We start from the raw sequence: 113312 nt of genomic DNA on the forward strand, positions 1-113312 counted from the left end.
CTGATTGGCGCTCAATTCTTCGATATTATTGAAATCGAGAGCGATGAAATCAAGATGTTTCTCCGGCGAGCTTAGTAAAACATCAGGCAAACTGGTTCCGACCTTTAACTGCCGTTTAATAGCGCACAACTTACCAGGATTGCCCCGGCATAGCTGCTTCAGATCTGCTAACTCTCCGAATGGTAAAGCAAATTCTTCGAACAGTGCGTCGACTTCTGACTCCGTGAAGCGGCGCAACTGACAGGTTTTAGAAGAAGATTTATTAAGAGATTTAGCCAGCCGATTTTGCGGCCCGGAAATTAAAAATCGAAAATTACCCACACCAATTGGTAAAGCGGAGTTAAAAATAGCTGAAATGTAGGCATCATCATCAACAGGGATGTGAGCCATTCCATCTACAACAAAGTAAGCTATCTTACCCTTGAACCTTGCTCTAGTTCTGAACAGCAGAGTACTAAACTCTGCATCATCGATTGCTGCCTTTTCAAACGGCACTTCATCCAAAAAAAGTTTAAGCTGCTCAGCGATAATAAGGCGTACATAATCGAGACTGTAGGAGTATTGGCTCGCCGGACTCAAGAATACTGAAAATGTATTCTCCATATTTGCAGCGACAAACTGAGCAAGTACAGTGGTCGCGCCAATTCCGCTTTCACCCTCAAGAAATACAACATGATTTTCTGATGTAAATACATCCACAATAGTTTCGAGAACGTCTTTTCTTTCTATAAGAGGCTCATCTGAACTGAGAAAAAGCTGTGTGGAATTCCAGTTTTTAGGTTGTAGCTCAATATCTTGGGCGCTGCTCATTGTCTGTTCCCTGACTTAAACTTTTACGCTCGTTATAGCATGCCGTTAAAAAAAATGGACCCCTTTGCTTAGGTTTCGTATGTACAAGAAGGGAAAAATGACTGGAAGTTTTGGGAAACCGATAGGGACCTGTATAAAAACACAGCAAAAATACAGCAAAAACACAGGCGAGAGGCGCTGTAACATCCATGTTTACGAGATAATGGAGCGCTGACTAATGCTCTTCCACCTATGGTGACGCTGAGAGGCGACAAGAACTAATATTTTGAGAACGAGCCCGACAGATCCATTGGATATTGTGGAGGTCTGCACCTACCCATCATTATTCTGATCCATCCCCTGAATGGTCGCGAAAACTGGCTCTTTAAGGTGCATAAGCCCTGATCGTTTACTGAGCAGGAGTGTTCCCAAGTGGCAGCCTTCAGCAAGACTGCAAAAAAGGTTGGCTGCACCGCAGACGTCGAGAAGACGGTGCCAGAGACACAGAAATTAGGCCTATCTATGGAGGGAGCATATTACGGGGGGGTATGCCTTTTTGCACTGATACCGGCCCCAACACCGTTACACCGTTTCGCGTAGTTACACCACCAGCACACATATTCACCAATCCGTGTCACACAATGTTTTTGTTTAAATTCAATGACTTATAATCAGCGTTACACTTGCTACACCGGTTACACCACTATTACGACTATCTGCCCCACTCCCCAGTGAACGGCACCCCACCAGCGACAAGGTCCCAGTCTCGGTTGGGGCCCCATACGATTTCAGCTACCTGCGGGGTCGGAAACCCGCCGGACTTTGTTAGCGGACAGGTGCCCAGCTTAGTGAACAGGTGAACTGGGTGAACACATCGTTCACCCAGTTCAAATGCACAGTGTCTCGGAAAGACGCCGGGGCCCCTGAGCAAATCTGAAAGACACGGGGCACAAAACCCGCGCGATCTTGGCAGTGGCTGATTTTTCTACATTGGTTGACAAGTTGACTCGGTTGACAGCCCAAGGCCCATAATCATCAACATAAAAGGCCATCGTTACCGATGCGGTAACGATGGCCTTTTTTCAGCAGAATTCTTTCGATTTCAATGCCTGAAATTTCAGTAACTTTGAAATCCTTCCACTAACACAGCCACGCGGGTTTCCGACCCCGTGTCCAAGCAAGATGCTCAGGGTCCCCGGCAGGCTTCTAGAACTCTACCGGGACCGAGCGTTCATGGATTGCACGACACCAGGTGCTACGGGATGATCGCCAATTTATCAACCGGCAAATCGAGGAAGCACTCATGGAAGACATCACGCTCTTGGCGTCACTACTGACCCGCATGAACCAAAATCAACTGGCATTGGGCGCAGCAGTTGAGGAACTAGCAGTTTGGGTAGAACAACGAGGCTCCGCAGACGTAGCAAGCAACGTTAGAGGAGCTCTTGACACATTGGATAAAAACCTAGACTTCATCAACCTAGCGCTTTTATCTCTGCCAACAGCAGGCAAAAAGTGATTACCACCCTGTACATGGTAGGAGCGGTTTAAATGGACGATGAACCTGTTTGGCGCCTGTTCAATGTAGATGATGCGATCAACGCGCTCTCGGACTCAGATCCGGTCGGGCCGACGGTTGATTTATACGTCGCAACATTGGCCTACAAAAATTTCGACTTCATCTCGAAACGGCTACCCCACATCATCGAGTGCTCAACCTACAACCCACTCGCATGGCTACAGATGCTCGATAGCGCTTCCGAACGCTATTGGATACAAGAAAAAAATGAGGGTGTCGCCGTATATGGTGCCACTGAGCATTGCGGATGCGTACGAACCTACAGGCTCAACGTCGAACACCCCGTGCGTGCTCATAAACACGGACGGGAGTGGGTGGTACTTCCAAACGAAAAGGAGCTTTATTCCCTGCTCGACTCAGCATCAGCCCAGGCTGTCTTCAATTCTTGGCACCACTGGACTACGCAGGGAAATAAGCACGCCACTGCGCTAGCTGAAGGTCGCTTCAAAAATACTTCAGTAGGGCAATCGTTGATAATTTCCAGCGGGCTGGGTTGCGTTGTGTGTGCCGCACCAGCAGTCGCACATGCGAGCACCACGATCGGCTTAGCTACCTCACAGGCTATGCTTGTGCAGCTTCCGGTCTGCGCCATTCACCTAGAGGAGGCGCGAGCGGAGCCCAACGTACTGGCATTCATATCGAAGATGTTCTCTCTCTCGCTTGATATACCCGAGTCGATTCGAACTGAATCAATACCCGATGCCATGATCAGCGAAGTACACCAAATTGCCGCAAACGAGTTAGGAGGCACGATCGGCACTGCAGAAAAGCGCAAGGGAAACTGGATTCTTAAAATAGAACTCCCTACTGGATGGCATTGGGTACTGCGCCTGAGGACATTGATGGACTATGCCTACATGCTTTTCAGACCTGGTGACGACGTAGCTGTCTACCGAGCAGACTCAGCACCTCATCACACTGAGCTCCCCTTTTTCCCTGATCACGAGCACTCGAGGCCAGATCGCAAAAAAGATGTCACAGCTCCAAGTTACCTGTATGGAACGCCAATTTTCGATCTAAAGAGGTTGCGAACTGTCAGTCAAGAACATAAGGCAATATGAACCAGCCTTGAAATGCCCTCCCCTTGCAGAGTCACCGACCATGCTTGATTTGAAAACAGGGAATTCTAACCTTCAGTTCCGGGTAGTCTTATCTGGCAGTGGGTCTGCAGGGAGCTACCGAGAATGGTACTACCATGCTAGCAATGATGATCATGTATCCCTACATGTATCCCGAGTTAGCAAACCTCTCTGGAGGCCTTGAGTTTACTGGAAGACTCCAGTCTCCCTCGGCACCAACACAGAGAAAAAGGTCTTGCGAAAGCAGGGCCTTTTTTTTCGTCTGGAGGAAAGTGGGGCGTTGATTTTTTGCATGTGCGAGACGCCGAGGATTGCACTCAACAACGGCCTAATCCCCAGACGCTGAAAGAAGCAAGGTGCTGAGCAAATGCCCTTGATGACCTTTGCCGGAATCGTTACCAACCGGCAGTAGACGGCAGGCTTACAAGATAGTAGCGTCGCGCCACCACTCTAAGTCATGTAAAGGATTACGTCATGCTTCTCTCTGTCGTTCGGTGTGCTGCATTTGCCAGTGTGCTATCAACGCTCGTCGGGTGCTCCGCGGTAGGCGTGGTAAGCAGTTCGGACCCTCATCAAAAGCTGGCCGATGCTAATGCTTTGGTAGATCAGAATAGACCGTTGCCTGCAGAGCGGCTCATTGTCGAAACGCTGACGATCTGCCAGGCCACGGCGGATCAGCTTTGCTTTGCCGATGCGTACCGAAGTTATGGTTTGTTTTTCATGTCGCCTACTTTGGGTGGTCAATGGGCGAATCATTACACCACCAACGGTTTTCTTGATCGCACAGCGACCTACAGTGCTCGCTATGAGAAGGCCAACGAGTACTTCGAAAAGTCACGGGCAATTTATGCGCAGGCCGGCAAGTTCGATGTCGTGACCAATATCAATCTCAACCGTGGTTTCGCTTATGAGATGGCGGCGAACAAGCCGTCCGCTTGCAGTGCCTACAACGACAGCCTGGCGGCCAGCCATGAAAATCTTCGGCTACAACCGGGAGCCGTGATTCGAGTGCCGGAAAAATACGGCACGTTTGAGAATTACATCGCTTTGCAGAAGAAACGCGTGGGATGCGATAGCCAAGGCTGAGCCCATTAGCGAACAATCTTTCAGACCACCTTCAAGCGCGAGGAGCGGCGGAACACGCGCTCCAGCGCAGTGCCTGCCTGAACTGGTTCCAACGTCGTGAATCAAGGCGCGCTAACAACATGGATGTCGAGGTTGTGCCAGCCTGTGACGCCAGTTGCCGGATCGCTGGTTGCCCCCAATGCGATCACCGCCCGTATAATCACGCCCGCACAACAGACCTCCGCCGGCATTTTTCGTGTTGGTTTGAAGCCTCCCTTCTACGACAGACATCCCCCATGGAAACCTCACTGGAAACCGTCGCCCTCTTCTCCCTCAAACTCGCCTACGAGGAAGAAGGCCTCAGCCCGATCCTGCGCGATGACATGGTCATGGGCGACTACCAAAAAGACGTTTTCGAATTGCTGGTGAAGCGCGGCGATGTCGAGTCCATTCAGTTCAAGCTGAACGAATGCCTGAGCCTCGCGCTGGATGCGCTTGGTGGGGTCGAGAAGCCGTTGGGGCGGGAGTTGCGCAAGTTGTCGGCGGAGTTGGCTCAGGCGCGATCCGTGGAGCAACTGGGTCAGCCGCTCCTCGCGCTGAAGGGGTATTTGCGCGACATTCTTTGAGTGCCGCGCGGTGGGTTCTTACAGCAGGTAGCTGGAGATGTATTTGGAGATCTCCACCATCGAGGTCTTGCCGGTGAATTCGAATTTCACTTTGCCCAGCGACGAAAAGTAAATCTCCAGTTCCGAATCCAGATCGAAGGTGCCCGAAGTTTCCACGGAGTAGGCGACGATGTTTTTGTAGGGCAGTGAGGTGAAATCCTTTTTGCTGCCGGTGATGCCCTGGACGTTGACGGCGATGATGCGTTTGTTGGTGAAGACCACGCCGTCACGCATGGCTTTGTAGGAATCGATGACTTGTTCGCCTTCCAGTAGTAGTGCGGTGACGCGCTCAGCGTACTCATCGTTCTGTTTGAGTTTGAAGAAGCCTTTGTTGTTGAAGTCGATCATCTGTCCATCCTCTGAGTAAAAAAAACTCCCGGTAAAGCTTTGGCTCAGTGACGCGCCCTTAATGCGAAAGTGGCGCGATGCCAGTATTTTGTTATCTTGCGCCCAAATCTTTCGAGAGGCACTGGCGCCTACCCGATCAAAGCGTTTTTCTGGAGTGGATTGCAATGGATGGGTGGCTTTTTGTACTAGCTCTGGTCGTGACGTGGGTATGGGTTGTAGGCGAACGAGGTGATTGGAACCTGGTGACAGCCAACCTCGCCGGATGTTTCGCTGGCTGGGTTGTCGGCTTGGTAGTGAAAGCGGTTTACGAGGGTTTCGTGGGCGGCACAAGCATGCAATCGTCGCCACACGTCGTGCGATCCCTGCTGATGGTGCTCAGCAGCCTTGGCGCGTTCGCCGGCATTTGGATTTGGGTGGTGCAACGCAAACGCCCCACGAGCAAGTTGACACGCCATATCATTGGCGCTGCTTTTGGCATTTTTGCCGGTTTCGATACGCTGATGCTGCTCACTCGGTTCATTCCTTTGAGTGCCTGACAGGGCGGACCGACAGGTTTGCTATCGTGCAGCCCTGTTGGAATGATTCGTGTGTCATCTAAAGAATTTCAAGGTTTGAGGAAAAGGATCAAATGGAGTTTCTGTATTTCCTGTTGTTTTTGCTCGTCTGGGGCCTCATGTGGCGCTGGGTGATGAAAAACCGCGGCAGCTGGAATCTGTTCTTTGGCACGTTCGCTGGTGTTCTGGCCGGGTTCATCGTCGCTCTAGTGGTACTGTCGATCACCCTCGCCTTATTCCCTCTGGCGCCGCGCTCCCCTGTGGAACCAACGCAAAGCGACGAGGCTGAAATCTCCTCTTCTTCCCCCGCGCCCGTTACACAAACCGTGTCCAGGTTGATGCCGGTGATCGCCTCCACGCCGGATACTTCCGACAACCTTGTCGACTATGTCGCCAGCGCACCTCAGAACGAGCCCTCTCCGCCCGAGTCCGCGCTGTTGCCGAACTACAGCGAACGCCTGCCCTCTTCGCTGCTCGAAAGGGATTTCAAGGACATCATGGGCAATGACTTTGTCGTGTCGCGCCGGCTGGCGGGCAGCAATGCGAATGCGGACAGATCGTTGATGGCGTTCATGATGTGCGACCCCTTCATCAAGCGCGCCATGCGTTTTGCAGCAGCGACTTCCATCGCAGGTGCCGAGAGCGCCAGCAGCCATCGGTTCAAAGATCAGACTTACAGCATTAACGGCACCCTGACCGCTCGCAACATGTTGGGCGACGATGTCCGCTATGCCTACGATTGTTCAGTTCAGCAAGTGGACGGCAACAATCCTGACAAGGCCGCATGGCGACTGCTCGGCCTGAAGTTGAAAAAGGTCGACTCTTAAGACTCATTTAAGGGATCAAGGTGCCGGCTGCGCTATCATCGCCGGCCTGTGCGCCTTGAGCTTTACCCTGATGTTTTCAACACCCGATGACCTGATCTCGCTGCCTCCTGTCCTCGCCGGCCCGCTGCTGCGACGGCTGGAGCCGACGCGCGTGGTGCTGTGGCTGGTGGGCTCGCGTGAACTGTCGCTGACCTTGCGCCTGCAGGGTGTAGGAGACATTCCGCTCGACTCGGAGAAATGCACGGTCATTGCCGTAGGCCGTCATGCCTTTGTGCATCTGATCGACGTTCAACTTGCAAGCGTCCTGCCCTGCGACACGTTTATCGATTACGACCTGCTGATTGATGACGCCATCGGCATGGCTGAATGGGCACCGCATCTGCTTTACGCCGGTGCCACCTGCGCGAACCTCGTCGTGCGTTCACGGATCGACCAATTGCTCCACGGCTCCTGCCGCAAGCCGCATCATCCGGCAACCGATGGTTTGCTCTGCGTCGATCAACTGCTGGCCGACGAAACCGATGCGCAGCAACGTCCGGCGCTGCTGATGATGAGCGGTGATCAGGTGTATGCCGATGACGTCGCCGGGCCAATGCTGCGGGCGATTCATGCCTTGATCGAGCGTCTCGGTCTGTTCGATGAGCACCTTGACGGTGCCGTGGTCAGCGACAGCGCCAAGCTCTACCAACACCCTGCCAGCTATTACCACCGTGCGGATTTGTTACCGGCGCTGGAGAGCAACGAGACCTTGCGCGAGCGATTTTTCGGTGGCGCGCGTAAGCCGATTTTCACCAGCAGCAGCGCCGACAATCATCTGGTGACGTTTGCCGAAGTCATGGCGATGTACATGCTGGTGTGGTCGCCGACGCCGTGGTCGCTGATCAATCCGAGCGCGCCGACGCTGACGCCGGAACGCCTGAAGCGCTACAACCTTGAGCAGACGCGTATCGATGCGTTCAAGGCTGGCCTTGGCAACGTCGCGCGGGCGCTGGCGCATCTGCCGAGCCTGATGATTTTCGATGATCACGACATCACCGATGACTGGAATCTCTCCGCGCAGTGGGAGGAAACCGCCTACGGTCATCCGTTCTCCAAACGCATCATCGGCAACGCGCTGATCGCCTATATGTTGTGCCAGGGCTGGGGCAACAATCCGGATGCCTTCAAGGGCGTGCTGGAGCAGACCGCGCAACTGGGCGCCAGTGGCGATGACGGCTATCTGGACATGCCAGTGCAGGACGATCTGATTGATCAGTTACTGCGTTTTCAGCAGTGGCATTTCGTGTTGCCGAGCAATCCGGCACTGGTGGTGATCGACACGCGCACGCGGCGCTGGCGCAGCGAGATGGCCCTCAAGCAACCGTCGGGCCTGCTCGACTGGGAGGCCTTGAGCGAACTGCAACAGGAACTGCTCGATCACCCTTCGGCAATCATCGTGTCGCCGGCGCCGATCTTCGGCGTGAAGCTGATTGAAACCGTACAGAAGGTGTTCAGCTGGTGCGGTTATCCACTGCTGGTCGACGCGGAAAACTGGATGGCCCATCGCGGCGCGGCCCAGGTGATCCTGAACATTTTCCGACACTCGCGCACACCCGGGAACTACGTGGTGCTGTCCGGCGATGTGCATTATTCCTTCGTCTACGAAGTCCTGATTCGCCACCGCAAGGCCGGCCCACGGATCTGGCAGATCACCAGCAGCGGCATCAAGAACGAATTCCCTGCAACCCTCCTGGAATGGTTCGACCGCCTCAACCGCTGGCTCTACTCGCCACGCTCGCCGTTGAACTGGTTCACCAAACGCCGGCTGATGCGCATCGTTCCGTATACGCCGGAACATGCCGAGGCCGGGGAACGGCTGTGGAATTCGGCGGGAATTGGACAGGTGTTTTTCAATGAACAGGGGCAGCCGAGCGAGATTGTTCAGCACAACTCGAATGGGGCGGAGAAGACGAGGATGCTGGCGCCGGAGTTTGAAGATGCGCCGGATTGAAGCAGTAACCATTTCCTACATCGGCTAGGTCATGGGATGACGAAATAAGGGCTTCGCGACACTGAACAGGACGGAGGAGGATTACAACCTTCTCAGAAACGTCTCGAATATTACTGAGCGATACTGATTGAAGTCGCAGTCAGCCCTGCTGCGACACAACCACTGGTAGGTGTCGGCTTGTCATCCTGTACTCATTTCTGTACGTTCTCCGCAACCAGCGAGGACTTCAATATGCAAACCATCAACTACACCACCGCCCGTGCGCATTTGGCCGAGACGATGGACCGTGTCAATGAAGATCGTGCGCCGCTATTGGTCACTCGGCAGAAAGGTGAACCAGTAGTGATGATGTCTTTGGCCGAATACAACGCATTGGAAGAAACAGCGTACTTGCTTCGCTCCCCCGCCAACGCCGAACGGCTGATGAAATCCATCGGTGAGTTACGCGCCGGCAAAGCCAAAGTCAGGCAATTGATCGAAGAATGAAAATCGAGTTCACGCCCACAGGCTGGGAAGACTATTTGTGGTTTCAGCAAAACGACAAGGCTGGGCTCAAGCGCATCAATCTTCTGATCAAAGCAATCAAGCGCGAACCGTTTGAGGGTGTCGGTAAACCAGAGGCGCTCAAACATAATATGAGCGGCCTCTGGTCACGCCGAGTAACGGCCGAACATCGTCTGGTGTACAGGGTTGAGGACGGCGAAATCTGCGTCATCAGTTGCCGGTATCACTATTGAACCTGAGCTGAATCAGTCATCAGAGCCCGCCCAACCCCTCTGACAATCATCCCCACCTCGCGCTCATCAATCGTCAGCGGCGGCAGCAACCTGATGGTCTTGCCACGAGTCACGTTGATCAACAACCCATGATCCCGTGCGGCGATCAGCGTCAGGTCGCGCACCGGTTGTTTCAGCTCGATGCCGATCATCAGGCCCTGCCCACGAATCGCCAGCACGTTCGGGTTGTCTGCCAGTTCGGCGCGCAGGCGTTCCAGTAACCGTGCGCCCTGCACCCGCGCATTCTCCAGCAGGCCTTGTTCTTCGATGATGTCCAGCACCGTGCAGCCGACCCGGCAGGCCAGAGGATTACCGCCGAAAGTGCTGCCGTGGCTGCCCGGGGTGAACAGGTCGGCCGCGCGCCCGCGGGCCAGGCAGGCGCCAATCGGCACGCCATTGCCGAGGCCTTTGGCCAGGGTCATGACGTCGGGAACGATGCCTTCATGCTGAAAGGCGAACCACTGCCCGGTGCGGCCGATGCCGGTCTGGATCTCATCGAGCATCAGCAGCCATGCGTGGCGATTGCACAGGTCGCGCAGGGCCTTGAGATAACCCGGCGGTGCGACTTGCACGCCGCTTTCGCCCTGGATCGGCTCGACCAGAATCGCCACGATGCGCGCGCCATGTTTGCGCTGTATTTGCTCCAGCGCCGCGAGATCACCGAACGGCACTTTGACGAAATCCCCCGGCAATTCGTTGAATCCCAGCCGCACTGCCGGGCCATCGCTGGCGGACAACGTGCCAAGCGTGCGGCCATGAAAAGCATTAGCCATGACCACCACCAGCGGCTGCTCGATACCTTTGCGCCAGCCGTACAGACGTGCCAGTTTCAGTGCCGTCTCGTTCGCTTCGGCCCCGGAATTGTTGAAGAACGCGCGCTCCATCCCCGATAACGCCGTCAGCCGTTTAGCCAGTTGTTGCTGCCAATCGATGCTGTACAGGTTGGAGGTGTGCAACAGCAATCCCGCTTGCTCGCTGATCGCCGAGACAATGCGCGGATGCGAGTGGCCGACGTTGGTCACTGCCACACCGGCAACGGCGTCCAGGTATTCGCGCCCCGCCTGATCCCACAGGCGCGTGCCCAGGCCTTTGGTGAAACTCAGGGCCAGTGGTTGGTAGGTGTTCATCAGGGCGGCGGTCATGACGTGAAACTCCATTGCAGGTCGGTGTTTTTGCAGTATGGTTAGCCACCTGAGCTGGATAAACCCGGAATAACTTCAATCATTTAAAAGCCGAGCTTGATAATGGACCTGTTTCAGTCGATGGGCGTTTACGTCAAAGTGGTCGAAACGGGGAGCATGACGGCAGCCGCCGGAAAGTGCGAAATGTCGACGACGATGGTGGGCAATCATCTGCGCGCGCTGGAGCAACGCCTCGGTGTGCAACTGTTGCAACGCACCACGCGGCGTCAGCGCCTGACCGAATTCGGCAGCGTCTATTATCAACGCTGCCTGGAAGTGCTTGGCCTGGTGGCGGACTCCGAACGCCTTGCCGAACAAGCATCGGATGAGCCGCGCGGCTTGCTGCGCATCACCGCGCCGCTGACCTTCGGCGTCGAACGACTGACCCCGGCCCTCAGCGAATATTCGTTGCTGTATCCGCAAGTGAAACTCGACGTGGTGCTGACCAACAGCCGCCCGGATCTGCTGGAAAACGGCCTCGATGTTGCGTTCCGCCTGGGCAATTTCGACCAGTCCAACCTGATCGCCCGCCCCCTGATCGACTACACCCTGACGGTCTGCGCCTCCCCCGAATACATCGCGCGACGCGGCATGCCGCACACACCACAGGATTTGCAGCAGCACGATTGCCTGTCCTTCGCCTACCCGGCCGGGGATGATTGGCAATCGGTGGAAAAACGCTGGCGTCTGAGCGGCCCGGAAGGCGAAGTCCTCATCGACGTCAGCGGGCCGATGCTGATCAACAGCTCCGCCGGACTGCATCAGGCGGCGCGCAACGGCATGGGCATCATGATGCTGCCCGATGCCTTGGTGGAGCAGGACTTGCGCGACGGCAAACTGGTCAGGGTGATGGCCGACTACCAACCACCGAGCCGACCGATGCATCTGCTGTATGCGCAGGATCGCTATCGACTGCCGAAGCTGAGACGGTTCGTCGAGTTTGCGATGCGTACGTGGGGGAAACCTGACGTCGGCCGGCCGTAATCATTCACGATGGACATTTACAAAGGACTGGTACCAACCATGAACGACGCCCTGACCGTGCGCGACTTGCATCCCGGCGAAACAGAGTCGGCGAGGCTGTTTCTCGACCAGCATGGCTGGGGCCATCGCACCGGTGATGCCGACACTTTTGCTCGTCTGATTCACAATTCGCAGCGAACGGCTGTCGCGCTCGCAGGCGAGCAGATTGTGGGATTCGCTCGAGCGATTACCGATGAGGTCTCCAACGGCTATCTGTCGATGGTGGTGGTCGATGACCAGCATCGGCGCAAGGGAATTGGCCGGGCACTGGTGGAGCATGTGATGGGCAATGACCCCGCTATCACTTGGGTGCTACGCGCAGGACGCGAGGGCGCTGAAGCTTTTTTTGCCAGCCTGGGCTTCCAGAAGTCCGTGATTGCCATGGAACGTCCGCGCCGCAAATAGCGCGCAGTGGAAAAATCCCGACCGGCAGACCGTTGCTCCGTGACAACGCCGCCCCGCTCCCCTAAATTAGGCGGCCTGAAAAAGACCTCGTGCTTTCTCGCCTCAACTCAAGTTAAAAAGTAGTGAAATTTCAATGTCCGATTTCAACACCGCTGAATCCGTAGTCACCCAGTCGTCCAAAGCGGAATACGAAAACTCCATCAATCTTTCACAACACCTGCCTCAAGCCAAAATCATCAGCGAGATGGTCCTGGACGCGTTCCAGTCGACCCGCGAAAGCGACCAGATCCGCGAATTGCGTGCGGCGATCCGTCAGGCGCATGACAGCTTTGATGACGACAAGGCGTACGAGCTGATGGGCGAACTCAAGCGCCTGAAAGACGCCGAGGCAGCGGACATCGCTGCACTGGAGGACTTGAGCAGCAAGTTCTCGATCGGGCGCATTCTGTCCAGCTTCAAGGACGATCCGGCATTCCAGGAAATCGTTTATGGCCTGGCCCTCAAAGTGCTGAACCAGACTCACCAGGCGATCAGCAACCCGAGCGGCGGCAAGAGCAAGGCTGCAAAAAAGAAAGAAGTGGAAATCTTCACCATCAGCAAGGACGGCGCCAGCGTAACCCTGCCAATGCGCACGCCGCGTTCGCGTCTGAACGTTGACCGTGCGGCGCTGGAGTTCCTCGGCTTTACCTTCGTGGGTGAAGGCGATGAAGCCGAGCTGGAGAGCGAAACCTTTGTCGACAACGCCGGTACGGAACAGGCTGTGAACCGCAAGAACATCATCACGGCACTGCAACAGCAGACTGCGTTCGATGGGTATAGCATCGCGGCGCAGTAATCTGCCAAGCGCTTGCGAAAAAGCCTCGTGCTGAGCAATCAGACGGGGCTTTTTTTCGGCTTGAGATCGGTGGTGTAGCTAACCTCGTCGCCCCTCACCCCAGCCCTCTCCCGAGGGAGAGGGAGCCGATTTGTGGGCTGTTCGGAATTCGCATTCGACGCGATATTCCGTTTCGACGCGTCTCGCCCAATCACCTCGGTCAGTCCCCTCTCCCCCCGGGAGAGGGTTAGGGTGAGGGGAGCAGGCGCCGAAGATTTCAAGCCGAAGGATGCAACGCCGCAATCATGTCCACTTCAATAGCCGCATTCTTCGGCAGCTGATACACGCCGATGGTCGTGCGGGTATGCCGCCCGGCATCGCCCAGCACATGACTGAACACGTCCGAAGCGCCGTTGGCCACTTCGCTGAGGTCAACGAAATCAGCCGTCGACTTCACGTACACCGTGACTCGCAACAACGCGCGGATCTTGTCCAGTGACCCCACCGCATCGACTATCAGTGCCAGGCAACGCATCGCGCTGATGCTCGCCGCGGCTTGCGCATCCTTGAGGTTCAATTCCAGCCCCACGCGACCGGGATACAGAATCTTGCCATTGACCCGTGGCACCATGCCGCTGATGTACAGCTCATCGTGATGACGGATCAGCGGCGCGTAATTGCCACCGGCGGTGTTCTCGCCATAGATGTCGTAGTTGAGTTCTTCGGCCAGGGCGATAAAGCGCTCATCGCAGGTCATCCGTTCGGTCATTGCGCCCAGCCTTTTGATCAATGCACGGGTTAGGACAGTCGAGCACCGAAGGATGGCTTGGAGCTACTACTGTCGGGGTTGGATCCGAATCTAGGTCTTTTACCGAATGGCCGCAACCGCAAACTGTGGGAGCGAGCCTGCTCGCGAATGGCAGCACCCCGAACGAGCATATTTCAGCCAACAAAAAAACCCGCACATCTCTCAACGTGCGGGGTTTTCCTGAAGCTTGCAAACCTTACGGCGCGTACGTCAGCAGCAGCTCTGTCGGCACCTTGAAGTCCAGGGACATCATGACGCTCAACGCAGTGATGGTGAAGATCGAGAACACGAACAGCTTGCGTGCCCAGACGGTGTCATCGACTGCCTTGTAGCCGGTCCAGGCCATGTACAGCCAGTACATGCCCATGGCGGCGGCGACGGCGAGGTAGCTCATGCCGGCGTAGCCGCTGAAGGTCAGCATCAAGGTCGCCACGAGGAACGCCAGGATGTAGAGCAGGATGTGCTTCTTCGCCACCTGGATTCCGCGTTTCACTGGCAGCACCGGAATCGATGCGGCCAGGTAATCGTTGAAACGGAAAATCGCGATAGCGTAGGAATGCGGCATCTGCCACAGGCTGAACATCACCAGCAGGGTCAGTGCGGCCATGTCGAAGCTGTTGGTCACGGCCACGTAACCGATCACTGGCGGCATGGCGCCCGACAGGCTGCCCACCAGCGTGCCGTGAACCGACTTGCGCTTGAGGTACAGGCTGTAGAAGCCGACGTAGATGATGAAGCCGATTACTGCGAACAGGGCAGCCAACGGGTTGGCCACCTTGTACAACAGGGCAACGCCGAGAACACCCAGAATGGTCGCGTAAACCAGGGCCAGTTTCAGGGAGATGAGGCCCTGGACCAGCACACGGTTCTTGGTGCGTTCCATCTTCAGGTCGATGTCGCGGTCGATGCAATTGTTGAACACGCAACCGGAGGCCACGACCAGGGAAGTACCGATCATGGCGGCCAGGAACACCGCCAGATCGACATGCCCTTTCGAGGCCAGGAAGAACCCGCCTGCCACAGAAAGCACGTTACCGAAAATGATCCCCGGTTTGGTGATTTGGATAAAGTGCTTGAGCGACATCGGGTCTACCTCACTTCGCCATCATGTACGTGTGGATGCTGAACATGATCCACAGCGACAGGCCAACCAGCAGCACGATCACAATCGCCGTGAAGACGAACGCGATCACGTTGTTACGCTGTGCAATGGAGCGGTCCAGGTGCAGGAAGTAATACAGGTGAACGATCACCTGGATCACTGCGAACAGCAGAACGATTGCCAGCGTCGTCGACTTCGGCAGGGTCGGGTACATCACCAGACCGAACGGAATGACGGTCAGGATTACCGACAGGATGAAGCCGATGGCGTACGACTTGACGCTGCCGTGGCCAGCATCGTGGCTGTCATGGGAGTGTGCATTAGCCATTACAGAGTCCCCATCAGGTAAACAACGGTGAAGACGCAGATCCAGACCACGTCCAGGAAGTGCCAGAACAGGCTCAGGCAGCTCAGACGGGTCTTGTTGGTCGACGTCAGGCCATGCTTGTTGACCTGATACATCATGATGCCCATCCAGATCAGACCGGCCGAAACGTGCAGACCGTGGGTACCGACCAGGGTGAAGAACGCCGACAGGAAGCCCGAACGGCTAGGACCGAAGCCCTCGGAGATCAGCAGGTGGAACTCGTTGATCTCCATGGCGATGAAGCCCGCGCCGAGCAGGAAGGTCATGAACAACCAGCCCAGGACCGCCTGCTTCTTGCCCTTGTACAACGCCAGCATGGCGAAGCCGTAGGTGATCGAACTGAACAACAGCAGAGCGGTTTCGCCCAGCACGTATGGCAGTTCGAAGATGTCGTGGCCCGACGGGCCACCGGCAACATTGTTTACCAGTACTGCGTACACCGCGAAGATCGATGCAAACAGAATGCAGTCGGTCATCAGGTAGAGCCAGAAACCGTATACGGTCATCTCGCCCGAGTCGTGGTGATGGTCATCGTGCCCATGGTCACCATGGGCGTGTCCAACATTGGTCACTAAGTTCGACATGGTTTAAGCCTGTTCCAACGAGGTTTCAACACGGGTGGCATTGGCCGGGATTTTCCCTGCCGCGACCAGACGCTTGTGCTGCTCGGCTTCGATACGCTCGATCGTTTCAACCGGAACCATATAGCCCTGGTCGTCACGCGCAGCGTGGATCACGAAGTAAACGACGGTGCCTACCAGGCTCGCGATCGCCAGCCACCAGATGTGCCAGATCATCGCGAAACCGAAGACGGTCAACAGCGCGCCCATCACCACGCCGGTGGCGGTGTTGTTCGGCATGTGGATCGGCTCGTACTTGGCCGGACGCTGATACGCAGTACCGTTTTCCTTGGCCTCGGTGAACGGGTCGATGCAGTCAGCCTTAGGCAGCACAGCGAAGTTGTAGAACGGTGGTGGCGACGAGGTCGACCATTCCAGCGTGTGCGCATTCCACGGGTCACCGTGATCGCAAACGTTCTCTGGCTTGTTGCGGTCACGCACACTGACGTACAGCTGGATCAGTTGGCAGGCGATACCGGCAGCAATCATCACCGCACCGAACATGGCAACGTACAGGTACGGTACCCACTCAGGGTTGGTGGTGGCGTTCAGACGACGGGTCATGCCCATGAAGCCCAGTGCATAGAGCGGCATGAACGCGACGAAGAAGCCCGAGATCCAGAACCAGAACGCTGCTTTGCCCCAGCCTTCGTGCAGCTTGAAGCCGAACGCTTTCGGGAAGTAGAACGCGAAGCCAGCGATGTAGCCGAATACCGCACCGCCGATGATCACGTTGTGGAAGTGCGCGATCACGAACAGGCTGTTGTGCAGCACGAAGTCAGCACCCGGAATGGCCAGCAGTACGCCGGTCATGCCGCCGATGGCGAAGGTCACCATGAAGCCCAGGGTCCACATTACCTGGCTGGTGAAGCGCAGACGGCCCTGGTAGATGGTGAACAGCCAGTTGAACAGCTTCACACCCGTCGGGATGGAAATCAGCATCGTCGCCAGACCGAAGAAGGCGTTGACGCTTGCACCCGAACCCATGGTGAAGAAGTGGTGCAGCCAGACCATGAAGCCCAGTACCGAGATCGCGCCCGAGGCGTAGATCATCGAGTGGTGGCCGAACAGTTTCTTGCCGGTGAAGGCCGAGATCACTTCCGAGAAGATGCCGAAGGCCGGCAGGATCAGGATGTAAACCTCAGGGTGGCCCCACGCCCAGAACAGGTTGACGTACATCATCGGATTGCCACCAAGTTCATTGGTGAAAATGTGGAAATCCATGTAACGGTCAAGGGTCAGCAGTGCCAGGGTCGCGGTCAGGATCGGGAACGAAGCCACGATCAGAACGTTTGCCCAGGTGCAGGTCCAGGTGAAGATCGGCATGTCCATCAGTTTCATGCCAGGGGTACGCATTTTCAGTACGGTCGCGAGGAAGTTGACCCCGGTTAACGTCGTACCCAATCCGGATAGCTGTAGCGCCCAGATGTAGTAATCCATACCTACGCCAGGACTGTATTGCAGACCCGACAGCGGCGGATACGCAACCCAACCGGTCTTGGCGAATTCACCGATACCCAGCGACAGGTTGATCAGCACAACGCCGGATACCAGCAGCCAGAAGCTCAGGGAGTTCAGGAACGGGAAGGCAACGTCACGCGCACCGATCTGCAGCGGCACTGCAAGGTTCATCAGGCCGGTGAAGAATGGCATCGCCATGAAGATGATCATGATCACACCGTGAGCGGTGAAGATCTGGTCATAGTGTTCAGGTGGCAGGTAGCCAGGCGAACCCTCGGTGGCCATGGCCAGCTGGGTACGCATCATGATCGCGTCGGCAAAGCCGCGCAGCAGCATGACCATGGCGACGATGATGTACATCACGCCGATTTTCTTGTGGTCGACCGAAGTCAGCCACTCGGTCCACAGGTACGTCCACTTCTTGAAATAAGTGATCGCAGCGAACAGTGCCAGACCACCGAGGGCGATCATGGCGATGGTCACCATCACGATCGGCTCGTGGAATGGGACTGCTTCCCAACTTAATTTACCAAACATCGTTTACTCCTCTGCCCCGGCAGCTGAATGCGAACCCGCGTCAATATCCGTGGCCGCCACTTCTTTCTCTTTCTTCTCGTGCTTCAGCGGCTTGCCCGGCTTCATACCTTCGTACTTGTCGACGATGATCTGGAACTGGTTCGGCGTGACCGACGAGTAGAGCTCGACTGGGTTGTTCTGGCTCGGTTTGGCCAGGGCTGCGTATTCAGCCTGATCAAGCTGTTTAGGCGACTTCTTGACTTCACTGACCCAGGCGTCGAAATCTTCCTGAGTGGTGGAGATAGCCTTGAATTTCATACCGGTGAAACCGGCGCCGCTGTAGTTGGCGGAGATACCGTCCATTTCAGCGTTGCGGTCGGCGATCAGGTGCAGCTTGGTCTGCATGCCCGCCATCGCGTAGATCTGGCCGCCCAGGCCCGGGATGAAGAACGAGTTCATCACGGCGTCGGAGGTGATCTTGAAGTTGATCGGCGTGTGCGCCGGGAACACGATCTTGTTGACCGTGGCGATGCCTTGTTCCGGATAGATGAACAGCCACTTCCAGTCCAGCGCGACGACTTCGATGGTCACCGGCTTGACGTCAGACTCGATCGGACGATACGGGTCCAGCTCGTGAGTCGAGATGTAAGTGATGTAACCCAGGGCGATGATGATCAGCACCGGGATGGTCCATACGGCCACTTCGATCTTGGTCGAGTGCGACCACTTCGGCGTGTAGACGGCGTTCTTGTTCGAAGCGCGGTACTTCCAGGCAAACAGGAAGGTCATGACGATGACCGGCACGACGACCAATAGCATCAGCAGCGTGGCGGTGATGATCAGGTTGCGCTGTTCCAGGCCGACCTGGCCCGTTGGATTGAGCAAGGTCATGTTGCAGCCTCCCAGCAGCAACGTGCCGAGCAGCGGCACTAGGCCTAGTAATCTGGGGTACCTGTTTTTACTCATCTCACGACCTCTAAAGCAGCTTGCGCAATGCAGTTGGGTTTTGATCGCCAACACTTCACCCTGCCAAGGGTTGGCATTTTCTTTGGATTGAATAAGGGCCGCCCGTCGCGCGTCTCACGCTCGACAAAACCTTGGGACAGCGTTCAGTTCTTATTCGAATTCGTGGTCAAAGGCCTTGTTACAGACCAATTCCATTTGGTGCGGAAAATTGGAAAGGCACCGACACCTGGGTGTCTTGAAAGCCTCGCGGCTCGCTCGACACCCGACCTCCTGATCAGTTCCTTGATAAAGGCTGAACAGCGCCGGGAATTCAGTGCGGGCGATTGTAGATAGGTAGCGCCCTATACACCATGTCTTATCCCGAAATAATTTTTATCACTCAGAGCAACAATCCATCGCCATTTTTGCAAAAGTTGCGGGTGTTATTGAAAGCTCTTCTCAACAAACCCGGCAAAATGTGCACATGTAACCGCCTCAAATCAGACAGCTCTGCGAGCCGCCTGCGAGCGCCTGACCGGCGCAAAGCCCGATATTCCAAGGCCTTCGCCTACATGCCGGGGCCTGTTAAAACTGCCTGATCCGGCGCCTCCGCCCTGAAGCCCGAAATCGTCGAAACTGGCCAATGTTTTTATGTAACAGGCGGCCAATCCGCCGCATCCCGAGCCCCTGCGACAGCCTGTGTGTGACAACATGTCGCACACTTGCCGCATGCTTCATTGCCGTTCGTCACGGTGTTTTCACAAACGCTCTGAAATGCAAAACGCCTCGATTTTCAGCAGCGAAAATCGGGGCGTTTTGTTTATCGGCACTCCCGCGCAAAAGTTGACTCAGCGCAGCGCTTTTCGATTACGCGAGGTCAGCAGCGGCACCAGAATCACCACCAGCACGAACGCCACCAGCGCCCACTGCGCCAGCGACAGACCGAGGATCGGCGGATACGGCGTCGAGCAGAAACCGTCGACCTGGAAGCCCAGCGGGAAGATCTTCGCCAGCGGCAAATCATCGACAATCGGCTGCAGCACATCGACGCCACAACTCACCGCCGGATAGAACTGCGTATAGACGTGATGCCCGGCCACAGCGGCCCCGGCAAGCGCACAGATCACCACCAGCGTTTCGAACACGGTGATGCTGCGACGGCTGCGCATGCCCGCGCCGATGAAGGCGAACAGTGCGATCAGCAGCAATGCATAGCGCTGCAGAATGCACAGCGGGCACGGTGCCTCACCCAAGACGATCTGCATGTACAGCGCACCGCCGATCAACGCCAGGCAGATGATCCCCAGCAGCACCAGATAGCGCCGCTCACGTCCCAACCGCATCGTTTCCTCGCTCATTGCCTTTCCCTTGTAAGTCCATGGTCCAGCCGGCCGGCGGCTGAAATTGTCGCAAGTCTACACCGGGGCAATAAACGATAAAGCGGTTAAGGAATGATTAACCAACAAAGCTTTGCGGCGCGCAGAAGGTTCGCGAGCAGGCTCGCTCCCACAATGGATCTGCGTCGGACACAAACTCTGTGAACAGTGCAAAACCTGTAGGAGTGAGCCTGCTCGCGATGCAGGCGACTCGGTCGTTGACGGTTATTCCAAAGCAGAAGCCGGCCCGAAGAACTCGTAACGGCTCTGTTTCTCCGGCACGCCCAACGCTTTCAGATGCCGCTTGATCGCGCCCATGAACCCTTTCGGCCCGAGGAAGTACGCATCGACATCACGCTGCGCCGGCAACCATTCGCCGAGCAGCTCTTCACTGAGCATGCCGACCTTGTCCGCCGCCGGGCTCACGCCGTCTTCTTCGGCGTAGCAATAGAAGCGCTTGAGCTGTGGATGACGTTCAGCCAGCCCATCGACCCAGTCACGGAACGCGTGGACGCTGCCGTTTCGCGCGCAGTGGATAAAATGCACCGGACGCTCGGTCTCCAACGCCGCTTCCAGCATCGCCAGCGTCGGGGTAATGCCGACACCGCCGCTGATCAGCACCAGCGGTTTGTCGCTGGCCGCCAGGGTGAACTCGCCGGATGGCGGGAACAGTTGAATGCTTGAGCCGACCTGCAGTTGATCATGCAGATAATTCGACGCGCGGCCACCCGGTTCACGCTTGACGCTGATGCGGTACTGGCCGTGATTGGCCAGTGCCGACAGCGAATAGTTGCGGCGGATTTCTTCGCCATCGAGGTGCAGCTTCATGCCGATGTACTGACCCGGTTCAGCCGCAAGAATCGGCCCTTTGTCCACCGGCTCGAAGTAGAACGAGGTGATTTCGGCGCTCTCTTGCACTTTCGCCGCGACGATGAACTCCCGCGCACCGCGCCAGCCGCCGACTGCGTGTTCTTTTTGGTCGTAGATCGCGGTTTCCGCACCAATCAGGATGTCGGCCAGTTGCCCGTACGCCGCGCCCCAGGCGCTCATCACTTCGGGCGTAGCGATCTCTTCACCGAGCACTTCGGAAATGGCCCGCAGCAGGCAGGTGCCGACGATCGGGTAGTGCTCGGGCAGAATCTGCAGGGCCACGTGCTTGTTGATGATCTTCGCCACCAGATCGCCCAACTGGTCGAGCTGATCGATGTGCCGGGCATACATCAGCACGCCGTTAGCCAAGGCACGCGGCTGATCGCCACTGGCCTGGTGCGCCTGGTTGAACAGCGGGCGCACTTGCGGGTATTCGGAAAGCATCATGCGATAAAAGTGCGTGATCAACGCCTCGCCGCCGCTTTCCAGCAGAGGCACGGTGGATTTGACGATGGCACGATCCTGGACGCTAAGCATAAGGTGACTCCTGCGCTTTCTTGAAAGATTGCACTAGAGGTATCAGCTTTCGTGCCAACTTATTAATCGTTCAAATTCAATAGCTTGAAACCAACATAGTCATTTCGACACAAATGCACGTATAGTCATCACGACTACACTTTGTCTCTTTGACTACATCACCATGACCGCCAAATCCTTGCTTACCGCCCTGCTGCCTCTGGTCGCTGACCTGTCCCGCGAATTGCCCGAAGGTGAGCGCTACCGGCGCTTGCTCGAAGCCATGCGCGCCTTGTTGCCCTGCGATGCCGCCGCGTTACTGCGTCTGGACGGTGAGTCCTTGGTGCCGCTGGCGGTGGACGGCTTGAGTACCGACACCCTCGGCCGCCGCTTCAAAGTCAGCGAACACCCACGGTTTGAAATTCTGCTGGCCGGCGCCGGTCCGACGCGCTTCGCCGCCGACAGCGAACTGCCCGATCCCTATGACGGATTGGTCGATGGCCTCGACGATCACCTCGAAGTGCACGACTGCCTCGGCTGTCCTTTATTTGTCGATGAGAAACTCTGGGGGCTGATCACCCTTGATGCGCTCGACCCCGAGCGTTTCGAGCCGATCGAACTCGATGCCCTGCAAGCCTTCGCCAGCCTCGCCTCGGCCACGGTCAACGCTGCCGAGCGCATCGAGCGTCTGGCCACACGCGCCGAAGATGAACATCAGCGCGCCGAGGTTTACCGTCAGGCCAGCGGCCAGCAGAACCGCGAAATGATCGGCCAGAGCAAAGCGCACAAACGTCTGGTGGAAGAAATCAATCTGGTCGGCGGCAGTGACCTGACCGTGCTGATCACCGGCGAAACCGGTGTCGGCAAGGAGCTGGTCGCCCAAGCGATTCACGCCGCTTCCCCGCGCGCCGACAAACCGATCATCAGCCTCAACTGCGCCGCCCTGCCTGACACACTGGTGGAAAGCGAACTGTTCGGCCACGTGCGCGGTGCTTTCACCGGCGCTACCAGCGACCGCCGCGGCAAATTCGAGCTGGCCAATGGCGGCACGCTGTTTCTCGATGAAGTCGGCGAGCTGTCGCTGACGGTCCAGGCCAAATTGCTGCGCGTATTGCAGAGCGGACAGTTGCAACGCCTGGGCTCGGACAAGGAGCATCAGGTTGATGTGCGCTTGATTGCCGCGACCAATCGCGATCTGGCCGAAGAAGTACGCAGCGGTCGCTATCGGGCCGACTTCTATCACCGCTTGAGTGTCTACCCGCTGCGGGTGCCGGCGCTGCGCGATCGCGGCCGCGATGTGTTGCTGCTCAGCGGCTTTTTTCTCGAGCAGAACCGCTCGCGCATGGGCCTTAACAGCCTGCGCTTGAACGGCGATGCGCAAGAGGCGCTGCTGGCGTACACCTGGCCGGGGAATGTGCGCGAGCTGGAGCATTTGATCGGGCGCAGTGCACTGAAGGCGCTGGGTAATTGCAAGGTGCGGCCGAAAATCCTGAGTCTGAGTGCGGCGGATCTGGATTTGCCGCGTGAGGTTGTGGATAACGTGGTTGTGCCTGTTACCGCAGGCTTGGCCAATGAGATGCCAATGATCGGCGGGGATTTGCGCAGTGCCACTGATGAGTTTCAGCGGCGCCTGATCAGTGCAGCGCTGGAACGTCATCGGGATAACTGGGCGAGTGCGGCGCGAGAGCTGGGGGTGGATCGGGCGAACCTTGGGCGGATGGCCAAGCGCTTGGGAATGAAAAGCTGAAGATTATCGCCAAGGCCTAAAGCCCCCTCACCCCAGCCCTCTCCCAGAGGGAGAGGGAGCCGATTCGGGAATATTGGAGAACTCCGTCGACCTGGGTGTGATTTACCGAATCCGTAACCTGACCGACTCCCGTGCGCTAATTGATTCAAACTCTTCGAGTCCATAATCGATTCGATCTTTCAGGTCGATGTATGACGCAGGACACCTCGGTCGGCTCCCTCTCCCTCCGGGAGAGGGCTGGGGTGAGGGGCTTTTGATCTGTGACGACAAACCTAAAGCCCACTCCATTCAAGCCGATAACCCGGCATCAAAGGTTTCTGGCGATTTGCACTCTCGCCCATCCACAGAAGGTTCTTATGTCCTCCACCAAAGCCCGCGCAGATTCACTTTCGCTTCTGCTGTTTACCTTGCGCAGCGGCAAGCTGATGGCGATCAACCTGCTGAAAGTCAGTGAAATCATTCCCTGCCCGCCGCTGACCAAGCTGCCGGAGTCGCACCCGCACGTCAAAGGCATCGCCTCCCTGCGTGGTGCCTCGCTGTCGGTGATCGACCTCAGCCGCGCGATCGGCGAGCGGCCGCTGGAAGATCCCAACGGCGGCTGCCTGATCGTCACCGATGTCAGCCGTTCCAAGCAGGGTCTGCACGTGCAGGCGGTGAGCAAGATCGTCCATTGCCTGACCACCGACATCAGGCCGCCACCGTTCGGCTCCGGCGGTTCGCGTGCCTACATCACCGGCGTGACCTCGGTGGACGGTACGCTGGTGCAGGTGCTGGATATCGAAAAAGTCATCCACAGCATCGCCCCGGCGCAGATCGAAATGGCGCCGACCGACCTGACCATGGAAGACGCCGAAGTCCTCGGCAACGCGCGGATTCTGGTGGTCGATGACAGCCAGGTGGCGCTGCAACAATCGGTGCACACCCTGCGCAACCTCGGCCTGCAGTGCCACACCGCGCGCAGTGCCAAGGAAGCCATCGACTGCCTGCTCGATCTGCAGGGCACCGCGCAGCAGATCAACCTGATCGTCTCCGACATCGAAATGTCCGAGATGGACGGCTATGCCTTCACCCGCACGCTGCGCGAAACCCCGGATTTCGCGCACTTGTACGTGCTGCTGCACACCTCGCTCGACAGCGCGATGAACAGCGAAAAGGCCCGACTGGCGGGAGCGAATGCAGTGCTGACCAAGTTCTCCTCGCCGGAACTGACCCAACGTCTGATCGAAGCGGCCAAGCACGTCGCGGCCAACGGGCACTGAGTCTTGGCCGAAGCGTTTTGTTTTCTGCTACGGCGCGACTTGAGTGAAGCGGTGCCGAATGCGCAGTGGCCGTCCGGGATTGAGCTGTCCGTCTACCGCGATGAATTGGCGCCAGCGCTGCATCAGTTGATGCAACTCGGACATCTGCAGGGTGGCGGTCGAGTACCGCCGCTGGACGAATGGCAGCAGCGGTTTGTCAGCGATCCCGAATACGATCCCTCATTGTGCTTCGTTGCCTGCGATGCCGAGGGTGTGGTTGGCGTGGCGCAGTGCTGGACCAGTGCGTATATCAAGAATCTGGTGGTACACCCGCGAATGCAGGGCCGGGGACTTGGGCGAGCGTTGTTGCTGCATGCTTTCAGCGTCTATCAACAGCGGCGTGAAGGGTTTGTCGATTTGAGGGTTCTGGAGGACAACCTGCGGGCGCGCCGGTTGTATGAAAGTGTCGGGATGTATGTAGTCCGGCGGGAGCTGGTCGTCGAATGATCCACCGCCATCGCGAGCAGGCTCACTCCTACATTTGAAATGCATTCCAACCTGTAGGAGTGAGCCTGCTCGCGATAGCGCCGGCACAGGCAACTTCCAACCCGCAGGCATACTCCAACCTTGGCCATAACCCAGGATGCCCCAACCATGAAAGCCATCACCCTCGCCCTGCTCACCCTCACCGCCCTCGCCTCCCAGGCCCACGCCTCCAGCCCCGACGCCTGGGCCGCCTACGACAAAACCGTGCTCGCCAGTTGCACCAAGGCCAGCGGACTGAAAAACGTCAAACCGGTCGGCACGCCCGCGCAATTCGATGATCGCGTCGGTTACACCGCCGTTCTGCTGCAAGGCCAATATCCGCAAAAACACATGAAAGGCCAGCAAGGCAGCGAGCTGTGCCTTTACAACAAACAGTCGAAGACCGCATTCGTCACCGAGTGGGACTCGATCCGCCCGGTGACAAAATCCCACTGAGTGGCGCAGTCCTTGCTTCGATCGGGTTCTGTGCGATGGTTTTCCGCCATCCTTTCACACCCTGATTGAAGACAGATCGCTCAATGAATACGACGTTTTCCTGCGTAGGCTGCGGCAAATGCTGCACCGACCACCATGTGCCGCTGACGCTGGCCGAAGCCCGCATGTGGGCGGCGGATGGCGGTCAGGTAATCGTGCTGGTCGAGGCCTTTCTCGGCAATGGTCTGGGCCTGCCAGCGCAGCAGCGCGAACATGCCGAGCACCGTTCAGCCATGGTCCGCAGCGGTGCTACCGATGCTCATGTGGCGATCACTTTCGCCGCCTACAACGTCGGCCCCTGCCGGAATCTTGACGACGACAAGCGCTGCCGAATCTACGAGCGGCGTCCGCTGGTGTGCCGGATTTACCCGGCGGAAATCAATCCGCACATCCCGCTCAATCCTGCTGCCAAGGATTGCCCGCCAGAATCATGGGAACAGGGACCGGAACTGATCGTGGGCGGCGAATTGGTTGATCGGGAACTGGTTGAGCTGATCCAGCGTTCGCGTCAGGCGGACCGGGATGACATCAGACTCAAGGATGCGATCTGCGCGATGCTCGGGATTCGCACTACCGCGCTCAAGGGCGATGGGTTTACAGCTTATTTGCCGAACATGGATGCGTTTGCGCAGGTGATCGACCAGGTAAGCGCGCAACCGCTGGCGGCGCAGCCGAGTGAGTGGCTGTTTCATTTGTCAGGTGATGACGTGGCCGGGCAAGTGCTGGCAGCCGGAGGCCAAGTGGTGACTGAACCGGCGCAGACTTACGCGTTTATTTCATTGCGCGCGGCTTGATCTGATATTCGTGGTGTGCGGCTGCCGCCTTCCCGAGCAGGCTCGCTCCCACATTGGATCTGCGCCGAACCCAAACCTGTGGGAGCGAGCCTGCTCGCGAAAAGGCCAGCACAAGCACCATCACTTTCCGATGTCAGCGCTTGCCCATCGACCGACGCGTGCCCGGCGGCGCCATGCCCGGGGTCTTGGTGTGGCCATTCTTCGCGCCATTCTTGTACCACGGCTGATTCGAGCCTTTCGCCGAGGCCAGCTCGCCCGGCTTGAACGGGAACTTGAACGCCGGGATCTCGGCCTTGGTTTCGCTGGTGTCAGCCACGTCAGCCGGGACGTCGCTCACAGCGTCGTCAACCGGCGGTTGGGTCGGGGAAGTCATAAAAGCTCCGGGAACAAAAAGTCGGCCCGATCAGTGAGCCGCAAAGGCGCGCAGTATACCTGTGCGCTCTGGCTCGGCATCTGAAGATTTGCGCGATGCGCTGAATGGCTGCTTGGTACTGACACTGCGTGATGATATTTCAGTTCATGCGGTGTTGAACGTCACTCAACAATTGCGAGGTGCTCTCCAGCAACTGCTCAAGAAGCGCGTCATCCTCATCCATATAGCCTTCGTATTCGGCGAGATTCCGCCGCTCATGGCACAGCGCAAACAATCGCACCTGAACCTTACTGCTTTGCGTGGTATGGATCAGACACTGGAATACCAGATAGCGCTTGTCCGATCGATAGCCACTCAAGCGAAGAGCTGTCAGCGCCAGCGCGTGAGCGGCGTTGTAGGCCAAATCGAACCGGCTGGAAAACGAGAGTGTGCAGGTGTGCGCATCCTTGAGCCTATCCAGAGCCGAGCGCATCAGCCCCTCACACTCTTTGCGGTCAGGTGGCTCCGCTTTCAGTACACCGCTACGTAGAAGATTCTCCAGACTCTCGTTGCTGCCCATCCTTGGACTCCAAAGGGTTTGCCCCTGACAGATCGATTTTTTCCTGCTGCATCACCCGCATGACAAAACTGTTCTGTGCCGCCAGCTTCCTGGCCCAGTCTTGCGGGGTGTATAGCGTCGGGTTGATGGGACGCCTCAATTGCTCCTCCAACGGCATGAGTCGCTCCATCAACTCACTGTAGTGCAGGCCTTCGCCAATCAGCATGAGATCTATGTCACTGAGTGTGTTCGCCGAGTTTTTGGCGATGGAGCCATACACGAACGCCCACGTGATCTGTTCGGCAAACGGCTCTAATGCCTGACGAAGAGGCTCGGCAAAACCGAATGTCTTACGCGTGATGCCCAGAAGCTCCGCGTAGATAGGACAGGCGGGGTTGGCCTGGTAATGGGTCTGGTTACCCACTCGTGTCATGCTGAGGATCCCGGCTCGTTGCAATCGATCGAGTTCACGCATCAGCCCGCCTTTGCCAACCTGCGCCCAGCGCACAATTTCGTTGGCGTAGAACGTCTGGTCAGGCTTGCCGAACAACAATCCCAATACTTTTTGCTGGGTGGCGGTGAACAGGGCTTCGCTTAAAGAAAGGTTTTCCACTGGCGCAAACCGAAGAGTCCCAAAAAAGGAACGATAGGTCCCTTTTAGGGACTTATCAACTCAACCGTAATCGCAGCTACTGCAATTAACATCGGAAACTGACAATCCTGACAGCCAGCCGTCACCCTGCCGACCGCCTGACCGGTTTATAACTGGCCAATCTGCCCAAACTCCAGACTTCGGCGCCGCGCATGTCCATTCAGAAAAATAAAATCCTGCTCGCCTCTCTCCTGATTTTGCTGGCAGCCGCCGGCCTGTGGTTTGTGCTCAAACCGGCACCGGCCAAACTGGCCAGCCCGACCGCCATTCCTGTGCGCGTGGTGACGGTCAGCGCCAAAGACGTGCCGCGTTATACCAGCGGCATCGGCTCGGTGCTCTCGCTCCACAGTGTGGTGGTGCGTCCGCAGATCGACGGGATCCTGACGAAAATTCTGGTAAAGGAAGGTCAACTGGTCAAAGCAGGCGACCTGCTCGCCACCATCGACGACCGCTCGATCCGCGCCAGCCTTGATCAGGCCCGGGCGCAGTTGGGCGAGAGCCAGGCGCAGTTGCAGGTCGCGCTGGTCAATCTCAAGCGCTACAAATTGCTCAGCGTTGACGACGGCGTGTCGAAGCAGACCTTCGACCAGCAGCAAGCGCTGGTCAATCAGCTCAAAGCCACGGCGCAGGGCAATCAGGCCTTGATCGATGCGGCGCAGGTGCAACTGTCCTACACGCAGATTCGCTCCCCAGTCACCGGGCGCGTCGGTATTCGTACGGTCGATGAAGGCAATTTCCTGCGCATGACCGACACCCAAGGACTGTTCACCGTGACTCAGATCGACCCGATCGCCGTCGAGTTCTCCCTGCCCCAGCAGATGCTGCCGACCCTGCAGAGCCTGATCAGCGATCCGCAACGCGCGCCGGTCAAGGCCTACATCGGCGCCGACACCGATGGCGAAACCGGCAATCTGCTCGGCGAAGGTCATCTGACCCTGATCGACAACCAGATCAACGCCAACACCGGCACCATCCGCGCCAAGGCCGAATTCGCCAACGCCAGCCAGAAGCTCTGGCCGGGTTTGCTGGTGACGGTAAAAATTCAGACGGCTGTGGATAAAGATGCGCTGGTCGTTCCGTCCACCGTCGTACAACGTGGCCTTGAACAACACTTCGTTTACCGCGTGAAGGACGATAAGGTCGAAGCGGTGCCGGTGCAGATGGTGTATCAGGGCAGCGGCCAGGACATCATCAAAGGCGTCAACGCCGGTGACGTGCTGGTGACCGACGGCCAGTCGCGGCTCAAGCCGGGGTCGAGCGTGCAAGTCATGAGTGAGCCGCCGCAAGTGGTGCAGGCGGAGCCGAAGCCATGAATTCGCACAAAGGCATCTCGACCTGGTGCATCGATCACCCGGTGGCGACGATCCTGTTGACGATCGCGCTGGTGCTGGTCGGGGCGATTGCCTTCCCGCGCTTGCCGATTGCCCCACTGCCGGAAGCGGAATTTCCTACTATTCAAGTCTCGGCGCAGTTGCCCGGCGCCAGCCCGGACACCATGGCGTCTTCGGTGGCGACGCCGCTGGAGGTGCAATTCAGCGCCATCCCCGGCATGACCCAGATGACCTCGAGCAGTGCGCTGGGCTCAACCCTGCTGACCCTGCAATTCACCCTCGACAAAAGCATCGACACCGCCGCCCAGGAAGTCCAGGCGGCGATCAACACCGCCGCCGGCAAGCTGCCCAAGGATATGCCGACGCTGCCGACGTGGAAGAAGGTCAACCCGGCCGACAGCCCGGTGCTGATCCTCAGTGTCAGCTCCACACAGATGCCCGGCACCGAACTCAGCGACCTGGTGGAAACCCTGCTCGCCCGGCAGATCAGTCAGATCGACGGCGTCGGCCAGATCAACATCACCGGTCAGCAACGTCCGGCGATTCGCGTGCAGGCGTCGGCGGACAAACTCGCGGCGATTGGCCTGACGCTGGCCGACATCAGGCTGGCGATCCAGCAGACCAGCCTTAACCTCGCCAAAGGCGCGCTGTACGGCGAATCGAGCATTTCCACGCTGTCGACCAATGACCAGTTGTTCCACCCCGAGGACTACAGCCAGCTCATCGTTTCCTACAAGGATGGCGCCCCGGTTCACCTGCGCGATGTCGCCAAAGTCGTCAACGGTGCGGAAGATGCCTACGTGCAGGCGTGGGCGGGTGATCGTCCGGGGGTGAACCTGGTGATCTCGCGTCAGCCCGGCGCCAACATCGTTGAGACCGTCGACCGCATTCAAGCCGCCCTCCCCGGTCTCGAAGCCATGCTGCCGGCCTCGGTGCAGGTGAAAACCCTGATCGACCGCACGCAGACCATTCGCGCTTCGCTGCATGAAGTCGAGATCACCTTGCTGATCGCGATCCTGCTGGTGGTCGCAGTCATGGCGCTGTTCCTGCGGCAGTTGTCGGCGACGCTGATTGTTTCGGCGGTGCTCGGCGTCTCGCTGATCGCCAGTTTCGCCCTGATGTACGTGCTCGGTTTCAGCCTGAACAACCTGACGCTGGTGGCGATCGTCGTCGCGGTCGGCTTCGTGGTCGACGATGCGATTGTCGTGGTGGAGAACATTCACCGCCATCTCGAGGCCGGCGATGACATGCGCGAGGCGGCGATCAAGGGTGCCGGCGAGATTGGCTTCACCGTCGTTTCGATCAGTTTCTCGCTGGTAGCGGCGTTCATCCCACTGCTGTTCATGGGCGGTGTGGTCGGGCGGCTGTTCAAGGAATTCGCCCTGACCGCGACGTCCACCATCATGATTTCCGTGGTGGTGTCGCTGACGCTGGCGCCAACCCTTGCCGCGCTGTTCATGCGCAAACCGCTGCATCATGCCAATGCCAAACCCGGTTTCAGCGAACGCCTGCTCGGCTGGTACGAAAAGGGCCTGCGCCGCGCCCTCGACCATCAGAAACTGATGATTGGTGTGTTCGGTCTCTCGCTGGCGTTGGCGGTCGCCGGCTACATCTTCATTCCCAAGGGCTTCTTCCCGGTGCAGGACACCGGTTTTGTCCTCGGCACCACCGAAGCCGCTGCGGACATTTCCTACGGCGACATGGTGAAAAAACACTTGGCGATGGCGGAAATCGTCGCGGCCGATCCGGCGGTGCAGGCGTTTTCCCATTCGGTGGGTGTCTCCGGCAGCAACCAGACCATCGCCAACGGGCGCTTCTGGATCGCGCTGAAAAAACGCGGCGATCGCGATGTCAGCGCCAGCCAGTTCATCGACCGCATCCGTCCGCAACTGATGAAAGTCCCCGGCATCGTTCTGTATTTGCGCGCAGGGCAGGACATCAACCTCAGCTCCGGCCCGAGCCGTGCGCAGTACCAGTACGTGCTCAAAAGCAATGACGGCGCGACCCTCGCCACCTGGACGCAGCGCCTGACCGAGAAACTGCGCAGCAACCCGGCGTTCCGCGACATTTCCAATGATCTGCAACTGGGCGGCAGCATCACTCACATCAGCATCGACCGTAGCGCAGCGGCGCGTTTTGGCCTGACTGCGAGCGATGTCGACGAGGCGCTGTACGATGCGTTCGGCCAACGGCAGATCAATGAATTCCAGACTCAGGTCAACCAGTACAACGTGATTCTCGAGCTGGACACAAAGCAACGCGGCAAGGCCGAAAGCCTCAACTATTTCTACCTGCGCTCGCCGCTCAGCGGAGAAATGGTGCCGCTCTCGGCGCTGGCCCGGTTTGACGCGCCGACTATCGGCCCGCTGTCGATTGCCCACGACGGCATGTTCCCCGCCGCCAACCTGTCCTTCAACCTCGCCCCGGGCGTGGCGCTGGGCGATGCGGTAATTCTGCTCAATCAGGCCAAGGCCGAGATCGGCATGCCCACCGCGATCAGCGGCAATTTCCAGGGTGCAGCGCAGGCCTTCCAGAGTTCGCTGGCCAGTCAGCCGTGGCTGATCCTTGCGGCGCTGGTGGCGGTGTACATCATCCTCGGCGTGCTTTATGAAAGCTTCGTGCATCCGCTGACGATCATTTCGACATTGCCGGCGGCAGGCCTCGGCGCGGTGATCATGCTGTGGATCTGTGGCCAGGACTTTTCGATCATGGCGTTGATCGGCCTGGTGCTGCTGATCGGTATCGTCAAGAAGAACGGCATCCTGATGATCGACTTTGCCCTCGAGGCGCAACGCCAGCGTGGACTGCCGCCGCAAGAGGCGATTTTCGAGGCGTGCATCACCCGTTTCCGGCCGATCATCATGACCACCCTCGCCGCGCTGCTCGGCGCGTTGCCGCTGATGCTCGGCTACGGCACCGGCGCCGAACTGCGCCAGCCATTGGGCATTGCCGTGGTCGGCGGTTTGCTGGTCAGCCAGATGCTGACGCTGTTCACCACCCCGGTCATATACTTATGGCTCGAACGGCTGTTTCACCGGCACTCACACCCACCAGCCCCAACGCCCGCAACGGCATTGGCGACCACAGACTGAGGCGGTCATGCGCGTTCTGATTATCGAAGACGAAGAAAAAACCGCGGACTATCTGCACCGTGGCCTGACCGAACAGGGCTACACCGTGGACCTTGCCCGCGACGGCGTTGAAGGCCTGCATCTGGCGCTGGAATGCGACTACGCAGTGATCGTCCTCGACGTCATGTTGCCGGGGCTCGATGGCTTCGGCGTGCTGCGCGCGTTGCGTGCGCGCAAACAGACCCCGGTGATCATGCTCACCGCCCGCGAGCGCGTCGAAGACCGCATCAAGGGCCTGCGCGACGGTGCCGACGATTACCTCGGCAAGCCGTTTTCCTTCCTCGAACTGGTCGCCCGCCTGCAAGCGTTGACCCGGCGCAGCGGCGGTCATGAGCCGGTGCAAGTAACCATCGCCGACCTGTGGATCGACCTGATCAGCCGCAAGGCCACCCGCGCCGGCACGCGCCTGGATCTGACCGCGAAAGAGTTTTCCCTGCTCAGCGTGCTCGCCCGTCGCCAGGGCGAAATCCTCTCGAAAACCGCGATCGCCGAGATGGTCTGGGACATCAATTTCGACAGTGATGCCAACGTCGTCGAAGTCGCGATCAAACGCCTGCGCGCCAAACTGGATGGCCCGTTCCACGAAAAACTGCTGCACACCATTCGCGGCATGGGTTATGTACTGGAGAGCCGTGGTGTCCAGTAACTCGATTGCCCTGCGTTTAAGCGGGATGTTCACGCTGGTGGCGCTCGTGGTGTTTCTGTTGATTGGTGGCGCACTGTATCAACAGGTCGACAAGGGCTTGGGGCTGTTGCCGGAAGCTGAGCTGGATGCGCGTTACAGCGTGCTCGAGTCGGCGCTCAATCGCTTCGGCACACCGGAACATTGGGTGAAGATCAACGCCAAGCTCAAGCTGCTCGGCGAAGAAGACAAGCGCATCCGGTTCTGGGTGGTCAGTGGTAATCCGGGTTACGAATATGGACAACCCGATGCCGCGATTCGGGCCTTCGCTCAGGGTCCGCTGGGCATGCATGACCTGCATCTGGCCGACCATCCCTACCCCCTGAAAGTGCTGCTGACCGAGTTGCCGGCCAAGGACCAGCGCCCGTCGCTGCGCTTCATGATCGGCATCGATACCGAAACCTTCCATGAGACGCAGCACAATCTGCTGATCGCACTGATCGGTCTGGCGATCGCCGGTGTGCTGATGGCTTCGGCGCTGGGCTATTGGGTCGCAAGAATCGGCCTCAAGCCGCTGATCAAACTGTCGCAGGAAGCTCAGCGCCTGGCACCACCACTACGCGCCGGGCGCTTGCGTCTATCGCCGTTGCCGCCGGAACTGGAGCAGTTCGTCGAGTCGTTCAATTCGACGCTGGAACGGGTGGAACTGGCCTATTCGCGGTTGGAGTCGTTCAACGCCGACGTCGCCCATGAACTGCGGTCACCGCTGACCAACCTGATCGGCCAGACCCAAGTCGCGCTGACCCGCGGGCGCTCGGCCGAACACTATTTCGAAGTGCTGCAATCGAACCTCGAAGAGCTGGAGCGACTGCGTTCGATCATCAACGATATGTTGTTCCTGGCCAGCGCCGATCAGGGCAACAAGGCAACCAAACTGACCTCGACGTCACTGGCTGATGAGGTGGCGACGACCCTGGACTATCTGGATTTCATTCTTGAAGACGCCCAGGTTGAAGTGCAGGTCAGCGGCGATGCGCAGGTCCAGATCGAGGTCGCGCATTTGCGCCGGGCGCTGATCAACTTGCTGAGCAACGCGGTGCAGCACACCGAACCGGGACAGGTGATCGAAGTGCGCATCGAGGTTCAAGAACATCAGGTGAGCATCGGCGTGGCCAATCCCGGGACGCCGATTGCCAGTGAGCATTTGCCGAGGTTGTTCGAGCGCTTTTATCGGGTCGATGCCTCGCGCAGCAACAGCGGCAATAACCACGGCTTGGGGCTGGCGATCGTCAAGGCGATCGCGCTGATGCACGGCGGGGATGTGTTTGTACGCAGTGACCGGGGCATGAACACCTTCGGCATTCACCTTCCGGTCTGAAAAGATCAAAAGATCGCAGCCTTCGGCAGCTCCTACAGGTGTACGACACGCCCTTGTAGGAGCTGCCGAAGGCTGCGATCTTTGCTTCTGCTGTAACAGTCATTTATGAAAATCACGCTGTTTCCCAACCCTCGGCAACCTTATCTTTGCCCGCACCAAACAGCACTTGCCAAGCAAGAAGGTTTTCCAGATGTCCAACAGTATGGGTATTGCCAGCGCGTTCGTTTTGTCCTCATTGATCCTGTCGCCGATGGCGATGGCTGAAGAATCGCAAACGTTCGTGGCGCAAAAAGTCGCTCGCGCGCAGGCATTCGATCAGCATCAGGCCGAAGTGATGGCCAAGGCTCAAGACGCGACGCAATCCCCGCAGGCCGCCAATTCCCAGACTCAAGTAATCGAGAAAGACAGCTGAGTTGCACCGCGAAAGGTTTCCCTCGACGCGGTTGTTTGGCTCTTCCCGTTCAACCGTCGTCACTCTAGGCCGCTGCCTTTCAGCGGCCTTTTTTCGTTGTGGTCTGAAAGCCGTCTGGTGCGTCTGTAACAACAAGAAATATCAAGCCGCTCAAGAAACAGAGCGGCCCGCTGACCCAAGGAGCTCCACCGCACGTGTTTTACCCTGCCCGCCTTACCCCGCTGTTCATTGCAATGGCCGCAACGATTGTTCCCACCGCCCACGCCGACGAGCCTGCTGAACAAGGCTTCGTCGAAGGTTCGAGCCTCAACCTGAACGCCCGCAACTACTACATGAATCGCAACCGCTTGCAGCAAGCGGACGACAACATCGAGTGGGGCCAGGGTTTTCTCGGGGTGTTCCAGTCCGGCTATACCGATGGCACGGTTGGCTTCGGTTTCGATGCCCACGCCATGCTCGGCCTGAAACTCGACGGCGGTGGCGGTACCGACGGTTCGAGTATCCTGCCGATCAGCGATGGCAACGGCAAAGCGCCGGGCTCGTTCTCCACCGCAGGCGGGACGTTGAAGCTGCGTGCGTTCGATACCGAGTTGAAGGCTGGTGACCTGTTCCTCACCAACCCGGTGATTGCCGGCGGCGACACGCGGATGCTGCCGCAGACGTTTCGCGGTATCAGCCTCGCCAATCACAGTTTTGACGGCTGGCTGATCGAAGGTGGCCAGGCCAGTTTCACCAAGCCCTATAACCAGAGCGGTCACACGCGAATCGGTACGTCCTACGGCACCCTCGCCGATGGCGATGAGAGTCAGCACCTGAACTGGGCTGGTGTGGCCTGGAGCGGGGTCGAAGGTCTGACCAGTAACCTCTATGCCTCTGAGCTGAAAGACATCTGGAACCAGTACTACTACGACCTCGACTACACCTGGCAACTGAATGACCTGCTCAGCCTCAACCCGGGCCTGCACTTCTATCACACACAAGACACCGGCGACGCGCTACTCGGCGACATCGACAACAACACCTGGAGCGCGCATCTGACCGTCGGCATCGGCAGCCACAGCGTTACCGCCGCGTACCAGCGGGTCAACGGCAACACACCGTTCGACTACATCAGCCAGGGCGACAGCGTTTACCTGGACAACTCCCAGCAATACTCGGACTTCAACGGGCCGAACGAACGCTCGTGGAAGCTCAAGTACGCTTACGACTTCACGGGTGTCGGCCTGCCAGGGCTGACTTCGGCGCTGTCCTATTCGCGCGGCACGGTCGACCTGACCAAAGCCGACCCGGACAACCCAGGCTATTCCAGCTGGTACAGCGCTGACGGCCGCAACGCCAAACACTGGGAGCGCGATATCGATTTGCAGTACGTCGTGCAAAGCGGTCAGGCCAAGGACCTGGCGGTGCGCCTGCAATGGGCGACCAACCGTGGCGGCAATGGCTACGGCGCGATTGATTCGGATACAGATGAATACCGCGTGATCATCGACTACCCGGTCAACGTCTTCTAAGATCGGCGCGGCGTTTTTCAGATCCTGTGATCTATCCTGTGGGAGCGAGCCTGCTCGCGAAAGCGGTGTGTCATTCAACGCAGATGTTGACTGACAATCAGCTTTCGCGAGCAGGCTCGCTCCCACAGGTTCGTCCGGCGTCAGCCCAACTAAGCTTATGAAACCACTCCAACCGGCTCCCCCTCATGATCGCCAGCCGCACACCTCCCATCACAGGCCAGACCGGTCGCCCCGAGCGCCTGCTGATCCTCGGCAGTCTGCTGACCGTGATTGCGATGGTGTGCATCGTCACCTTCCTGTTGATCCGCGAATACGCCAGTGCGCAGGACGCCGCCACTCGCCGTGCGACCACCATTGCGCAACTGATCGATGCCGACGTACTGCGCACCGTCGAGCTGTACGACCTGACGCTGCAAGGCCTGATCGCCGCCGCCCAGCGTGATGACTTGCAGCAGGTCTCGCCGCAGATCCGTCACCTGGCGCTGTTCGATCGCTCGGCCACCGCGCGCTTCAAAGGCGACATCCTGCTGCTGGACAAGCATGGCGAGGTCGTCGCCGACTCCTCGCGCATCGAACCGAAACCGGGCAATTTCGCTGACCGCGATTATTTCCTCGCCCATGCGTTCAACCGCGAGATGGGCATGTTCATCAGCCGGCCGTTCAAGACCCGTTGCGATTGCGACGAGGCCGATCAGTGGCGCATCAGCTTCAGTCGACGCATCTCCTCGCAGACCGGTGAATTCCTCGGTGTGGCGGTGGCGTCGCTGAAACTCGACTACTTCGACGAACTGTTCAAAAGCCTCGACATTGGCACCGACAGCACGCTGAACATCATCAACAGCGATGGCGTGCTGCTCGCGCAGAAGCCGTACCTGCAAAGCGATTCGGTGGGCAAGAGCTTCGGCAATCGGCCCAACGTTGTGCGCATCCTCAATGATCGCGATGGCAGCGGCAGTTTCACCAGCACCTCGAGCATGGATAAACAACGCCGGCTCTATACCTACTCGCGGGTCGGCAATCTGCCGTTGACCGTAATGGTCGCGCTGTCCAGTGATGAGGTGTTCGGCACCTGGCGGCGCACGGCGATATTGATCAGTGGCGCCACCGGCGTGCTGTGCCTTGGCCTGTTGTGGCTGACCTGGCTGCTCGCCCGGGAACTGCGTTTGCGCCATCGCGCCGAACGCGAGCTGGCGCAACTGGCCGCCACCGATGACCTGACCGGCGTGGCCAACCGGCGCATGCTCGATCAGACCCTGCGTCATGAGTGGTTCCGCGCGCAACGCTCGGGCCAGCCGCTGTCGGTGATGATGATCGATGCCGACCACTTCAAGGCCTTCAACGACCGACATGGCCATCAGGCCGGCGATCAGGTCTTGCGTGAGCTGGCCAAGGTGATCACGGCGAATGTGCGACGTCCGGCGGATCTGGTTGCGCGTTATGGCGGCGAAGAGTTTTCGGTGATTCTCGCCGAGACCGACAGCGCAGGAGCGCAGCAGATCGCTGAGCAGATCCGTAGCGCTGTGGAAAACCTGCCGTGGACCGAAGGCGCTGAGCGGGCGATGACCGTGAGTATCGGCATCGCCACATGGACGACAGCGAGCGAGATGACCCTGGAGCAGTTGTTGTTTGCGGCGGACAAGGCGCTGTATCAGGCCAAGGAAGGCGGACGCAATCGGGTGGTGGTATCGGTTTGAGAGGTGCAGTGGCCCCACCGGCCCTATCGCGAGCAGGCTCACTCCTACAATTGGAATGCGTTCCCCCTGTAGGAGTGAGCCTGCTCGCGATAGGGCCATCCCAGGCAATACAAAAACCACAGGTATAAAAAAAGGCCATCCGAGGATGGCCTTCAAAAAACTAGAGAGGTTTTTTACTTACACAGCCGCTACAGGGCGCATGTAAGAGATCGGTGCGGTGCTGGCGTCTTCGAACGTCACCACTTCCCACGCATCTGTCTGCTCAATCAATTTGCGCAGCAGCTGGTTGTTCAGTGCATGACCGGACTTGAAGCCTTTGAACTCACCAATCAGGCTGTTGCCCAGCAGGTACAGGTCGCCAATCGCATCGAGGATCTTGTGCTTGACGAATTCGTCTTCATAACGAAGACCGTCTTCGTTCAACACGCCATCGGCGTCGACCACGATCGCGTTTTCCACGCTGCCGCCGAGTGCGAGGTTGTGCTTGCGCAGGTACTCGATGTCACTCATGAAACCAAAGGTACGGGCGCGACTGACTTCTTTTACGAACGAAGTGCTGGAAAAGTCCACGCTTGCACTTTGGGTGCGGTCCCGGAATACCGGGTGATCGAAATCGATCTCGAAGCTCACCTTGAAGCCTTCGAAAGGGACGAAAGTGGCGCGCTTGTCGCCGTCTTCCACTGTCACTTCACGCAGGATGCGGATGAATTTCTTGGCGGCGTCCTGTTCTTCCAGGCCTGCCGATTGAATCAGGAATACGAAGGGTCCAGCGCTGCCATCCATGATCGGGACTTCGGACGCGGAGAGCTCGACGTAGGCGTTATCGATGCCCAGGCCAGCCATGGCCGAGAGCAAGTGCTCTACCGTGTCCACTTTGACGTCGCCATTGATCAGCGTCGTCGACATAGTGGTTTCACCGACGTTTTCCGCGCGGGCAGGAATCTGCACCACAGGGTCGAGGTCAGCGCGACAAAACACAATGCCAGTGTCGACAGGCGCAGGCTTGAGGGTCAGGTAGACCTTCTCACCGGAGTGCAGGCCTACACCTGTGGCACGGATAATATTTTTCAGTGTGCGTTGTTTAATCATGGCTTGGGCCGCTTCAGCGCAAATTGCGAACTGGTATCAACAAAGGCTGGCGATGATAGCAGACCATGCCTTTGCTGAACACCAATCACCTTCATAGCCCTGATACATTCCATCAATCGGCCTGACGACGCAGGAATGCCGGAATGTCCAGGTAGTCCAAGTCATCCTGCGGATTCATCTTCGCGGCAGCCGCAGCACCGGCCTGAGCCTGGTTGCGCATGACGGTCGGACGGTCCAGATCACGGTAGTTCACCGCAGGCTGCTCCTGACGGGCCGGAGCCGGTTGTTGCACCTGAGCCGAAGCCATGGAGGTGTGAACGGTGTTGTCGATAACCTTCACAGGCTTCTCGATCTTCGCGCCCAGACCGGTGGCAACCACAGTCACGTGCAGCTCGTCGCGCATGTCCGGATCGATAACGGTACCGACCTTGACCATCGCGTGCTCGGAAGCGAAGGCTTCGATGATCGAACCAACGTCGGAGTACTCACCCAGGGACAGGTCAGGACCGGCGGTGATGTTCACCAGAATGCCGCGCGCGCCTTGCAGGTTGACGTCTTCCAGCAGCGGGTTGCGGATTGCCGCTTCGGTGGCTTCACGTGCACGGTTCGGACCGCTGGCGCAGCCAGTGCCCATCATCGCCATGCCCATTTCGCTCATCACGGTACGTACGTCGGCGAAGTCGACGTTGATCATGCCCGGACGCTTGATGATGTCGGAGATACCGCGAACGGCACCGGCCAGAACATCGTCAGCCTTGGCGAAAGCCGACAACAGGCTGGCGTCCTTGCCGAGGATGGTCAGCAGTTTTTCGTTCGGAATGGTGATCAGCGAGTCGACGCTTTCCGAGAGCATGCGGATGCCTTCGTCGGCGATCTGCATACGCTTGCGGCCTTCGAACGGGAACGGACGGGTCACGACCGCAACGGTCAGGATGCCCATTTCCTTGGCCACTTCAGCGATGATCGGCGCCGCACCGGTACCGGTACCGCCGCCCATGCCAGTGGTGATGAACACCATGTTGGTGCCGGCCAGCACTTCAGCGATGCGCTCGCGGTCTTCCAGAGCGGCTTGACGACCGACCTCAGGGTTTGCGCCGGCGCCCAGGCCTTTGGTCACGCCAGTGCCCAGTTGCAGGATGGTCCGCGCGCCGATGTTTTTCAGCGCTTGAGCATCGGTGTTGGCGCAGATGAACTCAACGCCTTCGATGTTGCTCTTGACCATGTGATTGACAGCGTTGCCGCCGCCACCGCCGACACCGATAACTTTGATTACCGGGCTTGCGGGGATGTTGTCTACGAGTTCGAACATTTTCCCTCTCCTTACATTCTCTAGTTTTTTCGCCTACTGCTGTTTGTAGCGGTGTTGCGGTAAAGCTTTAAAAATTGCCCTGAACCCACTTTTTCAAGCGGTCCAGCAGCGGCGCCTGAGGCTCTTCGCTGCTGTAGCTGTCGCGGCTGCCGATGCCGGAGAACGAAACTCCGTCGGACTGCTTTTGCAGGCCGTACATCAACAAACCGACGCCAGTGGAATAAATCGGGTTGCGCACTACGTCATCCAGACCTTTCACGCCATGCGGCACCCCGAGGCGTACCGGCATGTGGAAGATTTCTTCGGCCAGTTCGGTCGCGCCTTCCATTTTCGAGGTACCGCCGGTGAGCACGATGCCCGCCGGGATCAGGTCTTCGTAGCCGCTGCGACGCAGCTCGGCCTGGATCAGGGTGAACAGTTCGTCGTAGCGCGGCTCGACCACTTCGGCCAGGGCCTGACGCGACAGTTCGCGCGGTGGACGGTCGCCGACGCTCGGCACCTTGATGGTTTCGCCGGCACCGGCCAGTTTCGCCAAGGCGCAGGCATAGCGGATCTTGATTTCTTCGGCGTACTGGGTCGGGGTGCGCAACGCCATGGCGATGTCGTTGGTCACCTGATCACCGGCAATCGGGATCACTGCGGTGTGACGAATCGCGCCTTCGGTGAAGATCGCGATGTCGGTAGTGCCGCCGCCGATGTCGACCAGGCACACGCCGAGTTCTTTCTCGTCATCGGTCAGCACCGAGTAGGCCGAGGCCAGTTGCTCGAGGATGATGTCGTCGATTTCCAGACCGCAGCGACGCACGCATTTTTCAATGTTCTGTGCGGCGTTGACGGCGCAGGTGACCACGTGAACCTTGGCTTCCAGACGCACGCCGGACATGCCCAGCGGCTCGCGCACGCCTTCCTGGTTATCGATCACGTAATCCTGCGGCAGGGTGTGCAGCACGCGCTGGTCAGCCGGAATCGCCACGGCCTGGGCGGCGTCGAGCACACGCTCAAGGTCGGCCGAGCTGACTTCGCGATCACGGATCGCGACGATGCCGTGGGAGTTCAGGCTGCGAATGTGATTGCCGGCCACGCCGACGAAAGCCGAGTGAATGCGGCAGCCGGCCATCAGTTGGGCTTCTTCGATCGCACGCTGGATCGACTGCACGGTGGATTCGATGTTGACCACCACGCCCTTCTTCAGGCCGCGGGACGGATGTGTGCCGATCCCGACGATTTCCAGCTGGCCGTCGTCCGCGACCTCGCCTACCAGCGCCACCACTTTGGAGGTGCCGATATCCAGACCGACGATCATTTTGCCGCTTTGCACGTTTGCCATGGGTCCTGCCTCTTCTTAATTCTTTGCGACAGCGGGTTGGGCTGTCGTCGGCGCTACGGGTTCCCGCCAGCCAACAGCAAGGCCGTTGGCGTAGCGCAGATCGATGCGCGCAATGTTCGTAATCTGCTCTTTCAGCGTCTTGTCATAGATGGCGATGAAGCGGCGCATCTTTTCCACCAGGTTGCCGCGTCCCAGCAGCAACTCGATGCCGGGGCCGGAACTGCCGGCACCGGTGGTCAGGAACCAGCTGCCGCGTTCACGCAATTCCAGGCGTGCAATCGAAAAACCCAGCGGGCGCAGCATCTGGCTCAGCACCTGATACTGCTGCATCACTTGCTGCTGAGCCCGTTGTGGGCCGAACAGCTGCGGCAGGTGTTCGTAGTTCGCCAGTTCCTTGGGCGTGAACGCCTGGCCCTGGTTGTTGAGCAGCGACTCGTCGCCCCAGCGCGCCACCGGCAATTGTTCTTCGAGGCGGATCACCACCTGGTCCGGCCATACCCGGCGCACTTCGGCGTGGGCGATCCACGGCATCTGTTCCAACTCGGTACGCATACCGGCGAGGTCGATGGTGAAGAAGCTCGACGCCACGAACGGTGCGATCCGCTGCTGCACCGCCTGCTGGCTGATGTAACTCAAGTCGCCCTGCACCGCGATCTTGCTGATCGGCCGGTCGGCATACGGCAGCAAACGCTGCGCACCTTCGTAGGTGCCAAAGCCCAGTGCCACCAGCAGCACCGGCCAGAACAGGCTTTTCAGAAAGCTGAAATTGGCTTTCGGCAGGCGCGCGGACATCGGCTCTTTCGCCACCATTCGGCTGGCACCCCGCGGCACCGGCTTGCGGCCGGGTGCGGGGGGCTGATGTCTGAGATGAGCGCCTTGCATGGTCTTAACCTCGCGCCTCTGTTGCGCCTGCGTCTTCAACGCTGGCGGCCAGAATGGCCAGAACCAGTTGCTGGAAATCCAGACCGGCAGCACGCGCCGCCATCGGCACCAGGCTGTGATCGGTCATGCCCGGTGCGGTATTGACTTCAAGGAACCAGAACTGCCCGTCGGCGTCCTGCATCACGTCCGCCCGGCCCCAACCGGCGATACCCAGCGCCTCACAGGCCTTGGCCGTGAGTTCCATGAGTTCCTGTTCCTTGGCCGCGTCCAGTCCGCACGGAATGCGGTACTGGGTATCGTTGGCGATGTACTTGGCGTCGTAGTCGTAAAATGTGTGCGGTGTACCCAGGGCGATAGGAGGCAACACCTGGTCACGCAGGGTGGCGATGGTGAACTCCGGACCTTGAATCCATTGCTCGACCAACACTTGCGAATCGTAGGTACTGGCCGCTTTCCATGCGTCGATCAACTCGGACGCAGAATTCACTTTGGCCATCCCGATACTTGAACCTTCATGCGCCGGTTTGACGATCAAAGGCAAGCCCAGTTCCGTCGCTGCCGAAATACAATCGGCTTCGCAGCACAGTACGGCGTGACGCGGCGTCGGAATCCCGAGGCTGTGCCAGACCTGCTTGGTGCGCAGCTTGTCCATCGCCAGTGCGGAAGCAAGAATGCCGCTGCCGGTGTACGGGATGCCGGCGCACTCGAGCAGGCCCTGCATGCTGCCGTCTTCACCGCCGCGACCGTGGAGAATGATGAACGCGCGGTCGATCTTTTCGCTGAGCAGACGCTGCAGGAAGTCTTCGCCCACATCGATACCGAACGCATCCACGCCAGCGCTTTGCAGCGCCTCGAGCACGGCGTTGCCGGATTTCAGCGACACCTCACGCTCGGCACTCAGGCCGCCGAAGAGCACGGCGACGCGGCCGAAGTCTTTTGGCGCGATCGTGGAAAACAGCTTGGCGTAGGCAGCAGTCATTTCAACTTCCCCTCGACCGACGCCGCCACGGCGCCGGCGAACAACTCACTTTTCAACAGTTTCGGTGCGAGACCGCCGATATCACCGGCGCCCTGGCACAACAGAATGTCGCCGGCACGCAGCAGCGGCTTGACCAGCGGCGCCAGATCGACACCACGCTCGATGTAGATCGGGTCGAGCTGACCGCGCTGGCGGATGCTGTTGCACAGTTTGCGGCTGTCGGCGCCCGGGATCGGCTCTTCGCCGGCCGGATAGACTTCCATCAGCAGCAGCACGTTGGCATCGGCCAGCACATTGACGAAGTCGTCGTACAGATCGCGGGTGCGGCTGTAACGGTGCGGCTGGTAAACCATCACCAGACGACGCTCCGGCCAGCCACCGCGCACGGCTTTGATCACCGCAGCGACTTCGGTCGGGTGGTGGCCGTAGTCGTCGACCAGCATCACGTTGCCGCCGTCCACCGGCAGTTCGCCGTAGACCTGGAAGCGCCGACCGACACCCTGGAAGCCTGACAGGCCCTGGACAATCGCTTCATCACTGACGCCTTCGTCGGTGGCGATGCAGATGGTCGCCAGCGAGTTGAGCACGTTGTGGTTGCCGGGCATGTTCACCGACACGTCGAGCGGCTCGCGATCCGGGCGCAGCACGGTGAAAAAGGTCTGCATACCCTGCTGACGCACATTGATTGCGCGCACATCGGCGTCTTCGCTGAAGCCATAGGTCACGGTCGGACGTTTCACCAGCGGCAGGATCTCCCGCACCACCGGATCGTCCAGGCACATCACCGCCAAACCGTAGAACGGCAGGTTGTGCAGGAATTCGACGAAGGTTTTCTTCAGTTTGTTGAAGTCACCGTCGTAGGTCGCCATGTGGTCGGCGTCGATATTGGTGACCACGGCCACCAGCGGCTGCAGGTGCAGGAAGCTCGCATCGCTTTCGTCGGCTTCGGCGATCAGGTAACGGCTGGTGCCGAGCTGAGCGTTGGTGCCCGCTGCATTCAGACGACCACCGATCACGAACGTCGGATCCAGCCCCCCGGCCGCGAACACCGAAGCGATCAGGCTGGTGGTGGTGGTTTTGCCGTGGGTACCGGCGACGGCGATGCCGTGGCGATAGCGCATCAGCTCGGCGAGCATTTCTGCGCGCGGTACCACTGGAATGCGGCGCTCAAGGGCGGTCGCGACTTCCGGGTTGGACGTGTTCACTGCGCTCGACACCACCAGCACGTCGGCGGTAGCGGCGTTCTCGGCACGGTGACCGATGAAGATCTGCGCGCCGAAGGTTTCCAGGCGCTCGGTGACCGGCGACGCTTTCAGGTCGGAACCGGAGACTTGATAGCCCAGGTTCAACAACACTTCAGCGATACCGCACATGCCCACGCCGCCGATACCGACGAAGTGGATGCGCCGGATGCGGCGCATTTCCGGTTGTGGCATGGCTTTCTGATTCTCAACCATGGGCCACCTCCAGACAGGTATCGACCACGCTACGGGTGGCATCGGGTTTGGCCAGTCGGCGGGCCGCTTGGGCCATTGCTTCGAGTCGTTGCGGTTGCATCAAGACCTCTGTCAGGCGCGCGGCAAGATCCGCGGCACCAGTCGTTCTTTGTGGCATCAGGAAGGCAGCGCCTTCGCGGGCCAAATAATCGGCGTTGCGGGTCTGGTGATCGTCGATCGCGTGGGGCAAAGGCACCAGCATCGAGGGCAGACCGGCGGCCGCCAGCTCACTGATGGTCAGCGCGCCGGCGCGGCACACCACCAGGTCAGCCCAACCATAGGCCTGGGCCATGTCTTTGATGAACGGCTGCACCTGCGCGTCCACGCCCGCGGCGCGGTAACGCTCGGCAGTCACTTCATCGTGATTTTTGCCGGCCTGATGGAACACTTCCGGGCGCAGGTCGGCAGCGACTTGGGCCAGGGCTTCAGGCAGCAATTTGTTCAACGGTTCTGCGCCCAGGCTGCCGCCAAGGATCAGCAAACGCGCTTTGCGCCCGGCCAGCGCCGGTCGCGATGTCTCGAGGAACAGCTCGCTGCGCACCGGATTACCGGTGGTACGGCGGCTGTCCGACAGAGTAAAGGTGTCGGGGAACGCTTCACACACTCGGGCGGCGAACGGCACCAGCAACCGATTGGCGGTGCCGGCGACAGCGTTCTGCTCATGAACGATCACCGGCACGCCAGCCAGTTTCGCGGCAAGGCCACCAGGGCCAGTCACATAACCGCCGAAGCCGACGACGCATACGGGTTTCAAGCGGCGCATGATCGCCCGCGCCTGCCACACCGATTTCAGCAACATCAACGGCGCCTTGAGCAGCGACAGCTTGCCCTTGCCGCGCAGACCGCTGGCGTTGATCCGGTGCAGTTCAAGCCCCGCCGCCGGGACCAGTTCGTTTTCGATGCCGCGTGGTGTGCCGAGCCAGTGCACGGTATAGCCGCGCGCCTGAAACTCGCGGGCACAGGCCAGCGCCGGGAACACGTGGCCGCCGGTACCGCCGGCCATGATCAATACGTTAGCGCCCATGAGTCGGCTCCTCGGCGAAGTCGCTCTCCTGGAATTCCATCTCTTCGCTGCCCAGGTGGGTTCGACTCTCCCACTCGATGCGCAGCAACAGGCCCAGACAGGCGCAGCAGATCACCAGCGAGCTGCCGCCGTAACTGAGAAACGGCAAGGTCAGGCCCTTGGTGGGCAGCAGGCCAACGTTCACCCCGATGTTGATCAGGAACTGACCGATCCACAGGAACGACAAGCCGTACGCCACATAAGCGGCGAAGAACTGTTTGGCTTTCTCCGCCCACAGGCCGATGTACATGCCGCGAATACACACGAACACGAACAGCGCGACAGTGCACAGCGAACCGACCGCACCGAGCTCTTCGGCGAGGACCGAAAACACGAAGTCGGTGTGCGCTTCCGGCAGGTAGAACTGCTTTTGCACGCTGTTGCCGAGGCCGACGCCCAGCCACTCGCCGCGACCGAAGGCGATCAAGGCTTGCGACAACTGATAACCGGCGCCGAACTGGTCGGCCCACGGGTCGGCGAAGTTGGTCAGACGCGCCATTCGATAGGGCTGCATCTGGATCAGCAACACCACTGCACCGACCGCCAGCACCACCATTAGCGAGAAACGGAACAGTCCGACCCCGCCAAGAAACAGCATCGCCGCCGCCGCGCCCATCATTACCACGGTGGCACCGAAGTCCGGCTCCATGAGCAACAGACCGGCCATCGGCAGCAGGACAATGAACGGCTTGAAGAAGCCCATCCAACTCTCGCGCACTTCTTTCTGCCGGCGCACCAGATAGCCAGCGAGGTAGATCACCACGAACACCTTGGCGATTTCCGACGGCTGCACGTTGAAGAAGCTGAAACCGATCCAGCGCATCGAACCGTTCACTTCCCGTCCGATGCCGGGGATGATCACCATCACCAGCAGGCCGAACGCGCCGATCAGCATCATCCAGCCGAGGCGCTGCCAGGTGGCGATCGGGATCATCATGGTGACGATGCACGCGCCCAGACCCAGCACCACATAGATAAGGTGGCGAATCATGTAATACAGCGGACTGCCCGACTGCGCCGCCGCCACTTCGGTGGACGCCGAGGCAATCATGATCAGGCCCAGGCCGAGCAGCGCCAGGCAACCGGCGAGCATCGGGAAATCGAGGTCGATGCCACGCCCGGTGATCAGCGGCGACGGGTACGGCTTGATGATGTTTCTCAGGTTCATGCCAGTTCCTCCACAGCGCGGACGAACTGGTGACCACGGTCTTCGTAATTCTTGAACATGTCGAAACTGGCGCAGGCCGGCGACAGCAGCACCACGTCACCCGGCTGGGCAGCGGCGCGGCATTGCTCGACGGCGTCGACCAGCGAGGTCGCGCGGATCAACGGCACAGCATCGCCAATGGCCTCGCCGATCTTGTCCGAGTCGCGACCCATCAGCACCACGGCGCGGCAGTTGGCCGCGACCGGATCGCGCAGATCGTTGAATTCGGCGCCCTTGCCGTCACCGCCGGCGATCAGAATCACCTTGCCGTCGATGTCCGCACCCAGGCCTTCGATGGCAGCCAGCGCGGCGCCAACGTTGGTGGCTTTGGAATCGTTGTAGTAGGCCACGCCGTCGAGATCACGCACCCACTGGCAGCGGTGTTCGAGTCCGGTAAACGTGCGCAGTGCCGAGAGCATGGCGTCGAACGGCAGGCCGACGGCGTGACCCAATGCCAAGGCTGCAAGAGCGTTGGACTGGTTATGTGCGCCGCGAACTTTCAACTCACGCACCGGCAGCAGATTCTGGAATTCGAAGGCCAGATACTTCTCGCCGTCTTCTTCGCGGATACCGAACGCTTTGAAATCCGGTTTGCTCAGACCAAAGGTCCAGCAGGGCTGGCCTTCGCCGATCAATGGACGGCTCAGGGCATCCTGACGGTTGACCACGAACTGCTTCGCGCCACGGAAGATCCGGTGCTTGGCCAGGTGATACGCCGGCAGACCGCTGTAGCGATCCATGTGGTCTTCGCTGATGTTCAGCACGGTGGCGACTTCGGCGTTGAGCTGGTCGGTGGTTTCCAGCTGAAAACTCGACAGCTCCATCACGTACAGCTCGACGTCGTCGCTGAGCAGGTCCAGCGCCGGGGTGCCGAGGTTGCCGCCAACAGCGACGCGCTTGCCGGCCGCAGCCGCCATCTCGCCGACCAGCGTGGTCACGGTGCTTTTCGCGTTGGAACCGGTGATTGCGACGATCGGCGCCCGCGCGTTACGCGCGAACAGCTCGATGTCGCCGGACATTTTCACGCCACGGGCCGCGGCGGCTTGCAGGGCTGGGGTCGCCAGCGCCAGGCCGGGACTCACGTAGAGCTCGTCGGCACGGCAGAGGAATTCGACGTCCAGCTCGCCACAACGCACTTCCACGTGCGGATAGTCACGCTTGAGCGTGGCCAGTTCCGGTGGATTTTCCCGCGTGTCGGCCACGGCAAACGACGTGCCCCGGTTCGCCAGGAAGCGAACCAGGGACATGCCGCTCTTGCCGAGGCCGACAACGATGCGGAAGTGGTCAGAAGCGATCAGAGACACTCGTTCTACCTCAGCTTCAGGGTGGCAAGGCCGACCAGGACAAGAATCACGGTGATGATCCAGAAACGGACGATCACGCGCGGCTCGGGCCAGCCCTTGAGTTCAAAGTGGTGGTGTATCGGCGCCATGCGGAACACGCGGCGACCGGTCAGCTTAAAGGAGGCAACCTGAATGACCACTGACAGGGTTTCCATCACGAACACGCCGCCCATGATGAACAGGACGATTTCCTGGCGCACGATCACGGCGATGGTGCCCAGCGCCGCGCCGAGTGCCAGTGCACCGACGTCGCCCATGAACACTTGCGCCGGATAGGTGTTGAACCAGAGGAAACCGAGGCCGGCACCAATCAGCGCACCGCAGAACACGATCAGTTCGCCCGCGCCCGGCACGTAGGGAATCAGCAGGTATTCGGCGAATTTCACGTTGCCCGACAGGTAGCAGAAAATCCCCAGGCCGCCGCCGACCATCACCGTCGGCATGATCGCCAGGCCGTCGAGGCCGTCAGTCAGGTTGACCGCGTTGCTCGAACCGACAATCACGAAGTAGGTCAGCACGATGAAGCCGGCGCCCAGCGGAATGCTGTAGTCCTTGAGCATCGGCAGGATCAGCGTGGTTTCCACCGGCGTTGCGGCGGTCATATAAAGGAAGATCGCCGCGCCGAGGCCGAACACCGACTGCCAGAAATACTTCCAGCGGCTCGGCAGGCCACGGGAGTTTTTCTCGATGACTTTGCGGTAATCGTCGACCCAGCCGATGGCGCCGAACAGCAGGGTCACCAGCAGCACCACCCAGACGTAGCGGTTGCTCAGGTCAGCCCAGAGCAAGGTGCTGACGCCGATCGACGACAGAATCAGCGCGCCACCCATGGTCGGCGTGCCGGATTTGGACAGGTGCGATTGCGGGCCGTCATTGCGTACCGATTGGCCGATCTGACGGTTCTGCAGAGTACGGATCATCCACGGGCCATAGCACAGCGACAAAACCAGCGCGGTCAGCACACCGAGAATCCCGCGCAGGGTCAGGTACTGAAAGACCGCGAAGCCTTTGTAGAACTGTTGCAGATACTCCGCTAGCAGCAGCAGCATTAATGTTTCTCCAGACTGGACCCGCACAGAGCCGCAACGATGTTTTCCATCGCTGCGCTGCGCGAACCCTTGATCAAAATGGTGGTGTTTGTGTCCTGCTCGGCGGCGAGGGCCTGGATCAGCTCGGCCTGTGTGCCGAAGTGCTGCGCCTGCTCACCGAAAGCGTTTACGGCGTGGACCATGTTCGGCCCGACTGCGTAGAGCGCGGAAACCTTGCCTCGGGCGTACTCGCCCACGTCGCGGTGCCCCTGCTCCGCCCAGTCGCCCAACTCGCCGATATCCCCGAGCACCAGGACGGTGCGGCCGGAAAAGCCGGCGAGTATATCAACGGCCGCGCACATCGAGGTGGGGTTTGCGTTGTAGGTGTCGTCGATCACGCGCATGCCGTTTTTCGCCAGTTGCGCGACGGTACGTCCCTTGACCGGTTGCACCGCGCCGAGCCCGGTGGCGATGCCGAACAGCGACACGCCCAAGGCGTGTGCAGCAGCGGCGGCGGCCAAAGCGTTGGCGACGTTGTGGGTGCCGAGCAGATTCAGTTGCACGCGCTCACTGCCTTCCGGCGTGTGCAGATTGAACGCCGGGCAGCCCCGAGCATCGGTGGCCAGATCACTGGCATGGAAATTCGCCTCGCTGTTGCTCAGGGCGAAGGTCAATACCTGACGGCCTGCCGCGCGGGTCTTCCAGATACCGAAAGCCTTGTCATCGAGGTTCAGCACAGCAATGCCATCGGCGGCGAGGCCTTCGATGATTTCACCTTTGGCTTCAACGATTTTTTCCGGGCCGCCGAACTCACCGACGTGAGCGGTGCCGGCATTGTTCAGGATCGCCACGTGCGGCTTGGTCAGCCCGACGGTGTAGGCGATTTCGCCCAGACGCGAGGCGCCCAGTTCGATGACAGCCGAGGTGTGTTCCGGCGCCAGTTCGATCAGGGTCAGCGGTACGCCGAGGTCGTTGTTCAGGTTGCCACGGGTGGCCAGCACCGGGCCGCGGGTGCGCAGGATGCTCGCAAGCATTTCCTTGACCGTGGTCTTGCCGCTGGAACCGGTCACCGCTGCCACTGGCTGAGTGAACGCAGCACGATTCAAGGCGCCGAGTTGGCCCAAGGCCTGACGGGTGTCCTTGACCAGCAGTTGCGGCAGAGCGCTGTCGGCGACTTCGCGCTCGACCAGTGCCGCCACGGCGCCTTTGCCAGCGACATCATTCAGATAATCGTGGCCGTCGAAACGCGGGCCAGTCAGGGCAATGAACAGTTGGCCGGGCTGGATCGCGCGGCTGTCAATACTCACGCCGTTGAAACTGGCATCGTTGCCGATCAGACGGGCTTCGAGCGCGTTGGTCAATTCGCTGAGTGTCAGGGCCTTAAGCATGGGCCACCTCCCACGCGGTCAGGGCATGATCGGCCTCGACCAGATCGGAAAACGCATGGCGCACGCCGTTGATTTCCTGATAGTCCTCATGACCTTTGCCGGCCAGGACAATCACGTCGTCAGCGGTCGCGCCGGCAATCAATTGCGCAATGGCCTGGCCGCGACCGGCGACGAAAGTGACTTTATCCACAGCGGTAAAACCGGCGCGGATGTCGTCGAAAATCACAGCAGGATCTTCAGTGCGCGGGTTGTCATCGGTAACCAGCACCTGATCGGCCAGACGCTCGACCACTTCGGCCATCAACGGACGCTTGCCGCGATCGCGATCACCGCCGCAGCCGAACAGGCACAGCAATTGGCCTTTGACATGCGGGCGCAGTGCGGTGAGCACTTTTTCCAGGGCATCCGGGGTGTGGGCGTAATCGACCACCACCAGCGGCTGCGTGCCGCCCCCCAGACGCTGCATGCGACCGGCCGGGCCTTCGAGCTTCGGCAGCACCTTGAGAATTTCGTCGAGGGCGTAATCCAGACCGAGCAAGGCGCCGACTGCGGCCAGAACGTTGCTCAGGTTGAAACGGCCGAGCAGTGTGCTGCGCAGGTGGTGTTCGCCCTGCGGCGTGACCAGTGTGGCGCGTACGCCGTGGTCGTCGAACTGCGCTTCGCGGCAGAACAGGTAAGCGCTGCTGTCGAGCAGGCTGTAGGTGATCAAACGCGACTCGCGTTTCTCCGCCGCCAGTTGCCGGCCGAAATCGTCGTCGAGGTTGACCACCCGGCACTTCAGGTCATTCCAGGCGAACAGCTTGGCCTTGGCCTCGGCGTACGCCTGCATGGTGCCGTGATAATCCAGATGATCGCGGGACAGGTTGGTCATCACTGCCACGTCGAACGCCAGCGCGGTAACCCGCCCCTGATCCAGACCGTGGGACGACACTTCCATGGCCACAGCTTTGGCGCCGGCCTTTTTCAGGTCGCCCAGGGTCGCTTGCACGGCAATCGGGTTCGGCGTGGTGTGCAGGCCGCTTTCCAGCGCGCCATAAAAACCGGAACCGAGGGTGCCGACGATGCCGCAATGCTGACCTAGCAGATCCAGTGCCTGCGCGACCAGTTGGGTCACGCTGGTCTTGCCGTTGGTGCCGGTGACGCCGATCAGGTTCAGGTGATGACTCGGCTCACCGTAAAAACGCCCGGCGATGTCCGACAGCTGCGCCGCCAGACCTTTCACAGGAATCAGTGGCACGTCGGTGATTGGCAGCACGGTCGCGCCTTCGACTTCATAAGCCACGGCAGCCGCGCCGCGTTGCAGGGCATCGGCAATGTGCGCGCGGCCATCGAAACGGCCGCCGGGCACGGCGAGAAACAGGTCGCCGGCGCGCACGTTGCGGCTGTCCAGCGCCAGTTCACGGATCAACAGATCGTGGCCGGCGTGGGGGAATATCTTGTTCAGACTTAATGACATCAGCCGCGCCCTCCATTGGCTTTCAGCGGAACGACCGGGGTGGCGTTGGCCTGTTGCGTAGTCGGCAGGTTGTCCGGGGTCACGTTCATCAGGCGCAGGGTGCCGGACATCACACGGCTGAACACTGGTGCCGAGACCAGACCACCGAAGTAACCGGCCTTGGTCGGTTCATCGATCACCACAACGATGGCGTAACGCGGATCGCTCATCGGGCCGAAACCGGCGAACAGCGAACGGTAGGAGTTTTCCGCGTAGCCCTTGGTACCGACCGAGGTCTTGCGCGCGGTACCCGACTTGCCGCCGACGTGGTACGCCGGAACCTGCGCACGGAACACGCCGCGCGGCGCTTCGATCACTTGCTGCAACATGCCCTGCATGGTTTTCGCCACGGCTTCGGGCAGCACCTGGGTGGTCTGCGGCATCTTGTCGGTTTTGATCAGGGTCAGCGGCGCGAGACGGCCGTTGTTGGCCAGCGCCGAGAACGCGTGCACCAGCTGGATTGCGGTGACGGAGATACCGTAGCCGTAAGACAAGGTTGCAGTTTCAGCCTTGCGCCATTCGCGATAGTTCGGCAGATTGCCGACGCGTTCGCCGGGGAAGCCCAGGCCGGTGTCCTGACCGAGGCCGACTTTCTGCGCCAGACGGAAAATGGTTTCGCCGCCGATATCGAAGGCGACCTTGCTCATGCCGACGTTACTGGAATTGATCAGGATGCCGGTCAGATCAAGCACCGGGCCTTCGGTCTTCGACACGTCTTTGATGGTGTACTTGCCGATCTGCAACGAGCCCGGATACACCTCGACGGTGTCGCTCGGTTTCCAGCGACCGGTTTCGATCGCCGCGCTCATGGAAATGGCTTTCATGGTCGAACCCGGTTCGAACACGTCGATCATCGCGCGGTTGCGCATCATCGCCGGTTGCAGGTTGCGACGGTTGTTCGGGTTGTAGGTCGGCTGATTGACCATGGCCAGAATCTCGCCGGTCTTGACGTCCATGATCACCAGGCTGCCGGCCTTGGCGCCGTTCTCGATGATCGCGTTGCGCAGCTCGCGGTTGGCCAGGTATTGCAGACGCAGGTCAATCGACAACGCCAAGGGCTTGCCGGCCTTGGCGTTTTTGGTGACCTGAACATCCTTGATCAGCCGGCCACGGCGATCCTTGATGACTTGTCGTTTGCCCGGCACCCCGGCCAGCCATTCGTCATAGGCCAGCTCGACGCCTTCACGACCGTGATCGTCGATGTCGGTAAAGCCGACCATGTGCGCGGTGACTTCACCGGCCGGGTAGAAGCGGCGGAATTCTTCGATGCCGTACACGCCCGGCACTTTCAGATCGAGCACAGCCTGGCCCTGCTCGGGGGTCAACCCGCGCACCAGGTAAATGAATTCCTTGTTGGCCTGGGCTTCGAGGCGTTCGCTCAGGGCTTTCGGGTCCTGACCCAACGCGGCGGCAAGTGCCGGCCACTTCTCTTTGGCAGTCTGCATTTCCTTGGCGTTGGCCCACAGCGTGGTCACCGGCGTACTGACGGCCAGAGGCTCGCCGTTACGGTCGGTGATCAGGCCACGGTGCGCCGGAATCGGGATGTGCCGCAGGCTGCGTGCGTCGCCCTGCCCCTTGAGGAAATCACGGTCGACCACTTGCAGGTCGATGATGCGCCAGCAGATCGCCGCGACCATCAGACCAAGCAGCGCCACCATCAGGCGGAAGCGCCATGGGAACAGCGCGCCTTCGAGTTTCATCATGGCGCCACCATCTTCACGTCAGCCGCGCCAGGGATGTGCATTTTCAGTTGTTCGGTCGCCAACACTTCGATGCGGCTGTGCGCAGTCCAGGTGCTCTGCTCGAGAATCAGCCGGCCCCACTCGGCCTGCGCCTTGTCGCGCACGCTGAGCTCGTTGTACAGAGTGTTGAGCAACTGCCGGTTCCAGTGCGCGCTGTACGACACGGCGATCGCCGAAAACAGCACGCCGATAAACAGCAGCAGCATCAGAAAGCTGCCGCCGGGCAGTGGCTTGGCGAAAAGCTTGCTCACCGCAACTTCTCCGCGACACGCATGACGGCGCTACGGGAACGTGGGTTGGCTTTGAGCTCGGCGTCGGAGGCCGTCTGGGCTTTGCCGTGGACTTTGATTTTCGGTTCGAAGGCGACGTGGCGAACCGGCAGGTTGCGCGGCAGGTTGTCGGCTTCGCCTTTCACCAGCTTGCGCATGAACAGTTTGACGATGCGGTCTTCCAGCGAGTGGAAGCTGATCACCACCAGACGACCGCCGATTTCCAGCGCTTCCAGGGCGGCGTCGAGGCCGGCTTCCAGGTCGCCCAATTCGTTATTGACGTGAATGCGCAAACCCTGGAACGCGCGAGTGGCCGGGTTCTTGCCCTTTTCCCACGCCGGGTTGGCGACTTTCAGCACTTCGGCCAGATCGGCAGTGCGTTCGAATGGCTTGATGTCACGACGTTCAGCGACGGCACGGGCCATGCGCCCGGAAAAACGTTCTTCACCGTATTCCTTGAACACCCGGGCGATTTCCTCCACCGGCGCGGTGTTGACGAATTCGGCGGCGCTGATGCCACGGGACGGGTCCATGCGCATGTCCAGCGGCCCGTCATTGAGGAAGCTGAAGCCACGCTCGGCGTCGTCAAGTTGCGGCGACGACACGCCGAGGTCGAGCAGAATGCCGCTGACCTTGCCGGTCAGGCCTTGTTCGGCAACCACCGAACCGAGCTCGGCAAAGCTGCGCTGCACAACGACAAAGCGGCCGTCTTCGGCCGCTAGCGCTTGCCCGGTGGCAATCGCTTGTGGATCCTTGTCGAATCCGATAAGTCGACCGTCCGGCCCGAGCTGGCTGAGGATCAACCGGCTGTGCCCGCCGCGCCCGAACGTGCCGTCCAGATAGCAGCCATCAGGACGTACGGCGAGAGCCTCGACGGCTTCGTCAAGCAGTACGGTGATGTGGTTAAAGCCGCTATCAATAGTCACAGGATCAAATCACGCAGTTCATCAGGCATCGCGCCCGGTTGTTGAATAGCAGCAAGGTCAGCGGCAGATACCGCGTTCCATGCATCCTCGTCCCACAGTTGGAACTTGTTCAGTTGGCCGACCAGCATCGCGCGCTTGTCCAGCTTGGCGTACTCGCGCAAACGCGGCGGAACCAGGAAACGACCACTGCCATCGAGTTCGAGGTCGACGGCATTACCAATCAATAAACGCTGCAGCCGACGGTTCTCTTCGCGAAGCGAAGGGAGTGCGCGCAACTTGGTTTCAATAATTTCCCACTCGTCGAGCGGATAGACACACAGACACGGATCAACGGCATCAATGGTCACGATCAATTGGCCGGAACTACGCGAATCGAGCTCGTCACGGTACCGGCTCGGCATGGCGAGACGGCCCTTTGCATCGAGACTGATAGCGTTAGCTCCGCGAAACACGTCAGCGTTTCTCCAATTTTTATCGTTTTGAGCTCAAAAAACCCACTTCATGCCACTTTCCGCCACTTGCGCACACTATAGGAATGCGCCCACCACACCGTCAAGGCGCGGATTAAAGGAAAAGCCTTACAGAACGGAGATTTAGCGACGTAAAAGGAGGCTCAACGAGAATCTGACGTGAAGTTTTGACCAATAACCTGATGCAGCACTGAAAGCTGCGTTCGAAAGTTAAAGTAGTTTGTTAAGAGTAAGATTTTTTCGGTATTACGAATGCGCTTCGGCTGTTGATTGAAGCAGGGTGGGAAAAGGCTATTACCGCGTTTGCCGCTGCCGGAATTTCAGACCAGGCCGGCTGATATTACACAGCCGCGTCTTCTTTGTTTCAAGCAGGGAAAGAAAAAGGTGGAGAGTCGATCTGTAAGCCGGGTTCTGTCTTGAACAGTCATTCGTCTACGATGGCCATCACTGGACATCTTTAGCAACCTACCCGGTCCCAGCGCGGGCCACGCCTTGGGACCCTATTTGGTCTTGCTCCAAGTGGGGTTTACCTAGCCACGAACTGTTGCCAGACGTGCGGTGCGCTCTTACCGCACCTTTTCACCCTTACCGGCGCTTGCGCGCTTAGGCGGTTATTTTCTGTGGCACTTTCCGTAGGCTCACGCCTCCCAGGCATTACCTGGCACTTCGCCCTATGGAGCCCGGACTTTCCTCCCCCCCCTAATTTTCATAGAGGGCAGCGACTGTCCGATCGACTCTCCGCCGCGAAGGTTAACGGCAGAGCGCCGGAAGAACAAGCGCTAAAACCCTCAGGAACGCCATGGGCGACGGCTTACACGCCTTTCTGTTTATCCAGCGCCACCTGATAAAGCACGTTTTTGCGCTCGCCGGTGATTTGCGCTGCCAGTGCGGCGGCGCGCTTGAGCGGCATTTCTTCGAGCAGCAGATCGAGGATGCGCATGGCTTCACTGCTGACCGCGTCCTCCGACTCTGGCGCGGTCCAGCCGGCCACCAGCACCACGCACTCGCCGCGCTGCTGATTGCTGTCGGACTCGACGAACGCACGCAGTTCGCTGAGCGGCAGGCCTTTGAGGGTTTCGAAGGTTTTGGTGATTTCCCGCGCCAGCAATGCCTGACGCTCGCCACCGAACACCGCTTCCATATCCTGCAAACATTCGAGAATGCGATGTGGCGCCTCATAGAAGATCAATGTGCGCGGTTCTTCTTTTACCGCTTCCAGACGCGCCTTGCGCCCGACCGATTTGGCCGGCAGGAAGCCTTCGAAGATGAAACGATCGGACGGCAATCCCGCCGCCGACAGCGCCGCAATCAACGCGCAGGCACCCGGCACCGGCACCACATTGATGCCGGCCGCACGGGCCTGACGCACCAGGTGATAACCCGGATCGGAGATCAATGGCGTGCCGGCATCGGAAATCAGCGCCACGTTGTCGCCCGCCAGCAACCGGGTAATAAAGCGGCTACCCTCATCCCGTTCGTTGTGCTCGTGGCACGCGGCCAATGGCGTGCCGATACCGAAGTGCTGCATCAGACGCGCCGAGTGCCGCGTGTCTTCCGCCGCAATCAACGCCACTTCACGGAGGATCTTCAGGGCCCGGGCGCTGATGTCGTCCAGGTTGCCGATGGGCGTCGCCACCACATAAAGCGAGCCAGCAGCGGAATTCAAAGGACCTGGAGCAGTCAAAGCGCACACCTCGTGATCGGTAAAAGCGGCCATTGTAGCGCGTCACGAGGATTGCGATGCGCTCCAGCCAAACGCGGTTTTTCCCACCGTTGTGCGCTTGCGCAACATTTACGCCAGCTAAATTGACCGATTCACACCAGTAACATCGCGCCCCGGCCAGTGCTTGGGTACAATTCCACGCTAATTTGATCGAGTATCAGGAACACTTACATGATCGCTTGCCTGCGGCTGTTCACTGCCCTCTGCCTCGCTGCCTTGTTGGCCGCGTGTGCCAGCTCCCCTTCCTCCAGCCTTGGCGAACTTCCACGGACTCCGGACGCCAGCATCGAGCAGCTGCTCGAACAGGCGGCCCAGGCCAAGACCCCGGAACAAGCCGCCCTGCTGCGCCTGAGCGCGGCGGACCAGGCTTACCGCCAAGGCAATGCCGGCCAGTCCGCGCAAATCCTGCAACAAGTGCCGGTGGAGCAACTCAAGCCGGGGCAGCAGATTTTCGCCAACACGCTGTCCGCCGAACTGGCCATGACCCGCAATCAACCGAAAGCCGCGCTGACTGCCCTGAGTCATCCAAGCTTCCAAAAGCTCGGTGAAATGCCGCAAGAGCAGCAAGTTCGCACCGGCACTGTTCACGCCCGCGCCCTTGAAGCTGATGGCCAGACACTCGCCGCTGCTCGCGAGCGTGTGTTCATCGCGCCGATGCTGGAAGGCGAAGCGGCGAGCAAGAACCACGAAGCGATCTGGACCCTGATCGCCTCGCTGCCAACCGATCAACTGCAACCCAACACCACCGATGATCTCGGCGGCTGGATGGCGCTGGCGCAAGCGGTGAAAACCGCCGGTACGCTGGAGCAGCAGCAAGCCGCGATCGACACCTGGCGCGCGCAGAATCCAAAGCACCCAGCCGCAATCAACCTGCCGCTGCCGCTGACCAAACTCAAGGAACTGGCCAGCCAGCCACTGAGCAAAATCGCCCTGCTGCTGCCACAGGACGGCCAGTTGGCTGCGGTCGGCAAAGCACTGCGTGAAGGCTTCATGGCCGCGCATTATCAGGCGCAGCAGGCCGGGCAGAACCCACCTGCCATCGAGTTCTACGACAGTTCGAAACTGACCTCGATGGACGAGTTCTATCGCAAGGCTCAGGCTGACGGCGTGCAACTGGTGGTTGGCCCGCTGGAAAAACCCCTGGTCAAACAGCTGAGCACTCGCCCGCAACTGCCGATCACCACCCTTGCGCTGAACTACAGCGAAGGCGAGCAGGGCCCGGCGCAATTGTTCCAGTTCGGTCTGGCGGCTGAAGACGAAGCTCGTGAAGTGTCCCGTCGCGCCCGCGCCGATGGTCTGCATCGCGCTGCGATCATGGTGCCGAAGGGCGAATGGGGCGATCGCGTTCTGCGCGCCTTCAGCCAGGACTGGCAAGCCAACGGCGGCAGCATCGTTGCCACCGAGCGTGTTGATCAGCCGGTGCAACTGGCCCAGCAGATTGCCGACATGTTCCAGCTGCGTCAGAGCGAAGCTCGCGCCAAGAGCCTGCAGAACGTTGCCGGCACTAACGTTGCCGCCCAGCCATCGCGCCGCCAGGACATCGAATTCATCTTCCTCGCCGCGACGCCGCAGCAAGCCCAGCAGATCAAACCGACCCTGAATTTCCAGTACGCCGGTGACGTGCCGGTCTACGCGACTTCCCACGTCTACAGCGCCAGCGGCGACGTCAACCAGTACAACGACATGAACGGCATTCGCTTCTGCGAAACCCCATGGCTCCTGGAAACCAGCGATCCGCTGCGCCAGCAAGTCACTGCACAATGGCCGCAAGCCAACGGCAGCCTTGGTCGCCTGTACGCCATGGGCGCCGATGCCTACCGTCTCGCTCCACGCCTGGGCCAGCTCAAAGCCCTGCCGGACAGCCGCATCGAAGGTCAGTCGGGCAGCCTCGGCATGACCCAGACCCAGCGCGTTGTGCGTCAGTTGCCTTGGGCGCAGTTCGTCAGCGGTCAGGTACAGCGTCTGCCGGACACGCCGCGCTGATGCCCGACAGGTCACGCTCGCAAAGCGGTAAGGATGCCGAGCGCCAGGCGCTCGAACATCTGCAACAACACGGGCTGCGCCTGCTGGCGCAGAACTGGTTATGCAAACGCGGCGAGCTTGATCTGGTCATGCTTGATGGCGATACAGTAGTATTCGTTGAAGTTCGCTACAGAAAAAACACTCAATGGGGTGGCGCGCTCGCCAGTATCGACGAGCGCAAGCAGCAGAAACTGATCTTTGCAGCACAGTATTTTCTTCAGCGCGAGTCGCGTTGGGCCAATTCCCCCTGCCGCTTCGATGTGGTGGCGATCGAAAGCCACCCCGATCAGCTGAACTGGTTGCAGAATGCTTTCGACAGTTGACCGCCTGCACGCAGCCCCGTTTTCGTCCGACACATTTTGCTCTTTGCTTTGCGGGTTGCACATTCACGTGCCGAACAGCCGCGCCACTTAAGGTCACACAGATGGACATGCAATCCCGAATTCGCCAGCTTTTCAAGGCCAGTATCGACACCAAAGAACAGGCGATGAACGTAGTTGCACCGCACATCGAGCAAGCCAGCCAGATCATGGTCAACGCCCTGCTCAACGAAGGCAAAATGCTCTCGTGCGGCAACGGCGGCTCGGCCGGCGACGCTCAGCATTTCTCGTCGGAACTGCTCAACCGCTTCGAGCGCGAGCGTCCAAGCCTGCCGGCGATTGCGCTGACCACCGACACCTCGACGATCACCTCGATCTCCAACGACTACAGCTACAACGAAGTGTTCTCCAAGCAGATCCGCGCCCTCGGCCAGCCAGGCGATGTGCTGCTGGCGATTTCGACCAGCGGTAATTCGGCGAACATTATTCAAGCGATCCAGGCCGCACATGATCGCGAAATGATTGTCGTAGCTTTGACCGGACGCGATGGCGGCGGCATGGCGTCGCTGCTGCTGCCCGAGGACGTCGAAATTCGCGTCCCGGCCTACGTCACTGCACGTATTCAGGAAGTCCACTTGCTGGCGATCCATTGCCTTTGCGATCTGATCGACAGCCAACTGTTCGGGAGTGAAGAATGACCCCTAATCGCCTTGGCCTTCTGGCCTTGACCCTGTGCCTCGGCATCAGCGGCTGCACTTCGGTGGTGAATGCCAGCCGTGAAGCGCCGATCGAAGACGACCGTGGCACGCGCACCTTCGGCAGCAAGATCGACGACTCGTTGATCGAAACCAAGGCGGGCGTGAACATCGCCAAGGCCGACCCGGCTCTGGACAACGATTCACACATCGTCATCACCAGTTTCAACGGTGTCGTCCTGCTCGCCGGCCAGACGCCACGCGAGGACCTTAAGGCCAAGGCTGAACAAGCCGCCGCCAACGTCCAGCGCGTGAAGAAAGTCCACAACGAGCTGCAAGTACTGCAACCGTCCTCCCTGCTCGCCCGTCAGAACGATGCGTGGCTGACCACCAAGATCAAGACGCAGATGCTCACCGATGCCAGCATTCCTGGCTCGCGCATCAAGGTCGTGACCGAAAACGGCATCGTCTACCTGCTGGGCCTGCTGACCAAACAGGAAGCCACTCAGGCGACCAATCTCGTTCAGGGTGTATCCGGTGTGCAGAAGATCGTGAAGCTGTTCGAATACATCGACTGACCGCAAACGTCAGGCACAAAAAAGGCGATCCATCCGGATCGCCTTTTTTTATTTCACAACCTTCAAGCTCGGCCGGCCACTTGGGCGCGGCGGCTCGCTGCCCGGTGGCGGCGAGTCGTCATCCGGATCGATGTCTTCCTCGTCGTCCATCGGCAACTCGAGGTCAAACACCATGCCCTGGCCGTTCTCCCGGGCGTAGATGCCCAGAATCGCGCTGATCGGCACGTAGAGACTGTGTGGAACACCGCCGAAGCGGCCTTCGAACGTCACCACGTCGTTGTCCATGTGCAGATGACGCACGGCACTCGGCGAGATGTTCAGGACGATCTGGCCGTCACTGGCAAAGCCTTGTGGCACCTGCACCGCCGGGTACTCGGAGTTGACCAGCATGTGCGGGGTGCAATCGTTATCCACAATCCACTCGTAGAGCGCGCGGACCAGATAAGGTCGACTGGAGTTCATAGCGGCTCCTTAAGCCTTAGCGCATATCGCGTTCGACACCAGACAGACTCGCCTGGAAAGCCTCACGCGCAAACTGACGCTCCATATAATCAAGCAGCGGCTTGGCCGGCCGCGGCAGTTCAATACCCAGAATCGGCAAACGCCAGAGTATGGGTAATAGGCAGCAATCCACCAGACTTTGTTCCTCACTGAGGAAGAACGGTTTGTCGGCAAACAGCGGCGAAACGCCGGTCAGGCTTTCGCGCAGCTCCTTGCGCGCCACGACCCGTGCGGCCTCTTTGCTCTTGGGATCCAGAATCAGATCCACCAGCCCGCACCAGTCACGCTGAATCCTGTGAATCAGCAGACGGCTGTTGGCCCGCGCCACCGGATAAACCGGCATCAGCGGCGGGTGCGGGTAACGCTCATCCAGATACTCCATCACCACGGTCGACTCCCACAACGCCAGGTCACGATCGACCAGCGTCGGCAGACTGCCGTAAGGGTTCACCTCAATCAGTTTAGGCGGCTGGCGGCCCGCTTCCACGTAAATGATTTCGGCGCTGACACCCTTCTCTGCAAGCACGATGCGCACTCGGTGGGAATAGTGGTCGGCGGGGTCGGAGTAACAGGCCAACCGATTGGTCACGCCCATGGCGATCCTCCTCGCTTGTTGAATTTGTCGGAACCGGAAAAACGCGCGCGCCCAGAGGGCACCTCCCGCAGGGTCTGACGGAGCAGACCCTGCTTTAGCGGAGGCGCCCTTGGGCGCGCGCGATTAACAGCAATGCTTGAAGCGTATCAGTGCACGTCTTTCCAGTATTCACGCTTGAGCAGGTAGGCGAACACAAAGAAGAACGCCAGGTACAGCAAGACATAAGTACCGATGCGCTGATGTTGCAGCTTAACCGGGTTAGCCGAGTAAGCCAGGAAGGTTACCAGATTCTTGACCTTCTCATCGAACTGCTCTTCGTTCAGGGCACCTGACTTCGGCACGATGGTCAGTTGATCGCACGCTTCATGGGTCAGCGGCGTGCCGGTCAGCGGATCGTATTGTTTCTTGCCGTCCTCGACGATCTGCACCTGTTTGCAGCCGACCACCTGACGACCCTGCAGGCCAACCAGCACGTTAGGCATACCAACGTTCGGGAAGACCTTGTTGTTCACGCCCCATGGACGCGCTGGATCTTCGTAGAACGACTTCAGGTAACCGTAGAGCCAGTCGGTACCGCGCACCCGCGCCACCAGCGTCAGGTCCGGCGGCGCTGCGCCGAACCAGGTTTTGGCGTCGGCCGGTTGCATACCGATGTTCATGTGGTCGCCGATCTTGGCGCCGGTGAACACCAGCTTCTCCAGCATTAATTCGTGCGGGATGCCGAGATCATCGGCGACGCGCTCGTAACGCTGGAACTTGGCACTGTGACAACCCATGCAATAGTTTGCGAAAGTCCGCGCACCATCCTGCAGGGCGGCTTTGTCGGAGACGTCGATATCGACATGTTCCAGTTCCGGACCATGGCCCTCGGCAGCAAAAACCAGGGAAGGCAGCGCAGCAAAAAACAGAGCAAGAAATAACTTTTTCATCAGCCAGTCACCCTTTCCGGAACCGGTTTGGTCTTCTCGAGCCGGGTGTAGAACGGCATCAGAATGAAGTAGGCGAAATAGAGGAAGGTGCAGACCTGCGACAACAACGTCAGAGAAGGAGTCGGCGCTTTAACGCCCGTCCAGCCAAGCAGCACGAAAGAAATACAGAATACGACCAGCCAGATTTTGCTCATCCAGCCTTTGTAGCGCATCGACTTCACCGGGCTTCGGTCAAGCCATGGCAGGACAAACAGCAGCGCGATCGAAGCCCCCATGGCGATAACACCCATGAGCTTGTCCGGGATCGCCCGCAGGATGGCGTAGAACGGTGTGAAGTACCAGACCGGAGCAATGTGCTCTGGAGTCTTGAACGGGTTGGCCGGCTCGAAGTTCGGCTTTTCGAGGAAATAACCGCCCATTTCCGGAAAGAAGAACACAATGAAGCAGAAGATGAACAGGAACACCACGACGCCGACAATGTCCTTCACCGTGTAGTACGGGTGGAACGCAATGCCGTCCAGCGGGATGCCGTTCTCGTCCTTGTGCTTCTTGATATCGACGCCGTCAGGGTTGTTCGAACCCACTTCGTGCAGCGCCAGAATGTGCAGCACCACCAGACCGAGAATCACGATTGGCAATGCAACAACGTGCAAGGCGAAGAAGCGGTTCAGGGTGATTCCGGAGATCAGGTAGTCACCACGAATCCACTGGGTCAGGTCATCGCCGATCAGCGGAATCGCACCGAACAGCGAGATGATCACCTGGGCGCCCCAATACGACATTTGGCCCCACGGCAGCAGGTAACCCATGAACGCTTCAGCCATCAGCGCCAGATAGATCAGCATGCCGAACACCCAGACCAGCTCGCGCGGTTTCTGGTACGAACCGTAGAGCAGGCCGCGGAACATGTGCAGATAGACGACGATGAAAAATGCCGAGGCGCCGGTCGAGTGCAGCAGACGCAGGATCGAGCCGTACTCGACGTCGCGCATGATGTATTCAACAGAAGCAAAGGCTTCTTCTGCCGACGGCGTGTAGCTCATCGTCAGCCAGACACCGGTGACGATCTGGTTGACCAGCACCAGCAGCGCCAGCGAGCCGAAGAAATAGAAGAAGTTGAAGTTTTTCGGTGCGTAATATTTGCTGAGATGGTCTTCCCACATTTTCGTCGCTGGAAAGCGCGCATCAACCCAATCCATGAACTTGCTCATCACGCTTTCTCCGTATCGACGCCAATGACAATCAGGTCATCGGTCTCATAGGAATGCGGGGGAACTGGCAGGTTCAAAGGCGCAGGTTGCGACTTGTAGACGCGGCCAGCCAGATCGTAATGGGAACCGTGGCACGGGCAGAAATAGCCGCCTACCCAGTCTTTGCCCAGATCCGCAGGTGCCACTTCGGGACGGAAGGTCGGTGAGCAACCCAAGTGCGTACAGATCCCGATCAGCAGCACAATTTCCGGCTTGATCGAGCGTACTTCCGGGTCGACATAAGTGGGTTGCGTGGAGTTTTTGGAGGTCGGATCGGAGAGCTGACCCTCGATCTTTTTGAGATTCCCCAGGATTTCCTCCGTACGGCGGACAATGAACACCGGCTGGCCGCGCCACTCAGCAATCATCTGCTGGCCTGGCTCGATTTTGCTGACATTCACTTTCACCGGTGCACCGGCGGCTTTCGCCTTGGCACTGGGAAACCATGACCCCACGAACGGGACCGCAGCCCCCACCGCTCCTGCAGCACCCACCACGGATGTGGCTGCCACCAAGAAGCGACGCCGGCCTGCATTCACGCCGTCATTGCTCATTCAGTCCTCTCCCATCAGCTTTTTTGGCCTGTTAAATCAGGCGTCTACTAAATAAATCAAATGTTACTTATAAAAATTTTGCCCGAATGGTAATGAAAACCCCTAATTCTGACAAGGTTAATTCCCGGGAGCTCAGCCCCTCAAGCCTTGGAGTATAGGGGGTCTACGGATGTGGCAAGTTGTCACAACGCAATTCTTTGATAAATCGCAGGCATAAAAAAACGCCCGCTTCCGTGAGGAGGCGGGCGTTCTTTTTTGAACGCGGAAGCGGAATTAACGCTTCGAGTACTGCGGACGCTTACGCGCTTTACGCAGACCGACTTTCTTACGTTCAACTTCACGGGCGTCGCGGGTAACGAAGCCAGCTTTGCGCAGAGCGCTACGCAGGGTTTCGTCGTAGTCCATCAGAGCGCGAGTGATGCCGTGGCGGATTGCGCCAGCCTGACCACTTACACCACCGCCGATCACGGTGACGTAGATGTCGAACTTCTCGACAGTCTCGGTCAGCTCCAGCGGCTGACGAACTACCATGCGGGCAGTTTCGCGGCCGAAGAAGTTATCCAGCGAACGGTTGTTGATGGAGATGTTACCAGTACCCGGACGCAGGAAAACGCGTGCGGTTGCGGTCTTGCGACGGCCAGTGCCGTAATTTTGAGTCGCCGACATAATGAACTATTCCGTTAAATCTTCAGTTCTTGGGGCTGCTGAGCAGTATGAGGGTGTGCAGCGCCCGCATAGACTTTCAGCTTACGGTACATGTCGCGACCCAGTGGGTTTTTAGGCAGCATGCCTTTAACCGCGGTCTCGATCACGCGCTCAGGGGCTTTGGCGATCAGCTTTTCAAAGTTGATCGACTTGATGCCGCCCGGGAAACCGGAGTGGGAGTAGTACATTTTGTCAGTGGTTTTAGCGCCGGTAACACGGATCTGCTCGGCGTTGATGACGACGATGTAGTCGCCGGTGTCAACGTGAGGAGTGTACTCAGGCTTGTGCTTGCCACGCAGACGGCTCGCGATTTCGGTGGCCAGACGACCCAGGGTCTGACCAGCAGCGTCGACGACAAACCAGTCGCGCTTTACTGTTTCCGGTTTAGCAGTAAAAGTTTTCATTCTTTATAGCCTCAGGGGCCGCCTGTAAATAAGACGGCGGATCTTACTGAATAGTGCGTACTTTGACAAGTCAAAGGCAGCCGGATACAGACGCTTTCGGGGGCTCGGGTCGGCGCGTCCGTTCAACGGCAAGATTCTTCGGCGGCGGCGCATCACTTCCACTGCAGAAAGAGGTCGGCAATTATGCAGATTGCGAAAAATTTTTCAACCTGCTTTTATGATTGTTTTGCCCAAGGAGCATACGATGGACTATCGCCAGCTAGGCCGTACCGACCTGAACGTGAGTGCAATCTGCCTCGGCACCATGACCTGGGGCGAGCAAAACACTGAGGCTGAAGCCTTCGCCCAGATCGAAAGGGCCAAGGAAGCCGGGATCAATTTCCTCGACACCGCCGAAATGTATCCGGTGCCGCCAAAAGCCGAAACCTACGCCACCACCGAGCGCTACATCGGCAATTACTTCAAGAGTCGCGGTGACCGTGCCGACTGGATACTCGCCAGCAAGATCGCCGGCCCCGGCAACACCATCGACTACATCCGCGACAAGAACCTGCGGCACAACCGTCAACACATCACCGAAGCACTGGACGGCAGCCTCAAGCGCCTGCAGACCGATTACATCGACCTCTACCAACTGCACTGGCCGGAACGCAGCACCAACTTTTTCGGACAGCTGGGCTACAAGCACAAGATCGAAGCCAACCTGACCCCGCTCGAAGACACCCTCGAGGCTCTCGACGAGCAGGTCAAGGCCGGCAAGATCCGCCACATCGGTCTGTCCAACGAAACGCCGTGGGGCACCATGCGTTTTCTCGCGTTGGCCGAAGCCCGTGGCTGGCCGCGCGCCGTGTCGATCCAGAACCCCTACAACCTGCTCAACCGCAGCTTCGAAGTGGGCCTCGCGGAGATCGCCATCCGCGAACAGTGCGGCCTGCTCGCCTATTCGCCACTGGCGTTCGGCTTCCTCTCCGGCAAGTACGAAGGCGGCGCCCGCCCACCGAAAGGCCGCCTGAGCCTGTACAGCCGCTTCAGCCGCTATTTCAACCCGCAATCGGAAGCGGCGTGCAGCCGTTACGTGGCACTGGCCCGTGAGCACGGTCTGGATCCGGCGCAAATGGCCCTGGCGTTCGTGACCCAGCAACCGTTCGTGACCAGCAATATCATTGGCGCGACGACGCTGGAACAGCTGGACAGCAACATTGCCAGTTTTGATCTGAAACTGTCTGATGAGGTGTTGGCCGGGATCGAAGCGATTCACAAGGATCATCCGAACCCTGCACCTTGAATGACCGCTAGAAGCTTCGCGAGCAGGCTCGCTCCCACAGGTACGGTGATCCCCTGTGGGAGCGAGCCTGCTCGCGAAGAGGCCCGCCAATACAGCGAAGATCAGAGCGACCGCGCAATGATCTCCTTCATGATTTCATTGGTGCCGGCATAGATCCGTTGCACCCGCGCATCCGCCCACGCCCGGGCTACCGGGTATTCCCACATGAAGCCGTAGCCGCCATGCAGTTGCACGCATTCGTCGAGCACTTTGCACTGCAGGTCGGTGCCCCAATATTTAGCCATCGCCGCCGTCGGCACGTCGAGTTTGCCTTGCAGGTGCAGTTCCAGGCAGCGGTCAACGAAGACTCGGCCAATCTGAATCTCGGTAGCCATCTCGGCCAGTTTGAAGCGGGTGTTCTGGAAGTCGGCAATCGCCTTGCCGAACGCCTTGCGATCGCGGGTGTAATCCAGCGTCCATTGCAGCGCTGCCTCGGCCGAGGCCAGCCCGCCGATGGCCACGGTCAGGCGCTCCTGCGGTAATTCCTGCATCAGATAGGCAAACCCGGCACCCGCCTGCCCGAGAAGGTTTTCCTTCGGCACACGAACGTCCTGGAAGAACAATTCCGAAGTGTCCTGCGCTTTCATGCCGACCTTCTCCAGGCGCTTGCCCTTCTCGAAGCCCGGCGTATTTGCCTCCACCAGAAACAGGCTGGTGCCCTTGGCGCCGGCCTTCGGATCGGTCTTTGCCACCACAATCACCAGGTCAGCCAGAAAGCCATTGGTGATGAAGGTTTTCGATCCGTTGATCACATATTCGTCACCGTCCAGTACCGCTGTGGTCTTGACCCCTTGCAGGTCGGAACCGGCGCCAGGCTCGGTCATGGCAATCGCCGTGACCATTTCGCCCGAGACCAGCTTCGGCAGGTATTTGTGCTTCAGTGCTTCGTTGCCGTAATGCAGGATGTACGGCGCGACGATGTCCGAGTGCAGGGAAAAGCCGATGCCGGTCAGGCCCAGGCGACCGACCTCTTCAATCACCACGGTGCTGTACAAAAAATCCGCGCCCAGTCCGCCATATTCCTCTGGCAGATGCGAACAGAGCATCCCCGCCTCCCCCGCTTTGTTCCAGAGTGCGCGATCGATGTGCCCCTGCTTCTCCCACTGAGCGTGATACGGCACGGCCTCTTTTTCGAGGAAAGTTCGTACGCTGTCGCGGAACAATTCGTGCTCGGAGCTGAACAAGGTTCTGGGGATCATGCGGCACCTTTGTTTTTGTTGGAGGGATACGGCATTCAGAGACTAAGCCCGACTCCCGCTACGCGACACTGGACACATCCGACAAAAAATAAGACGATCCAGCCGTCTGGTGACCACTTTCCCTTATAAAAACAAAACAAAAGTTGAATTATGTCCAAGCACGTCTCCCCGCCCTTGCGGCGCGTCAGCATCCTGGCCGTCGACCGGGTTTTCGCTTACACCCTCATGCAGGCCAAGGATTTTTTCCATGTGGCCAGCTTGCGTTATGGCAAACAACTGGGCCATGGCCTGACGCCGGCGTTCGAAACGCGCCTGGTCAGCCCTGATGGCAAACCGGTAAAAAGCTTCAGCGATGTAGTCATGCCGGTCGACGGCGGCCTGGAAAACGCCGATGTGATCATCCTCCCGGCGTTCTGGGACGATTTCGACACGCTGTGCAGCCGTTATCCGCAGATCCTCCCGTGGCTGCGTGAACAGCATGCGCGCGGCGCGGTGTTATGCGGTGAAGCCACGGGAGTGTTCTGGCTCGCCGAAGCCGGCCTGCTCAACGGCAAGGAAGCGACCACCTACTGGCGCTTCTTCAATGCATTCGCCGAGCGCTTCCCCAAGGTCTATCTGAATCAGGACAAGCACCTGACCGATGCCGACAATCTCTACTGCGCCGGCGGCACCACCTCGGCCTGCGACTTGTATATCTACCTGATCGAACGCTTCTGCGGCTCGAACGTGGCACAGGCCGTGGCCCGCGACATTCTTTACGAAGTGCAGCGCAGCTATTCGCCCGGACGCATCGGTTTCGGCGGGCAGAAACTGCACCAGGACGTGATCATTCTGCAGATCCAGCATTGGCTCGAAGAACATTTCGCCGACAAGTTCCGCTTCGAGGACGTCGCCCGCGAGCACGGTATGAGCATCCGCAATTTCATGCGCCGCTTCCAGACCGCCACCGGCGACAAGCCGCTGCACTACTTGCAGCGCCTGCGCATCGAGACCGCCAAGGGCTTGCTTTCGGGCACACGCAAAAGCATCAAGACCATCAGTTATGAGGTCGGTTACGACGATGCGAGCTTCTTTGCGCGACTGTTCCGCCAGCACACTGAACTGTCGCCTAACCAGTATCGGCAGCAGTTTCAGCAGGCTGCCTAACCCTCTGCCCACGCACAACCCCATGTAGGAGTGAGCCTGCTCGCGATTGCGTCCGTCCGTGCAGCATTGATGTTACTGACTCAACGCTATCGCGAGCAGGCTCACTCCTACAGGGTGTTGCGGTGAATTCTGGATATAAAAAAAGGGCCTGCAATCGCAGGCCCTTTTTCTTTGCCGAAACTCCGCTTAAGGCTTGTGCGCCCGCGACAGAAACTCGTGGGATTGCATCTCCAGCAGGCGGCTCAGCGTGCGCTGGAACTCGAAGGTCAGGCGTCCGCCGGTGTACAGATCCTTCAGCTCGACTTCGGCAGAAATGATCAGTTTGACGTTGCGATCGTAGAACTCGTCGACCATGTTGATGAAGCGCCGCGCGATGTCGTCGGTGGTGACGCTCATCTGCTCGACGCCGCTGAGCAGCACCGCGTGGAAGATCTTGCCCAGTTCGATGTAGTCGTTCTGGCTGCGCGGGCCGTCGCACAGTTCGCGGAAGTCGAACCAGGCCACGTCATCACAGGTACGCAGGGCGCGGATTTCGCGGTTCTCGATGATCAGTACATCGTTCTCCACCGCCGCCGTGCACTCCGGCGTCAGTGCCTTGAAGCTCTTGCGCAGACTTTCGTGCGCCGCTTCGTCGAGCGGATAGTGGAACAGCTCGGCTTGCTCGAGGTGACGCAGACGGTAGTCGACGCCGCTGTCGACGTTGACGATCTCGGTGTTCTGCTTGATCAGCGCGATGGCCGGCAGGAAGCGCGCGCGTTGCAGGCCGTCCTTGTACAGACCGTCAGGCACGATGTTCGAGGTCGCAACCAGGGTCACGCCGTTCTTGAACAGCTCTTCCATCAGCGTGCCGAGGATCATCGCGTCGGTGATGTCGGAGACGAAGAATTCATCGAAGCAGATCACCCGCGACTCGGTCGCGAAGCGCTTGGCGATGATGGTCAGCGGGTTTTTCTCGCCGCCGAGGGTTTTCATTTCTTCGTGTACACGCTTCATGAAACGGTGGAAGTGCGTGCGGGTCTTTTCCTTGAACGGCAGCGCTTCGAAGAAGGTGTCGACCAGGTAAGTCTTGCCGCGACCGACGCCGCCCCAGAAATACAGGCCCTTGACCGGTGCCTGATCCTTTTTGCCAAACAGCTTGCCGAGAAATCCCGGCTTGTTCTGATCGGCGGCGATCAAGTCGTCGTACAGACGCTGCAAGTGACGCACAGCAGTTTCCTGCGCGGCGTCATGGAAGAAGTCCGGGCGTTTCAGATCAGCTTGATATCGTTCTAGGGGCGTCATAATTCGTTAGCAAGGCAACAAAAACGGGCCGTCACTGTAGCGACGGCCTGTGGGAATGGCAATCGGCCCTTGGTCGGGTCGTGCCGCCGATCAGTCCTGCGCTGGGGTCAGCGCTACGCGCAACGCCTCGATGGCGGCATCTCGCGCTGCAGCATCGGCGAATGCGGGGCTGTCACCCACGCGCTCACCGGCCAGCCAGACGCTGAAGCTCAGGTTTTCAGTGCGTACGTCCAGCGGGTCGCCGGACTGCAACTGTTTGGTCGCCTGTCCGGCGGTTTTGCCATCGGCGAAGTTGCGCGACAGCAGCAGTTGCTCGCCATCAGCCGCCAGCAGACGGAAACGGAAGCTGCCATCCTCTTCGCGGAAGCTGACGAAACGCGCAGCCTTCGCGGCTTTCTTCTTGGTGGTCGCGGCGACCTGAACCTGATTGACGAAAGAACGCAGGCCAACGGCTTCGCGCAACTCATTGAGGAACGGCGTGGCAACCGCGCGGGCCTTCTTCGCACCGATCTGCAGAATGTCTTCCAGGTCCGCCGGACGCTCGATCAACTGGTGATACTTCTCGCGCGCCTCGCCCAGCTCATTGTCGAGCAACTGGAACAGACGATTCTTCGCCTCGCCCCAGCCCAGACCACCGAGCAGTTCGCGGCGGAATTCGTCAGCCTGCGCCGGTGTGGCGAAGGCCTGGAACAGGGTGAAAAAGTGCGAGTTGTCGGGATCTTTCGCTTCGCCCGGGGCCTTGGAGTCGGTGACGATCCGCGAGATCGCGTCCTTCATCTCTTTGGCGCTGGAGAACAACGGGATGGTGTTGTCGTAGCTCTTCGACATCTTGCGACCGTCAAGGCCCGGCAAGGTCGCCACGCTTTCTTCGATCAGCGCTTCGGGCATGGTGAAGAATTCTCTGCCCTGACCGAACAGATGGTTGAAACGCTGGCCGATATCGCGCGCCATCTCGACGTGCTGAATCTGGTCACGACCTACCGGCACCTTGTGCGCGTTGAACATCAGGATGTCCGCGGCCATCAGTACCGGGTAGCTGTAGAGGCCCATGGTGATACCGGCATCCGGGTCTTCACCGGTCTCGACATTCTTGTCCACCGACGCCTTGTAAGCGTGCGCGCGATTGAGCAGGCCCTTGGCGGCAACGCAGGTCAGCAGCCAGGTCAGCTCGGGGATTTCCGGGATGTCGGACTGGCGGTAGAAGGTCACGCGATCGACATCGAGGCCACCGGCCAGCCAGGTTGCAGCGATTTCCAGACGCGAGCGCTGGATGCGCAGCGGGTCATCGCATTTGATCAGGGCGTGGTAGTCGGCGAGGAAGTAGAACGAATCGGCCTGGCTGTCGCGGCTGGCAAGGATTGCCGGGCGGATGGCGCCGGCGTAGTTGCCCAGATGCGGCGTGCCGGTGGTGGTGATGCCGGTGAGAATGCGGGTACGGTTGGTCATGGGTAATCGCTTGTCAGACTGCAATCAATTCGAGAGACGCGGCAGCAGCAGATCCTTGAGATCGGTCAGCTTGCCGTGAAAAAAGTGTCCGCATTCTGCCACTTTCAGCAGCTCATGGGGGCGCTGGAGTTTGTCGGACCAGTCGTAGACCAGTTGCGGATCGATGACTTCGTCGCTTTCCGGCTGGATCACGGTCAACGCGCCGTGCTGCGGCAGTTGATCCTGCTCGCCCAGGCGCATCACCGCCGGGGCGACCATGAACAGGTGTGCAAGCTGTACGCCTTGGGCTTCGAGACGGCCGCCGAGACTTGCTGCAACAAATCCGCCGAAGGAGAACCCGAACAGGGTCAGGGGCAAGTCCGGGTGTTTTTCGCGCAGCCATGCGGCGGCGGCCTGGGCGTCGTCGACTTCACCGGTGCCCATGTCGTGCGTGCCCTGGCTGGCGCCGACGCCGCGATAATTGAAACGCAAGGTGATCAGGCCTGCGTCGCGCGCGGTGCGCTGCAGGGTCGAGACGACCTTGTTGAGCATGGTGCCGCCCTGTACCGGGTTCGGATGGCAGATCAGCGCAATGCCGCGCGGCTGCTCGTTATCCAGGTACAGGGATTCCAGTTGACCCACCGGGCCGTCAATCACTACAGGGGTTTCACGCATCAGCAAGGGAGGAACTCCGTGACCTCGAATCGGGTCGACTCGTCTAGCAAATTGTCTGTGCCAATCTATTGCGAGTGAATCGCGGTATACAGCGCAGGTTCGAGCCGTTAACGTAAAGCAAAGCCGTTTATAGAGGAAGGACTCGTGGAACACTCGCTCTTAGTTTGGTTGTTACCGACTCTTGCCCTGGTTGTGGGTGTCGCCATTGGATTCCTGATCGCGCGCGTTGCGCCGAACGCCGCGCCGAGCCGCACGCAGCGTCAACTGGATGATATCCAGGAGCGTTTCGACAGTTATCAAAACGAAGTGGTCACCCACTTCAACAGCACCGCGATGCTGGTCAAGAAGCTGACCCAAAGTTATCAGGAAGTGCAGGATCATCTCGCCGAGGGCGCCAACCGTCTGGCCCTGGACGAGCAGACCCGCCAGCGCCTGATCGCCGCCCTGCACGCCGACGCAGCGCAGGCCCCCCGCGAACGCCTGACGCCACCGCGCGATCAGGAACCACCGCGTGACTATGCACCGAAGAATCCGAACTCGCCGGGCATGCTCGATGAGCACTATGGTTTGAAGAAGTAATCAGCCTTCGCGGCTAACAAAAAGCCCCCGGACATTGATGTGTCCGGGGGCTTTTTTGTGCCCGGCAGGTTTCTGGTGCCCATTTTATCGCCATCGCGAGCAGGCTCACTCCTACATTTTGGAATGCGTCCCACTGTAGGAGTGAGCCTGCTCGCGATGACGCCGGCGGCAATGACACAAAAAAAATGCCCGATCACAGGACCGGGCATTGGTTCTTTCAGGCAGTCGCTTACGGGTACTGCTGAACCGTACCCGGTTGCTGTTGCTGTTGCTGATCACCATACTGCTGGCCCGGAATCGCCTTCAGGTTGACTTCAACCCGGCGGTTCTGCGCACGGCCATTGACGTCACCGTTGCTGGCGATCGGATTATCCGGGCCGGCGCCACGGGCCGACAGGTTGGCACCGCTGACGCCTTGCGAGGTCAGGTAGGTCGCCACGCTCTGCGCACGACGCTGGGACAGGTCCATGTTGTGCTGGCGGCTGCCGGTGCTGTCGGTGTAGCCGACGATTTCGATCTGGTTCTGGTTGAACTCTTTCAGCGAGTTGGCCAGGTTGTTCAGCGGCTGATAGAAGCTTGGGGCGATGTTCGCCGAGTCGGTGGCGAAGGTGATATTGCCCGGCATGATCAGCTTGATCTGATCACCCTGACGCTGCACCTCAACACCAGTGTTGGCCATGCTCGCGCGCAGTTTCTTTTCCTGCTGGTCGGCGTAGTAACCGTAGCCGGCAGCGGATGCACCGACAACAGCGGCGCCGATCAAGGCGCCCTTGCCACGGTTGTCGTGGCCGATGGCAGCGCCGGCGAGTGCACCGGCCAGCGCACCGAGGCCACCGTATTTGGCGGTTTTGCTCATGCCCTGCGAGCCACCGTCGGCCTGACCCTGATTGTCATACGGATTGGGCGAGGCGCAGCCGGACAGCACGGCCACGGCAGTAGCGACAATAATCAAACGACGCGTGGTGAACATGGAGAGCTCCTGGTCTTTTTTGCATTCTTTGGTGCAGCGGCCACCGATCAACTAATGGACCTGCGCGGGCGTTGGATCATGACAATGCCCAAAAATTCCGCGCGCCGCCCGTGACAAAAAATTCAGGCACGCACAAACGGGTTCTCTCGCATCTCGTCACCCAGACGCGTGTCCGGACCGTGCCCGGTAACAACGGTTGCGTCCTCGTCCAGCGTATATAGCCGCTGCTTGATCGAACGCACGATGGTCGCCTGATCGCCGCCCCATAAGTCCGTGCGCCCTACTCCGCGACGAAACAGCGTGTCTCCGGCAATCAACAGCTTAGCCTCGGAAAACCAGAAGCTCATGGAACCTGGCGTATGCCCCGGCGTATGCAGCGCGACGCCGCAACCACAGGCCAGTTCTTCATCATCGCTCAACCAACGATCCGGCGACGGTACCGGAGCGTAAGGCACGCCGAACATCTGGCATTGCATTTCGAGGTTGTCCCAGAGGAATTGATCTTCCTTATGCAGATGCAGGGTCGCACCAGTCTTTTCCTTCATCTGCCCGGAAGCCAGGAAATGGTCAAGATGCGCGTGGGTGTGGATGATGCTGACCACCCTCAGACCGAGGGTATCAAGGCGCGCCATGATCAGATCGGGATTGCCGCCCGGGTCGACGACGATGGCTTTTTTCGTGATCGGGTCGCCGATGATGGTGCAGTTGCACTGAAGCGGTCCGACGGGGAAGGTTTCGCGGATGAGTGCTGGATTCGGAACGGTCATAGGGATCCTGAGCTGAAGGCATGAAGCTGACATCAAGATTCTACGTCACACGCCGATACATATCGCCCGAACAGTTTTTTGACGCCATCAATCGGAAAATAGTGGCCATATAATGTCAAAGCTGTTTTTTTTCGTGCAAAATCAAACCTTGTAGCGGCCACATTTCGGGAAGGGCCGCAGCCTACCTCAGGAATTCTTCATGCCACGCCCTACTGGTTACACCGACACCTGGTCCGCTTCATTGACAGGGGTAGCTCCTGTCGACAGCCTTATTTCCGGCTATAAATGGGAAAGCACCAAGTGGTACTCCCCTGCGGCAGTGACCAGTCTTACCTACAGTTTCATCGTCCCTGGTGTTTCAGTCTTCGCACCGAACTACAGCGCCGACAATGAACCAAAGGCCGCCTACGCCCTGACAAACACACAGAAACTGGCGGTAATGGGCGCACTGGATAGTTGGGCCGCGGTGGCGAATATCACCTTTCAGTTGACCGGTGAATCCTCGACGAGCGTGGGCGACCTGCGCTTCGGCGGTTACTCGTTGCTGGACGACGACGCAGCAGCCTGGGCTTACACTCCTTCCGAAAAGCCTAATGGCGGTGATGTCTGGATCGGACCAAACACCAGTGAACTGTTTCCGGACAAGGGCACTTATGACTTCATGACATTCGTTCATGAAATCGGTCATGCCATTGGCCTGAAGCATTCGTTCGCACCATCAGCCAACAATGCCATCACGCTCGCTCCGGCGCTGGATGACGTCGCCTTCACCGTCATGAGCTATAACAACAATTACTCGTACCTGCCGACCACTCCGATGGTGCTCGACATCCTGGCGATCCAGAGCCTGTATGGCGCCAATACCCAGTGGATGACTGGCAACAACGTGTACTCCTGGGCACCGACACAATCTGTGTTTGAAACCATCTGGGACGCCGGCGGTGTCGATACGATCGATGCGAGCAACCAATTGGCAGCCGTCAGCCTTAACCTCAACGAAGGACAGTACAGCACGATCGGTCAGGCCTTTACTGACCAGGCCGGCAATGCCTTCAATGAAGGTCTGGCGATTGCATACGGCGCGAAGATAGAAAACGCTACCGGTTCGGTTTTCAATGACACGCTGATCGGCAACGCACTGGATAATCAACTCAATGGCATGGCGGGTGCCGACAGAATGGAGGGTGGTGCCGGCAACGATATTTATATCGTCGAGAACGTCGGCGACGTGGTCGTCGAAATCGGTACTTCGCTCTCGGAAATCGACATGGTCTACTCCTACGTCGACTACACCCTGGGCAATAACGTCGAGATATTGAATCTGGTTGGTAGCGCAAATCTCAGCGGTACCGGCAACGCGTTGAACAACACCCTGTCCGGCAACGATGGCAACAACGTACTGGACGGTGGCCTGGGCGCCGACTTCATGGCTGGCGGCGCTGGCAACGATACTTACATCCTCGACAACGTCGGTGACGTGATCAGCGAGACCAGCACCCTGGCCAGCGAGATCGACACCGTTCGCGCCTCGATCAGCTACGCACTTGTCGCCAACGTGGAAAACCTCACGCTCACCGGCACTGCCAATAATTACGCCGTCGGCAACGCGCTGAACAACGTATTGATCGGCAATGACGGCAACAACCAACTGGTCGGGGGGGCTGGCCTCGACACCATGATCGGCGGCAAGGGCAATGACGGCTACGGCGTCGATCAGGCGGGAGAACTGGCGCTGATTCAGGAATATGCCAATGAGGGTAACGACACCATTGTCATTGAGTACAGCGCTACCGCCCAGACCAGCACCGTCAGTCTGAACCAGAGCAATCTGCTAAACGTCGAAAATCTCATCGTCAGCGGCGCAGGGGCGTTCAACCTGACGGGCAACGTGCTGAACAACACCCTGACGGGCAACAGCGACGCCAACTTCATCGACGGTGGCTGGGGCGCAGATACCATGATCGGCGGCGCCGGTAACGATACTTACATCGTTAACGACATCGCGGATGTGGTGGTCGAGACAGGTGCCTCACTCTCGGAAATCGACATGGTCTATTCCTACGTCGACTACACCTTGGGCAACAACGTCGAAATCCTCGCTCTGGCAGGTGCCGCAGACCTCAAGGCTACCGGTAATGCCCTGAACAACACCCTCTACGGCAACGAAGGCAACAACGTAGTCGACGGCGGCCTGGGCGCCGACTTCATGGCTGGCGGCGCTGGCAACGATACTTACATCCTCGACAACGTCGGTGACGTGGTCAGCGAGACCAGCACCCTGGCCAGCGAGATCGACACCGTTCGCGCCTCGATCAGCTACGCACTTGTCGCCAACGTGGAAAACCTCACGCTCACCGGCACTGCCAATAACTACGCCGTCGGCAACGCGCTGAACAACGTATTGATCGGCAATGACGGCAACAACCAACTGGTCGGGGGGGCTGGCCTCGACACCATGATCGGCGGCAAGGGCAACGACGGCTACGGCGTCGATCAGGCGGGAGAACTGGCGCTGATTCAGGAATATGCCGATGAGGGTAACGACACCATCGTCATTGAGTACAGCGCTACCGCCCAGACCAGCACCGTCAGTCTGAACCAGAGCAATCTGCTAAACGTCGAAAATCTCATCATCAGCGGCGCAGGGGCGTTCAACCTGACGGGCAATGCGCTGAACAATACCCTGACCGGCAACAGCGGCAACAACGTACTGGACGGTGGCCTGGGCGCCGACTTCATGGCTGGCGGCGCTGGCAACGATACTTACATCCTCGACAACGTCGGTGACGTGATCAGCGAGACCAGCACCCTGGCCAGCGAGATCGACACCGTTCGCGCCTCGATCAGCTACGCACTTGTCGCCAACGTGGAAAACCTCACGCTCACCGGCACTGCCAATAACTACGCCGTCGGCAACGCGCTGAACAACGTATTGATCGGCAATGACGGCAACAACCAACTGGTCGGGGGGGCTGGCCTCGACACCATGATCGGCGGCAAGGGCAATGACGGCTACGGCGTCGATCAGGCGGGAGAAATGGCGCTGATTCAGGAATATGCCGATGAGGGTAACGACACCATCGTCATTGAGTACAGCGCTACCGCCCAGACCAGCACCGTCAGTCTGAACCAGAGCAATCTGCTAAACGTCGAAAATCTCATCGTCAGCGGCGCAGGGGCGTTCAACCTGACGGGCAACGTGCTGAACAACACCCTGACGGGCAACAGCGACGCCAACTTCATCGACGGCGGCTGGGGCGCAGATACCATGATCGGCGGCGCCGGTAACGATACTTACATCGTTAACGACATCGCGGATGTGGTGGTCGAGACGGGTACCTCACTCTCGGAAATCGACATGGTCTATTCCTACGTCGACTACACCTTGGGCAACAACGTCGAAATCCTCGCTCTGGCAGGTGCCGCAGACCTCAAGGCTACCGGTAATGCCCTGAACAACACCCTCTACGGCAACGAAGGCAACAACGTAGTCGACGGCGGCCTGGGCGCCGACTTCATGGCTGGCGGCGCTGGCAACGATACTTACATCCTCGACAACGTCGGTGACGTGGTCAGCGAGACCAGCACCCTGGCCAGCGAGATCGACACCGTTCGCGCCTCGATCAGCTACGCACTTGTCGCCAACGTGGAAAACCTCACGCTCACCGGCACTGCCAATAACTACGCCGTCGGCAACGCGCTGAACAACGTATTGATCGGCAATGACGGCAACAACCAACTGGTCGGGGGGGCTGGCCTCGACACCATGATCGGCGGCAAGGGCAATGACGGCTACGGCGTCGATCAGGCGGGAGAACTGGCGCTGATTCAGGAATATGCCAATGAGGGTAACGACACCATTGTCATTGAGTACAGCGCTACCGCCCAGACCAGCACCGTCAGTCTGAACCAGAGCAATCTGCTAAACGTCGAAAATCTCATCATCAGCGGCGCAGGGGCGTTCAACCTGACGGGCAACGTGCTGAACAACACCCTGACGGGCAACAGCGACGCCAACTTCATCGACGGCGGCTGGGGCGCAGATACCATGATCGGCGGCGCCGGTAACGATACTTACATCGTTAACGACATCGCGGATGTGGTGGTCGAGACGGGTACCTCACTCTCGGAAATCGACATGGTCTATTCCTACGTCGACTACACCTTGGGCAACAACGTCGAAATCCTCGCTCTGGCAGGTGCCGCAGACCTCAAGGCTACCGGTAATGCCCTGAACAACACCCTGTACGGCAACGATGGCAACAACGTACTGGACGGTGGTGCGGGCAAAGACACGCTCATTGGAGGTAACGGAGCCGACACCTTCGTCTTCCGCGCAGTCAACGAAATAGGCCTCGGCGCCAATCGAGACGTCATCACTGACTTCAACAGCCTGCAAGGCGACAAGATTGATCTGACGAAGTTTGATGCCAACCTGATGACTGCTGGCTTTAACGGCTTCACTTTCATCGGCGCCAATGACTTCACCGGTGCCGGGCAACTGCGCTTCGTCGACCACGTACTGTCGGGCAATGTCAGCGGCAATGCCGGCGCGGACTTCGAAATCCAGCTGGTCGGTGTCAATAGCTTCAGCGCCAACGATCTGGTGGCCTGACGCTCTGTTCACTTGCCAGGCCAGCAACCCCGGCCGGTGAACTGAAAACAAACGCCCCGACTGGTTCGGGGCGTTTGTTTTTCTGTCGGGTCATGGCGTGATCTCAATAGAGCAATCCCAGTTCCTTGGCGCGCGCCACTGCCTGGGTACGCCGCTCGACGCCCAGCTTGCTATTGATGTGGCTGGCGTGGGTTTTCACGGTGTGCAGGGAAATGAACAACTGCTCACTGATTTCCTGATTGGAACAGCCCTGTGCGATCAGGCGCAGTACCGCCAATTCACGGCTGCTGAGTTGTTCAGTGACAGAGCTTTCCACGGTGGGGCGCAACACTGCTGTAGGAAAATGCGTAAGCAATTGCTGGCTGACCGCGTTGCAAGTGAGCGCCTGCAGTTGTCCACGCAACCAGTCGGGATGACTTTTCAGCAACGCCTCAAAAGGTTGAACGGCACCGCCGGCAGCAGCTTCCATTGCCTGAGCCAGCGCTTTGCGGGCTTCCGGTTCACGGGCGGTCGCCAGCAATAACGCCACCTTCTGCGTCAGTGCCATCACGCTGAGCAACTGCCGCCCGGTTCGCTGGCCGTTTTCATGCAACAGGTTCAAACGCCCTTCGGCGAGCATCGGTTGCCCTTGGATTAAATCGAGCAGTGCCTGTTGCAGTTCCACATGCAGTGGCAGCTGTGGATGAAACTCCGGCGGTGCGGCAGCATGCTCGCCGGTGTAGGTCTGCCCCAGGCGCGCGAGCCACGCCTCGGCGAGATCGATACGCCCCTGCGCCAGCCACAGTTCGCATTTGACCAGCGTGATCATCGCCAGATAGTAGATCGGCGGCACGTCCCAGATGTGCATCAGGCGCTCGGCTTCGGCGAGTTCGGCAAAGGCCTTGGCGAACTCGCCGCTGGCCCCGTCCAGGCGGGCGATCACGCAGTGACCGATCAGCACGCTGATGTCGCGACAGGCCCGCGCTTCGCCAATCCCGGCGAGCAGGCGTACGCGCGCGGCCTGAGATTGCAAACGCATCGCCAGCAGGAAACCTTCGTACAACGTCAGCCGCGCGCGTACGGCGTACAGTCGTTGCGGCGACAGACCACGCAAGCGCTCCAGCCCCTGATGCACTTCATCCAGCGCGCGCAGGATCTCGCCCCGCGATTGCAGAACCCGGGCCCGATCGTAATGCGCCAGAGCTTCGAATAATGGATTGCCGACCCGTTGCGCCAGTTCGAGGGATTCACGGTTCAGCCCGCGGGCGCGCCACAGATCGCCGTCGGCGATCGCCAGATTGGACAGGGTCGACAGGCACATCAGCCGCTGGCCGTAACGCTTGGCCGGCAGGCTCTCCAGCGCCTCGCCGCAATAGCGCAGGGTCAGATCGCGATGGCCGCGTCCGCGAGCGATGATCCCGCTCAACGCCAGCCACTGCGCCAGCATCGATTTCTGCGCGGTGGCCGAGGGCGCTGGCAGAAAGCGGCTCAAATGGCTGGCCAGCTCTTCGGCGGCATCGAGTTGGCAGGCCAGCCCCAGTGCCCAGCTGTAGAGCACGATCAGCCGTGGCGTGCTGATCAGCAGACTGTCGGGCAAGTCCATCTTCCAGCGCAGCAGCATGCCGACGTTCTGCTCGGCGAGCAGTTGTTCTTCGGACAGGTTCTGTACCAGGTTCGCGGCGACATCGAGATGCCCGGCACGCAACGCCTGCTCCACCGCTTCATCGAGCAAGCCCTGCGCATTGAACCAGCGACAGGCGCGCAAATGCAGGGTGGCAGTCGGCACCATCGCCTGGGCGATCGGCCGGCTGCGCAACAAGTCGGAGAACAAATGGTGATAGCGATACCAGTGACCGTGCTCGTCCAGCGGTACCAGAAATACCTGATGAGCGAGCAGAAAGCGCAGGATCTCGGCGCTGTCATGGGCTTCGCGGACAGCGTCGCACAGCTCGCTGCAAAAGCGTTCCTGCGGTGCGGTTTCGTAGAGAAAGGATTGCACGTCGGCGGGCAGGCAATCGATGACTTCTTCGAGCAGATAGTCGCGAATCAGCCCTTCCCCGCCGTTCAGCGCTTGCGGCAGCGCGGCATCGCTGCCCGCCTCGGCCACCGCCAGCAACCAGAAGCGCAGGCCGGCGACCCAGCCTTCGCTGCGCTGGATCAGGCTTTCCAGTGCTTCGCCGCGCAGTGAGCTGCTGTGCCGATCGAGCAGAGTCAGCGCTTCATCGTGGGTCAGGCGCAAATCCTGTTCGTGCAGCTCGAGCAACTGCCGCGACAGGCGCAGACGCGCCAGATGCCAGTCCGGGCGCTGCCGACTGGTAACCATCACCAGCAAGCCATCGGGCAGATGATTGAGGAAAAATTGCAGGCAACGATCCAGCACCGGCCCTTGGGCGAGGTGGTAATCGTCGAGCACCAGCAGCAGCGGTGCAGCGGGATCGAGATGCAGCGCGAGCTCGTCGAGCAGTCCGTCGAGCCATTCTTCGAAGGCGAACGGCTGATGACGCTGACGCATTTTCAGCAGGCCAAGCGCACCGGCGCCCAAGGCCGGAAAATAGTCTTGCAGACCTTCGAGCAAGCGCTCGAGAAAACGCCCGGGATCACTGTCACGCGGACTCAAGCCCAACCACAGACTTTGCCAGTGCGCCGGCAGACTCTGACAGAACTCCACCGCCAGCGAGCTCTTGCCGAACCCTGCCGGGGCGCTGACCAACAGCAACCGGCCACCCAGCCCGGCCTGCAGACGCTGGCAGAGGCGCGGTCGCAGGACATAGCCGTCAGGCAGCGGCGGGCGGAAAAAACGCCCGTCCAGTGCTGCGACGGTGATGCTTGCGGGACCCGGAAGTGGGGACAGATCAGTCATGGCCGGCTCTTGTTCGAAGGCGATTGGCGGCGTTGCAGATGTCCGCAGCCTAGCCTTAATCGAACCGGTTATGAAGGTTGCTGCTACAAATGGCTACAAAAAGCCTACATCCACCCGCGCCCTCCCATGTAGGAGTTGCCGAAGGCTGCGATCTTTGATGTTGAATTTTCAAGATCAACAGATCGCAGCCTTCGGCAGCTCCTACAAAAAGCGATTTCAAAAGCCGAAAAAAACGCCCCGAACCAGTCGGGGCGTTTTCATGAGGATGCGGCCTCGGGTTCAAGCAGCTTTAGCGCACACCGTCCTGACGCAGAGCGGCCGGGGTGAAGTCGCTGGTGGTGGCGGTGAAACCGAAGTCATACGCCTGCTTCTCTTCGTTCTTCATGCCCAGCGCCAGATAACGGCCGGACTGCAGGTCGTAGAGGGTTTCAAGGGCGTACCACGGCACTTGCTTGTCGTAGTAGTTCTCGGCATGCGCCTCGGCCACACGCCACAGTTGACCACGACCGTCGTAGTGGTCGATCACCGCGGCTTGCCAGGTGTCCTCGTCGATGTAGAAGTCACGTTTGGCGTAGATGTGGCGCTGACCTTCCTTCAGGGTCGCTGTGACATGCCAGACGCGGCGCAGCTCGTAACGCGCCAGATCCTGATTGATGTGGCCGGCCTTGATGATGTCCGAGTACTTCAGTTTCGGATCGTCGAGTTTGTAGCTGTCGGAGGCGATGTACATCTCCTTCTTGCCTTCGAGCTTCCAGTCGTAGCGATCCGGCGCGCCGTTGTACATATCGAGGTTGTCGGAAGTACGCAGGCCGTCGGCGGCGGTACCCGGGCCGTCATACGACACTTGCGGTGCACGACGCACCCGACGCTGACCGGCGTTGTAGACCCACGCCGAACGCGGCTCTTTGACCTGATCGAGAGTCTCGTGCACCAGCAGTACGCCACCGGCCAGACGCGCCGGCGCGGTCACTTTCTGCTTGAAGTAGAACAGGATGTTGCCCGGGTTCGCCGGATCGTAGTCCTTCATCTTGTCGCGGAACACGAACTGATCCTGGAAGTACACCAGGCTGTACGAGCCGTTCGGTTGCGGCGTGGCCTGGGTCACCAGGCGGGTCACGCTGCCGCCGCGATAGCGGGTGATGTGGTTCCAGATCACTTCCACACCGGTTTTCGGGATCGGGAACGGCACGGCGGTATCGAAGTTTTCCAGACCGTTGCCGCCGGACACCAGATTAGTGCTGGTCGCATTCTTCTTGATGGCAGCGAATACGTCATCCGGCACGGTGGCGCCGCGATGGGACGGATAGACCGGCATCTTGAAGGTTTCCGGGTAGCGCTTGAACATCGCGTACTGGCCCGGGGCAAGCTTGTCCTTGTACTTGTCGACGTCCTTGGCAGTGATGGTGAACAGCGGCTGCTCACTGGCGTAAGGGTTGGACAGGAAGCCTTTGCTGTCGACGCTGCCGGCATTTTTCGGCAGCGGTTTCCAGGCCGGGATCGAACCGTCGGCGTTACCGGCCATCTCCGCGCCCATCGGCGTCAGGCTCTTGCCCAGTTTATCCGCTTCGGCAGCAGGCACCGCCGCCATGACGCCGGTCGCCAGCAGCGACAGGCCCAGAACACCGGCGTGGAACAGACTCTTTGTTATTTTCATAAATTCGTTCGTCCTGAAATGCAGTGCTTAGAAGTTCACGCCGAAGCTGAGCGCCACGAAGTCGCGGTCATCCACGGTGGTGTACTTGCCGTCGAAGAAATTGGTGTAGGCCAGGCTCGCGGTGTAGGTGTTCTGGTATTCGGCATCGACGCCCAGGCTGACCGCTTTGCGACCCTCTTCGAAGTTGCCGCCAGGGCCTGGCGAGTAACCGCTGACGTCGTGGGACCAGGCCACGTTCGGCTTGAGGTTTACGCCGGCGAACACGTCGTTGTATTCCCAGATGGCACGACCACGGTAGCCCCAGGACATCGAGGTGGTGAAACCGTCGTTGTCGCAATTGCGGCTGCGGTTGTTCTGCGGTGAACCCGGGCCGGCGCCGTTGATGGTGCTGGCGTTGAGGATGTTGGCGCAGGTATTGGTGGTGCCAGTGGCCGGCAATTCGCCCGGGCCGTAGACCGGATCGCGGCCATAACGCATGTCGGAACGGCTTTCCAGCCCGCCGACGTAAGTCGCGCCCACTTCACCGACGAGGGTCAGACGGCTGGCGCCCATGACCTGATCGAAGAAGTGCGTGAAGGTCGTCTGGATCTGGGTGATTTCCTTGCGCTCATAGCCGTGCAGGTCCTGACCCGGTACGCCAGTGAGCAGCGAAGCGTTGGTCAGCGCGCCGCCCAGTGGACGCACGCCGGCAAACAGGATGTCGGTGGAGTTCAGTTGCACCGGCGCGTTCGGACGATAGCTGATCTCACCGCTCCACGCCGTACCGGTAGGCAGGGTGGTGGAGAAGCTCAGGCCGTAGAGACGAATGTCTTCCGGGTATTCGATGAAGTAATTGGAGTTGCCCGCAACCAGCAGCGGTGCGAGCGCGGCGAACGGCCCCGGCAGCGCGGCGGCGGTGTTGTACACCGACTGCGGCGCACCGGTGGCGCTGAAGATCGGCGCACGGCTGTGGTAGTTCATGAAGTAGGCGCCGAACTCGGTATCGAGTGGCTCGAACATGTATTTGAGGGACGCGCCCCACTGGCCGCTGTCGCGGGCATCACGGTCCGGCCCACGGCGCACGAGTACGCCTTCTTCGTTGACATCCACGCCTGCGCCCGCCAACGGCCCGAGGGCGATGGCCGGAATCTGCGAACGCTTGTTCAGCACGCGCAGATTGCTGTCGCAACCGTCGGCAACGATGTCCGGCTGGGAGAAGAACGTGCCGCAGTTGTCGACGACGGTCTGGTCCCATTCCAGTTGATAGAACGCTTCGGCCGAGAGGTTATCGGTGAGGCTCTGGGACACGTAGAACATGTTGACCGGAATCAGGCCTTCCTTGATCTCGGCGCCCGGACGACGGAACGCGGAGACGTCGATCGGGTTGATCGAGTTGATGCCGCCGCCGATGAAGGTACTTTCACCCCAGCTCACCACTTGCTTGCCCAGACGCACGGAACCCGGCTGATCGGCAATCGCGTAGTTGTGGTAGACGAAGGCGTCGAGGATCTGCCCGCCCGAGGACTTGGCGCCCTCTTTGCGGTTGCTGTCGCTGATGTCCTTGAACTGGCGGCTTTCGTCCTTCAGTTCGAAGTCGTACCAGTATTTGCCACGGACGAACACGCCGGTGTCGCCGTATTTCAGTTCAAGGTCATGGATGCCCTTGAAGATCTTCGAGAAGGTTTCGCCGCTCTTGAAGTTGGCGTGACCGTCATCGGAAGTCTGCGACAGGCCATGGCCGCCATTGTTGACGCCGATGAGGTTCTTGTTCGGGCTCTGCGTGGACCAACTGGCACCGATCGACAGGGACGAGTCGAACTGCCCTTCGATTTCACCGACGTTGAAACTGACGCCGAATGCAGGCCCGGCGAGCGAGGAGGCAAGACTGACCGCCAGAGGCAGTTTCGCCCGGCGCCAGAACTGGTTTGCTGAGGTCATCGACGCTACTCCATGTGCATTATTGTTATGGCAGTGAGTACTTTTAAAAACGCTGTGGAGGACCGGGCGCCAGGGCTGCCCGAAATCGTTCCAGAGTTGCTCGCCCCGATCAGTGCGTGTGCTCCGTTTTCAAAAAGTCCTTGAGCGGACTATAGCCAGCGGGTGGTAGTGCTTGATCCCTCTAAAGTGTGATTTGCAGCCGCCAACCACTCTGGAACAGTCCTTTCGCCAGTCCGACACAAGTCGGCACGGCAAGGATGGCTGATTTTTTCGATTTCACAAGCCAAGCGCTTGCTTGGTGGGTCTGGCGCGCCGGTTTCGGCGCGCCAGCAGGCACTCAAAGTGTCGAAAGGAAGGTGCTGTTATTGGCCTGCCACTCGGTGATGTCGAGGCGGATACGCTTCTTGTCGAGCTTGCCGACACTGGTCTTGGGAATTTCGGTAACAAGGGCGATCTGGCTGGGGATCGCCCACTTGCTCAGATGCCCCAGCTCGACGAACGGCTTGAGGTGTTCCTTGAGCTCACGCGCACCGATCACCTGCCCTTCGCGCACTACCAGCAAGGCAAACGGACGCTCGCCCCACTGCGGGTCGGCAATGCCCACCACTGCTACTTCGCGTACCGCCGCATGCCGACTGATCAGGTCTTCGAGGTCGAGGGAGGAGATCCACTCGCCGCCGGTCTTGATCACGTCCTTGATACGGTCACGAATGTCGATCACGCCCATGCTGTCGAGCGTGGCGACGTCGCCGGTGTGCAGCCAGCCGCCGGCCCAGAGCTCGGCGCCCTTCTGCGGTTCATTGAAGTAGCCTTCGGTCAGCCATGGCGCGCGCAGCACCAGTTCGCCCTGGGTTTCGCCGTCGGCCGGGAGGAAGTTGCCCTCGCCGTCGACAATCGCCGCTTCGACCAATGGCCCCGGCACACCGGCCTTGATCCGGTAAGTGGTGCGCTCGTCTTCAGTCCCGGCCATCAATTCATCGTTGAGGTGCGCGCAGGACACCAGCGGCCCGGTTTCCGACATACCGTACGCGGCCGTCAGCTGAATGCCGCGCGCCTTGGCGTTTTCATACAGGCTGCGATTGAGCGCGCTGCCGCCGATGACGATCTTCCAGCCGCCGAAGTCGGCATCCTGCGCGGCTTTGGCGTTGAGCAGCATCTGCAGGATCGTCGGCACGCAGTGGGAAAAAGTCACCTTCTCCTTGCGCCACAACTCCACCAGATATTCCGGATCGTAACGCCCGGGATAGACCTGCTTGAGCCCGAGCATGGTCGCCACGTAGGGCAATCCCCAGGCGTGGACGTGGAACATTGGCGTGATCGGCATGTACACATCGTTGGTGCCGAGCAGGCGCACGCTGTCGATCGACCCCATGATCGTCGCCACGCCGATGGTGTGCAGCACCAGTTGCCGGTGGGTGAAATACACGCCTTTCGGATTGCCCGTCGTGCCGGTGGTGTAGAACGTGGTGGCCACCGAGTTTTCGTCGAAGTCCTGGAAATCGTATTGCGCACTTGCAGCGGCCAGCAGTTGCTCGTATTCACCGACGAGGTTGGGCAGCTCTGCAGTTTTCTCCGGAAGATCGGTCAGCAGCAGGGTTTTCTCGACCGTGGTCAACTGCGGCGCGATGGCCTGGTAGAGCCCGACGAACTCGCTGTTGACCAGCACGAAGCGGTCCTCGGCGTGATTCATGGTGTAGAGGATCTGCTCCGGTGACAGTCGCACGTTGATGGTGTGGATCACCGCGCCGATCATCGGAATGGCGAACATGCATTCCAGGTAACGATGGCTGTCCCAGTCCATCACCGCCACCGTGTCGCCGGCCTTCACGCCAGCAGCGGTGAGCACATTGGCCAGCCGCGCAACACGTTCGATCAGGGTCGGATAGCTGTAGCGCAACTGGTCACGGTAGATGATTTCGCGGGTTTTCTCGTAACGGGCGCCAGACATCAGCAGCCGTTTGATCAGCAATGGATACTGGTAGGCCCCATCGGCCGGCGGAATGACCCGAGTCTGCAACATAAGAATCCCTTTTCTGACTGCACGGTGTTGGCGGAGAGATTCGTACTCTAGTGCGCCTGCAAGACAGTCAAATCAGCCAAAGGAATGATTTGCAGAACCGCGCAAATGCTAGCTTTGCGCCAGCATTTCGGGCTGATCCGGAAGAAAACACTACTTGTGGGAGCGAGCCTGCTCGCGAAGGCGTCGGGTCAGTCGACATCTTTGGTGGCTGGACTAGCGCTTTCGCGAGCAGGCTCGCTCCCACAGGGATTAATGTGTTCCAGTTCTCAGTGCATCTCGGTAAACGCGATTTTCACGCCGAGCGCGATCAGAACCGCGCCCATGGTGCGGTCGAACCAGTGGCCCATGCGGGCGAAGCCGGCGCGCACGCGGTGTTGGCTGAACAGCATCGCCACAAGACAGAACCAGATCGCCGTCGCCACCGCCAGGTACACGCCGTAACCGGCCTGCACGGCCAGCGGCGTGTGCGGGTTGATCACCACGGTGAACAGCGAAAGGAAAAACAGCGTGGCTTTGGGATTCAGGCCGTTAGTGACGAAGCCCGAGGTGAACGCACCCCGCGCGGTACGCACGCCGGCTTCCTTGTGCAAGTCATCGGTGACGGTTTTCGCCGGTTGCGCGCGCAAGGCCTTGAAGCCGATGTACAGCAAGTAAGCCGCTGCCGCCCACTTCAGCGCGTTGAACAGCACGATCGATTGCGACACGATCAGACCGATGCCAAGCAACGAATAGCCGACATGCAGGAAAATCGCCGAGCCTACGCCCAGCGCGGTCCAGGTGCCGGCGCGACGCCCATGGGTGACGCTCTCGCGCACCACCACGGCAAAGTCCGGGCCGGGGCTGGCGACGGCGAGCAGATGGATCAGTGCAACGGTCAAGAACTCGGTCCAGTACATGGGGGCTCCTATTTTTCAGGGGTAAACATCCAATCGGCAGTCACCACCCATTTGTGGCGAGGGAGCTTGCTCCCGCTCGGCTGCGCAGCAGTCGTAAAACCGGTACACCGGATAGTGCTAAGACAACCTCATTGGGCTTGGGTCTGCTTCGCAGCCCAGCGGGAGCAAGCTCCCTCGCCACAGGTATTACAGCGGCTCATGCTGCCGAGTAACCAATTGTTTCATCTGGTAGGCTCGGCAGAGTACGCCCTCCGCTCACAGCACAAAAGGTACAGTTGATGACGAACACGCGCCGCGCGGTATTCCTGGATCACCCTTCGCTGGACCTCGGCGATCTGGACCTCAATCCGTTGCGTGAATGCTTCAGCGATCTGCAGCTGTTCGCCCAGACTTCGCCGGAACAGGTCAGCGAACGCCTGCAAGGCGCCAGCGTGGCGATCACCAATAAAGTCGTGATCGATGCGGCCGCGATGACTGCCAATCCGCAACTGAAACTGATCCTGATCAGCGCCACCGGCACCAACAACGTCGACCTCACCGCCGCTCGCGCTCACGGCATCACCGTGTGCAATTGCCAGGCGTACGGCACCCCGTCGGTGGCGCAACACACGATCATGCTGTTGCTCAACCTCGCCACGCGCCTGGCCGACTATCAGAAAGCTGTGGGCGAAGGCCGCTGGCAACAGGCGAAACAGTTCTGCCTGCTCGACTACCCGATCGTCGAACTGCAAGGCAAGACCCTCGGCCTGCTCGGGCATGGCGAACTCGGTGGCGCCGTGGCGCGGTTGGCCGAAGCGTTCGGCATGCGCGTGTTGCTCGGGCAGATTCCCGGGCGCCCGGCGCGGCCGGATCGTTTGCCACTGGAGCAACTGCTGCCGCAGATCGACGCCCTGACCCTGCACTGCCCGCTCAACGAGGATACCCGGCATTTCATCGGCGCCCGTGAGCTGGCCTCGATGAAGCCCGGCGCATTTGTGGTCAATACCGCTCGTGGCGGCCTGATCGATGAGCAGGCGCTGGCCGATGCTTTGCGCAGCGGTCACCTCGGCGGTGCTGCCACCGATGTGTTGAGTGTCGAGCCCCCGACCCAGGGCAATCCGCTGCTCGCCGGCGATATTCCGCGCCTGATCGTCACCCCGCACAACGCCTGGGGCAGTCGCGAGGCACGCCAGCGTATCGTCAGCCAACTGAGCGAAAACGCCGAAGCGTTTTTCAGCGGTGAGGCGCTGCGGGTCGTCAGTTGATAAACTGCGGCACTTTTTTTCAAGGAGCAGTTATGGATCCGCGCAGTGAAGTACTGCTTCGTCAGGCCGAGTTATTCCAGGGTTCGCTGTTGTTGGCGGGCTTGCCTGCCGACGACTTGCTCGGGCGTCTGCCCAACGCGTTCGGCTGGTGCTGGCACGCTGGCGATCAAGCCGCGCTGGACGCACGTTTCGAGGGCCGCAGCCAGTTCGGCGTGAATGTCCCGGAGCGCAAATTCGACAGCGCCGTGGTGTTTCTGCCCAAGTCCAAGGACCTGACCGACTACATCCTCAACGCCGTGGCGTCGCGTCTGGCCGGGCGCGAGGTGTTTCTGGTCGGGGAAAAACGCAGCGGCATCGAAGGCGCCTCCAAGCAGCTCAATCCGTTCGGCAAGCCGCGCAAACTCGACAGCGCCCGCCACTGCCAGCTCTGGCAAGTCACCGTGGCCAATGCGCCCGAAGCGAAATCCCTCGAAAGCCTGGCGCAGACTTACGAACTGCCGTTGGCCGAAGGGCCGTTGAAGGTCATCAGCCTGCCGGGCGTGTTCAGCCACGGTCGACTGGATCGCGGCAGCGCCCTGCTGCTGGAACATCTGGACAAACTGCCGAGCGGCCATCTGCTGGATTTCGGTTGCGGCGCCGGCGTGCTCGGGGCTGCGGTGAAACGTCGCTATCCGCACAATCAGGTGACCTTGCTCGATGTCGACGCGTTCGCCGCCGCCAGCAGCCGTCTGACCCTGGCCGCCAACGGCCTTGAGGCGGACGTCCTGACCGGTGATGGCATCGACGCCGCACCGATGGGTTTGAACGCAATTCTGAGCAACCCGCCGTTCCATGTCGGCGTGCACACCGATTATTTCGCCACAGAGAATCTGCTGCGAAAAGCGGCCAAACATCTGAAAAACGGTGGCGAACTGCGCCTCGTGGCCAACAGCTTCCTCAAGTATCAGCCGCTGATCGAGGAGCACTTGGGCATTTGCGCGATCAAGGCTGAAGGCAATGGTTTCCGCATTTACCGGGCCAAGCGCGGTTGAAAATTTGTTCTTGCCCAATCGGATTTGCCTAGGCAGAATCCGCTCCGTCCTAGGGGAGTAGTCTCCCACGAGCGTCAAGCTCGTCCGGCATACGTCAACATACTTGATCCTCAGATCATGGCGTATGCGACCCAAGCGTCCGCAGCAGACGGATCGCAGGGTTTGACAAGACCTATGACACGCACACCTTACCCGGGGCGGGAAGGCTGTACGTGTCATAGCCGTGTCGACCCGCCCCTTAGGAAATTCCTGATGCTGGACTCGTTACTCGTTCCCACCGCTATCGTTGCCTTGGCCGAAATCGGCGACAAGACGCAACTGCTCGCGCTGATTCTCGCCGCTCGCTTCCGCAAACCCTGGCCGATCATTGCCGGGATTGTCGCCGCGACCCTGGCCAACCACGCAGCAGCCGGTGCGGTAGGTGCCTGGTTCGGCAGTTTCTTCTCCGACGCCGTGCTGCACTGGATCCTCGCCGCCAGCTTCGCGGCCACAGCACTGTGGACTCTGGTCCCGGACAAGATGGATGACGACGAAGCCAGCACGGCGCGCAAGTTCGGGCCGTTCCTGACGACCCTGATTGCGTTCTTCCTCGCCGAGATCGGCGACAAGACCCAGATCGCCACCGTGATGCTCGCCGCGCAATACCCGGAACTGTGGCTAGTGATCATCGGCACCACCGTGGGCATGTTGATTGCCAACGTGCCGGTGGTACTGGCGGGTAATTTCGCCGCGGACAAACTGCCACTGACCCTGATCCGCCGCCTCGCGGCTTCGGCGTTCATGATTCTGGCGATTGTCGCGGTGTACAAGGCCATGCAGAGTAGTGGCTGGGTTTGACCCTACTCCTGATCTGGAATGAACTGTGGCGAGGGAGCTTGCTCCCGCTGGGCTGCGAAGCGGCCCCAAACGCTGCAATCGCGGTGTAACAATGTCACCGCATTGCCTGCATTTACGACTGCTGCGCAGCCGAGCGGGAGCAAGCTCCCTCGCCACAAGGGCCCCGTCAATCTCAGGATTTTGGGGCTTTTTCGTACAGCGGCATCACTTTTGGAATGGCTGCCTGCAACGCCGCAATGCGACTGCTCGATGCCGGGTGAGTGCTCATGAATTCCGGTGGCGCGCCCTCGGAAGCCTTGCTCATCTTGTCCCACAAGGTGATCGCCGCGTTCGGGTTGTAGCCGGCGCGGGCGGCCAGCTCCAGACCAATCAGGTCGGCTTCGTTTTCGTTGGCGCGGCTGTTGGGCAAGGTCATGCCGTAGTTGGCCACGGTGTCGGCCAGCGCCAGGCTGTCCTGACCCAGCCCGAACAACGCACCGGCGCCCTGCTTCGCCATCTCCATGCCATAAGCCTTGGACATCGCTTCACGACCGTGCTCGCGCAGGGCGTGGGCGATTTCATGGCCCATGACCGCGGCAATTTCGTCGTCGGTGAGTTTCAGGCTGTCGATCAGCCCGGTGTAGAAAATGATCTTGCCGCCAGGACCGCAGTTGGCGTTGAGCTCATCGCTCTTGATCAGATTGACTTCCCACTGCCACTGCGCCGCGTCCGGGCGGAAGGTCGGTGCCTGGGCGATCAGCCGGTTGGCGATGGTCTGCACGCGCTTGGCTTCCGGGCTGGTCTTGTCCAGCACACCTTTGCTCGACGCCTCGCCGACGGTCTTCTGATACGACTGCGCGTACATCTGGTCGACCTCTTGCGAGGACAGCATGCTGAACATGTACTGCTTGCGCTCCACGCCCACGGCACCGCCGCTGGTGGTGTTGACCGACTGACAACCGGCCAGCAACAGCGCTGCGCTCAGTGCACTTGTAACCAATGTCTTGTTCATTCAAAAACTCCCTGAAAACCTGAGGCGTATCCTAGGCGGCTAATGGTATCGGCGCCAGATACACCGGACGCATTGCGCGTACATTCACCTATGGCCGCAAGACGCGGTGGAAATTCCTCAACGCACATTGAATCCGCCGTGCACCGATCCATCCACGACATCGCGCGGCGATTCCGACCAACGTCTCTCATGGCCCTGCACGCGCCGCCGATAAATCCCTCGCAGATTGTCCTCTTGCGTGCGGAGCTCCCATGAAGTTCAAGTCGATCCAGTTTTCCGTCGCCGCCCTGGCCGGCGCCATCGTTCTCAGCGTGGTCGCGGCGCTGGTGCTGTATGCACTGTTCTCCGGCGCTCGCACTCAAGAAATGGTGCAACAGCGCACCCAGGCGCAGTTCGAGCAAGTGATCGAGCAGCGCCTGACCTCGTTGGCCCAGACTCAGGTCAGCCAGATCCAGCGCGAACTCGAAGCGCCGCTGCTGATCGCCGGCGGCCTGGTTCGCGTCAACGCTCTGCTCGGCACAAACGGCACCGATGGCCAGCCGCGCCTGAGCCTCAGCCGCGAACAATTGATCAGTCTGATCAAGGAAAACGTCGAAAAGAACCCGAAGATTCTCGGCACCTACATCGGCTGGGAAAAAAACGCACTGGACCACAATGACGCGGCCTACGTCGGCAGCGCCGTGGTCGGCATCGATCCGGCCAACGGGCGCTTCCTGCCGTGGTGGTTCCGCAATACCGACGGCAGCCTGGGCGTGGACAAACTGGCCGATGTCGACGATCAGAAAACCCTGTCCACGGGCGTGCGCGCCAGCGAGTACTACCTCTGCTCCAAGGAAACGAAAAAGCCCTGCGTGATCGACCCTGCACCGTACAAGGTCGGCGACAAAATCGTCATGCTCGCCTCGTTCATCGAACCGATCATGGTCAACGGCGCGTTCCAGGGCATCGTCGGCGCGGACCTGTCGGTGAACTTCATTCAGGACATGCTCCTCGCCGCCAACCAGAAGCTTTACAGCGGGGCCGGTGAAATGGCGCTGGTCGGCGGCAACGGGCGGATCGTTGCCTATACCAAGGATTCGAGCAAATTCGGCGAAAAGGTCAGCGACATCCTCGACGCCGAACAAACCAGCAACCTCGCCAATCTGAAGCGCGACGAGGTGACCTACTCGGTCAATCAGGCCAAGGGCCGCATCGAGCTTTACCTGCCGTTCGGCATCGGCCAGACCGACGCGCGCTGGACGCTGATGCTGCAATTGCCGCTGAATGCGGTGATGGCTGATCTGCAAAACCTCCAGGCCGACCTCGAAGCCCAGCGCAAATCCGACACTTTCGGCATGGCCATGGTCGGCCTGATCATCGCCGGCATCGGCCTGCTGGTGATCTGGCTGGTGGGCCACGGCATTGCCCGGCCACTCAAGCAAATGGTCGCCATGCTCGATGACATCGCTCAGGGCGAAGGTGATCTGACCCGGCGTTTGAGCAGTGACCGCAGCGATGAACTGGGTTCGATTGCCAAAGGCTTCAACACCTTCCTCGCCAAGTTGCAGGCGATGATTACGCAAGTGGTGACCTCGGTGCAGAGCGTCAGCGATTCCTCGGAACACACCGCCGACATCGCCATCCGCACCAACATCGGCGTGCAGAAACAAATGGCCGAGATCGATCAGGTGGCGACCGCCGTGCAGGAAATGACCGCCACCGCCCAGGACGTCGCGCGCAACGCCACCCAGGCGGCACAAGCAGCGAGCCACGCCGATCAAGCCGCCAGCCAGGGCATGCAGATCGTCCGCGACACCTCCAATTCGATCGGCGTACTGGCGGTGGAAATCGGCAAGGCTGTCGACGTGGTGCAGACGCTGGCCAAGGACAGCGAAAACATCAACGCCATCCTCACCGCCATTCGCGGGATCGCTGAACAGACCAACCTGCTGGCTCTGAACGCGGCGATCGAGGCCGCGCGGGCCGGCGAGCAGGGCCGCGGTTTTGCCGTGGTCGCCGACGAAGTGCGCAATCTGGCGCAGAAAACCCAGAAAGCCACCGAAGAAATCCAGGCGATGATCCAGCAATTGCAGCAAGGCACTCGCGATGTGGTGCGCGTTATGGAAGACAGCCAGAGCCGCACCGACGAGAGCGTACAGCACGCGGCGAAAGCGGCCGAGGCGCTGGAGACGATTACCCAGGCGGTGTCGGTGATCAACGACATGAACACGCAGATTGCCAGCGCCGCCGAGGAGCAGAGCGCGGTTGCCGATGACATCAATCGCAACGTGATCAATATCGGTCAGGTGGCGAATGAAGTGGCCGGCGGTGCGGATGAGTCAAGTTCGGCGAGCGCCGGGTTGACCAAACTGGCGGAACAGCAGCGGCGGTTGATCAATCAGTTCAAGGTTTGAAAGATCAAGAGCCCCTCACCCTAGCCCTCTCCCGGAGGGAGAGGGGACCGACCGCGATGTCTTGCGCTATACATCGACCTGAAAAAAAACAGTCGATTATGGATTCACAACAGATCGTTCAGGTCGGTGTACCTCTGAAGCATCCCCCATTCGGCCCCCTCTCCCTCCGGGAGAGGGCTGGGGTGAGGGGCTTTTGATCTAAATGCCTTAAGCCGGGGTCAGACACTCCGGCCCATTCAATTTCGGATCATTCACCAGATTCGCCAACACCCGCTCGCGCAGCGCCGCCGGCTCGCTGGCGAGCAAACCCTGCAACACATGCAGCGGCGTTGCGGGATCCAGCCAGGCAGCTTGCCCGGCCTCATCAAGAATCAACGGCCGCCGCTGGCTCGCCGCCGACTGAGTGATCACCGCCGTGCTCAGCCAGACCTGCTCCTGCACCGGATACGCCTCCCAGATCGCCGCGAAAAACAGCGACGAGCCCTCCCCCGGCGTCAGCCAATACGGGCGCTTGCGCTGGGTGCCGCGCCATTCGTAAAAGCCGTTGGCCGGCAGCAGGCAGCGCCGCAGACGCAAGGCCTCACGAAACATCGGCTGTTCTGCGACGGTTTCAGCGCGGGCATGGGCCGGGGTTTTCGACAGATCGGTCAGCCACGGCGGCGTCAGGCCCCAGCGCGCAAGGGCCAATGTGCGCTGGCCGTCTTCGTCGGCACGCAGCATCAACACCGAATCATTGGGGGAAATGTTCCACTGCGCCTGCTGATCGGCGGGAAAACCTGGCAGGGCCGCGAAGTCGCGGTTCCAGCGAAACAGGGCATAACGTCCACACATGGGGCAACACGACTCTTGATCAAACGAACGTCAGCCTAACAGACCAGCGTCCCGGGGAAGCTCTCCGGTTCGTCGCCGGGCAGCGGCAGCGCGGCATTGTACGCGGTGATCAGTTCACGGGCGTATTCGGCCTGATCGTTGTCCACCGACAACCCGAGCAGGCCGAAGATCGGCAGTTCCCCCGTACCGCCCACCAGATCACGGCCGATCAGGTGCGCCTCGATTCCTTCATTGGCGAGCATGCCCTTGAGCATCTCGCCTTCCATCAGGTTTGCCGGTTCGTAGATGCGCTGCATACGCGGCCCTCACTCGTTTTCGCTGAAGACTTCGAGAAACCAGTCTTCACCGTGCACCTGCAGAACAAAGGTGATCGGCCGGCAGCACACCTGACAGTCCTCAATGTAAGTCTGATCGCCACCGGACAGGTCCACGGATGTTTCAACCACTTCCCCACAATACGGACATTCATACTCAGCGGCTTCCAGCATCGCGGTCTCCCAAGTGACTTGTGCGTATAATCGCCGGTCTATTTGCAGGGCTATTTTTGTCTGACTACTTTTCAGACCGTGCCCCGCGGGTTTTCGATCAAAACCTTTACTTACCCTAGCCGTTTCCAACAAGAGAGCATGATGGGCGAATTCGATGCCATCCGACCTTACGACGACAGCGAAGTACCTGCGGTACTGGCAAGGCTGCTCGGCGACAAGGCGTTTCTAGATATCCTCACCCACTTCCGCTTCCCGCGTTTTGCCGGTGCCTTCGGCTGGATGCTCAAACCTCTTATAGCCCATCGTCTGCGTCGTGAGTTTGCCGACGTGAATTCCGTGGCTACCTTACAGGACAAAGTCGAGTACTACGTCGACCACACCATCGAGCGCGCCACCGACGGCGTGACCTACACCGGTGTCGAGCAGTTCAAGTCCGGCAGCGCCTACCTGTTCATCGCCAACCACCGCGACATCGTCATGGACCCGGCCTTCGTCAACTACGCCGTGTATCACGCCGGCCTGCCGACACCGCGAATCGCGATTGGCGACAATCTGCTGCAGAAGCCGTTTGTCAGCGACCTGATGCGCCTGAACAAGAGCTTCATCGTCCACCGCTCGATCACCGGCCGTCGCGAGAAAATGGCGGCGTATCAACTGCTGTCGGCCTACATCAACCACTCGATCCGCAACGACTGCGCGTCGATCTGGATTGCGCAGGCTGAAGGTCGGGCCAAGGATGGCGATGACCGCACCGAGTCGGCGATCCTCAAGATGTTCCACATGAGCCGCAAGGACGAGCCGTTCGGCGAAGTGATCCGTTCGTTGAACGTGACGCCAGTGTCGATCAGCTATGAGTACGACCCGTGCGACCAGGCCAAGGCCCGCGAGCTGTACATCCGCGCCACCACCGGCACCTACGCCAAGGCGCCGGGCGAGGATGACGTAAGCATTGCCAAGGGCATCACCGGCTACAAGGGCCGGGTGCACGTGAACTTTGCCGCGCCGATCACCGAGGTGTTCGAGGACACCAAGCAATTGGCGATCGAGATGGACAAGCAAATTCTCGGCGGCTACCGGTTGTTCCCGGTGCATTACCTGGCGTACGCGCAGTGGGCGGATGCCGATCCGCAATTGAACGTGCCGAAGGCGGCAGAGGTGTTCCCGGCCGACGAACTGGCCAAGGCGCAGGATGAATGGCAGAGCCGACTGGACGCCTGCCCCGCTGAGCATCGTCCGTATCTGGTGCTGCAATACGCGACGCCGGTGCGCAATCAGTATCGGGTCAAGGCTGGGTTGCCGCTGTAATTTTTCAGAGCAAGATCAAAAGATCGCAGCCTGCGGCAGCTCCTACAGACATCTGTGTAGAAGCTGCCGCAGGCTGCGATCTTTTGTTTTCAGACGCGGGTGCTGATCCACGAGACCAGCAGCGCCAGGCCCAGGCAAGCAAAACCAAAACGATAGAAAAACCGGTTCATGCGCAACGTTGCCCAATCGAGCATCGGCTCGGCATTCGGCTGCGCCTGGCGCTGGGCGGCGAGACTGGCCTGGGCACGTTGCTCACGGCGGCGGGTCGCGTGCAGCAGCCAACTGCCCGGAAACGCCAGCAGCAAGGCCAGCAGATTGATCAACTTGGCGGGATGGGCGGTAAACAGCGTCATCAAGTGCAGCGACATCACAGACCTCGAACTTAACCGGTGTGGCAGACGCCAGACCGACGACCGCGGCGCGGATTCTACCCAAACCGGCCCACCCCGCCCCAGCCTTTGCGACAAATAACCTGACAATCGACCGATGGCTGTCCTGTGTCATGGCACCGTCACGTGGATGCTGCACCCTGCGCGCCTCGAAACCCGAATGGAATGCGACATGCTGCACGCGGAAAACCAGGATCGCCTGTACCTCATCACCCCATACGACGACCAGCAAAGTCTGGTGGGCAGCCTTGCCTTCAATGTCCAGGATCGCCATTGGCTGGTGTATTGCGCGCTGGGCGGGCATCAGCATGCGGATTTGCCTGAGACCGATTTGCTCACGGGCGTAAGCGTGCTCGATTTCTATTCCCAGGCTGCCTGAACGTCAAAAAGCACCCTCACCCTAGCCCTCTCCCAGAGGGAGCGGGGACTGACCGAGGTGTTTGCGGTAGATACGCCGACTTGATATACCGAGCCGAACTCAGGTTTTGAACCACACGCGATCGGCTCCCTCTCCCTCGGGAGAGGGCTGGGGTGAGGGGAATCGGTTTCCCATACGACACAAATCTCAGACCTGGCAGCCAAAAAAAAGCCCGAAATCATCAATGATCCCGGGCTTTTTCACATCCGCCGAAAATTACTCAGCGAGCACCTGCCCCACCGTCGGGTCCTTGAACAGACGCGTCAACGCATCGCTCAATACATCGCTGACCAGTTTGGTATTGGTTTCCTGATTCGGCGCCATGCCGAAGCGCTGGTCCAGCGACGCACCGTAGCGACCGCTGTAACGGCGGTTGGCGTTCTGCACGTCGGAGCGGAAGGTCGCGCCGATGGTTGCTTCGGTCACGTACATGCCTTCTTTCGGCGACTGGTATTTCAGCTCGGCCAGGGTCACGGTCAACTGCGGCGCATTGGGTGCGCTGGTGGTCGGGGTGAAGCCGAGCAGGCGTACGGCGGCTTCGGCCTGGGCCTGCAACTTGGGCAGGATCTGCTCGCGCTGCACGGTGATGGCGCTGGTTTCCGGGTACAGACCGCCACGGGTGCCGAGGGTTGGCGACGGACGACCGTCGACCACACGCACCACGACCGGCTGACCGCGACCGACCGCTGGCAGTTGCGTGGTCAGCTTCGGCTCCGGATTCAGTTGTTGCGGGCTGTGGGCGCAGCCGGCCAGGGTCAAACCGGCGACAGTGATCAAACCGAACAACAGGCGTTGCAACATGCTCTTCTCTCCAGAATCAGGCACAAACAGGCCGGCAGTATAGCGGTGGGCCACTGCGCGTAACCAGCGCCGCACAGTGAATACTGAAATGTCTGACAAACCCCGCCGAAAGCGGTTCCTGTCACACATTCTTCACTGTCCATACACCGCGACGTCACGGCCCCCCGGCAAGCTTCACAGCAGTCCTCCTTCAAGGAACTCTGCCATGCGTTATCTGATCTCGCTGTTCGCCCCGCGCCCGCTACATCGCAGCTTTGCCCTGCTCGACCGCAACGGCCATTGCCAGGCCTTCAAGCAGTGCAGCCTGCAACCGATGGGAGACGGCTGGGTGGAAATCGAAGAAATCCGCCTGACCTGGCTGCACCAGCCATTGCCCGCCAGCGCGCGGGTCGTACCGCGACAAATGCGCGCACGGGGTCAGGTGCAGTTGAGCATCTGACCGGATGCCTAATAAAAGTCATTAAACACGAGCAACTGCGCGCATTTCTTCGCTACAATCTCCCCCCGATTATAAGGACGTCTCCTGATCGGGCCCCGCAACAGCGTCAATGCGCATGCATCGACATCAAAATCGCCCACAGAGAGCCGCCCACACAGATCGAGTGAAGTTGGCGCGCTTGCCTGTTCTTCCGGCAAAACCCCGCTTTTCGCGAATCTGCAGAGCTGTCATTCGCTCGGCCACCGCGTTGTTTTGCCCTTGCGGGCAGGTGCCAGGCCAAGGCAGCCCTTTTTGAGGTTCACGTCTTCAAAAGAGCGTGAAAAAAACGGGTTTTCACAACTTCACAAGAGTGTGGCGAGCAAATGAATAGTTTTGCGTCTGAACATGCACCATTAGCGTCTGAAACAGCCCAACGACACAGGACCGGGTATACCTCGAATACCGGAGCCTGAAGCCTGTCCGCTACGGATTTGGTTGCACGAAAACGGATGTCTCGACCATAAGTCGAATTGCCAGCCCCGGGCGAAAATGCGTTCATGGAACGCTTGAAACCAGGCCGCACGCATCCGTCGAAGTTGCGAAAAATTGCGAAGATTCGGACATGGCCAACCTGACCACGGATAGCCCGGGCCCACTGACCTGCCCTGGAACGCCTGGCAGCCATGCCGACAATTTGGTGCTGCAGATTTGGGAGACGCGTTAAATGGCGCATAACGAAGCAGTCGACGTAGTTCTGGTAGGGGCCGGCATCATGAGTGCCACCCTGGCCGTACTGCTCAAAGAGCTCGACCCCGCGATCAAGCTGGAAGTCGTCGAGCTGATGGATTCCGGTGCTGCCGAGAGTTCCAATCCATGGAACAACGCCGGTACCGGCCACGCCGGCCTGTGCGAGCTGAACTACACACCGCAGGCCGCCGACGGCAGCGTCGACATCAAGAAAGCCGTGCACATCAACACCCAGTTCGAGGTGTCGAAGCAGTTCTGGTCGTACCTGACCAAAAAAGGCACGTTCGGCTCGTGCAAATCCTTCATCAGCCCGGTGCCGCACCTGAGTTTCGTTCAGGGCGAGAGCGGTGTGTCGTTCCTCAAGGAACGCTTCAATGTCCTGAGCAAGCACCACGCGTTTGCCGACATGGAGTACACCGAAGACAAAGGCAAGATGGCCGAGTGGATGCCGCTGATGATGCCGGGCCGCTCGCCGGACGAAGTCCTCGCCGCGACCCGCGTGATGAACGGCACCGACGTCAACTTCGGCGCCCTGACCAATCAGTTGCTCAAGCACCTGAGCAGCGCCCCGGACACTCAGGTCAAATACTGCAAGCGCGTGACCGGGCTCAAGCGTAACGGCGCCGGCTGGACCGTCAGCATCAAGGACGTCAACAACGGCAACACTCGCGAAGTCGACGCCAGGTTTGTCTTCCTCGGCGCCGGTGGCGCGGCCCTGCCGTTGCTGCAGGCTTCGGGCATCGAAGAAAGCAAAGGCTTCGGCGGCTTCCCGATCAGCGGCCAGTGGCTGCGTTGCGATAACCCGGAAGTGGTCAAGCACCACCAGGCCAAGGTCTACAGCCAGGCGGCCGTGGGTTCGCCACCGATGTCGGTGCCGCACCTCGACACCCGCGTCGTCGACGGCAAGAAATCCCTGCTGTTCGGGCCATACGCCGGTTTCACCACCAAGTTCCTCAAGCACGGCTCCTTCATGGACCTGCCGATGTCGGTGCGCGCAGGCAACATCGGGCCGATGCTGGCGGTGGCAAAAAACAACATGGACCTGACCAAGTACCTGGTCAGCGAAGTGATGCAGTCGATGGAGCAGCGTCTGGAATCCCTGCGCCGCTTCTACCCGCAGGCGAAAGCCGAAGACTGGCGCCTGGAAGTGGCCGGTCAACGGGTGCAGATCATCAAAAAGGACCCGAAAAAGGGTGGCATTCTGCAGTTCGGTACCGAACTGGTCGCGGCGAAAGACGGCTCCCTCGCCGCCCTGCTTGGCGCATCGCCAGGCGCGTCGGTGACCGTTTCGATCATGCTCGAGCTGATTGAAAAATGCTTCCCGGGCAAAGCGTCCGGCGAGTGGGCCGCTAAACTGGCAGAAATCTTCCCGGCCCGTGAAAAGGTTCTGGAAACCGATGCTGCGCTGTATCGCAAGATCAACACGCAGAACAACATCGCCCTGGAACTGGTTGAGGAAAGCAGCGAGACGCCAAGCTTTGCTTGATCTCCTTGCATAAAAAAACGCCCCATTCGGGGCGTTTTTTTTGCCTGCCAGAATCAAAAGATCGCAGCCTTCGGCAGCTCCTACAGGGTATACATCAATCCCGTGTAGGAGCTGCCGAAGGCTGCGATCTTTTGATCTTGTCTTTTGACCTTAACCGCGCGCCTTCTCGATCAACTCGATGTACTCGGCGGCATTACGCTGATCCTTGATGTGATCAACAAAAGTCTGGCCCTGCTCGTCCTTGCCATCGACGTCATAACCGGCCGCGACGAAGAAGCCCAGAAAACGCTCGAAATCATCGATACGCAGGCCACGATAGGCCTTGATCAGTTTGTGCAGCGACGGCGAAGTGGCGTCGACCGGTTCAAAATCGAGGAACAGCTTGATCTGCTCATCGCCGATCTCGTCACCAATCACTTGTTTCTTATCTTTACGCATTGCCGACTCCAGCTCGCAGACATGACACGGGGCGGGCAGTTTACCCCTGCCCGACCGCCCGGCTCAACGCGGACGAATCGCACCGGTGTGCAAATCCGCCCAGATATGGCCGTTGGCATAACTGAGGAACTGCACATACACCGTGTCGTTGCGCAGCAGATCCATCACCACACGGTATTGCGCCAGTGGATAGAACAGCGTCAGGGTTTTGCTTTTTTCGTCGTAGGCCGGTTTTTTCAGGCTCTTGCTTTCGCCGTCGAAACTCACCAGCACCTGAGCAATGGTCGCGCCTTTGTTCAGCGATTTGCCCTTGAGGCGGATCAACAAGGACGAGGTGACCGGAATCGGCTGCTGACTGGACTGGCGCTGCGCACCGACCACCACTGAATACTCGCTGACCTGCAGCAGTTGCTGCTGCTCAGGCTCGGCGTCGCGCAGGGTCAGATCGTCCGGCGGCAGGAACTGGCTGTGCATCGGCGCGGCGGACAGTGGCAGGCTGAGAATCAGCAACGAGGCGGCGAGACTGCGGATCAAGAGGCGCATGACGGACTCCGGAGGGCGGGGCCGGGCACTCTAGCATGGGTATCACACAAACAAATGTAGGAGTGAGCCTGCTCGCGATTGCGGTCTGTCAGCAACGTAACTGTTGGCTGGTATGACGCTATCGCGAGCAGGCTCACTCCTACAGGGGATGGTGCTTTGGATTACATGCCTTTAACGGCGTAAATCCCGTTGGCATTGCGCCAGTAGCCTTTGTAGTCCATGCCATAACCGAAGATATAGCGGTCGATGCACGGCAGGCCGACGAAATCGGCTTTCAGGTCAGGGCGCGCCTTGCGGTCGTGATCCTTGTCGATCAGCACGGCGGTGTGCACTTTGCGCGCGCCGGCGTGTTTGCAGAAGTCGATGATCGCGCCCAGGGTGTGACCTTCGTCGAGGATGTCGTCGATGATCAGCACGTCGCGGTCGATGAACGAGACTTCCGGCTTGGCTTTCCAGAACAGATCGCCGCCGCTGGTTTCGTTGCGATAACGGGTCGCGTGCAGGTAGGACGCTTCCAGCGGGAATTGCAGATGCGTCAGCAGTTTGCCGGAGAAGATCAGGCCGCCGTTCATCACGCAGAACACCACCGGATTGCTGTCAGCCAGTTGTTCGTTGATTTGTGCACCGACGCGAGCGATGGCCGCCTCGACTTCAGACTCGGTGTACAGGCAGTCAGCCTCTCGCATGATTTGACGGATATGCTCGAGATCAGCGGACATGGCGCTCTCCAGGGGTTGGCGGAATTGGAAAAGCGGGCAAAGGTACGCATCCCGCGAGGTCGAATCAAGCTCTTATGGACTAACGTACAGAATGTCCTATAGGACATCACCCTCGGATAGATTAATCTAGGCCGGTTTTTTTGCCCGCCGCCGGAGCCTTTCCCATGCCCATCCTCGAGATCCGCCATCCGCTGATCCGTCATAAACTCGGCCTGATGCGCCGCGCTGACATCAGCACCAAGAATTTCCGCGAGCTCGCTCAGGAAGTCGGCGCCCTGTTGACCTATGAAGCTACAAAAGATTTGCCGCTCGAATCCTACGACATTGCCGGCTGGTGCGGCACTGTGTCGGTGGAGAAGATCGCCGGCAAGAAGATCACCGTCGTGCCGATCCTGCGTGCCGGCATCGGCATGCTCGAAGGCGTGCTCAGCCTGATTCCGGGTGCCAAGGTCTCCGCCGTGGGCGTGGCCCGCAACGAAGAAACCCTGCAAGCGCACACCTATCTGGAAAAACTGGTACCGGAAATCGACGAACGTCTGGCGATGATCATCGACCCGATGCTCGCCACCGGCAGTTCCATGGTTGCCACCATTGACCTGCTCAAGAAGGCCGGATGCCGCGACATCCGCGCCATGGTTCTGGTCGCCGCGCCGGAAGGCATTGCCGCCGTAGAACAGGCGCACCCGGACGTGACCATCTACACCGCATCCATCGATGAGCGCTTGAACGAGCACGGCTACATCATTCCTGGGCTTGGCGACGCCGGTGACAAGATCTTCGGCACCAAGCAGAAGGACGCGTAACCATGCAGCAAGAGTTCAACGATCCGCTCTGGCGCACGGTGCTGTCCGGCGCGCAGATGCTGTTCGTGGCTTTCGGCGCTTTGGTGCTGATGCCACTGATCACGGGCCTGGACCCGAACGTGGCACTGTTTACCGCAGGTCTGGGGACGATCCTGTTCCAGATCGTCACCGGACGTCAGGTGCCGGTGTTCCTCGCGTCGAGCTTCGCTTTCATCACACCGATCATCCTCGCCAAGGGCCAGTTCGGCCTCGCCGCGACCATGGGTGGAGTGATGGCGGCCGGTTTCGTCTACACCTTCCTGGGCCTGGCCGTGAAGATCAAAGGCACCGGCTTCATTGACCGGTTGCTGCCACCGGTGGTGATCGGTCCGGTGATCATTTCCATCGGCCTGGCCATGGCGCCGATTGCCGCGAACATGGCGATGGGCAAGGCCGGTGACGGCACCGAGCTGATCCACTATCAGACGGCGATGATGATTTCCATGCCGGCGCTGCTGACCACGTTGATCGTGGCAGTGTTCGGCAAGGGCATCTTTCGTCTGGTGCCGATCATTTCCGGCGTGCTGGTGGGATTTGCCATGTCGTTCTATTTCGGCGTGGTCGACACGGCGAAAATTGCTGCCGCGCCCTGGTTCGCCCTGCCGCATTTCACCGCGCCGGAGTTCAACTGGCAGGCGATTCTGTTCATCGTTCCGGTGGCACTGGCTCCGGCGATCGAGCACATCGGCGGTGTGATTGCCGTGGGTAGCGTGACCGGTCGCGATTACCTGAAGAAGCCGGGCCTGCATCGCACCCTGCTTGGTGACGGTATCGCCACCACCGCCGCCGGCCTGTTCGGTGGCCCGCCCAACACCACTTACGCCGAAGTCACCGGCGCAGTGATGCTGACCAAGAACTACAACCCGAAAATCATGACCTGGGCGGCGATCTTCGCCATCACCCTGGCCTTCATCGGCAAGTTCGGCGCGCTGCTGCAAAGCATTCCGGTACCGGTGATGGGCGGGATTCTGTGCCTGTTGTTCGGTTCGATTGCGGCGGTGGGCATGAACACCCTGATCCGCCACAAGATCGACCTGGGCGAAGCGCGCAACCTGGTGATCGTCTCGGTGACGCTGGTGTTTGGCATTGGCGGTGTGCTGGTCGGCACCGGCACCGGTCCGGACGACTTCGGCCTCAAAGGCATCGCGCTGTGCGCGGTGGTGGCGATTGCGCTGAACCTGATCCTGCCGGGTAATGACGGCTGGAAGAACAAGAAGGCGGATGAGCCGCTGATTTAACGCCTGAAGATTTTTACTGCCTGACAGATAGCTATCGCGAGCAGGCTCACTCCTACAAGGTCAACGCAATACCTGTAGGAGTGAGCCTGCTCGCGATTTGCTTTAAAGGGCCAGCGGCGCGCGTTCGCAGAGCGTCGCCAAAGCCTTGGCCCATTGCGCGTCGTCGTTCAGGCACGGCACCAGCACCAGTTCCTCGCCCCCCGCTTCGCGGAACTGTTCCTTGCCGCGATCGCCGATCTCTTCCAGCGTCTCGATGCAATCGGCGACGAACGCCGGGCACATCACCAGAATCTTTTTCACCCCGCTTTTCGCCAGTTCATCCAGCCGCGCTTCGGTGTACGGCTCGATCCATTTCGCCCGGCCCAGGCGGGACTGAAACGACACCGACCACTTGCCGTCCGCCAGGCCCATGGTTTTGGCGAAGGCGGCGGCGGTGCGGAAACACTGCGCGCGATAACAGGTCGCCAATACCGCCGCAGAGGCGGTCTGGCAGCAATCGGCGCCCTTGAGGCAGTGATCGCCTGTCGGGTCGAGTTTGCTCAGATGCCGCTCAGGCAAGCCGTGAAAACTCAGCAGCAGATGGTCGTAATCCTGCTGCAGGTGTGGGCGCGCGCTGGCGGCCAGTGCTTCGATGTATTCCGGCTGATCGTAGAACGGTTGCAGGATCGACAGCTGCACGTCGAGTTTCTTCTCGCGCAGCACGCGTCGGGCTTCTTCGATCACCGTGGTCGTGGTGCTGTCGGCGAACTGCGGATACAGCGGCGCCAGCGTGATTTTCCGGTGTCCGGCCTTCACCAGACGCAGCAGACAGGTTTCGATCGACGGCTCGCCATAACGCATCGCCAGATCCACCGGACCGTGTTTCCACGTTCGGGTCATCTGCTCCTGCAAGCGGCGGCTGAGCACCACCAGCGGCGAGCCCTCCTCCCACCAGATCGACGCATAGGCATGGGCCGATTGCTCGGGACGCTTGATCAGGATCAGCGACACCAGCAGCCGCCGCAGCGGCCACGGCAGATCGATCACGTACGGGTCCATCAGAAATTGATTGAGGTAGCTGCGCACATCGGCCACCGAGGTGGAGGCCGGAGAGCCCAGGTTGACCAGAAGCAAAGCGTGATCGGTCATGCAACGTCCTATTTCAGAGGCGGCTGGAGAGATCATCCAGGGCCGCGCGTAAATCCGTGAAGCGGAAGCTGAATCCCGCTTCCAGCAAGCGTGCCGGCGTCGCGCGCTGGCCGCCGAGCAATAACAGTGACAGCTCGCCGAGCATGACTTTCAGCGCCAGGGTCGGCATCGGCATGAACACCGGGCGGTGCAATACGCTGCCCAGGGTCTTGGCAAATTCGCGGTTGCGCACAGGTTTCGGCGCGCAGGCATTATAAGGACCGCTGGCCTGATTGCGGTGCAGAAGAAAATCAATCAGGGCGATTTGATCGTCGATGTGAATCCATGGCATCCACTGCCGGCCATTGCCCAACGGCCCGCCGAGCCCGAGCTTGAACGGCAGCAACAGCCGCGACAAAAAGCCGCCCTCGGCCGACAGCACCAGACCGGTTCGCACCAGCACCACGCGGATGCCGAGGTTCTCGGCGCGCAGCGCGGTTTCTTCCCAGGCGATGCACAACTGACTGGCGAAGTCGTCGATGCCGGGCGGCGACTCTTCAGTCAATTCGCGCTCGCCACCGTCGCCATACCAGCCGATCGCCGAGCCGGAAATCAGCAGCGACGGTTTCTGCGCACGAGTTTCCAGCCACGCCAGCAGCGTTTCTGTCAGTGTGATGCGACTGCTCCAGAGCAATGCCTTGCGTCGATGGGTCCAGGGGCGATCGGCAATCGGCGCGCCGGCGAGATTGACGATCGCATCTAGCGGCTCTTCGCCGAGGTCCTCCAGCCGCGCAATCCCGCGCACTTGCGGGCCGCAGATCTGCGCGACCTTTTCCGCACGGCGACTCCACACCGTCAGGCGATGGCCCTGCTCCAGCCAGTGTCGGCAGAGCTGACGTCCGATCAAACCAGTACCGCCGGTCAGCAATATGTGCATGACATCTTCCTCGCGTGGCGTTTAACCCGGATCACTAGTCTATTTTTATAGGCAGGGATCTTTTCTATCGGGCAGGCTCTATGGTTTAACAATAGGCCAAGCTGTCAGAACGAGAACGCTAGAAGTTATACCAAAAAACAGAATTGTACAGGTTTCATCGACGGCGTAGTCTGTACAGAAAGGTAAACGAGGCCCCTATGACTGTACCTATCGCAATCATTGGCACCGGCATCGCCGGGCTCTCCGCCGCCCAGGCTCTGACAGAGACCGGGCATACCGTTCAACTGTTCGATAAAAGCCGTGGCAGCGGCGGGCGCATGTCGAGCAAGCGCAGCGACGCTGGCTCGCTGGACATGGGCGCTCAATACTTCACCGCGCGTGACCGGCGTTTCGTTACCGAAGTGCAGCGCTGGCAGAGCCAGGGCTGGGCCGCCGAGTGGACGCCGCAGCTCTACACCTTCCAGGGCGGGCAACTGAACATGTCGCCGGACGAGCAGACCCGCTGGGTCGGTACGCCGCGCATGAGCGCCATCACCCGCGGCCTGCTCGATGGTCTGGATGTGCAGTTTGCCTGCCGCATCACCGAGGTCTATCGCGGCGAAGAACACTGGCATCTGCAAGACGCCGACGGCTGTACCCACGGCCCCTTCAGCCATGTGGTGATCGCCACGCCGGCACCGCAAGCCACCGCGCTGCTGGCCGCCGCGCCGAAACTCGCCGGCGTTGCTGCCGGGGTGAAAATGGAGCCGACCTGGGCCGTCGCCCTCGCCTTCGAAACCCCGCTCGATACGCCGATCGAAGGCTGCTTCGTGCAGGACAGCCCGCTTGACTGGCTGGCACGCAACCGCAGCAAACCCGGGCGCGACAGCACCCTCGACACTTGGGTGCTACATGCGACCAGTGCCTGGAGCCGACAGCACATTGATCTGTCCAAGGAAGCGGTCATCGAGCATCTGCATGGCGCTTTCGCTGAATTGCTGCACAGCGCCATGCCTGCGCCAACCTTCAGCCTCGCCCACCGCTGGCTCTACGCGCGCCCCGCGACCGGCCACGAATGGACCACCCTGGCCGACGCCGATCTGGGTTTGTATGCCTGTGGCGACTGGTGTCTGTCGGGTCGCGTCGAAGGCGCCTGGCTCAGCGGTCAGGAGGCTGCACGTCGCTTGCACGAACACCTGCAATGAATCGGATCAATCCACGCAAACTGCTGCTGTCGAAATGGACAGCAGCCCACCCGCAGAATCGCGAAAAGCATTTTCTGGTCACCGAACTGATCCGCGATGAAGAAGGCACGGTACTCGAGGTCGAGTTGCAGGCGGTGCTGACCCAGCGTAGCGAGCGAATGGATTGGCGAACGCTTCAGGACAATGAAAACTGGGTACTGGGCTGGAAATAAATTCCCTTGTAGGAGTGAGCCTGCTCGCGAAAGAGCTGTATCAGATACGAAATCATTGACTGACCCACCGCTTTCGCGAGCAGGCTCGCTCCCACAGATTCAGCGCCGCACGAAAAACCTTATACAAAACATTTGACTTGTACATCCATCGATCTATGCTGAGGAAAAGTTGTACAGAGATAACTCTCTGTACAGGTATAGATTCGAGGTGCTCATGTCTACAGCTTCCCTGTCCAAGCCGAAGATCGCCATCAGCGCCTGCCTGTTGGGCGAAGAAGTGCGCTACAACGGTGGGCACAAGGAATCGCGGCTGTGCAGCCGTACCCTCGCGGAATATTTCGATTTCGTCCCGTTGTGCCCGGAAGTCGCCATCGGCATGGGCATTCCCCGCGAGCCGATCCGGCTGGTGGGCGACCCTGAGCAACCCGAGGCCGTCGGCACCGTCGACCGGACCATCAACGTCACCAGGCCGCTGGCCGAGTACGGCGAGAAAATGGCCGGCGAGCTGCAGGACCTTTGCGGCTACATCTTCATGCAGCAGTCGCCGTCCTGCGGACTGGAACGGGTCAAGGTCTATCACGCCAACGGCGCCCCGGTGAACGGCGGCGGACGTGGCATCTACGCGCAGGCGTTCTGTGCCCGACACCCGGACTTGCCGGTAGAAGAAGCCGGGCGCCTCAACGATCCGGTGCTGCGGGAAAACTTCATCACCCGCGTGCTCGCCTACAGCGCCTGGCAACAAGTGCTCGCCCAGGGCCTCAGCCGCCGCGCGCTCACCGAATTCCACTCGCGCTACAAGTACCTGCTGATGGCGCACAACCCGCTGCAATACAAAACCCTGGGCAAACTGCTCGGCAACATGGCCGACAGCGATCCCGCCGAACTCGGCCCGCGCTACTTCAGCGAACTGATGGCCGCGCTGAAGAAATGCGCCACTCGCGGCACCCATTGCAATGTGCTGCTGCACCTCAGCGGATATTTGAAACAATCGCTGAGTGCCGAAGACAAACAGGAAATGCAACAGGTCATCGGCCAGTACCGCCAGGGCATCGTGCCGCTGGTGGTGCCTCTGACACTGCTTAAACACCACTTTCGACTCCATCCGGACCCGTACATCGCGCAACAGGTTTACCTGCAGCCGCATCCGGAAAACCTCAGTCTGCGAAACGCGATCTAATGAACGATAAAACCGACAGCAGCGCCCGGGAAGACCTCGGCGCCGACTTCAAGAAAGCCCTCGACGAGGGCTGGTTGCCGATTCGCGAAGTCGCGCGGCAAACCGGCGTCAACGCCATCACCCTGCGTGCGTGGGAACGTCGCTACGGGCTGGTGGTGCCCCAGCGCACGCCCAAGGGCCATCGACTGTATAGCGCTGAACATGTGCAGCGAATCATGGCCATTCTCACCTGGCTGAACCGTGGGGTGGCGGTCAGTCAGGTCAAGCCATTGCTCGACGCCCCGCAGGCCTTCACCGAGACCGTGGAGAACGACTGGCAGCGCCTGCGACAGACGTTGCTTTCGGCGGTCACCGCACTGAATGAGCGCACGCTGGATGACAGCGTCAATCAGGCCATCGCCCTGTACCCGCCCCGGACCTTGTGCGAGCAATTGCTGATGCCGCTGCTGGCCGAACTCGAACAGCGCTGGCAGGGCCAGTTCGGCGCGCAGATGGAGCGGACGTTTTTCTATTCCTGGCTGCGCAGCAAATTCGGTGCACGCATCTACCATAACAACCGCCAGCTGCATTCGGCGCCGCTGCTGTTGATCAATCATTCCGACCTGCCGCTGGAACCGCACCTGTGGCTGTGCGCATGGCTGATCAGCAGTGCCGACTGCCCGGTGCAAGTCTTCGACTGGCCGCTGCCGGCCGGTGAACTGGCACTCACCGTCGAGCATCTGCAAGCCCGTGGCGTGCTGCTGTATTCGAGCAAAGCCATGCAACTGGCGCAGTTGCCGAAACTGCTGGCGAACGTCAATTGCCCAACCCTGATTGCCGGCCCCGCGGTGCACATCCACCACAGCGAGCTGTCCACTCGCACCGCTCAGACTGCCGAGCTGTTCCTCGCCGAAGATCCGCTTGCGGCACACCAGGCGCTGCTCGAACGCGGATTGATTTGATGATGGGTCTAATCACATGCAACTGATCTGGCTGCGCAGCGACTTGCGCCAACATGACAACACTGCCCTCGCGGCCGCTGCAGCGCGCGGCCCGACGCTGGCGGTGTATCTGTTGAGCCCCCAGCAGTGGCTGGACCACGACGATGCGCCGTGCAAGGTGGATTTCTGGTTGCGCAACCTGCGCGAACTGAGCCAGAGCCTCGGCGCACTGAACATCCCGCTGTTGATTCGCAGCGCGCCGCACTGGGATCAAGCGCCGGCAGAATTGCTCAAGCTCTGCCGGCAATTGAAGATCGAAGCAGTGCACGTCAACGAAGAATACGGCGTTCACGAAAGCCGCCGCGATGAGGCCGTCGCCGAAACGTTGCAGGCCGAGGGCATTGAATTCCACAGCTATCTGGATCAATTGCTGTTCAAACCCGGCACAGTGCTGACCAAGACCGGTACCTACTTTCAGGTGTTCAGTCAGTTCCGCAAGGTCTGTTACGAACGCCTGCACCGCTCGATGCCGGCGCTGGTCAAGGCACCCGGCAAACAGGCCGCGCTGGATATCGCCAGCGATGCCATTCCCGAGGCAGTCAAAGGCTTCGCCACGCCGAGTGAATCCCTGCGCACGTTGTGGCCGGCCGGTGAGCAAGAGGCGCAGCGCCGACTCGACACTTTCACCGATGCGCAGATCGATTATTACCGCAGCGAACGCGACTTTCCGGCCAAACCAGGTACCAGCCAATTGTCGGCGTACCTCGCCGCCGGGGTGATCTCGCCACGCCAGTGCCTGCACGCCGCTCTGCAAAGCAATCAGGGCGAGTTCGAAAGCGGCAAGGTCGGCGCGGTGACCTGGATCAACGAGCTGCTCTGGCGCGAATTCTACAAACATATTCT

Annotated in this window: 107 protein-coding genes, 1 other RNA gene, 1 pseudogene and 1 riboswitch (2 of these 110 only partly in view); of the genes and pseudogenes, 48 read left to right on the top strand and 61 right to left on the bottom strand. The window is 59.7% G+C overall.

Translation table 11 applies throughout. From position 1 onward, the window contains the following. On the bottom strand, positions 1 to 810 hold the 5' portion of the coding sequence (locus tag LIS66_RS21790; RefSeq protein WP_227973029.1) for a hypothetical protein. Its footprint begins 4071 nt before the window's first position; the window shows 810 of its 4881 coding nt (coding positions 1-810); it begins with the start codon at positions 808 to 810; the stop codon falls past the left edge of the window. A gap of 1282 nt (positions 811 to 2092) precedes the next feature. Here LIS66_RS21790 and LIS66_RS21795 point away from each other — a divergent pair. The 4 genes from LIS66_RS21795 to LIS66_RS21810 all read left to right on the top strand — a co-directional run bounded on the left by LIS66_RS21795 (position 2093) and on the right by LIS66_RS21810 (position 5138). After that, complete coding sequence (locus LIS66_RS21795; RefSeq protein WP_122603736.1) at positions 2093 to 2308, top strand: hypothetical protein; 216 nt, start codon at positions 2093 to 2095, stop codon at positions 2306 to 2308. A gap of 32 nt (positions 2309 to 2340) precedes the next feature. After that, complete coding sequence (locus tag LIS66_RS21800; RefSeq protein WP_227973030.1) at positions 2341 to 3429, top strand: toxin-antitoxin system TumE family protein; 1089 nt, start codon at positions 2341 to 2343, stop codon at positions 3427 to 3429. A 492-nt stretch (positions 3430 to 3921) separates the two neighbouring features. Then, positions 3922 to 4533 carry a hypothetical protein gene (locus LIS66_RS21805; protein ID WP_155400895.1) on the top strand — a complete coding sequence of 204 codons (612 nt, stop codon included), beginning with the start codon at positions 3922 to 3924 and terminating at the stop codon, positions 4531 to 4533. A gap of 275 nt (positions 4534 to 4808) precedes the next feature. Further along, on the top strand, positions 4809 to 5138 hold the full coding sequence (locus LIS66_RS21810; RefSeq protein ID WP_227973031.1) for a hypothetical protein: 330 nt from the start codon (positions 4809 to 4811) through the stop codon (positions 5136 to 5138). A gap of 18 nt (positions 5139 to 5156) precedes the next feature. Here LIS66_RS21810 and LIS66_RS21815 read toward each other — a convergent pair whose 3' ends face one another. Then, positions 5157 to 5525 (bottom strand): PH domain-containing protein, encoded by a 369-nt coding sequence (locus LIS66_RS21815; RefSeq protein WP_039761415.1) that lies wholly within the window; start codon positions 5523 to 5525, stop codon positions 5157 to 5159. A 164-nt stretch (positions 5526 to 5689) separates the two neighbouring features. Between LIS66_RS21815 and LIS66_RS21820 the strand changes: the two genes are divergently transcribed. The 5 genes from LIS66_RS21820 to LIS66_RS21840 all read left to right on the top strand — a co-directional run bounded on the left by LIS66_RS21820 (position 5690) and on the right by LIS66_RS21840 (position 9633). After that, on the top strand, positions 5690 to 6061 hold the full coding sequence (locus tag LIS66_RS21820; protein ID WP_227973032.1) for a hypothetical protein: 372 nt from the start codon (positions 5690 to 5692) through the stop codon (positions 6059 to 6061). A gap of 92 nt (positions 6062 to 6153) precedes the next feature. Continuing rightward, complete coding sequence (locus LIS66_RS21825) at positions 6154 to 6906, top strand: hypothetical protein (protein WP_042608350.1); 753 nt, start codon at positions 6154 to 6156, stop codon at positions 6904 to 6906. A gap of 70 nt (positions 6907 to 6976) precedes the next feature. Further along, a complete protein-coding gene (locus LIS66_RS21830; RefSeq protein WP_227973033.1) occupies positions 6977 to 8896 on the top strand; it encodes an alkaline phosphatase D family protein in 1920 nt (639 codons plus the stop codon). Between the two features lie 231 nt (positions 8897 to 9127). After that, the gene (locus tag LIS66_RS21835; RefSeq protein WP_042608352.1) at positions 9128 to 9382 is read left to right on the top strand and encodes a type II toxin-antitoxin system prevent-host-death family antitoxin; all 255 of its coding nucleotides are present in this window, start codon (positions 9128 to 9130) and stop codon (positions 9380 to 9382) included. Beyond that, positions 9379 to 9633 (top strand): Txe/YoeB family addiction module toxin, encoded by a 255-nt coding sequence (locus LIS66_RS21840; RefSeq protein ID WP_042608353.1) that lies wholly within the window; start codon positions 9379 to 9381, stop codon positions 9631 to 9633. The genes LIS66_RS21835 and LIS66_RS21840 overlap by 4 nt, the downstream gene beginning before the upstream one ends. Here LIS66_RS21840 and LIS66_RS21845 read toward each other — a convergent pair. After that, positions 9627 to 10814 carry an aspartate aminotransferase family protein gene (locus LIS66_RS21845; RefSeq protein WP_042608354.1) on the bottom strand — a complete coding sequence of 396 codons (1188 nt, stop codon included), beginning with the start codon at positions 10812 to 10814 and terminating at the stop codon, positions 9627 to 9629. The two genes, LIS66_RS21840 and LIS66_RS21845, sit on opposite strands and share 7 nt — an antisense overlap. Before the next feature lie 102 nt (positions 10815 to 10916). Between LIS66_RS21845 and LIS66_RS21850 the strand changes: the two genes are divergently transcribed. From LIS66_RS21850 to LIS66_RS21860, 3 genes are all read left to right on the top strand, one after another. After that, entirely contained in the window at positions 10917 to 11837 is a 921-nt protein-coding gene (locus LIS66_RS21850) for a LysR family transcriptional regulator (RefSeq protein WP_227973034.1), read from the top strand. A 39-nt stretch (positions 11838 to 11876) separates the two neighbouring features. Next, positions 11877 to 12281, top strand: a complete 405-nt coding sequence (locus LIS66_RS21855) for a GNAT family N-acetyltransferase (RefSeq protein ID WP_227973035.1) — start codon at positions 11877 to 11879, stop codon at positions 12279 to 12281. A gap of 133 nt (positions 12282 to 12414) precedes the next feature. Beyond that, entirely contained in the window at positions 12415 to 13116 is a 702-nt protein-coding gene (locus LIS66_RS21860; protein ID WP_064364315.1) for a hypothetical protein, read from the top strand. 256 nt (positions 13117 to 13372) lie between these two features. On the opposite strand, the gene LIS66_RS21865 is transcribed toward LIS66_RS21860, so the two are convergent. The 8 genes from LIS66_RS21865 to hmpA form a co-directional block, all read right to left on the bottom strand. Next, the gene (locus tag LIS66_RS21865; RefSeq protein ID WP_016773306.1) at positions 13373 to 13864 is read right to left on the bottom strand and encodes a RidA family protein; all 492 of its coding nucleotides are present in this window, start codon (positions 13862 to 13864) and stop codon (positions 13373 to 13375) included. A gap of 235 nt (positions 13865 to 14099) precedes the next feature. Beyond that, positions 14100 to 14987: a heme o synthase gene (cyoE, locus tag LIS66_RS21870; protein ID WP_016773305.1), complete on the bottom strand. Its 888-nt coding sequence runs from the start codon at positions 14985 to 14987 to the stop codon at positions 14100 to 14102. A gap of 10 nt (positions 14988 to 14997) precedes the next feature. Next, positions 14998 to 15333, bottom strand: coding sequence for a cytochrome o ubiquinol oxidase subunit IV (gene cyoD, locus LIS66_RS21875; RefSeq protein WP_011335842.1), 336 nt, complete (start codon positions 15331 to 15333; stop codon positions 14998 to 15000). Further along, entirely contained in the window at positions 15333 to 15956 is a 624-nt protein-coding gene (gene cyoC / locus LIS66_RS21880; RefSeq protein WP_016773303.1) for a cytochrome o ubiquinol oxidase subunit III, read from the bottom strand. Before cyoC ends, cyoD begins: the two co-directional genes overlap by 1 nt. A gap of 3 nt (positions 15957 to 15959) precedes the next feature. Then, a complete protein-coding gene (gene cyoB / locus LIS66_RS21885) occupies positions 15960 to 17990 on the bottom strand; it encodes a cytochrome o ubiquinol oxidase subunit I (protein ID WP_039761405.1) in 2031 nt (676 codons plus the stop codon). 3 nt (positions 17991 to 17993) lie between these two features. Further along, entirely contained in the window at positions 17994 to 18935 is a 942-nt protein-coding gene (gene cyoA, locus LIS66_RS21890; RefSeq protein ID WP_024014231.1) for a ubiquinol oxidase subunit II, read from the bottom strand. An 827-nt stretch (positions 18936 to 19762) separates the two neighbouring features. Further along, positions 19763 to 20272: a disulfide bond formation protein B gene (locus LIS66_RS21895; protein WP_042608357.1), complete on the bottom strand. Its 510-nt coding sequence runs from the start codon at positions 20270 to 20272 to the stop codon at positions 19763 to 19765. A gap of 243 nt (positions 20273 to 20515) precedes the next feature. Further along, positions 20516 to 21697, bottom strand: coding sequence for an NO-inducible flavohemoprotein (hmpA, locus tag LIS66_RS21900; RefSeq protein WP_065616629.1), 1182 nt, complete (start codon positions 21695 to 21697; stop codon positions 20516 to 20518). Positions 21698 to 21860: 163 nt separating this feature from the next. On the opposite strand from hmpA, the gene norR reads away from it, so the two are divergent. The 5 genes from norR (at position 21861) to LIS66_RS21925 (ending at position 26475) form a co-directional block, all read left to right on the top strand. Further along, positions 21861 to 23423 carry a nitric oxide reductase transcriptional regulator NorR gene (gene norR, locus LIS66_RS21905; RefSeq protein WP_065616628.1) on the top strand — a complete coding sequence of 521 codons (1563 nt, stop codon included), beginning with the start codon at positions 21861 to 21863 and terminating at the stop codon, positions 23421 to 23423. A 356-nt stretch (positions 23424 to 23779) separates the two neighbouring features. Then, a complete protein-coding gene (locus LIS66_RS21910; protein ID WP_042608360.1) occupies positions 23780 to 24682 on the top strand; it encodes a chemotaxis protein CheV in 903 nt (300 codons plus the stop codon). Between the two features lie 3 nt (positions 24683 to 24685). Then, positions 24686 to 25168 (top strand): GNAT family N-acetyltransferase, encoded by a 483-nt coding sequence (locus LIS66_RS21915; RefSeq protein ID WP_227973036.1) that lies wholly within the window; start codon positions 24686 to 24688, stop codon positions 25166 to 25168. A 147-nt stretch (positions 25169 to 25315) separates the two neighbouring features. Further along, positions 25316 to 25642 carry a hypothetical protein gene (locus LIS66_RS21920; RefSeq protein ID WP_064364312.1) on the top strand — a complete coding sequence of 109 codons (327 nt, stop codon included), beginning with the start codon at positions 25316 to 25318 and terminating at the stop codon, positions 25640 to 25642. An 83-nt stretch (positions 25643 to 25725) separates the two neighbouring features. After that, positions 25726 to 26475, top strand: coding sequence for a YkgJ family cysteine cluster protein (locus tag LIS66_RS21925; protein WP_227973037.1), 750 nt, complete (start codon positions 25726 to 25728; stop codon positions 26473 to 26475). Between the two features lie 133 nt (positions 26476 to 26608). Here the strand turns inward: LIS66_RS21925 and LIS66_RS21930 are convergent, their stop codons facing one another. The 3 genes from LIS66_RS21930 to LIS66_RS21940 all read right to left on the bottom strand — a co-directional run bounded on the left by LIS66_RS21930 (position 26609) and on the right by LIS66_RS21940 (position 27999). Next, positions 26609 to 26848 (bottom strand): hypothetical protein, encoded by a 240-nt coding sequence (locus tag LIS66_RS21930; protein WP_042608363.1) that lies wholly within the window; start codon positions 26846 to 26848, stop codon positions 26609 to 26611. Between the two features lie 139 nt (positions 26849 to 26987). Beyond that, entirely contained in the window at positions 26988 to 27407 is a 420-nt protein-coding gene (locus LIS66_RS21935; RefSeq protein ID WP_065616625.1) for a hypothetical protein, read from the bottom strand. After that, positions 27370 to 27999: a nucleotidyltransferase domain-containing protein gene (locus tag LIS66_RS21940; RefSeq protein ID WP_064364308.1), complete on the bottom strand. Its 630-nt coding sequence runs from the start codon at positions 27997 to 27999 to the stop codon at positions 27370 to 27372. Before LIS66_RS21940 ends, LIS66_RS21935 begins: the two co-directional genes overlap by 38 nt. A gap of 191 nt (positions 28000 to 28190) precedes the next feature. Between LIS66_RS21940 and LIS66_RS21945 the strand changes: the two genes are divergently transcribed. From LIS66_RS21945 to LIS66_RS21975, 7 genes are all read left to right on the top strand, one after another. Then, positions 28191 to 29351, top strand: a complete 1161-nt coding sequence (locus LIS66_RS21945) for an efflux RND transporter periplasmic adaptor subunit (RefSeq protein ID WP_227973038.1) — start codon at positions 28191 to 28193, stop codon at positions 29349 to 29351. Next, complete coding sequence (locus LIS66_RS21950) at positions 29348 to 32461, top strand: multidrug efflux RND transporter permease subunit (protein ID WP_227973039.1); 3114 nt, start codon at positions 29348 to 29350, stop codon at positions 32459 to 32461. Before LIS66_RS21945 ends, LIS66_RS21950 begins: the two co-directional genes overlap by 4 nt. Before the next feature lie 7 nt (positions 32462 to 32468). Continuing rightward, complete coding sequence (locus LIS66_RS21955; protein ID WP_042608367.1) at positions 32469 to 33146, top strand: heavy metal response regulator transcription factor; 678 nt, start codon at positions 32469 to 32471, stop codon at positions 33144 to 33146. Beyond that, a complete protein-coding gene (locus LIS66_RS21960) occupies positions 33136 to 34500 on the top strand; it encodes a heavy metal sensor histidine kinase (RefSeq protein ID WP_042608368.1) in 1365 nt (454 codons plus the stop codon). The genes LIS66_RS21955 and LIS66_RS21960 overlap by 11 nt, the downstream gene beginning before the upstream one ends. Positions 34501 to 34690: 190 nt before the next feature. Further along, positions 34691 to 34912 (top strand): hypothetical protein, encoded by a 222-nt coding sequence (locus LIS66_RS21965; protein ID WP_064364304.1) that lies wholly within the window; start codon positions 34691 to 34693, stop codon positions 34910 to 34912. 233 nt (positions 34913 to 35145) lie between these two features. Beyond that, entirely contained in the window at positions 35146 to 36423 is a 1278-nt protein-coding gene (locus tag LIS66_RS21970; RefSeq protein WP_416220766.1) for an OprD family porin, read from the top strand. A 185-nt stretch (positions 36424 to 36608) separates the two neighbouring features. After that, positions 36609 to 38117 (top strand): sensor domain-containing diguanylate cyclase, encoded by a 1509-nt coding sequence (locus LIS66_RS21975; RefSeq protein WP_227973041.1) that lies wholly within the window; start codon positions 36609 to 36611, stop codon positions 38115 to 38117. 177 nt (positions 38118 to 38294) lie between these two features. On the opposite strand, the gene lpxC is transcribed toward LIS66_RS21975, so the two are convergent. The 18 genes from lpxC to rsmI form a co-directional block, all read right to left on the bottom strand. Next, positions 38295 to 39206, bottom strand: coding sequence for a UDP-3-O-acyl-N-acetylglucosamine deacetylase (gene lpxC / locus LIS66_RS21980; RefSeq protein ID WP_007916984.1), 912 nt, complete (start codon positions 39204 to 39206; stop codon positions 38295 to 38297). Positions 39207 to 39318: 112 nt separating this feature from the next. Further along, positions 39319 to 40515 carry a cell division protein FtsZ gene (gene ftsZ, locus LIS66_RS21985; RefSeq protein WP_016773283.1) on the bottom strand — a complete coding sequence of 399 codons (1197 nt, stop codon included), beginning with the start codon at positions 40513 to 40515 and terminating at the stop codon, positions 39319 to 39321. A 67-nt stretch (positions 40516 to 40582) separates the two neighbouring features. Continuing rightward, positions 40583 to 41842, bottom strand: a complete 1260-nt coding sequence (ftsA, locus tag LIS66_RS21990; RefSeq protein WP_016773282.1) for a cell division protein FtsA — start codon at positions 41840 to 41842, stop codon at positions 40583 to 40585. 15 nt (positions 41843 to 41857) lie between these two features. Beyond that, positions 41858 to 42724 carry a cell division protein FtsQ/DivIB gene (locus LIS66_RS21995; protein WP_039761388.1) on the bottom strand — a complete coding sequence of 289 codons (867 nt, stop codon included), beginning with the start codon at positions 42722 to 42724 and terminating at the stop codon, positions 41858 to 41860. Between the two features lie 4 nt (positions 42725 to 42728). After that, on the bottom strand, positions 42729 to 43703 hold the full coding sequence (locus LIS66_RS22000) for a D-alanine--D-alanine ligase (RefSeq protein ID WP_227973042.1): 975 nt from the start codon (positions 43701 to 43703) through the stop codon (positions 42729 to 42731). Next, positions 43700 to 45160, bottom strand: coding sequence for a UDP-N-acetylmuramate--L-alanine ligase (gene murC, locus LIS66_RS22005; protein WP_042608371.1), 1461 nt, complete (start codon positions 45158 to 45160; stop codon positions 43700 to 43702). The genes LIS66_RS22000 and murC overlap by 4 nt, the downstream gene beginning before the upstream one ends. After that, on the bottom strand, positions 45153 to 46223 hold the full coding sequence (murG, locus tag LIS66_RS22010; RefSeq protein WP_227973043.1) for an undecaprenyldiphospho-muramoylpentapeptide beta-N-acetylglucosaminyltransferase: 1071 nt from the start codon (positions 46221 to 46223) through the stop codon (positions 45153 to 45155). The genes murC and murG overlap by 8 nt, the downstream gene beginning before the upstream one ends. Next, positions 46213 to 47430, bottom strand: a complete 1218-nt coding sequence (gene ftsW / locus LIS66_RS22015) for a putative lipid II flippase FtsW (protein ID WP_016773276.1) — start codon at positions 47428 to 47430, stop codon at positions 46213 to 46215. Before ftsW ends, murG begins: the two co-directional genes overlap by 11 nt. Next, positions 47427 to 48773: a UDP-N-acetylmuramoyl-L-alanine--D-glutamate ligase gene (murD, locus tag LIS66_RS22020; protein ID WP_042608373.1), complete on the bottom strand. Its 1347-nt coding sequence runs from the start codon at positions 48771 to 48773 to the stop codon at positions 47427 to 47429. Before murD ends, ftsW begins: the two co-directional genes overlap by 4 nt. 5 nt (positions 48774 to 48778) lie before the next feature. Beyond that, the gene (gene mraY / locus LIS66_RS22025; protein WP_016773275.1) at positions 48779 to 49861 is read right to left on the bottom strand and encodes a phospho-N-acetylmuramoyl-pentapeptide-transferase; all 1083 of its coding nucleotides are present in this window, start codon (positions 49859 to 49861) and stop codon (positions 48779 to 48781) included. Then, on the bottom strand, positions 49861 to 51228 hold the full coding sequence (locus tag LIS66_RS22030; RefSeq protein ID WP_042608374.1) for a UDP-N-acetylmuramoyl-tripeptide--D-alanyl-D-alanine ligase: 1368 nt from the start codon (positions 51226 to 51228) through the stop codon (positions 49861 to 49863). The genes mraY and LIS66_RS22030 overlap by 1 nt, the downstream gene beginning before the upstream one ends. Then, positions 51221 to 52684, bottom strand: coding sequence for a UDP-N-acetylmuramoyl-L-alanyl-D-glutamate--2,6-diaminopimelate ligase (locus LIS66_RS22035; RefSeq protein ID WP_039761379.1), 1464 nt, complete (start codon positions 52682 to 52684; stop codon positions 51221 to 51223). The genes LIS66_RS22030 and LIS66_RS22035 overlap by 8 nt, the downstream gene beginning before the upstream one ends. Beyond that, positions 52684 to 54423, bottom strand: a complete 1740-nt coding sequence (locus LIS66_RS22040; RefSeq protein WP_172667898.1) for a peptidoglycan D,D-transpeptidase FtsI family protein — start codon at positions 54421 to 54423, stop codon at positions 52684 to 52686. The genes LIS66_RS22035 and LIS66_RS22040 overlap by 1 nt, the downstream gene beginning before the upstream one ends. After that, positions 54423 to 54716: a cell division protein FtsL gene (ftsL, locus tag LIS66_RS22045; protein WP_016773269.1), complete on the bottom strand. Its 294-nt coding sequence runs from the start codon at positions 54714 to 54716 to the stop codon at positions 54423 to 54425. The genes LIS66_RS22040 and ftsL overlap by 1 nt, the downstream gene beginning before the upstream one ends. Continuing rightward, the gene (rsmH, locus tag LIS66_RS22050) at positions 54713 to 55660 is read right to left on the bottom strand and encodes a 16S rRNA (cytosine(1402)-N(4))-methyltransferase RsmH (RefSeq protein ID WP_042608376.1); all 948 of its coding nucleotides are present in this window, start codon (positions 55658 to 55660) and stop codon (positions 54713 to 54715) included. The genes ftsL and rsmH overlap by 4 nt, the downstream gene beginning before the upstream one ends. Next, the gene (mraZ, locus tag LIS66_RS22055; protein ID WP_007917012.1) at positions 55657 to 56112 is read right to left on the bottom strand and encodes a division/cell wall cluster transcriptional repressor MraZ; all 456 of its coding nucleotides are present in this window, start codon (positions 56110 to 56112) and stop codon (positions 55657 to 55659) included. Before mraZ ends, rsmH begins: the two co-directional genes overlap by 4 nt. A 402-nt stretch (positions 56113 to 56514) precedes the next feature. After that, positions 56515 to 56868: RNase P RNA component class A (gene rnpB, locus LIS66_RS22060), an RNA gene on the bottom strand. A 73-nt stretch (positions 56869 to 56941) separates the two neighbouring features. Beyond that, positions 56942 to 57847 carry a 16S rRNA (cytidine(1402)-2'-O)-methyltransferase gene (gene rsmI, locus LIS66_RS22065; RefSeq protein ID WP_016773267.1) on the bottom strand — a complete coding sequence of 302 codons (906 nt, stop codon included), beginning with the start codon at positions 57845 to 57847 and terminating at the stop codon, positions 56942 to 56944. Between the two features lie 177 nt (positions 57848 to 58024). Here rsmI and LIS66_RS22070 point away from each other — a divergent pair, with 177 nt between their 5' ends. The 4 genes from LIS66_RS22070 (at position 58025) to LIS66_RS22085 (ending at position 61468) form a co-directional block, all read left to right on the top strand. Beyond that, the gene (locus tag LIS66_RS22070) at positions 58025 to 59836 is read left to right on the top strand and encodes a penicillin-binding protein activator (RefSeq protein ID WP_227973044.1); all 1812 of its coding nucleotides are present in this window, start codon (positions 58025 to 58027) and stop codon (positions 59834 to 59836) included. Then, positions 59836 to 60198, top strand: a complete 363-nt coding sequence (locus LIS66_RS22075) for a YraN family protein (RefSeq protein ID WP_042608378.1) — start codon at positions 59836 to 59838, stop codon at positions 60196 to 60198. The genes LIS66_RS22070 and LIS66_RS22075 overlap by 1 nt, the downstream gene beginning before the upstream one ends. A gap of 101 nt (positions 60199 to 60299) precedes the next feature. Next, positions 60300 to 60893 (top strand): phosphoheptose isomerase, encoded by a 594-nt coding sequence (locus LIS66_RS22080; protein ID WP_042608379.1) that lies wholly within the window; start codon positions 60300 to 60302, stop codon positions 60891 to 60893. Continuing rightward, the gene (locus tag LIS66_RS22085) at positions 60890 to 61468 is read left to right on the top strand and encodes a BON domain-containing protein (RefSeq protein ID WP_024014250.1); all 579 of its coding nucleotides are present in this window, start codon (positions 60890 to 60892) and stop codon (positions 61466 to 61468) included. Before LIS66_RS22080 ends, LIS66_RS22085 begins: the two co-directional genes overlap by 4 nt. Positions 61469 to 61516: 48 nt before the next feature. Here LIS66_RS22085 and LIS66_RS22090 read toward each other — a convergent pair whose 3' ends face one another. The 7 genes from LIS66_RS22090 to rplM all read right to left on the bottom strand — a co-directional run bounded on the left by LIS66_RS22090 (position 61517) and on the right by rplM (position 66406). Beyond that, positions 61517 to 61930 carry a ClpXP protease specificity-enhancing factor gene (locus LIS66_RS22090; protein WP_016773263.1) on the bottom strand — a complete coding sequence of 138 codons (414 nt, stop codon included), beginning with the start codon at positions 61928 to 61930 and terminating at the stop codon, positions 61517 to 61519. A 16-nt stretch (positions 61931 to 61946) separates the two neighbouring features. Further along, entirely contained in the window at positions 61947 to 62564 is a 618-nt protein-coding gene (locus LIS66_RS22095; RefSeq protein ID WP_007961620.1) for a glutathione S-transferase N-terminal domain-containing protein, read from the bottom strand. 146 nt (positions 62565 to 62710) lie between these two features. Further along, a complete protein-coding gene (locus LIS66_RS22100) occupies positions 62711 to 63493 on the bottom strand; it encodes a cytochrome c1 (RefSeq protein WP_065616613.1) in 783 nt (260 codons plus the stop codon). After that, positions 63493 to 64704: a cytochrome b gene (locus LIS66_RS22105; protein WP_227973045.1), complete on the bottom strand. Its 1212-nt coding sequence runs from the start codon at positions 64702 to 64704 to the stop codon at positions 63493 to 63495. The genes LIS66_RS22100 and LIS66_RS22105 overlap by 1 nt, the downstream gene beginning before the upstream one ends. Further along, a complete protein-coding gene (petA, locus tag LIS66_RS22110; protein WP_227973046.1) occupies positions 64704 to 65297 on the bottom strand; it encodes a ubiquinol-cytochrome c reductase iron-sulfur subunit in 594 nt (197 codons plus the stop codon). Before petA ends, LIS66_RS22105 begins: the two co-directional genes overlap by 1 nt. Positions 65298 to 65570: 273 nt before the next feature. Then, positions 65571 to 65963, bottom strand: a complete 393-nt coding sequence (gene rpsI, locus LIS66_RS22115) for a 30S ribosomal protein S9 (protein WP_003228056.1) — start codon at positions 65961 to 65963, stop codon at positions 65571 to 65573. Positions 65964 to 65977: 14 nt separating this feature from the next. Beyond that, on the bottom strand, positions 65978 to 66406 hold the full coding sequence (rplM, locus tag LIS66_RS22120; protein ID WP_003228062.1) for a 50S ribosomal protein L13: 429 nt from the start codon (positions 66404 to 66406) through the stop codon (positions 65978 to 65980). 244 nt (positions 66407 to 66650) lie between these two features. Here rplM and LIS66_RS22125 point away from each other — a divergent pair, with 244 nt between their 5' ends. Then, complete coding sequence (locus LIS66_RS22125; protein ID WP_039761359.1) at positions 66651 to 67691, top strand: NADP(H)-dependent aldo-keto reductase; 1041 nt, start codon at positions 66651 to 66653, stop codon at positions 67689 to 67691. A 101-nt stretch (positions 67692 to 67792) separates the two neighbouring features. On the opposite strand, the gene LIS66_RS22130 is transcribed toward LIS66_RS22125, so the two are convergent. Then, positions 67793 to 68929 (bottom strand): acyl-CoA dehydrogenase family protein, encoded by a 1137-nt coding sequence (locus tag LIS66_RS22130; protein ID WP_227973047.1) that lies wholly within the window; start codon positions 68927 to 68929, stop codon positions 67793 to 67795. Between the two features lie 249 nt (positions 68930 to 69178). On the opposite strand from LIS66_RS22130, the gene LIS66_RS22135 reads away from it, so the two are divergent. Continuing rightward, entirely contained in the window at positions 69179 to 70075 is an 897-nt protein-coding gene (locus tag LIS66_RS22135) for a GlxA family transcriptional regulator (protein ID WP_165839204.1), read from the top strand. Positions 70076 to 70261: 186 nt separating this feature from the next. Here LIS66_RS22135 and zapE read toward each other — a convergent pair whose 3' ends face one another. The 3 genes from zapE to LIS66_RS22150 all read right to left on the bottom strand — a co-directional run bounded on the left by zapE (position 70262) and on the right by LIS66_RS22150 (position 73456). Continuing rightward, positions 70262 to 71356 (bottom strand): cell division protein ZapE, encoded by a 1095-nt coding sequence (gene zapE / locus LIS66_RS22140; RefSeq protein ID WP_042609744.1) that lies wholly within the window; start codon positions 71354 to 71356, stop codon positions 70262 to 70264. A 90-nt stretch (positions 71357 to 71446) separates the two neighbouring features. Further along, positions 71447 to 72802 (bottom strand): tryptophan--tRNA ligase, encoded by a 1356-nt coding sequence (locus LIS66_RS22145; RefSeq protein ID WP_227973048.1) that lies wholly within the window; start codon positions 72800 to 72802, stop codon positions 71447 to 71449. Between the two features lie 24 nt (positions 72803 to 72826). Beyond that, positions 72827 to 73456: an alpha/beta hydrolase gene (locus LIS66_RS22150; RefSeq protein WP_042609746.1), complete on the bottom strand. Its 630-nt coding sequence runs from the start codon at positions 73454 to 73456 to the stop codon at positions 72827 to 72829. A 144-nt stretch (positions 73457 to 73600) separates the two neighbouring features. Here LIS66_RS22150 and LIS66_RS22155 point away from each other — a divergent pair, with 144 nt between their 5' ends. Next, positions 73601 to 74035, top strand: coding sequence for a YhcB family protein (locus tag LIS66_RS22155; RefSeq protein WP_042609742.1), 435 nt, complete (start codon positions 73601 to 73603; stop codon positions 74033 to 74035). A 229-nt stretch (positions 74036 to 74264) separates the two neighbouring features. On the opposite strand, the gene LIS66_RS22160 is transcribed toward LIS66_RS22155, so the two are convergent. Both LIS66_RS22160 and LIS66_RS22165 read right to left on the bottom strand, forming a co-directional pair. Continuing rightward, entirely contained in the window at positions 74265 to 75005 is a 741-nt protein-coding gene (locus LIS66_RS22160; RefSeq protein ID WP_227973049.1) for an OmpA family protein, read from the bottom strand. 122 nt (positions 75006 to 75127) lie between these two features. Next, positions 75128 to 75772, bottom strand: coding sequence for an MBL fold metallo-hydrolase (locus tag LIS66_RS22165; protein WP_227973050.1), 645 nt, complete (start codon positions 75770 to 75772; stop codon positions 75128 to 75130). 199 nt (positions 75773 to 75971) lie between these two features. On the opposite strand from LIS66_RS22165, the gene LIS66_RS22170 reads away from it, so the two are divergent. Next, positions 75972 to 80387, top strand: a complete 4416-nt coding sequence (locus LIS66_RS22170) for a M10 family metallopeptidase C-terminal domain-containing protein (protein ID WP_227973051.1) — start codon at positions 75972 to 75974, stop codon at positions 80385 to 80387. Between the two features lie 103 nt (positions 80388 to 80490). Here LIS66_RS22170 and LIS66_RS22175 read toward each other — a convergent pair whose 3' ends face one another. The 5 genes from LIS66_RS22175 to LIS66_RS22195 all read right to left on the bottom strand — a co-directional run bounded on the left by LIS66_RS22175 (position 80491) and on the right by LIS66_RS22195 (position 89713). Continuing rightward, positions 80491 to 83226: a LuxR C-terminal-related transcriptional regulator gene (locus LIS66_RS22175; RefSeq protein WP_227973052.1), complete on the bottom strand. Its 2736-nt coding sequence runs from the start codon at positions 83224 to 83226 to the stop codon at positions 80491 to 80493. Between the two features lie 289 nt (positions 83227 to 83515). Next, the gene (locus LIS66_RS22180) at positions 83516 to 84880 is read right to left on the bottom strand and encodes a DUF1329 domain-containing protein (RefSeq protein WP_042609737.1); all 1365 of its coding nucleotides are present in this window, start codon (positions 84878 to 84880) and stop codon (positions 83516 to 83518) included. Positions 84881 to 84907: 27 nt separating this feature from the next. Continuing rightward, complete coding sequence (locus tag LIS66_RS22185; RefSeq protein ID WP_042609736.1) at positions 84908 to 86797, bottom strand: DUF1302 domain-containing protein; 1890 nt, start codon at positions 86795 to 86797, stop codon at positions 84908 to 84910. 337 nt (positions 86798 to 87134) lie between these two features. After that, positions 87135 to 88817, bottom strand: a complete 1683-nt coding sequence (locus tag LIS66_RS22190) for a fatty acid--CoA ligase (protein WP_064362151.1) — start codon at positions 88815 to 88817, stop codon at positions 87135 to 87137. Between the two features lie 266 nt (positions 88818 to 89083). Continuing rightward, on the bottom strand, positions 89084 to 89713 hold the full coding sequence (locus tag LIS66_RS22195) for a LysE family translocator (protein WP_042609734.1): 630 nt from the start codon (positions 89711 to 89713) through the stop codon (positions 89084 to 89086). 278 nt (positions 89714 to 89991) lie between these two features. Between LIS66_RS22195 and LIS66_RS22200 the strand changes: the two genes are divergently transcribed. The 3 genes from LIS66_RS22200 (at position 89992) to LIS66_RS22210 (ending at position 92825) form a co-directional block, all read left to right on the top strand. Beyond that, positions 89992 to 90957, top strand: a complete 966-nt coding sequence (locus tag LIS66_RS22200; RefSeq protein WP_227973053.1) for a 2-hydroxyacid dehydrogenase — start codon at positions 89992 to 89994, stop codon at positions 90955 to 90957. 32 nt (positions 90958 to 90989) lie between these two features. Continuing rightward, positions 90990 to 91988 (top strand): class I SAM-dependent methyltransferase, encoded by a 999-nt coding sequence (locus tag LIS66_RS22205; RefSeq protein ID WP_227973054.1) that lies wholly within the window; start codon positions 90990 to 90992, stop codon positions 91986 to 91988. 40 nt (positions 91989 to 92028) lie between these two features. Continuing rightward, positions 92029 to 92151, top strand: a riboswitch (yybP-ykoY riboswitch). Positions 92152 to 92240: 89 nt separating this feature from the next. Then, positions 92241 to 92825, top strand: a complete 585-nt coding sequence (locus LIS66_RS22210) for a TMEM165/GDT1 family protein (RefSeq protein ID WP_042609731.1) — start codon at positions 92241 to 92243, stop codon at positions 92823 to 92825. Between the two features lie 172 nt (positions 92826 to 92997). On the opposite strand, the gene LIS66_RS22215 is transcribed toward LIS66_RS22210, so the two are convergent. Next, positions 92998 to 93816: a M48 family metallopeptidase gene (locus tag LIS66_RS22215; protein WP_039761327.1), complete on the bottom strand. Its 819-nt coding sequence runs from the start codon at positions 93814 to 93816 to the stop codon at positions 92998 to 93000. Between the two features lie 1430 nt (positions 93817 to 95246). Here LIS66_RS22215 and LIS66_RS28055 point away from each other — a divergent pair. Together LIS66_RS28055 and LIS66_RS28060 are read left to right on the top strand one after the other, a co-directional pair. Further along, positions 95247 to 95306, top strand: a pseudogene (locus LIS66_RS28055) (hypothetical protein); the annotation flags it as partial. A 198-nt stretch (positions 95307 to 95504) separates the two neighbouring features. Further along, positions 95505 to 96209 carry a methyl-accepting chemotaxis protein gene (locus LIS66_RS28060; protein WP_416220767.1) on the top strand — a complete coding sequence of 235 codons (705 nt, stop codon included), beginning with the start codon at positions 95505 to 95507 and terminating at the stop codon, positions 96207 to 96209. Between the two features lie 207 nt (positions 96210 to 96416). Here LIS66_RS28060 and LIS66_RS22225 read toward each other — a convergent pair whose 3' ends face one another. From LIS66_RS22225 to LIS66_RS22235, 3 genes are read right to left on the bottom strand one after another with little or no spacing between them, the layout of a single operon-like run. Further along, positions 96417 to 97040 carry an SOS response-associated peptidase gene (locus LIS66_RS22225; RefSeq protein ID WP_227973056.1) on the bottom strand — a complete coding sequence of 208 codons (624 nt, stop codon included), beginning with the start codon at positions 97038 to 97040 and terminating at the stop codon, positions 96417 to 96419. A gap of 35 nt (positions 97041 to 97075) precedes the next feature. After that, positions 97076 to 97336, bottom strand: coding sequence for a putative signal transducing protein (locus LIS66_RS22230; RefSeq protein WP_042609728.1), 261 nt, complete (start codon positions 97334 to 97336; stop codon positions 97076 to 97078). Between the two features lie 9 nt (positions 97337 to 97345). Then, entirely contained in the window at positions 97346 to 97528 is a 183-nt protein-coding gene (locus LIS66_RS22235) for a CPXCG motif-containing cysteine-rich protein (RefSeq protein ID WP_042609727.1), read from the bottom strand. A 141-nt stretch (positions 97529 to 97669) separates the two neighbouring features. Here LIS66_RS22235 and LIS66_RS22240 point away from each other — a divergent pair, with 141 nt between their 5' ends. Beyond that, on the top strand, positions 97670 to 98833 hold the full coding sequence (locus LIS66_RS22240) for a 1-acyl-sn-glycerol-3-phosphate acyltransferase (RefSeq protein WP_172667923.1): 1164 nt from the start codon (positions 97670 to 97672) through the stop codon (positions 98831 to 98833). Between the two features lie 89 nt (positions 98834 to 98922). On the opposite strand, the gene LIS66_RS22245 is transcribed toward LIS66_RS22240, so the two are convergent. Then, entirely contained in the window at positions 98923 to 99201 is a 279-nt protein-coding gene (locus LIS66_RS22245) for a hypothetical protein (protein ID WP_042609725.1), read from the bottom strand. A gap of 193 nt (positions 99202 to 99394) precedes the next feature. Between LIS66_RS22245 and LIS66_RS22250 the strand changes: the two genes are divergently transcribed. Further along, positions 99395 to 99601 (top strand): hypothetical protein, encoded by a 207-nt coding sequence (locus LIS66_RS22250; RefSeq protein ID WP_016770662.1) that lies wholly within the window; start codon positions 99395 to 99397, stop codon positions 99599 to 99601. 255 nt (positions 99602 to 99856) lie between these two features. Here the strand turns inward: LIS66_RS22250 and LIS66_RS22255 are convergent, their stop codons facing one another. Further along, positions 99857 to 100441 (bottom strand): YajG family lipoprotein, encoded by a 585-nt coding sequence (locus LIS66_RS22255; RefSeq protein ID WP_042609724.1) that lies wholly within the window; start codon positions 100439 to 100441, stop codon positions 99857 to 99859. A 205-nt stretch (positions 100442 to 100646) separates the two neighbouring features. Here LIS66_RS22255 and LIS66_RS22260 point away from each other — a divergent pair, with 205 nt between their 5' ends. Continuing rightward, the gene (locus LIS66_RS22260) at positions 100647 to 100880 is read left to right on the top strand and encodes a hypothetical protein (protein ID WP_064362138.1); all 234 of its coding nucleotides are present in this window, start codon (positions 100647 to 100649) and stop codon (positions 100878 to 100880) included. A 703-nt stretch (positions 100881 to 101583) separates the two neighbouring features. After that, positions 101584 to 103092: a malate dehydrogenase (quinone) gene (gene mqo, locus LIS66_RS22265; protein WP_042609722.1), complete on the top strand. Its 1509-nt coding sequence runs from the start codon at positions 101584 to 101586 to the stop codon at positions 103090 to 103092. Positions 103093 to 103242: 150 nt separating this feature from the next. On the opposite strand, the gene LIS66_RS22270 is transcribed toward mqo, so the two are convergent. The 3 genes from LIS66_RS22270 to LIS66_RS22280 all read right to left on the bottom strand — a co-directional run bounded on the left by LIS66_RS22270 (position 103243) and on the right by LIS66_RS22280 (position 104792). Then, positions 103243 to 103530 carry a PA4642 family protein gene (locus tag LIS66_RS22270; RefSeq protein ID WP_042609721.1) on the bottom strand — a complete coding sequence of 96 codons (288 nt, stop codon included), beginning with the start codon at positions 103528 to 103530 and terminating at the stop codon, positions 103243 to 103245. Positions 103531 to 103593: 63 nt separating this feature from the next. Further along, entirely contained in the window at positions 103594 to 104073 is a 480-nt protein-coding gene (locus tag LIS66_RS22275; protein WP_116657779.1) for a hypothetical protein, read from the bottom strand. A gap of 161 nt (positions 104074 to 104234) precedes the next feature. Next, positions 104235 to 104792, bottom strand: a complete 558-nt coding sequence (locus tag LIS66_RS22280) for a hypoxanthine-guanine phosphoribosyltransferase (RefSeq protein WP_016773231.1) — start codon at positions 104790 to 104792, stop codon at positions 104235 to 104237. Positions 104793 to 104956: 164 nt separating this feature from the next. Here LIS66_RS22280 and upp point away from each other — a divergent pair, with 164 nt between their 5' ends. Together upp and LIS66_RS22290 are read left to right on the top strand one after the other, a co-directional pair. Next, positions 104957 to 105595, top strand: a complete 639-nt coding sequence (upp, locus tag LIS66_RS22285; RefSeq protein ID WP_024014279.1) for a uracil phosphoribosyltransferase — start codon at positions 104957 to 104959, stop codon at positions 105593 to 105595. A 2-nt stretch (positions 105596 to 105597) separates the two neighbouring features. After that, entirely contained in the window at positions 105598 to 106872 is a 1275-nt protein-coding gene (locus tag LIS66_RS22290) for a uracil-xanthine permease family protein (RefSeq protein WP_027612217.1), read from the top strand. Positions 106873 to 106974: 102 nt separating this feature from the next. Here the strand turns inward: LIS66_RS22290 and hemH are convergent, their stop codons facing one another. Continuing rightward, positions 106975 to 108000: a ferrochelatase gene (gene hemH, locus LIS66_RS22295; RefSeq protein WP_227973057.1), complete on the bottom strand. Its 1026-nt coding sequence runs from the start codon at positions 107998 to 108000 to the stop codon at positions 106975 to 106977. Between the two features lie 13 nt (positions 108001 to 108013). Next, positions 108014 to 108916, bottom strand: coding sequence for a TIGR01777 family oxidoreductase (locus LIS66_RS22300; RefSeq protein WP_042609718.1), 903 nt, complete (start codon positions 108914 to 108916; stop codon positions 108014 to 108016). 197 nt (positions 108917 to 109113) lie between these two features. On the opposite strand from LIS66_RS22300, the gene LIS66_RS22305 reads away from it, so the two are divergent. The 5 genes from LIS66_RS22305 to phrB all read left to right on the top strand — a co-directional run. Then, positions 109114 to 110100, top strand: coding sequence for an NAD(P)/FAD-dependent oxidoreductase (locus LIS66_RS22305; RefSeq protein ID WP_123420105.1), 987 nt, complete (start codon positions 109114 to 109116; stop codon positions 110098 to 110100). After that, positions 110097 to 110312, top strand: coding sequence for a TIGR02450 family Trp-rich protein (locus LIS66_RS22310; RefSeq protein WP_042609716.1), 216 nt, complete (start codon positions 110097 to 110099; stop codon positions 110310 to 110312). Before LIS66_RS22305 ends, LIS66_RS22310 begins: the two co-directional genes overlap by 4 nt. A gap of 214 nt (positions 110313 to 110526) precedes the next feature. Further along, positions 110527 to 111489, top strand: a complete 963-nt coding sequence (locus LIS66_RS22315; protein ID WP_083353559.1) for a YbgA family protein — start codon at positions 110527 to 110529, stop codon at positions 111487 to 111489. Further along, positions 111489 to 112430 (top strand): MerR family transcriptional regulator, encoded by a 942-nt coding sequence (locus tag LIS66_RS22320; protein ID WP_123420103.1) that lies wholly within the window; start codon positions 111489 to 111491, stop codon positions 112428 to 112430. Before LIS66_RS22315 ends, LIS66_RS22320 begins: the two co-directional genes overlap by 1 nt. Before the next feature lie 16 nt (positions 112431 to 112446). Next, on the top strand, positions 112447 to 113312 hold the 5' portion of the coding sequence (phrB, locus tag LIS66_RS22325) for a deoxyribodipyrimidine photo-lyase (RefSeq protein WP_227973058.1). Its footprint extends 580 nt past the window's final position; 866 of the gene's 1446 nt are visible here — the first part of the coding sequence; its start codon is at positions 112447 to 112449; the stop codon falls past the right edge of the window.

Origin of the sequence: Pseudomonas sp. HN2 (genome assembly GCF_020736465.1) — a bacterium.
Classification (GTDB): Bacteria; Pseudomonadota; Gammaproteobacteria; order Pseudomonadales; family Pseudomonadaceae; genus Aquipseudomonas; species Aquipseudomonas moraviensis_A.

Excerpts from the sequence above, each read along its gene's own strand:
- LIS66_RS22085 (WP_024014250.1), top strand. The coding sequence starts at position 60,890 with ATGACCCCTAATCGCCTTGGCCTTCTGGCCTTGACCCTGTGCCTCGGC.
- LIS66_RS22070 (WP_227973044.1), top strand. The coding sequence starts at position 58,025 with ATGATCGCTTGCCTGCGGCTGTTCACTGCCCTCTGCCTCGCTGCCTTG.
- LIS66_RS21950 (WP_227973039.1), top strand. The coding sequence starts at position 29,348 with ATGAATTCGCACAAAGGCATCTCGACCTGGTGCATCGATCACCCGGTG.
- LIS66_RS22170 (WP_227973051.1), top strand. The coding sequence starts at position 75,972 with ATGCCACGCCCTACTGGTTACACCGACACCTGGTCCGCTTCATTGACA.
- LIS66_RS22305 (WP_123420105.1), top strand. The coding sequence starts at position 109,114 with ATGACTGTACCTATCGCAATCATTGGCACCGGCATCGCCGGGCTCTCC.
- LIS66_RS22215 (WP_039761327.1), bottom strand. The coding sequence starts at position 93,816 with ATGAACAAGACATTGGTTACAAGTGCACTGAGCGCAGCGCTGTTGCTG.
- LIS66_RS21840 (WP_042608353.1), top strand. The coding sequence starts at position 9,379 with ATGAAAATCGAGTTCACGCCCACAGGCTGGGAAGACTATTTGTGGTTT.
- rsmI (WP_016773267.1), bottom strand. The coding sequence starts at position 57,847 with ATGGCCGCTTTTACCGATCACGAGGTGTGCGCTTTGACTGCTCCAGGT.
- ftsZ (WP_016773283.1), bottom strand. The coding sequence starts at position 40,515 with ATGTTCGAACTCGTAGACAACATCCCCGCAAGCCCGGTAATCAAAGTT.
- hmpA (WP_065616629.1), bottom strand. The coding sequence starts at position 21,697 with ATGCTTAGCGTCCAGGATCGTGCCATCGTCAAATCCACCGTGCCTCTG.
- LIS66_RS21945 (WP_227973038.1), top strand. The coding sequence starts at position 28,191 with ATGTCCATTCAGAAAAATAAAATCCTGCTCGCCTCTCTCCTGATTTTG.
- LIS66_RS21800 (WP_227973030.1), top strand. The coding sequence starts at position 2,341 with ATGGACGATGAACCTGTTTGGCGCCTGTTCAATGTAGATGATGCGATC.
- LIS66_RS22160 (WP_227973049.1), bottom strand. The coding sequence starts at position 75,005 with ATGTTCACCACGCGTCGTTTGATTATTGTCGCTACTGCCGTGGCCGTG.
- LIS66_RS21935 (WP_065616625.1), bottom strand. The coding sequence starts at position 27,407 with ATGGGCAGCAACGAGAGTCTGGAGAATCTTCTACGTAGCGGTGTACTG.
- LIS66_RS21845 (WP_042608354.1), bottom strand. The coding sequence starts at position 10,814 with ATGACCGCCGCCCTGATGAACACCTACCAACCACTGGCCCTGAGTTTC.
- murG (WP_227973043.1), bottom strand. The coding sequence starts at position 46,223 with ATGGGCGCTAACGTATTGATCATGGCCGGCGGTACCGGCGGCCACGTG.
- LIS66_RS22190 (WP_064362151.1), bottom strand. The coding sequence starts at position 88,817 with ATGTTGCAGACTCGGGTCATTCCGCCGGCCGATGGGGCCTACCAGTAT.
- LIS66_RS28060 (WP_416220767.1), top strand. The coding sequence starts at position 95,505 with ATGACCGCCACCGCCCAGGACGTCGCGCGCAACGCCACCCAGGCGGCA.
- LIS66_RS21830 (WP_227973033.1), top strand. The coding sequence starts at position 6,977 with ATGTTTTCAACACCCGATGACCTGATCTCGCTGCCTCCTGTCCTCGCC.
- LIS66_RS22240 (WP_172667923.1), top strand. The coding sequence starts at position 97,670 with ATGGGCGAATTCGATGCCATCCGACCTTACGACGACAGCGAAGTACCT.
- cyoA (WP_024014231.1), bottom strand. The coding sequence starts at position 18,935 with ATGAGTAAAAACAGGTACCCCAGATTACTAGGCCTAGTGCCGCTGCTC.
- ftsA (WP_016773282.1), bottom strand. The coding sequence starts at position 41,842 with ATGGCAAACGTGCAAAGCGGCAAAATGATCGTCGGTCTGGATATCGGC.
- LIS66_RS21865 (WP_016773306.1), bottom strand. The coding sequence starts at position 13,864 with ATGACCGAACGGATGACCTGCGATGAGCGCTTTATCGCCCTGGCCGAA.
- rplM (WP_003228062.1), bottom strand. The coding sequence starts at position 66,406 with ATGAAAACTTTTACTGCTAAACCGGAAACAGTAAAGCGCGACTGGTTT.
- LIS66_RS22210 (WP_042609731.1), top strand. The coding sequence starts at position 92,241 with ATGCTGGACTCGTTACTCGTTCCCACCGCTATCGTTGCCTTGGCCGAA.
- LIS66_RS22195 (WP_042609734.1), bottom strand. The coding sequence starts at position 89,713 with ATGTACTGGACCGAGTTCTTGACCGTTGCACTGATCCATCTGCTCGCC.
- LIS66_RS21805 (WP_155400895.1), top strand. The coding sequence starts at position 3,922 with ATGCTTCTCTCTGTCGTTCGGTGTGCTGCATTTGCCAGTGTGCTATCA.
- LIS66_RS21975 (WP_227973041.1), top strand. The coding sequence starts at position 36,609 with ATGATCGCCAGCCGCACACCTCCCATCACAGGCCAGACCGGTCGCCCC.
- LIS66_RS21955 (WP_042608367.1), top strand. The coding sequence starts at position 32,469 with ATGCGCGTTCTGATTATCGAAGACGAAGAAAAAACCGCGGACTATCTG.
- LIS66_RS21855 (WP_227973035.1), top strand. The coding sequence starts at position 11,877 with ATGAACGACGCCCTGACCGTGCGCGACTTGCATCCCGGCGAAACAGAG.
- LIS66_RS22105 (WP_227973045.1), bottom strand. The coding sequence starts at position 64,704 with ATGAGCAAGTTCATGGATTGGGTTGATGCGCGCTTTCCAGCGACGAAA.
- LIS66_RS22100 (WP_065616613.1), bottom strand. The coding sequence starts at position 63,493 with ATGAAAAAGTTATTTCTTGCTCTGTTTTTTGCTGCGCTGCCTTCCCTG.
- LIS66_RS22075 (WP_042608378.1), top strand. The coding sequence starts at position 59,836 with ATGCCCGACAGGTCACGCTCGCAAAGCGGTAAGGATGCCGAGCGCCAG.
- LIS66_RS22185 (WP_042609736.1), bottom strand. The coding sequence starts at position 86,797 with ATGACCTCAGCAAACCAGTTCTGGCGCCGGGCGAAACTGCCTCTGGCG.
- LIS66_RS22175 (WP_227973052.1), bottom strand. The coding sequence starts at position 83,226 with ATGACTGATCTGTCCCCACTTCCGGGTCCCGCAAGCATCACCGTCGCA.
- LIS66_RS21795 (WP_122603736.1), top strand. The coding sequence starts at position 2,093 with ATGGAAGACATCACGCTCTTGGCGTCACTACTGACCCGCATGAACCAA.
- rpsI (WP_003228056.1), bottom strand. The coding sequence starts at position 65,963 with ATGTCGGCGACTCAAAATTACGGCACTGGCCGTCGCAAGACCGCAACC.
- cyoB (WP_039761405.1), bottom strand. The coding sequence starts at position 17,990 with ATGTTTGGTAAATTAAGTTGGGAAGCAGTCCCATTCCACGAGCCGATC.
- murC (WP_042608371.1), bottom strand. The coding sequence starts at position 45,160 with ATGGTTGAGAATCAGAAAGCCATGCCACAACCGGAAATGCGCCGCATC.
- LIS66_RS22080 (WP_042608379.1), top strand. The coding sequence starts at position 60,300 with ATGGACATGCAATCCCGAATTCGCCAGCTTTTCAAGGCCAGTATCGAC.
- LIS66_RS22205 (WP_227973054.1), top strand. The coding sequence starts at position 90,990 with ATGGATCCGCGCAGTGAAGTACTGCTTCGTCAGGCCGAGTTATTCCAG.
- LIS66_RS22225 (WP_227973056.1), bottom strand. The coding sequence starts at position 97,040 with ATGTGTGGACGTTATGCCCTGTTTCGCTGGAACCGCGACTTCGCGGCC.
- LIS66_RS21825 (WP_042608350.1), top strand. The coding sequence starts at position 6,154 with ATGGAGTTTCTGTATTTCCTGTTGTTTTTGCTCGTCTGGGGCCTCATG.
- norR (WP_065616628.1), top strand. The coding sequence starts at position 21,861 with ATGACCGCCAAATCCTTGCTTACCGCCCTGCTGCCTCTGGTCGCTGAC.
- LIS66_RS22260 (WP_064362138.1), top strand. The coding sequence starts at position 100,647 with ATGCGTTATCTGATCTCGCTGTTCGCCCCGCGCCCGCTACATCGCAGC.
- petA (WP_227973046.1), bottom strand. The coding sequence starts at position 65,297 with ATGAGCAATGACGGCGTGAATGCAGGCCGGCGTCGCTTCTTGGTGGCA.
- LIS66_RS22095 (WP_007961620.1), bottom strand. The coding sequence starts at position 62,564 with ATGGGCGTGACCAATCGGTTGGCCTGTTACTCCGACCCCGCCGACCAC.
- mraY (WP_016773275.1), bottom strand. The coding sequence starts at position 49,861 with ATGCTGCTGCTGCTAGCGGAGTATCTGCAACAGTTCTACAAAGGCTTC.
- LIS66_RS21895 (WP_042608357.1), bottom strand. The coding sequence starts at position 20,272 with ATGAGCGAGGAAACGATGCGGTTGGGACGTGAGCGGCGCTATCTGGTG.
- LIS66_RS21835 (WP_042608352.1), top strand. The coding sequence starts at position 9,128 with ATGCAAACCATCAACTACACCACCGCCCGTGCGCATTTGGCCGAGACG.
- LIS66_RS22290 (WP_027612217.1), top strand. The coding sequence starts at position 105,598 with ATGCAGCAAGAGTTCAACGATCCGCTCTGGCGCACGGTGCTGTCCGGC.
- upp (WP_024014279.1), top strand. The coding sequence starts at position 104,957 with ATGCCCATCCTCGAGATCCGCCATCCGCTGATCCGTCATAAACTCGGC.
- LIS66_RS21930 (WP_042608363.1), bottom strand. The coding sequence starts at position 26,848 with ATGACTTCCCCGACCCAACCGCCGGTTGACGACGCTGTGAGCGACGTC.
- LIS66_RS22090 (WP_016773263.1), bottom strand. The coding sequence starts at position 61,930 with ATGAACTCCAGTCGACCTTATCTGGTCCGCGCGCTCTACGAGTGGATT.
- LIS66_RS21920 (WP_064364312.1), top strand. The coding sequence starts at position 25,316 with ATGAAAGCCATCACCCTCGCCCTGCTCACCCTCACCGCCCTCGCCTCC.
- LIS66_RS21965 (WP_064364304.1), top strand. The coding sequence starts at position 34,691 with ATGTCCAACAGTATGGGTATTGCCAGCGCGTTCGTTTTGTCCTCATTG.
- cyoE (WP_016773305.1), bottom strand. The coding sequence starts at position 14,987 with ATGTCGCTCAAGCACTTTATCCAAATCACCAAACCGGGGATCATTTTC.
- LIS66_RS21815 (WP_039761415.1), bottom strand. The coding sequence starts at position 5,525 with ATGATCGACTTCAACAACAAAGGCTTCTTCAAACTCAAACAGAACGAT.
- LIS66_RS22000 (WP_227973042.1), bottom strand. The coding sequence starts at position 43,703 with ATGACTGCTGCCTACGCCAAGCTGTTTTCCACGATCGCGCCAAAAGAC.
- LIS66_RS22255 (WP_042609724.1), bottom strand. The coding sequence starts at position 100,441 with ATGTTGCAACGCCTGTTGTTCGGTTTGATCACTGTCGCCGGTTTGACC.
- LIS66_RS21925 (WP_227973037.1), top strand. The coding sequence starts at position 25,726 with ATGAATACGACGTTTTCCTGCGTAGGCTGCGGCAAATGCTGCACCGAC.
- LIS66_RS22280 (WP_016773231.1), bottom strand. The coding sequence starts at position 104,792 with ATGTCCGCTGATCTCGAGCATATCCGTCAAATCATGCGAGAGGCTGAC.
- LIS66_RS22310 (WP_042609716.1), top strand. The coding sequence starts at position 110,097 with ATGAATCGGATCAATCCACGCAAACTGCTGCTGTCGAAATGGACAGCA.
- LIS66_RS22200 (WP_227973053.1), top strand. The coding sequence starts at position 89,992 with ATGACGAACACGCGCCGCGCGGTATTCCTGGATCACCCTTCGCTGGAC.
- LIS66_RS21860 (WP_064364315.1), top strand. The coding sequence starts at position 12,415 with ATGTCCGATTTCAACACCGCTGAATCCGTAGTCACCCAGTCGTCCAAA.
- LIS66_RS22315 (WP_083353559.1), top strand. The coding sequence starts at position 110,527 with ATGTCTACAGCTTCCCTGTCCAAGCCGAAGATCGCCATCAGCGCCTGC.
- LIS66_RS22250 (WP_016770662.1), top strand. The coding sequence starts at position 99,395 with ATGCTGCACGCGGAAAACCAGGATCGCCTGTACCTCATCACCCCATAC.
- LIS66_RS21820 (WP_227973032.1), top strand. The coding sequence starts at position 5,690 with ATGGATGGGTGGCTTTTTGTACTAGCTCTGGTCGTGACGTGGGTATGG.
- LIS66_RS22145 (WP_227973048.1), bottom strand. The coding sequence starts at position 72,802 with ATGACCAACCGTACCCGCATTCTCACCGGCATCACCACCACCGGCACG.
- LIS66_RS22040 (WP_172667898.1), bottom strand. The coding sequence starts at position 54,423 with ATGAAACTCGAAGGCGCGCTGTTCCCATGGCGCTTCCGCCTGATGGTG.
- lpxC (WP_007916984.1), bottom strand. The coding sequence starts at position 39,206 with ATGATTAAACAACGCACACTGAAAAATATTATCCGTGCCACAGGTGTA.
- LIS66_RS22235 (WP_042609727.1), bottom strand. The coding sequence starts at position 97,528 with ATGCTGGAAGCCGCTGAGTATGAATGTCCGTATTGTGGGGAAGTGGTT.
- cyoD (WP_011335842.1), bottom strand. The coding sequence starts at position 15,333 with ATGGCTAATGCACACTCCCATGACAGCCACGATGCTGGCCACGGCAGC.
- LIS66_RS21910 (WP_042608360.1), top strand. The coding sequence starts at position 23,780 with ATGTCCTCCACCAAAGCCCGCGCAGATTCACTTTCGCTTCTGCTGTTT.
- cyoC (WP_016773303.1), bottom strand. The coding sequence starts at position 15,956 with ATGTCGAACTTAGTGACCAATGTTGGACACGCCCATGGTGACCATGGG.
- ftsW (WP_016773276.1), bottom strand. The coding sequence starts at position 47,430 with ATGAACCTGAGAAACATCATCAAGCCGTACCCGTCGCCGCTGATCACC.
- LIS66_RS21850 (WP_227973034.1), top strand. The coding sequence starts at position 10,917 with ATGGACCTGTTTCAGTCGATGGGCGTTTACGTCAAAGTGGTCGAAACG.
- LIS66_RS22125 (WP_039761359.1), top strand. The coding sequence starts at position 66,651 with ATGGACTATCGCCAGCTAGGCCGTACCGACCTGAACGTGAGTGCAATC.
- hemH (WP_227973057.1), bottom strand. The coding sequence starts at position 108,000 with ATGACCGATCACGCTTTGCTTCTGGTCAACCTGGGCTCTCCGGCCTCC.
- LIS66_RS21995 (WP_039761388.1), bottom strand. The coding sequence starts at position 42,724 with ATGCAAGGCGCTCATCTCAGACATCAGCCCCCCGCACCCGGCCGCAAG.
- LIS66_RS21810 (WP_227973031.1), top strand. The coding sequence starts at position 4,809 with ATGGAAACCTCACTGGAAACCGTCGCCCTCTTCTCCCTCAAACTCGCC.
- zapE (WP_042609744.1), bottom strand. The coding sequence starts at position 71,356 with ATGACGCCCCTAGAACGATATCAAGCTGATCTGAAACGCCCGGACTTC.
- LIS66_RS22180 (WP_042609737.1), bottom strand. The coding sequence starts at position 84,880 with ATGAAAATAACAAAGAGTCTGTTCCACGCCGGTGTTCTGGGCCTGTCG.
- LIS66_RS22030 (WP_042608374.1), bottom strand. The coding sequence starts at position 51,228 with ATGCTTAAGGCCCTGACACTCAGCGAATTGACCAACGCGCTCGAAGCC.
- LIS66_RS22230 (WP_042609728.1), bottom strand. The coding sequence starts at position 97,336 with ATGCAGCGCATCTACGAACCGGCAAACCTGATGGAAGGCGAGATGCTC.
- LIS66_RS22165 (WP_227973050.1), bottom strand. The coding sequence starts at position 75,772 with ATGACCGTTCCGAATCCAGCACTCATCCGCGAAACCTTCCCCGTCGGA.
- LIS66_RS22320 (WP_123420103.1), top strand. The coding sequence starts at position 111,489 with ATGAACGATAAAACCGACAGCAGCGCCCGGGAAGACCTCGGCGCCGAC.
- LIS66_RS22270 (WP_042609721.1), bottom strand. The coding sequence starts at position 103,530 with ATGCGTAAAGATAAGAAACAAGTGATTGGTGACGAGATCGGCGATGAG.
- LIS66_RS21970 (WP_416220766.1), top strand. The coding sequence starts at position 35,146 with ATGGCCGCAACGATTGTTCCCACCGCCCACGCCGACGAGCCTGCTGAA.
- LIS66_RS22130 (WP_227973047.1), bottom strand. The coding sequence starts at position 68,929 with ATGATCCCCAGAACCTTGTTCAGCTCCGAGCACGAATTGTTCCGCGAC.
- mqo (WP_042609722.1), top strand. The coding sequence starts at position 101,584 with ATGGCGCATAACGAAGCAGTCGACGTAGTTCTGGTAGGGGCCGGCATC.
- LIS66_RS22150 (WP_042609746.1), bottom strand. The coding sequence starts at position 73,456 with ATGCGTGAAACCCCTGTAGTGATTGACGGCCCGGTGGGTCAACTGGAA.
- LIS66_RS22245 (WP_042609725.1), bottom strand. The coding sequence starts at position 99,201 with ATGTCGCTGCACTTGATGACGCTGTTTACCGCCCATCCCGCCAAGTTG.
- LIS66_RS22275 (WP_116657779.1), bottom strand. The coding sequence starts at position 104,073 with ATGCGCCTCTTGATCCGCAGTCTCGCCGCCTCGTTGCTGATTCTCAGC.
- LIS66_RS22300 (WP_042609718.1), bottom strand. The coding sequence starts at position 108,916 with ATGCACATATTGCTGACCGGCGGTACTGGTTTGATCGGACGTCAGCTC.
- LIS66_RS22035 (WP_039761379.1), bottom strand. The coding sequence starts at position 52,684 with ATGTCATTAAGTCTGAACAAGATATTCCCCCACGCCGGCCACGATCTG.